General features: G+C 40.7%; 70 protein-coding genes, 1 tRNA gene and 2 pseudogenes (2 of these 73 only partly in view). 54 read left to right on the top strand and 19 right to left on the bottom strand.

Going from position 1 to position 115,343, the window contains the following annotated elements; genetic code table 11:
- The 3 genes from V7K62_RS21840 to trpE form a co-directional block, all read left to right on the top strand.
- Positions 1–934: the 3' end of a DICT sensory domain-containing protein gene (locus V7K62_RS21840; protein WP_334867734.1), read on the top strand. Its footprint begins 1,076 nt before the window's first position; the window shows 934 of its 2,010 coding nt (coding positions 1,077–2,010); its start codon lies off the left edge, out of view; its stop codon occupies positions 932–934.
- Positions 935–1,116: 182 nt separating this feature from the next.
- Complete coding sequence (locus V7K62_RS21835; protein WP_334867732.1) at positions 1,117–1,539, top strand: photosystem I reaction center subunit II PsaD; 423 nt, start codon at positions 1,117–1,119, stop codon at positions 1,537–1,539.
- Positions 1,540–1,695: 156 nt separating this feature from the next.
- Positions 1,696–3,210: an anthranilate synthase component I gene (gene trpE / locus V7K62_RS21830; protein WP_334867730.1), complete on the top strand. Its 1,515-nt coding sequence runs from the start codon at positions 1,696–1,698 to the stop codon at positions 3,208–3,210.
- Between the two features lie 482 nt (positions 3,211–3,692).
- On the opposite strand, the gene V7K62_RS21825 is transcribed toward trpE, so the two are convergent.
- Positions 3,693–3,932 carry a hypothetical protein gene (locus V7K62_RS21825; protein ID WP_334867728.1) on the bottom strand — a complete coding sequence of 80 codons (240 nt, stop codon included), beginning with the start codon at positions 3,930–3,932 and terminating at the stop codon, positions 3,693–3,695.
- An 817-nt stretch (positions 3,933–4,749) separates the two neighbouring features.
- On the opposite strand from V7K62_RS21825, the gene V7K62_RS21820 reads away from it, so the two are divergent.
- Entirely contained in the window at positions 4,750–5,712 is a 963-nt protein-coding gene (locus tag V7K62_RS21820) for an orange carotenoid protein N-terminal domain-containing protein (RefSeq protein WP_334867727.1), read from the top strand.
- 93 nt (positions 5,713–5,805) lie between these two features.
- Here the strand turns inward: V7K62_RS21820 and V7K62_RS21815 are convergent, their stop codons facing one another.
- From V7K62_RS21815 to V7K62_RS21805, 3 genes are all read right to left on the bottom strand, one after another.
- Positions 5,806–6,255 carry a hypothetical protein gene (locus V7K62_RS21815; protein WP_334867726.1) on the bottom strand — a complete coding sequence of 150 codons (450 nt, stop codon included), beginning with the start codon at positions 6,253–6,255 and terminating at the stop codon, positions 5,806–5,808.
- A gap of 115 nt (positions 6,256–6,370) precedes the next feature.
- Positions 6,371–8,551 carry a Piwi domain-containing protein gene (locus V7K62_RS21810; RefSeq protein ID WP_334867724.1) on the bottom strand — a complete coding sequence of 727 codons (2,181 nt, stop codon included), beginning with the start codon at positions 8,549–8,551 and terminating at the stop codon, positions 6,371–6,373.
- 80 nt (positions 8,552–8,631) lie between these two features.
- Positions 8,632–9,450 carry a PD-(D/E)XK nuclease family protein gene (locus V7K62_RS21805; protein ID WP_334867721.1) on the bottom strand — a complete coding sequence of 273 codons (819 nt, stop codon included), beginning with the start codon at positions 9,448–9,450 and terminating at the stop codon, positions 8,632–8,634.
- 15 nt (positions 9,451–9,465) lie between these two features.
- Here V7K62_RS21805 and V7K62_RS21800 point away from each other — a divergent pair, with 15 nt between their 5' ends.
- Together V7K62_RS21800 and V7K62_RS21795 are read left to right on the top strand one after the other, a co-directional pair.
- Complete coding sequence (locus V7K62_RS21800) at positions 9,466–9,783, top strand: hypothetical protein (protein ID WP_334867719.1); 318 nt, start codon at positions 9,466–9,468, stop codon at positions 9,781–9,783.
- Between the two features lie 24 nt (positions 9,784–9,807).
- Positions 9,808–10,395, top strand: a complete 588-nt coding sequence (locus V7K62_RS21795) for a Uma2 family endonuclease (protein WP_334867717.1) — start codon at positions 9,808–9,810, stop codon at positions 10,393–10,395.
- Positions 10,396–10,397: 2 nt separating this feature from the next.
- On the opposite strand, the gene V7K62_RS21790 is transcribed toward V7K62_RS21795, so the two are convergent.
- The 3 genes from V7K62_RS21790 to V7K62_RS21780 form a co-directional block, all read right to left on the bottom strand.
- Positions 10,398–12,332, bottom strand: a complete 1,935-nt coding sequence (locus tag V7K62_RS21790) for a hypothetical protein (RefSeq protein ID WP_334867715.1) — start codon at positions 12,330–12,332, stop codon at positions 10,398–10,400.
- A 343-nt stretch (positions 12,333–12,675) separates the two neighbouring features.
- The gene (locus V7K62_RS21785) at positions 12,676–13,080 is read right to left on the bottom strand and encodes an ExbD/TolR family protein (RefSeq protein WP_334867713.1); all 405 of its coding nucleotides are present in this window, start codon (positions 13,078–13,080) and stop codon (positions 12,676–12,678) included.
- Positions 13,067–13,735: a MotA/TolQ/ExbB proton channel family protein gene (locus V7K62_RS21780; RefSeq protein WP_334867711.1), complete on the bottom strand. Its 669-nt coding sequence runs from the start codon at positions 13,733–13,735 to the stop codon at positions 13,067–13,069. The genes V7K62_RS21785 and V7K62_RS21780 overlap by 14 nt, the downstream gene beginning before the upstream one ends.
- Positions 13,736–14,081: 346 nt before the next feature.
- Here V7K62_RS21780 and V7K62_RS21775 point away from each other — a divergent pair, with 346 nt between their 5' ends.
- Positions 14,082–15,599 carry an energy transducer TonB gene (locus tag V7K62_RS21775; protein ID WP_334867709.1) on the top strand — a complete coding sequence of 506 codons (1,518 nt, stop codon included), beginning with the start codon at positions 14,082–14,084 and terminating at the stop codon, positions 15,597–15,599.
- A gap of 191 nt (positions 15,600–15,790) precedes the next feature.
- On the opposite strand, the gene V7K62_RS21770 is transcribed toward V7K62_RS21775, so the two are convergent.
- The gene (locus V7K62_RS21770) at positions 15,791–15,967 is read right to left on the bottom strand and encodes a hypothetical protein (protein WP_334867707.1); all 177 of its coding nucleotides are present in this window, start codon (positions 15,965–15,967) and stop codon (positions 15,791–15,793) included.
- Positions 15,968–16,198: 231 nt separating this feature from the next.
- On the opposite strand from V7K62_RS21770, the gene V7K62_RS21765 reads away from it, so the two are divergent.
- Positions 16,199–16,444, top strand: coding sequence for a hypothetical protein (locus tag V7K62_RS21765; RefSeq protein WP_099099597.1), 246 nt, complete (start codon positions 16,199–16,201; stop codon positions 16,442–16,444).
- A gap of 10 nt (positions 16,445–16,454) precedes the next feature.
- Positions 16,455–17,495 (top strand): hypothetical protein, encoded by a 1,041-nt coding sequence (locus V7K62_RS21760; RefSeq protein WP_334867705.1) that lies wholly within the window; start codon positions 16,455–16,457, stop codon positions 17,493–17,495.
- A 105-nt stretch (positions 17,496–17,600) separates the two neighbouring features.
- Here the strand turns inward: V7K62_RS21760 and ilvA are convergent, their stop codons facing one another.
- The gene (gene ilvA, locus V7K62_RS21755; RefSeq protein ID WP_334867703.1) at positions 17,601–19,112 is read right to left on the bottom strand and encodes a threonine ammonia-lyase, biosynthetic; all 1,512 of its coding nucleotides are present in this window, start codon (positions 19,110–19,112) and stop codon (positions 17,601–17,603) included.
- A 403-nt stretch (positions 19,113–19,515) separates the two neighbouring features.
- On the opposite strand from ilvA, the gene V7K62_RS21750 reads away from it, so the two are divergent.
- The 3 genes from V7K62_RS21750 to V7K62_RS21740 all read left to right on the top strand — a co-directional run bounded on the left by V7K62_RS21750 (position 19,516) and on the right by V7K62_RS21740 (position 21,664).
- Complete coding sequence (locus tag V7K62_RS21750) at positions 19,516–19,827, top strand: RNA recognition motif domain-containing protein (RefSeq protein WP_334867701.1); 312 nt, start codon at positions 19,516–19,518, stop codon at positions 19,825–19,827.
- A gap of 175 nt (positions 19,828–20,002) precedes the next feature.
- Positions 20,003–20,506 (top strand): hypothetical protein, encoded by a 504-nt coding sequence (locus V7K62_RS21745; protein ID WP_334867699.1) that lies wholly within the window; start codon positions 20,003–20,005, stop codon positions 20,504–20,506.
- Between the two features lie 150 nt (positions 20,507–20,656).
- The gene (locus V7K62_RS21740) at positions 20,657–21,664 is read left to right on the top strand and encodes an aldo/keto reductase (protein ID WP_334867697.1); all 1,008 of its coding nucleotides are present in this window, start codon (positions 20,657–20,659) and stop codon (positions 21,662–21,664) included.
- Positions 21,665–21,708: 44 nt separating this feature from the next.
- Here V7K62_RS21740 and V7K62_RS21735 read toward each other — a convergent pair.
- Positions 21,709–21,918, bottom strand: a pseudogene (locus V7K62_RS21735) (transposase family protein); the annotation flags it as partial.
- 1,014 nt (positions 21,919–22,932) lie between these two features.
- Here V7K62_RS21735 and V7K62_RS21730 point away from each other — a divergent pair.
- The 12 genes from V7K62_RS21730 to V7K62_RS21675 all read left to right on the top strand — a co-directional run bounded on the left by V7K62_RS21730 (position 22,933) and on the right by V7K62_RS21675 (position 56,939).
- Positions 22,933–25,002: a patatin-like phospholipase family protein gene (locus V7K62_RS21730; protein ID WP_334867694.1), complete on the top strand. Its 2,070-nt coding sequence runs from the start codon at positions 22,933–22,935 to the stop codon at positions 25,000–25,002.
- 56 nt (positions 25,003–25,058) lie between these two features.
- Positions 25,059–26,150, top strand: coding sequence for an isocitrate/isopropylmalate dehydrogenase family protein (locus V7K62_RS21725; protein WP_334867692.1), 1,092 nt, complete (start codon positions 25,059–25,061; stop codon positions 26,148–26,150).
- Entirely contained in the window at positions 26,134–27,843 is a 1,710-nt protein-coding gene (locus V7K62_RS21720) for an aconitase/3-isopropylmalate dehydratase large subunit family protein (protein ID WP_334867690.1), read from the top strand. Before V7K62_RS21725 ends, V7K62_RS21720 begins: the two co-directional genes overlap by 17 nt.
- Before the next feature lie 183 nt (positions 27,844–28,026).
- Positions 28,027–28,419: a hypothetical protein gene (locus V7K62_RS21715; protein ID WP_334867688.1), complete on the top strand. Its 393-nt coding sequence runs from the start codon at positions 28,027–28,029 to the stop codon at positions 28,417–28,419.
- Between the two features lie 857 nt (positions 28,420–29,276).
- Positions 29,277–35,984, top strand: coding sequence for an amino acid adenylation domain-containing protein (locus V7K62_RS21710; protein WP_334867686.1), 6,708 nt, complete (start codon positions 29,277–29,279; stop codon positions 35,982–35,984).
- 28 nt (positions 35,985–36,012) lie between these two features.
- Positions 36,013–39,216, top strand: a complete 3,204-nt coding sequence (locus V7K62_RS21705) for a non-ribosomal peptide synthetase (RefSeq protein WP_334867684.1) — start codon at positions 36,013–36,015, stop codon at positions 39,214–39,216.
- Between the two features lie 204 nt (positions 39,217–39,420).
- Positions 39,421–47,115 carry an amino acid adenylation domain-containing protein gene (locus tag V7K62_RS21700; protein ID WP_334867682.1) on the top strand — a complete coding sequence of 2,565 codons (7,695 nt, stop codon included), beginning with the start codon at positions 39,421–39,423 and terminating at the stop codon, positions 47,113–47,115.
- The gene (locus tag V7K62_RS21695) at positions 47,112–51,311 is read left to right on the top strand and encodes a non-ribosomal peptide synthetase (RefSeq protein WP_334867680.1); all 4,200 of its coding nucleotides are present in this window, start codon (positions 47,112–47,114) and stop codon (positions 51,309–51,311) included. The genes V7K62_RS21700 and V7K62_RS21695 overlap by 4 nt, the downstream gene beginning before the upstream one ends.
- A gap of 53 nt (positions 51,312–51,364) precedes the next feature.
- Positions 51,365–52,543 (top strand): 2-isopropylmalate synthase, encoded by a 1,179-nt coding sequence (locus V7K62_RS21690; RefSeq protein WP_334867679.1) that lies wholly within the window; start codon positions 51,365–51,367, stop codon positions 52,541–52,543.
- Positions 52,544–52,704: 161 nt separating this feature from the next.
- On the top strand, positions 52,705–54,732 hold the full coding sequence (locus tag V7K62_RS21685) for an ABC transporter ATP-binding protein/permease (RefSeq protein ID WP_334867677.1): 2,028 nt from the start codon (positions 52,705–52,707) through the stop codon (positions 54,730–54,732).
- Positions 54,733–54,762: 30 nt separating this feature from the next.
- Positions 54,763–56,445, top strand: coding sequence for a GUN4 domain-containing protein (locus V7K62_RS21680; protein ID WP_334867675.1), 1,683 nt, complete (start codon positions 54,763–54,765; stop codon positions 56,443–56,445).
- 62 nt (positions 56,446–56,507) lie between these two features.
- A complete protein-coding gene (locus tag V7K62_RS21675; protein ID WP_334867673.1) occupies positions 56,508–56,939 on the top strand; it encodes a hypothetical protein in 432 nt (143 codons plus the stop codon).
- 167 nt (positions 56,940–57,106) lie between these two features.
- Here the strand turns inward: V7K62_RS21675 and V7K62_RS21670 are convergent, their stop codons facing one another.
- Positions 57,107–60,676 carry an NB-ARC domain-containing protein gene (locus tag V7K62_RS21670; RefSeq protein ID WP_334867672.1) on the bottom strand — a complete coding sequence of 1,190 codons (3,570 nt, stop codon included), beginning with the start codon at positions 60,674–60,676 and terminating at the stop codon, positions 57,107–57,109.
- A 1,184-nt stretch (positions 60,677–61,860) separates the two neighbouring features.
- On the opposite strand from V7K62_RS21670, the gene V7K62_RS21665 reads away from it, so the two are divergent.
- The 12 genes from V7K62_RS21665 to V7K62_RS21610 all read left to right on the top strand — a co-directional run bounded on the left by V7K62_RS21665 (position 61,861) and on the right by V7K62_RS21610 (position 83,208).
- Entirely contained in the window at positions 61,861–62,874 is a 1,014-nt protein-coding gene (locus tag V7K62_RS21665) for a DUF1702 family protein (RefSeq protein ID WP_334867670.1), read from the top strand.
- Between the two features lie 94 nt (positions 62,875–62,968).
- Positions 62,969–64,828, top strand: a complete 1,860-nt coding sequence (locus tag V7K62_RS21660; RefSeq protein ID WP_334867668.1) for an NAD(P)/FAD-dependent oxidoreductase — start codon at positions 62,969–62,971, stop codon at positions 64,826–64,828.
- Positions 64,829–65,145: 317 nt separating this feature from the next.
- Positions 65,146–66,252: an ABC exporter membrane fusion protein gene (locus tag V7K62_RS21655; protein WP_334867666.1), complete on the top strand. Its 1,107-nt coding sequence runs from the start codon at positions 65,146–65,148 to the stop codon at positions 66,250–66,252.
- 146 nt (positions 66,253–66,398) lie between these two features.
- A complete protein-coding gene (gene devC, locus V7K62_RS21650) occupies positions 66,399–67,553 on the top strand; it encodes an ABC transporter permease DevC (protein WP_334867664.1) in 1,155 nt (384 codons plus the stop codon).
- A 27-nt stretch (positions 67,554–67,580) separates the two neighbouring features.
- Entirely contained in the window at positions 67,581–68,312 is a 732-nt protein-coding gene (locus V7K62_RS21645) for a DevA family ABC transporter ATP-binding protein (RefSeq protein WP_334867662.1), read from the top strand.
- 800 nt (positions 68,313–69,112) lie between these two features.
- Positions 69,113–69,625 carry a TetR-like C-terminal domain-containing protein gene (locus V7K62_RS21640; protein ID WP_334867660.1) on the top strand — a complete coding sequence of 171 codons (513 nt, stop codon included), beginning with the start codon at positions 69,113–69,115 and terminating at the stop codon, positions 69,623–69,625.
- A gap of 452 nt (positions 69,626–70,077) precedes the next feature.
- Positions 70,078–73,203, top strand: a complete 3,126-nt coding sequence (locus V7K62_RS21635; protein WP_334867658.1) for a type I polyketide synthase — start codon at positions 70,078–70,080, stop codon at positions 73,201–73,203.
- Positions 73,204–73,217: 14 nt separating this feature from the next.
- Positions 73,218–78,281, top strand: a complete 5,064-nt coding sequence (locus tag V7K62_RS21630; RefSeq protein ID WP_334867656.1) for an SDR family NAD(P)-dependent oxidoreductase — start codon at positions 73,218–73,220, stop codon at positions 78,279–78,281.
- A 76-nt stretch (positions 78,282–78,357) separates the two neighbouring features.
- Complete coding sequence (locus V7K62_RS21625) at positions 78,358–80,202, top strand: NAD(P)/FAD-dependent oxidoreductase (RefSeq protein ID WP_334867654.1); 1,845 nt, start codon at positions 78,358–78,360, stop codon at positions 80,200–80,202.
- Positions 80,203–80,237: 35 nt separating this feature from the next.
- Positions 80,238–82,166, top strand: a complete 1,929-nt coding sequence (gene asnB / locus V7K62_RS21620) for an asparagine synthase (glutamine-hydrolyzing) (protein WP_334867652.1) — start codon at positions 80,238–80,240, stop codon at positions 82,164–82,166.
- A gap of 93 nt (positions 82,167–82,259) precedes the next feature.
- Positions 82,260–82,661 carry a hypothetical protein gene (locus V7K62_RS21615; RefSeq protein WP_334867651.1) on the top strand — a complete coding sequence of 134 codons (402 nt, stop codon included), beginning with the start codon at positions 82,260–82,262 and terminating at the stop codon, positions 82,659–82,661.
- Positions 82,662–82,851: 190 nt separating this feature from the next.
- A complete protein-coding gene (locus V7K62_RS21610; RefSeq protein WP_334867650.1) occupies positions 82,852–83,208 on the top strand; it encodes a hypothetical protein in 357 nt (118 codons plus the stop codon).
- Between the two features lie 70 nt (positions 83,209–83,278).
- On the opposite strand, the gene V7K62_RS21605 is transcribed toward V7K62_RS21610, so the two are convergent.
- Entirely contained in the window at positions 83,279–83,479 is a 201-nt protein-coding gene (locus V7K62_RS21605) for a hypothetical protein (RefSeq protein WP_334867648.1), read from the bottom strand.
- A gap of 215 nt (positions 83,480–83,694) precedes the next feature.
- On the opposite strand from V7K62_RS21605, the gene accD reads away from it, so the two are divergent.
- Together accD and V7K62_RS21595 are read left to right on the top strand one after the other, a co-directional pair.
- The gene (gene accD / locus V7K62_RS21600) at positions 83,695–84,612 is read left to right on the top strand and encodes an acetyl-CoA carboxylase, carboxyltransferase subunit beta (RefSeq protein ID WP_334867646.1); all 918 of its coding nucleotides are present in this window, start codon (positions 83,695–83,697) and stop codon (positions 84,610–84,612) included.
- A 30-nt stretch (positions 84,613–84,642) separates the two neighbouring features.
- Complete coding sequence (locus tag V7K62_RS21595; RefSeq protein WP_334867644.1) at positions 84,643–85,119, top strand: lipocalin-like domain-containing protein; 477 nt, start codon at positions 84,643–84,645, stop codon at positions 85,117–85,119.
- A gap of 318 nt (positions 85,120–85,437) precedes the next feature.
- On the opposite strand, the gene V7K62_RS21590 is transcribed toward V7K62_RS21595, so the two are convergent.
- Positions 85,438–86,073, bottom strand: a complete 636-nt coding sequence (locus V7K62_RS21590) for a 4'-phosphopantetheinyl transferase family protein (protein WP_334867642.1) — start codon at positions 86,071–86,073, stop codon at positions 85,438–85,440.
- A gap of 244 nt (positions 86,074–86,317) precedes the next feature.
- The gene (locus tag V7K62_RS21585) at positions 86,318–87,661 is read right to left on the bottom strand and encodes a cation:proton antiporter (RefSeq protein ID WP_334867640.1); all 1,344 of its coding nucleotides are present in this window, start codon (positions 87,659–87,661) and stop codon (positions 86,318–86,320) included.
- Between the two features lie 58 nt (positions 87,662–87,719).
- Here V7K62_RS21585 and V7K62_RS21580 point away from each other — a divergent pair, with 58 nt between their 5' ends.
- The gene (locus V7K62_RS21580; RefSeq protein WP_334867638.1) at positions 87,720–88,070 is read left to right on the top strand and encodes a hypothetical protein; all 351 of its coding nucleotides are present in this window, start codon (positions 87,720–87,722) and stop codon (positions 88,068–88,070) included.
- Between the two features lie 67 nt (positions 88,071–88,137).
- On the opposite strand, the gene V7K62_RS21575 is transcribed toward V7K62_RS21580, so the two are convergent.
- Positions 88,138–88,905, bottom strand: a complete 768-nt coding sequence (locus tag V7K62_RS21575; RefSeq protein ID WP_334867636.1) for a response regulator transcription factor — start codon at positions 88,903–88,905, stop codon at positions 88,138–88,140.
- A gap of 240 nt (positions 88,906–89,145) precedes the next feature.
- Positions 89,146–89,415 (bottom strand): hypothetical protein, encoded by a 270-nt coding sequence (locus V7K62_RS21570; RefSeq protein ID WP_334867634.1) that lies wholly within the window; start codon positions 89,413–89,415, stop codon positions 89,146–89,148.
- A gap of 1,022 nt (positions 89,416–90,437) precedes the next feature.
- Between V7K62_RS21570 and V7K62_RS21565 the strand changes: the two genes are divergently transcribed.
- The 8 genes from V7K62_RS21565 to V7K62_RS21530 all read left to right on the top strand — a co-directional run bounded on the left by V7K62_RS21565 (position 90,438) and on the right by V7K62_RS21530 (position 98,238).
- Positions 90,438–92,324: a thiamine pyrophosphate-dependent enzyme gene (locus V7K62_RS21565; protein WP_334867632.1), complete on the top strand. Its 1,887-nt coding sequence runs from the start codon at positions 90,438–90,440 to the stop codon at positions 92,322–92,324.
- A gap of 18 nt (positions 92,325–92,342) precedes the next feature.
- Positions 92,343–93,449: a 3-oxoacyl-ACP synthase III family protein gene (locus V7K62_RS21560; RefSeq protein ID WP_334867630.1), complete on the top strand. Its 1,107-nt coding sequence runs from the start codon at positions 92,343–92,345 to the stop codon at positions 93,447–93,449.
- Between the two features lie 30 nt (positions 93,450–93,479).
- The gene (locus V7K62_RS21555) at positions 93,480–94,232 is read left to right on the top strand and encodes an SDR family oxidoreductase (protein WP_334867628.1); all 753 of its coding nucleotides are present in this window, start codon (positions 93,480–93,482) and stop codon (positions 94,230–94,232) included.
- Positions 94,233–94,364: 132 nt separating this feature from the next.
- Positions 94,365–95,042, top strand: coding sequence for an SAM-dependent methyltransferase (locus V7K62_RS21550; RefSeq protein ID WP_334867626.1), 678 nt, complete (start codon positions 94,365–94,367; stop codon positions 95,040–95,042).
- A 171-nt stretch (positions 95,043–95,213) separates the two neighbouring features.
- Entirely contained in the window at positions 95,214–95,654 is a 441-nt protein-coding gene (locus V7K62_RS21545) for a 2TM domain-containing protein (RefSeq protein WP_334867624.1), read from the top strand.
- A gap of 308 nt (positions 95,655–95,962) precedes the next feature.
- A complete protein-coding gene (gene accA, locus V7K62_RS21540) occupies positions 95,963–96,943 on the top strand; it encodes an acetyl-CoA carboxylase carboxyl transferase subunit alpha (RefSeq protein WP_334867622.1) in 981 nt (326 codons plus the stop codon).
- A 436-nt stretch (positions 96,944–97,379) separates the two neighbouring features.
- A complete protein-coding gene (locus tag V7K62_RS21535) occupies positions 97,380–97,853 on the top strand; it encodes a hypothetical protein (protein WP_334867620.1) in 474 nt (157 codons plus the stop codon).
- 136 nt (positions 97,854–97,989) lie between these two features.
- Positions 97,990–98,238: a hypothetical protein gene (locus tag V7K62_RS21530; protein WP_334867618.1), complete on the top strand. Its 249-nt coding sequence runs from the start codon at positions 97,990–97,992 to the stop codon at positions 98,236–98,238.
- Between the two features lie 277 nt (positions 98,239–98,515).
- On the opposite strand, the gene V7K62_RS21525 is transcribed toward V7K62_RS21530, so the two are convergent.
- Complete coding sequence (locus V7K62_RS21525; protein ID WP_334867616.1) at positions 98,516–99,262, bottom strand: Uma2 family endonuclease; 747 nt, start codon at positions 99,260–99,262, stop codon at positions 98,516–98,518.
- Positions 99,263–99,326: 64 nt separating this feature from the next.
- Complete coding sequence (locus V7K62_RS21520; protein ID WP_334867614.1) at positions 99,327–100,553, bottom strand: tetratricopeptide repeat protein; 1,227 nt, start codon at positions 100,551–100,553, stop codon at positions 99,327–99,329.
- Between the two features lie 274 nt (positions 100,554–100,827).
- On the opposite strand from V7K62_RS21520, the gene V7K62_RS21515 reads away from it, so the two are divergent.
- From V7K62_RS21515 to V7K62_RS21500, 4 genes are all read left to right on the top strand, one after another.
- Positions 100,828–102,042 (top strand): RNA-guided endonuclease InsQ/TnpB family protein, encoded by a 1,215-nt coding sequence (locus V7K62_RS21515; RefSeq protein WP_334867612.1) that lies wholly within the window; start codon positions 100,828–100,830, stop codon positions 102,040–102,042.
- Between the two features lie 314 nt (positions 102,043–102,356).
- Positions 102,357–102,947, top strand: coding sequence for a chromophore lyase CpcT/CpeT (locus V7K62_RS21510; protein ID WP_334867610.1), 591 nt, complete (start codon positions 102,357–102,359; stop codon positions 102,945–102,947).
- 181 nt (positions 102,948–103,128) lie between these two features.
- Positions 103,129–103,199, top strand: a tRNA-Cys gene (locus tag V7K62_RS21505).
- A 233-nt stretch (positions 103,200–103,432) separates the two neighbouring features.
- Positions 103,433–104,671, top strand: coding sequence for a tyrosine-type recombinase/integrase (locus tag V7K62_RS21500; protein WP_334867608.1), 1,239 nt, complete (start codon positions 103,433–103,435; stop codon positions 104,669–104,671).
- A 138-nt stretch (positions 104,672–104,809) separates the two neighbouring features.
- Here V7K62_RS21500 and V7K62_RS21495 read toward each other — a convergent pair.
- Positions 104,810–105,069: pseudogene (locus tag V7K62_RS21495) on the bottom strand (IS1634 family transposase); the annotation flags it as partial.
- A gap of 326 nt (positions 105,070–105,395) precedes the next feature.
- On the opposite strand from V7K62_RS21495, the gene V7K62_RS21490 reads away from it, so the two are divergent.
- The 3 genes from V7K62_RS21490 to V7K62_RS21480 all read left to right on the top strand — a co-directional run.
- Positions 105,396–105,752: a hypothetical protein gene (locus V7K62_RS21490; RefSeq protein ID WP_334867604.1), complete on the top strand. Its 357-nt coding sequence runs from the start codon at positions 105,396–105,398 to the stop codon at positions 105,750–105,752.
- A 476-nt stretch (positions 105,753–106,228) separates the two neighbouring features.
- Positions 106,229–114,976, top strand: a complete 8,748-nt coding sequence (locus tag V7K62_RS21485) for an amino acid adenylation domain-containing protein (RefSeq protein WP_334867602.1) — start codon at positions 106,229–106,231, stop codon at positions 114,974–114,976.
- A 219-nt stretch (positions 114,977–115,195) separates the two neighbouring features.
- Positions 115,196–115,343, top strand: partial view of a hypothetical protein gene (locus V7K62_RS21480; RefSeq protein ID WP_334867601.1) — the 5' portion only. The gene runs 548 nt beyond the window's last position; only the first 148 of its 696 coding nucleotides appear in the window; the start codon lies at positions 115,196–115,198; its stop codon lies off the right edge, out of view.

The following is a 115,343-nucleotide window of genomic DNA, read 5'->3' as shown; positions in this document are numbered from 1 at the left end:
TTGGCTGATGGAACCAGTTTTCTATCAGGGGCGATTATTGGGGATTGTAGAGTTACATTACTGCCGGATGCCACCGCACGAGTGCCAACCTGGGGAATTAGATTTGGTAGAAGCGATCGCTACCCAAGTCGGAGCAGCTCTCATCCAAGCGGAAGCTTACGCCAATCTAGAAGAACTTAACCAGCAGCTAGAAGCCCTAGACCGCACCCGTAGCAACCTCATAGCCATCACCGGACACGAACTGCGTACCCCCCTATCCACAATTCAAGTCTGCCTAGAAAGTCTCGCTACCGAACCGGATATGCCCTTGGAGTTGCAGCAGATCATGCTCAACACTGCTCTTTCCGACTCAGAGCGGATGCGAAAACTGGTACAAGATTTCCTCACACTTTCCAACTTGGAAAGTGGTCGGGTGGAATGGCATCCAGAATCACTCAGCTTACAAGAGTGTGTGGATTTAGCACTCAGCCGAAATCGCACACGTTCTTCAACGGAAAAGCCGCCCCAAATCAAAACTCAAATTGCCGAAAACCTACCTCTGGTGAGAGCAGACGGTGATTGGCTAGTTGAGGTACTAGCAAAACTCATGGACAATGCTTTTAAATTTACGCCACCCCAAGGAGAAATCAACATTAAAGCGATTTACAACAGCCGTCAAATGGTCGAGGTAACTGTGGCTGACACTGGACGCGGCATTGAACCGAATCGTTTAGAAATAGTTTTTGACCGCTTCTATCAAGAAGAGGGAGCGCTGCGCCGCACCACTGGCGGGACTGGACTTGGTTTAGCAATTTGCCGTCAAATTGTTAATGGCTGGGGTGGAGAAATTTGGGCAGAGTCAACTGGCAAAGACCAGGGTAGTCAGTTTCACTTCACCATCCCGATTGTTCAGAATAGCCAAGAGGAAAAGCGAACAAAAGTCAAGAGTAAATAGGTATTGGGTCAGGTGGGGCCCCCTCTGGGGATAAGGGGTAATGGGGATTGGGGATTAGTTTTTAACAAATCACAAAGAACAAAGGATAAATCACTAAAAACTGTTACAGTCTATGACGCGATCGCAATATGATCCTGGTTGCGGTGTTAGGATTCCCTAAAAACGTTGAGAGAATCATCTTTATGGCAGAAACACTCTCTGGACAAACCCCGCTATTTGCTGGCAGCACTGGTGGCTTGCTAAACAAAGCAGTAGTTGAAGAAAAGTACGCTATCACTTGGACTAGCCCGAAAGAGCAAGTATTTGAATTGCCTACAGGTGGTGCTGCTATTATGCGGAAAGGTGAAAACCTGCTGTATATAGCTCGTAAAGAATATGGCATCTTTTTGGGCGGTCAGCAACTCCGTAAACTCAAAATCACAGATTACAAAGTTTACCGGATTTTACCCAACGGAGAAACTACCTTACTTCACCCAGCCGATGGCGTCTTCCCCGAAAAGGTGAATCAAGGTCGTGAAAAAGTGCGTTATGTCCCACGCAGCATTGGGCAAAACCCCAATCCCTCACAACTCAAGTTCAGTGGTAAAGCTACCCACGACGTATAGGGACTAGGTATTGGGGACTGGGGAGCAGAGGAGCAGAGGAGCAGAGGAGCAGGGGGAAAGATTACAGCAAATCTTTCCCCTCTGCCCCCCGTCCCCTCTGCCTCTTATGCCCCATGCCCCATGCCCAATGCCCAATGCCCCATCCCTAAGCAATTTATGGTATTCCCCGATTTCTCCGAATTTTCTCAGCTAGCTCTACAAGGCAACTTCGTCCCCGTATATCAAGAATGGGTAGCGGACTTAGATACGCCCGTATCCGCTTGGTATAAAGTCTGTGCAGGTCAGCCCTATAGCTTTTTGTTGGAATCGATAGAAGGTGGGGAAAAGCTGGGACGCTATAGTTTAGTAGGCTGCGATCCGCTGTGGGTTTTGGAAGCAAGGGGCGATCGCACAACCCAGAAAAACCGCGATGGTTCGCAGGTCGTTTTTGCCGGCGACCCTTTTACAGCTTTAGCCGAATGTTTAGCACCTTATCACCCAGTGAAATTACCAGAGCTACCGCCAGGAATTGGCGGTTTGTTTGGGTTTTGGGGCTATGAATTAATTCAGTGGATTGAGCCGCGTGTGCCAATTTATCCACCAGATGAGCGAAATATCCCTGATGGATTGTGGATGCAGGTAGACCATCTGTTGATTTTTGACCAGGTAAAGCGGAAAATTTGGGCGATCGCTTATGCTGATTTACGTGAAGAGAAAGTAGATTTCAAAGCAGCATATCAAAAAGCGTGCGATCGCGTCACCCAAATGCTCGAAAAGCTATCTCTACCCCTATCGCCGCAAAAAACCCGATTGGAATGGAATCCGCCAGGAAGTCGCGTATCTGGAGGAGTAGAAGAATACACGAGTAACTTTACCCGCCCTGATTTTTGTGCCCGTGTCCAAAAGGCCAAAGACTACATTAAAGCAGGTGATATTTTCCAAGTAGTAATTTCCCAGCGACTATCAACAACATACACAGGCGACCCCTTTGCCCTTTACCGCTCCCTACGTCAGATAAATCCTTCGCCTTACATGGCTTACTTTAACTTCCAAGATTGGCAAATTATCGGTTCCAGTCCCGAAGTGATGGTGAAAGCCGAAATCGATTCAGATGGTGGAGTGATCGCAACGGTACGCCCAATTGCTGGCACACGTCCACGAGGTAAAACCACTAAGGAAGATGCAGCCTTCGCTGAAGATTTACTCCAAGACCCCAAGGAAATTGCCGAACACGTCATGCTTGTGGATTTGGGGCGGAATGATTTAGGGCGTGTTTGTCAAAATGGTAGCGTCAAAGTTGATGAATTAATGGTAGTTGAGCGCTACTCCCATGTGATGCACATCGTTAGCAATGTTGTGGGTAAATTAGCAGTTGGTAAAACAGCATGGGATTTACTGAAAGCTTCCTTCCCAGCAGGTACGGTAAGCGGCGCACCCAAGATTAGGGCGATGGAAATTATTCACGAATTAGAGTCTAGTCGTCGGGGTGTTTATTCTGGTGTATATGGATATTACGATTTTGAAGGACAATTAAATACTGCGATCGCAATTCGCACAATGGTAGTACATGATAATACGGTGAGCGTACAAGCCGGTGCAGGTTTGGTAGCTGATTCTGAGCCTGAGAAAGAATATGAAGAGACGCTGAATAAAGCTAGAGGTCTATTAGAGGCGATTCGTTGTTTGCGTTGAACTGAGGACTGAAGAAGGGAATAGGGTACAGATTATTCCCTGTAACCTGTAACCTGTAACCTTTCCCCTAACCCTAGTCCCTTTTACTGCCTGTATAGTTACTTTCGCGTAAAATTAATTGCACACTGGTTTTTGTTGGTTAATTGTAAAACCGGACTTGATATAAGTAAAGTAACAGTTCGATCTGCTGTATGAGCATCCAGTCCAGACTTTAAAAGTTGATGTACCAATATCCTTCTATTTTGAATTACATAGACTTTACTTTGAACTGCAAGATGTTTGGAAACAATTTCTGCTACTTCTAAGCCCACGTATCCACAATACCGTGACAAATTGGGAAGCTTTATAAATCCAATCAACATCAGACTTTTTCCAAAGCTAAACAGAGTTTTTTAGACCTATTGAAAAGTGAAAAGAAGTCCTGGTATCAAAATCCAAGACCTCTGTTAAATTTATCACACACTAGAAATCAACAAACTTGCTCATCCCAATTGGCTGAAGTAAATCGCCCAAAGAGTTCCAGTTACTCCAATAGCAATTAAAAGGTTAGTGAAAAATCTGCCGAACTCAATTTCTTGTCCCAGTCCCTTGTCGTCTTGACCAGCAGTGAAAAACAATGACCAGGCTTGATTTGCATTGATAGTCTCAAAGTTATTGAAATCAGGTCTAAAAACAACGGGCCCAATTAAATCCTTTTTAGGATAATCAAAATCAGTTTTCATAAGTTTGCCTCTAAATTGGTTTATTCGTCAAGTAAAGAAAATTCATAAATCTCAAAGTGTCTTCTCTAAAGGCTGGTTAGCCATCCAATCAAACCGTGTCCGGTGAGAACTTCTAATGTTATTTTTTACTCCCTGTTTTTGTTACCTATGAACAAATATTAACTATTGTAAATATTTTTTGCAACTACTTGACTTAGAAATAAAAGTAGTAAAAACCGTACTAAGTAAGTAGGATATTTCGGATTTGTGCGAGAAGTCGGCTGTGACGTTCGTACCCCTACGGGGAAGCACGCTACGCATACATAGCGTGTCGCAGACAAAACTTGCTAATGCTGCGCTATCGGTTCAGTTAAGGATTATGGAAATTTGATGCCTGTAGAGACGTGCGATGTCTACGACGGGCTACGCCTACGCTCTTAGAAGTGAATGCACACAAATGCACGATTGCGTTTAATTTGACTTCATAAAAACCTATCATATACATAAGTATAAATTATCAATGTATAGCTGAGAAAGTATTGCTTATTTGTAACAGACTTGTTATGTTTTTTTACAGAAAGATACATAAGCAATATCAATGCGTTAAACCACTGTTAATTAAGGCTTTCTAAATAACTATGCAGTTGAGCAGCTATGTCTACGATGGACTGTGATGCTCCTTCGCCCTTGGCGTCTCCCTTTGTGAGATGAGTCGCTATCAGTGATGCGAAAACTATTGAGTGCCTTTATTAACAGCTAAACGCCTTTCTCCTCCGTCTTTGCACATTTGATTTTTCACATTCGATAGAACTGTAATTTTCTTTTGGAAATTTCTGCTATGTCTTTTACCATCCAGTCGGCTCAAGGTATTTTTCCCGGCACCCTAGTTGCTGGCGTTGTTCCAACGGTTGTCGAATCATTCTCTCAACTCAATGCTGAAGATCAACTAGCATTACTCTGGTTTGCCTATACCGAGATGGGTAGAAGTATTACCGTTGCTGCTCCTGGGGCAGCTAACATGGTTCTCGCACAAGGCTTACTCGAAGAAATTAAGCAGATGCCTTTTGAGGCTCAAACCCAAGTCATGTACGATTTGGCTAACCGTGCTGACACTCCTTTCTGCCGTTCCTATGCATCCTTCACCGTGAACATCAAGTTAGGCTTCTGGTATCAGTTAGGAGAATGGATGGCTCAGGGAATCGTTGCTCCTATCCCAGAAGGTTACAAGCTTTCTCCTAAAGCTGCCGAAGTGTTGCAAGCCATCCGTAATGCTGATTCAGGTCAACAAATCACAATCCTACGCAATACCGTAGTTAGCATGGGATTTGACCCGAAGGCTCCCGGTAGTTACAAAAAAGTCTCAGAGCCTGTGTCTCCTCCCACTGCATCAGCGTTGCGGACTAAAGTCACCATTGAGGGCATCAACAATCCGACGGTGCTGGGTTATATCAACAACATGAATGCCAATGACTTTGATGCTGCGGTGACTCTGTTTCTTTCTCAAGGTGCCTTGCAACCTCCCTTTGAAAGACCGATTATTGGTCAAGACGCAATCCGCGCTTATATGCGTGAAGAATGTCAGGGATTGAAAATGATCCCAGAGCGTGGTATATCTGAGCCTGTGGAAGATGGCTATACCCAAGTTAAAGTCACAGGTAAAGTTCAAAGCCCTTGGTTCGGTGCCAGTGTGGGGATGAATATTGCATGGCGGTTTTTGCTCGATCCCCAAGGCAAAATTTTCTTTGTAGCGATTGACTTGCTGGCTTCTCCGAAAGAATTGCTCAACCTAGTACGTAAATAGAGGGCTAGATTAGTCGCTGCTTAAGCGTGGATAAGTGAGGCATCTTGCCACGCTTAAGCAAAAGAAACTGATAACGGCTTGTTTGGCGATCGCTTAAAACAGAAATGGTTTCACAGATGAAATCATCCGATCTAACTCAGTTTTATTGTGTTTGAGAAGATCGTGGCCCCACAATTGATTCGTGTTATCAGAGCAATCTTTTGCAAGGGCATCTCCAAGCTTTTCAAAATCCTTGTTAATATCTCTCCTTAACCTCTCTGGTTCAGAGAACACTCCTAGAAGAAATACTCTATTTTTTAAATCATCTGGAATCTGATGCTTTACACAACTCAATCTATGTTTATCCTCATCAAACTCAATCAGTAAAGCAATCATTCTATGTGGATATTGTCGCATTGTAGAGGCATAATCATTCGTGAATGTATCCACAACATTTTGCCAACCACGAGCCTCTGGTAGGACTTGAATAACGCGGCTATTGAGGCTTAGATCAAGAATAAATCCGTTTGCAATCTGACGATTAGCATCGTCTTCAGGCAACAAACACAAGAATGTGCGGTTTATGCTTATTTATGCTCATATTTCTATATCGCCACGAATCAAGGCATCTACAAGATCACCTTGCGATCGCAAAATGCCTGTAATATTTAGGTTGCTTCTACAACCAAAATTGGCGATCGCCCTCTAACATACTGCTTGGATAAATCCCCTTTAACCGCAGTTTTGCCATCTTATGCGCTCCATATACTGGCATTGGTAAGCGAGGCATTTTTAATGCTCCATAATGCAACAAGGTGAGTTTTAAAGTAGTTTCAACTACCTGTTCTATGGGAGGAGAAATTAAAGCTGGGTGGTTTCCAGTGATAACTGTCAAGCGTAAAGGATAAGCCAGACCCATCTTTTCAGTTACTTCAGTTGTTACCAGAACTGCTTCAGTAGAAGAAATACGCAATGCTAAACCTTTTTCTGGTGCAGCTATGGTTTTATTAACCAAATTATATAGTCGAGGAATATTAGACTTTCGACACTCTACTAATATTAATTTACAGCCAATGGCTTCAGCCCATTCTAGGAGATTAGCAACTTCTTGTCCGCAAAAGGGCCCATCACGATAAATCAGTACTATTTTTCCTTCAAACTCCTTTTTTGGTAACAGTCCTTCTAGAAATTGTTTAGGAATTTCTTCACCTTGAATCAAAGTATCTTTTAGCAGATAGCGAATAAACTCTCCTTGCTTCCCATAAAGACGCATACTCGCACAAGCATTCATTGTTCCAGAAAGTTTTGTCTTAGACTCTCTGGAAATATCCAATCCAATGAAACAGTCGGCTATTTCTAAAGGTTCAGCCAGAACAAAAGGTAAATTACCCAGCTTGGCGAGAATTCCTGGAACTACCTGATGTAGAATATCTTTGTAATAATCAGGATTCTTCAATGTATTTTCATAAATCATCTGGCTAGCTATCTGGCGACTAAGCAATAGATCATATATTTTGTGATAAAGACTACCACCCTCTTCCTCATCAGCGTTACGATCACTCTGGGGCAAAAAAGCCAAAACTATGTCAGGTTTAATTTCCATTAATTCATTTAATTCATTGACTACTTCCTCCACCGTTGCTCTGGCCTTAGTCCCACTGAAGTTTTTTAGCAATATTGAGTTGATAACAAATAGGCTCTCAAATTTATAGCTTTTTAACCGTTCTTTAAGTTGTTTTATAAATTCATCTAATCCCACCTCACAAAGATTTAGAACAGTAATCCGAATTGGTCTGGATGGATCAGAAAATTTATTGTGACGGCGGTAAACACCACCTCTAGAAAGACCTGTGAGAATCTTACTTTGAGCGCTAATAACTCCGTTGCCAAATAGCAAGGGTGTATCTTCAATTGGAACTTGTGGTTGCCAAAACAACTCTGGATAGTGACGGCTGTTGATGCTGATTCCTAACTCAAATCCATAATTATTTAAAGCATTTTCAGCTTCTTCTTTGTAGGTAGTTAATAATTTTGTTCGTTCTTTGTAAAGAATTTTGGTTTGCTTCAGCAATTCTCCCCAGTTAACCCCAAACTTACTAGCTGTTTCAGATGTAACGCAAGGACGCAAAGCAGTTATGCCATATTCATACAGCTTTTTACCTTTACCAAATTTAACAGCCACCAGGAATTTATCAGATAGATCATCTTGCAGAGCTTTCTTACTAATTTCATTCTTGGCTTGCTTAATAAGTTTTTGCTTGTGTATCAACGAAGGCTCTTTAATAAGCTGGGTGATAGTACCATTACCTTGAATATCACCAGAAAGAGAGCGAACATTCAGATCAATCAAAAGCTTGTCTGGGTTATGCTTATCAGGATGATTAAGATAAAAATCAGCCAAAGTTTTTGTTAACAAAAACTTGCTTTTAAAGGTTAAAGCAATAGCCGCTTGTAAAGTTCCATGTATTTCGATGGGTTCTGCCCAAAACTTTGCCTCACGTCTTACTTGCACACCATTTTTGGACAGAGCAGTTATGGATGAAAAGGGATATGGTTTAGATGTCTTTAATACCTGATAAGCGAATAGAGAAATAACATTTGCTGAGAGTGTTTTAGTGAGTGGAACTTCTTGAAATTCCCAAGTGCGATCGCTAAAGTCTTTTATTCCTTCCAGAGCAATTTGTTCTAGCATAGATTCCCAGTCTCTCCCAAATTCCTGCATAGAGTTTTTGAATTTACCAAGAGCATAAAAATATGGCTTATCCCAAACAACGACTATGTGAGGTAAAATCCGACTAAGATGGAAGCTTAAGCTAATGCCTTCCTCCTGTTCAATCTCAGGTTTCAGTTGAAAGCACATTATATTAGTATTTGAAAAGTTTAGACGGAAAATCTCGCTAGAAGATAAAGTTTTTGTTTGACTAATAGTTGCAGCAGCAATCACCTAGAAACCTCACTTACAGAAAATTCACAAATTGAATTAAAGGTACAAGAGTTACAGACTGTACCAGCTTTGGGAGGAAATATTTTGGCAAAATAATTTGGGTTTTGCCTATAATGCATTCTTTCAAGCTCATATCGTTTTGCTATATCTGCTAGCTCTATCTGCACAAATTTCAGTTGTTCAGGAGTGGCTGTAATTATGTCAGATGCCAAGCCAGTTTCTAAGTTGTAGAATGAGGCAACAGATGGTTGTTGTGGATAGAGATAGCTAGCTGCTAATAGATAGAGGTAAGCCTGTCGTCGGTCAAAGTCTGATTTACCTGTCTTGAAATCTAAAATATGAATAGTACCATCTGGTTGTTCAAAAGTGCAATCAGTTGGTGCATATAGATTGAAAGAATAACTACCCTCTTGTATAGTGATCGGTGAAGGAAATCCTTCATCGCCTTTGTTCAACTGAATAATTTCCTTGCCAACTAAAATAGGTTTTTTGTAATAGTTATTCAGAATCACAATAATTCGCTCTTGAACTTCCTCTGGCTCTTGATTTAGTTTCAGAATAGCTGCAACTTGTCCCACACCATCAGACTGGGACAAAAGTTGGGGAGATTGATAAAATTCATAAACCCCGCCTTGTGCTAATTTCCCAATTCGCTGAGGTTTGTTGTCTTCCAACAGAGCTTTAACTTGAGGTTCTTTCTGACGAACCTTGCTAAAGCCTCGCTTCATATCACAAAACCAGAATTCTTGACCTACTCGTGAATCTGATAAAGACCAAAGATTATAACTTGCAGATGGTAGCCAAACTTGTCCCATAAGTTTCAATTTCCTATGATGCAAGCTGGCATTTGGTATACCTGCTCTAAATCTCGAATCATAGACAGAATTTCTCTGTATTTAGTTAACAGGAGACTATACACCATCTTATGGTTAGCGATCAAAACTTTTAGCGACAAAAACTATATGCCATATTTGAAAATTGAATTTTTGCCAATAATTATTTATGTAATTCCATCACTTATACTATGCTTGTGTATGTTCGTACTTTACGTTTTGTTGCAAGTTCTGGCGTGCGATCGCTCTCCATCATCTCATCATGCGATGTCTACGACGGGCTACGCCTACGCACCCCACACAGCACTACACTAGAAAGTAAGATGCTAAAAATAGCCTATGAACGCCACTACAACCACTTTACCTTCTACACTCAAATTAAAAATTGACTTGACTGATGATCAATTTTTCCAGATGTGTCAGAAAAACCGCGATTATCGATTTGAGCGTACAGCATCAGGGGAATTATTAATTATGCCACCTACAGGTAGTGATACTGGCAGACGTAATGTTAAAATTACAACTCAATTAGATATTTGGAACTCGGAGAGTAATTTAGGCGAACTTTTTGACTCTTCAACTGGCTTCACCCTACCCAATGGTGCAGAACGTTCTCCTGATGCTTCTTGGGTGAAAATTGAGCGATGGAATGCTTTAACCCCAGAACAACAAGAAAAATTTGCCCCGATTTGTCCTGATTTTGTAGTAAAGTTGCGTTCTCGTACTGATTCCTTGAAAGAATTGCAAGAGAAAATGCAGGAGTATATCGAAAATGGTACTCAATTAGGCTGGTTAATTGACCGGAAAAACAAGCGAGTGGAAATTTATCGTCCAGGTAAAGATGTAGAGATATTAGACAATCCTGCTAGTTTATCAGGAGAAAATGTACTTCCTGGATTTGTGTTGGATTTACAGCAAATTATGTAATCTTATTGATTAGGATAGATATAGCGCATTTCAAAACGACTTTGTTCCCAAAGTGGGATTAAAGCTTGTTTAGCAGCACTTAACTGAGCTTGTGAAAAAGATATTCTACCATTTTCTATAATCCAAATAAATATCCGAGTGATTAAATCTGCCTTGAAACTATTCTCGTATTCACTATTATTGATTCTTACTACTTGCCGATCTAAGCAATCTATAGCATGTTTAAAAGTCAAGTTTTTCCAGTCTGTAGAATTGCTATAATTTTCCTCTGGCGTATTTTTCCACTCTACTCTCCGCAAATTTCCGAAAATATAGTCTATGCCTGTTATGGAAGAATCTGTGTTACGCACCAAATTTGTATAAGCTTGGTAATATGGCTTCAAGAGCGAAGCAGCAATATTTTCCACATATATATGTAGCCAAGATTGGATGTCACGAAGATAAGATGCTAAATCTCTGATATGATCAATTTCTTTAATCAGCATACGGTCACTTTCGTCATTTATTATTTTGGCTAGCAGTTCAGCTTCAGATAGTTGAGACTTCTCTGAGTAATAATTAATAACTTTTGGAATATATTTTTCTAATAGCCACTGCTGGGTATATCTAGCTGTCCAGGTTCCCCGTACCCCAATATCTTGCTGCCATAAGGTTAATTTACCTGTCTCAATAGATTGTAAAATAACATCATTTAGCTCATAGATTATATTAATTTTATTATTAGGCAATAAAGATAAGTCACTATTGAATTTGGGAAAAATAAATGTATGATCGCGAATTCCTCGACTTACTCGAATTGATATATTTTCTCTATGGAATAGATGCCATTCTGACTTGCCTTTAGTATAATTAAATTCATTAACAAACTGCTGCATTAACTCCCATAGTTCTTGTCTTACAGAAAAAAGGATAAAACCGCGAATTTCTGAGAACTTTACGAGTTTAAAATCCCATGTTTCTAAAGCATTCTCAAATTCAATTATTAAATTTTGATATTCTTGACAAACTTCATCAATACACAAACACAAGTCTGTTGCTTCTAATTTTGATAAAATGACTGTTGTTTGACCCAAATTTACTGTAAAATTATTTTTATCTAACGGGTTCAAAAAACGGCGACATCCCCAATCTGGCTGAGTATGCAATCCAGTCATTAATTGACCTAAAATATCTTGATGGTTTAAGTGAATTGTTAAACCTCTGAAAAGAATACTACTGAATTCTATTTGACAATTACCTTCTCCAAAAGCTTTGGGTAAATTACAGGCGATCGCTACTTTTGGTTTCACAACAACTAGGCGGTAGTCTTCTCGCGTTATCGAAGGCTCAAAATCACATTTTTCTAAAAAATCCTGTAAATCTGGATGGTGTATGATTAATTTTTCTATTAAGTTATATTTAGTATATGTCAAAATACCGACTGTATTTTTATCGATGTTTTTAACTAAATCAAAATTGAGTCTATGATAAAACTTTGAGGCGATATCGTTATTTCTCAGGGCATCTATATTTAGATCAAATACCAATTCTTCTCGATTGTAATGTAGACGTTTAAAAACCTTTATTTCGTATCCGTTAGTGACAATAAAAAATAATGTCTTAAAATGATTACTATAAAATTTAGCTTGCTCAATAACGTCATTTAACTTAGTTTTATACGGTTTTATGGCTTCCACAAAAATCAGTGATGTATCTGTATTTTGTTGCTTAACATCATCTGTTGCAAAATAAATCTGAGCAATTTCTGGATTTCTGGCGTAGGTTTCTGATTGATATGTTTTCAAAGAGTATTCACGATGACATATCTCTGGATAGCAGAGATAGTGAAACATTGGCAAAATAAACTTTTCTTTGACATCATCTTCATTTTGTAAAATTCGATGGTCAAAACCTTGTATCCATGTGATGAATTTTTTAATTGACTCTGGAATAGTCATCAGATAATCTACCTGCTTGTATAAATTTGCTATGCCTTATTTTGTTCGTGTAATTAGCAATTTATCAAGTCAGTTTGGATTATGTCGTGATTGTAGATACTAGAATGGAACCATTTGTCTTAAACTTGACCTTGGCAAAACCTACACCAAGAAAAGTTACTGCCGTTAGAATCAAATATCTGGTGAAAATCAGGTGGGCAAAATTAATTAATTATGCATAACAAGGATTTTAGGCAACGCATAATGAATTTATGGAGATGTCTATTAGACAAGAAGGAGTTAGGAGTCAGAATAGAGAATTTTTCTGACTCTCTGAACTTCTGATGCAGAATATATCTACTTGTTATCTTTGGGTAGCGATCGCTAATTTTGCCCCCGGAACCTGACGTACCCGATCCATCACAGCCACCACCCGACCATAATCAACTTTTTCATCAGCATTAATAATCACTAACACTTCTGGGTTAGAACCAACTAAAGTCCGCACTTGCGCTGTCAAATCATCAACTGCAATTGGTTTACGGTTGAGGCTTACCTGTTCTTTTTCGTCTACCGTAATGGTAATTTTAGTGGGAACTTGCTGTTGTTTCGCTGTGCTGGCCTTCGGTAAATTTACTGGCAAGCCTTCCGAACGTGTTAGAAATAGAGTTGACATGATGAAAAATGTCAAAAGGGCAAACATTACATCAATCAGAGGTACTACATTTATAAATGGTGGTAAATCTGGTTCATTATCATCTAGATCCATAGGACTTCTCCTGTTGCTCGTAGCGATCGAGTTGGTCATAGCGATCGAGGAACAGTATTTCTAGCTGTCCCCCGTACTCTTGAATCATTGTGATCTGCCGCTGGTATAGTCCCCGGAAGATGCTGGCTCCTAAAAGCACAAAGATAGCCACAACCAATCCTGATGCGGTAGCAACTAAAGCTTCACTAATACCAGAAGTGACTGCACTAGTTTTAGTACCTCCAACATCACCAATATTCAGTCCAGCAAATGAGCGAATTAATCCTAAAATTGTGCCGAGAAGTCCCAATAGAGGCGCTAAACCGATAATTGTGTCAAATACAGCTTGAAACCGCTTGAGCATAGGAATTTCTGCTTGCGCTTCGCTTTTCAAAGCCAAACGAAATTTTTCTGGAGTCGGTCTTTCTAGCTGTAGTCCAGCCAGAAAAATGCGTGCTATGGGTAAATCTACATTTTTTTGCAGCTTATCCACAGCACTAACGACATTATCAAGTCGATAAAGATTTAAAACCTCTCGCATCACCCGGTTTTGACGCCTACCAATCTGTATCCAAAACCTCGCCCGCTCAATCATTAGTGCCCCTGCCAACACCGAAAACGCCAGCAGGGGTAACATGACCACACCGCCTGCTTCAAACAAACTCTGAATTCCCATGTAGTGCCTCTAAACGTCATCAACAATACAAAATCAGACTACCAGAATCAAGCTAAAAATGAAACTTTTTCTCAATAGACTCTAAAATATAATGAGAATTTTTCAAATTTCATCATTATTAATTTTATTTAATCTTTTTGTGTTTTACATAAATTAACTTAATCAACACATAACACAAAAATTAATTTTATTTAGAGATCGTCATAATCAACAGTATTTTCAAAAATATTTTTATTATTAAGTATGCTGTTCGTAACACTGCCCGAAATAATTTTAATTTTTTACTTGATATTTGCAACCATGCATTCTAATATGACTAGATTAGTGAGAATAGGTAGCAATAGCTATGAGCTTTTCCGGCACTACTGTCGAGCAACGTTCCAAAGAAGTTGAGGCTCTCAAGTCTTTTCTGACTTACAGTCTGATCGGTTCACTGGCGCTGCATATCGGCGTACTGTCATCAGGCATAGGTAATTATTTGACGAGAGTGCCCACGGGAGAAGATGAACCAATAGAGGTGGCGATCGTTGATTCTCCGACTGCGGAACCAGAAAAACCAATCGCAGAGATTCCAGAAGAAATCAAAAAAGAACCAGAAGTTGTCCAAAAACAGCCTATAGAAACTCCACCCGTAGAAAAAGTTCAGCAGCAAGAACAGATTACAGCAGTTGCTCAGAAGCCACAACCGACAAATACACCGCCAGAAGCAATTGCTACTAAGCCAGAAGTTCCTGTGAAATCTGCACCCATTCCCCGATCAGCGCCAGAAGTTCCTGTGAAATCTGCATCCATTCCACGATCGCTTCTGTCTGAAGATTCCAAAGCAAGTTCGGCGGGTGGCGGTGGCGGTGGTGGCGGCGGCTCTGGTGTTGGTTTAGGCTCAGGTAGTGGTATTGCTGTCGGTACAAGCAGCGGTACTGGCACTGGCGGAGGTACTGGTACTGGCACTGGCGGAGGCATTGGCAGTGGAACTGGTAGCGGCATTGGCAGTGGCACCGGTAGTGGAATTGGTAGCGGCACTGGCAGTGGAATTGGCAGTGGCACTGGTAGTGGAATTGGTAGCGGCACTGGTAGTGGAATTGGTAGTGGAATTGGCAATGCAACAGGAAACCGTCCCACAGTAGCAACAGCGCCAACACCTCCAAAAATTAACAGTTCAGGTAATGGTAATGGTCGTGCAGCTTGCCGTGAATGTAATGCCAAGTATCCAGAGGCAGCAAGACGGCGAGGAGTTGAAGGCAGAGTAGAAGTAGCTGTAGATACTGATGCACAAGGCAATGTTACTAATGTGCGGATTGCTCGCTCCAGTGGAAACCGCGACTTAGATGAAGAAACAGCCAGACAAGCGCGTGAGTGGAAATTAAAACCCGCAGATGGCGGTAGACAAGGAGTATCGATCGCGACTGAATTTGCCATAAAAGGTTCACAGCGATCGCGTCAAGTCCAAGAACGTCAAGCACAAAGACAAGCAGAAGAGAGAACTCGGCAGACAACGGCTACCAACTCCACACAAGAAAATCCAAGACGTAGGCGACGAGAGTTGACACCACCTTCATCTAATGAAGCTAGAGCTACAAAACCAGCAATATCTGGATTTAGTCGGCGACTGGAACCCCAAAGAGCGGAAAATACTGCTAGAAACTCATCATCTGAAGCTCGGACAACTCGCACTCAAGGAAGTGTAAGAGAATCCTTACGCCGCATCCAGCGTGAACGAACGACTACCGATTCATCACAAAAGCCACAAGAAACTACAAATCGGCGGCGGCGAAGAGACAACACTAGCCAGAATAAATTGCGGGACTCTTTGCGCCGTTTACGCCCACAACCTCAATCGCAACCAGCGGCTCCCAGTCAGCAGTAGTCTATCAAGTTGAAATTGATGGGTTAGTAATAAGGGCTTGAGCGCTTAACAAAGGGCTAAAGTCCTGACTACGAACTTATTGACCCAGTGAAGTTGACTTGACATACTACTAGTAGAGGGATCAAACTTATTAGAATCATACTTTGATTAACAACGATCGCCGCCTCCTGTTTTTAGGAGGCGGTTGTTCTTTAGACAGGAATGGCTTCATTAACCATTACCCATCTAGGATGAGGAAGAGGGGTTAAGAGTGCGGTAATTTGATCATGGGCAATTAGATAGACTGGCGATCGCGCCCTTTGCCAATCAATAGAAGTGGAACTGAATAATCCTGTACTTTCTCCTACCAACTTTTCTGATCGGGGCAATGTAAATCGCCTACGCCTAAAGAATGGGAGTAGTGTTTGCTCATCACCAATTATATGCTGAGAGAATAGTCAATGGCTAACTCTCAAGCTGCTCATCTGCACTTTATGCTAGCCGTCAAATTCACTGATTTCAATAAAACTTCTACATAAACACACACTGATGCGGTTTGATTTGCTTGAATAGCTATATTGATAAGACATTGATCCGACGGCAATTCACAATTCCTGATTATGGCAAGTAAATTCATTGATGTTAGGGAATATACTGTCAGGGCGCACAAAAGACAGATTCATACTCGTGTTTTCCAGTTTGTCTGTAAAGAGTGTAACGATCTGACAAAGCGCGAGACTTTTGGCCCTCGACCCTTATATTGTGAGAGATGTCGCCCTCCCCAACCCCCTAAGAAATCCCAGCCAGCATCTCACAAAGCAAAACCCAGAGCAATGTCTTATAAAAGTGACATCGATTTAAATTGATTAAACCCTTATGACTCAAAATGGACAATTAGAACCACCTCCCGACACCTTTGTCTCACCACTGTTGGAATTACGAGACTATTATGCTCGGCTTACAGAAGAATATGAACGCCTCTTTGTGCAAGCGCGAATTCAGCTCGATCATGTAGAAGCGTTGTTGTCTAACTGGTCTTTTTTGGATGCTAACAAGCAGATATCAAGATTAACGACGGCTGATGAAACCTCAAATCTTTCCCCAGAAGGTTCACTGCGGTTTTTATCACCTCTTAATGACATCGACGAAATCAACTTGGTGGAGTCTTTAGAGTCAGTACGAAAAGACTCAGATCGAGTTGAGATAAATAATTCTTTTTCTGCTGCTGTTGATACAAAAGAGAGTCAACCTCTAACGACATCAACAGATCCAAAGATCGCCCCAGAGAACAACGATAGTTCAACGAAGGTAGCGGAAATTCCGATGCTACCTCAGTATCAGCACGCTATCTCGCGAATGGAAGCCATAAAACAGCTATTGCAAGAACAGATAGGTACTGTTTGTCATATTGATTTTATCGTGCGATCGCTCTATGGAGAGTTAGATTCCCATCTATTCAAAGTAGTCAAAGGTAGGGTTCAATCTTCCCTCACCCAAGGTAGAGAAAGGAATTACTGGGTAACTATTCCCGATGAGCCAGGTTGTTATACTCTGGATTTAAGTTTGGTAGCCCCAAGTAATCGCAATGGTGCTTCTAGGAATATTAAGAACAAAAATAAGAAGCCTTTCGTACCCCCGACAAAAACAGTTCCCATGCTCAAAGCCTTTGAGGGTCAATTTTTAATTGATGCCCTCACCTCTCTGTTGGAAGAAAATCCAGGTAAAGTTTTCAGTGTTGCTGAAGTCATCGCCGGAATTTATGGAGAATTAGATTCTCAGCAAATTAGAGAGATCAAAAATAAGGTGCTGAATGAACTATCTAGAGGCTATCGGACAGGCAGATTCTCTAGAGTTCCTAATCAAATCGGCTTCTATACTTGGGACTCCAATCTGATATTAAAGGGGAGTTCTCGTTAAATTGGGCATGGGGATTAGGTAACAGGTGACAGGTGATAGGGAATAATCTGTACCCTGTACCCTGTAACCTGTACCCTATTCCCTTCTTCACTCCCCACTCCCCACCTATCCCAAAAACAGCTTGTATGCCGGATTCTTATTCTCATCCCAATAGCGATAGCCCAGGCGATCGAGAAAAGCTTGCCAATCTTGCATCTCATGGGGGGGAACCTGGATACCAACAACGATTCGTCCGTAGTCTGCACCGTTGTTGCGGTAGTGAAAAAGACTAATATTCCAGTCGGGACTCATAGAAGTCACAAACTTCATCAATGCGCCGGGACGTTCGGGAAACTCAAAACGGTAGAGCAATTCATTGTCAGCCAGGGGAGAATGTCCACCCACCATGTGCCGCAGATGTAGTTTAGTTAGTTCGTCGTCCGTTAAATCAAGGGTTTCAAATCCCTGAGCTTCAAAGGTTTCTACCATTTTTGCAGCATCGGCACGGTTTTGAATTTGCACACCGACAAAAATATGGGCTGTTTTTTCATCGGCAATGCGATAATTAAACTCGGTAAGATTACGGTTGCCAATACATTCACAAAACTGGCGAATACTTCCCCGTTGCTCTGGAATTGTGACTGCAAAGATCGCTTCGCGGCGTTCGCCGAACTCCGCCCGTTCTGCCACAAAGCGGAGGCGATCAAAATTCATGTTTGCACCACAGGCAACAGCAATTAAGGTTTGTCCCTCGATTTGTTCTCGTTCGGCGTAGGCTTTGGCAGCTGCGATCGCCAATGCACCAGCTGGTTCTAAAATGGATCGCGTATCTTCAAACACGTCTTTAATCGCAGCACAAGTATCATCTGTATCCACCAAAATAATTTCATCTACATACTGCTGACATAAACGGAAGGTTTCTTCACCTACTTCCCGCACCGCCACACCATCAGCAAATAACCCCACTTGGGACAGGCGTACCCGATGTCCGGCTTTGAGCGATTGAGACATCGCATCAGCATCAACTGGTTCAACACCAATAATCTTGATTTCGGGACGCAACCGTTTCACATAAGCCCCAATCCCAGAAATTAATCCGCCCCCTCCAATTGCGACAAAAATTGCATGGATGGGTTGCTGATATTGCCGTAAAATTTCCATCCCGATTGTTCCCTGTCCAGCAATTACATGGGGATCGTCAAAGGGATGAATAAAAGTCAATCCTTTTTCTACTTCTAATTCACGCGCATAGGTATAAGCATCGTCATAAGTGTTTCCATGTAACACCACTGCTCCACCCCTCATTCTCACCGCATCCACCTTGACTTGGGGCGTGGTTACTGGCATGACAATAATCGCTCTGGTTCCCAAGCGTTGGGCTGCAAGGGCGACTCCTTGAGCATGGTTCCCCGCAGACGCTGCAATTACACCCTTTGCCAATATATCTGGTGGCAGTTGCACCATTTTGTTATAAGCACCTCGCAGTTTAAAGGAAAATACTGACTGCATATCCTCACGTTTCAACAGGAGTTGATTATTCAGCCGCGCAGACAAATTTGGAGCATACTCCAGTGGTGTTTCCTGGGCAACATCATACACACGGGCAGTCAGGATTTGGATGAGGTAGTCGCAAAACATGGGCGTCAAGGTGTTAGCAAATGCTGGATGGAGATTAATTTTACGTTACAAGCGATCGCACTGATTTTATTTAATTGCTCTCTCTGAAAATTTTGATTGAACAAAATTTAAAAATTACTAATTAATACTCTTTGAAGAGAAATAAGTTCAGTGATGAAAAATTTTTGCTGACTTCAAATTTAATGCGATCGCTCGTAGGTTGATTTTAAACGAGTTTTGCCAACTATCCGAGTATTTAGATCAACAGATTAAGTATAGTGTTACTTAAGAACATAACTTCTCCATTTATGTTAAAGTATGCGTGGAAGATCAAATTCGGCTGTGCAGTTTGTTATTATATATACTTGTATTACAGACCTCTCCGGATCTAAATCTCTACATCCCTTGATTCTGGAGACATTCTATGTCAATTTACGTCGGTAATCTATCTTATGAGGTTAAAGAAGATGACCTCCGGCAAGTCTTTGCAGAATACGGAACTGTAAAAAATGTTCAATTGCCTATCGACCGAGAAACAGGTCGGATGAGAGGTTTCGGCTTTGTAGAATTGGAATCAGACGCACAAGAACAAGCGGCGATTGATGCCCTTGATAATGCTGAATGGATGGGTCGAAGCTTAAAAGTTAATAAAGCCAAACCCAAGACAGACGGCGGTTCCTCTGGTGGTAGACGAGGAAGCTATGGTGGTGGTGGTGGTAGCGATCGCCGCTATTAAGGTCTAAAACCAAAAATTTAACTCTAAGGTCTTGAGGGCAGACCCCTTGTCTGCCCTTTTTTATAAACAAGGGAAAGGTGGGCATCTGAATGGGAACCGCTATAACTGTCTTTTATGAAGCCATCTGTTAGCGTAGCTTACCGCAGGTATCGTTTTTGTAATAGGTATAGCAACCATGAATCCAGAAGCTAAACATCTTGTTAGCGAACTAAGGCATAAATTCTACTCTAAGTTTGCTGCTACTATGAATATGCCGGTGATCATAACTGGTACATCTTATAGTAGTAATTCACCGATCGCATCTTGGATGGATCGTAGGCAAAGACTAAACTATATAAATGTATACGCTTATACAGCACCTGATGAATTTGTCCCATTCCGCCCATTCATTCTTCGACTGGCTATTAACAAAAGTGCTGGTAGAGTGACGGTGATCAGAAAAGGACAAGTCTGCCGAGGTCTAAATTTGGTGTGGGATTTCGAGTTAACTGTACTACCAAAAGAAATCTTAGACTTTCTTCCCTGGATAGTTAACTTAGTTGAGGCCCATGATAAAGGTTCGCCCTTATTGCTACAATCACCACCCCATTCATTTGAATTAAAAGTGCCAGAGGTCGAGTTATTTAATAATGCATGGACTGAAAAAGCTTGGCTTTTGGCAAATTCGACAATATCCTAATAGTAGTCTGTCAACTTGAAATTGATCAGTCAGGACTACAGGGGGGTTATAACTCAATACGCTTGGGTTATAACTATCTCAAATCTCATGAATAATTTCGGACTGCTATATATGCCTGATAATTAATAAGGCAATCTACAAACAGCAAAGATGCAGACTCTCCAAAAACTCTCCCTCCCAAGCATGGGCTGCGGCACTTGGGCCTGGGGCAACCAACTGCTTTGGGGATATGACGAAAGTATGGATGAGCAGTTGCAAGCCGTCTTTAACCTTTGTGTAAACAACGGTGTAACTTTATTTGATACAGGTGATTCTTACGGAACTGGGAGATTGAATGGTCGGAGTGAGTTACTTCTGGGACGATTCAACCGAGAATATGTAGGTTCAGGCAAAGAAAATATTTGTATTGCAACTAAGCTTGCTGCTTACCCGTGGAGATGGACACGTCAATCAATGGTAAGGGCTTGTAAGTCATCTGCCCAACGTCTAGGAAGAAATGTAGATTTGGTACAGATGCACTGGTCTACAGCAAACTATGCTCCTTGGCAAGAGGAAGGACTTTTAGATGGTCTTGCCGATTTGTATGAGCAAGGACTGGTCAAGGGAGTAGGACTGTCCAATTATGGGCCGAAACGGCTTAAGCAAGTGCAGAAAAAGTTCGCTGAACGAGGCGTTCCGATTACAACTCTGCAAGTTCAATATTCTCTGTTGTCTACATATCCTGTCACCCAACTCAAGCTCAAAGACCTTTGCGATGAGTTGGGAATTAAATTGATTGCCTACAGCCCTCTAGCTTTGGGACTACTGACAGGAAAATACTCTGAGCAAGGCCCTTTGCCTAAAGGCATTCGAGGTCTGTTATTTAGGCAAATATTATCAGGAATGGGTAGACGCAAAGCGGCTTCTGCTGGGAAATCGCTTTTGGAATGTTTGCGAGAGGTGGCACAGTTCAGAAACAAAACTATGTCACAGGTAGCAATTAATTGGTGCATCTGTAAAGGAACCATTCCCATCCCTGGAGCAAAGAGCGTGGAACAAGCCAGGGAAAATCTTGGTGCGTTGGGTTGGCAATTAGACGCTGGTGAGATTGCAGAGTTGGATAAGGCGGCAGCGAATGCAGGCAAAAAAATGGTACAAAATATCTTTCAAACTAAGTGAAATTTTAACGTTGTTGAATTTGAATATGAATTATTGACAAGAAAACGAAATGTGTCTGCACTAGGTATGCCTTCAGGTAAACTTAAAAACTGCTCTAACCACTCATATTTACTTAAACCATAATTCTCCATATCCTCCCATCCCTTGCCTCCTGCAATCACTGATAGTATGGCAATGATTAAAATATCTGTTAATAAATGCACACGATTTCTTTCTACACGGGGGTCTTCGATTTCGCTAAAAATTGATGACATCTTTTCTGTTAACGCATTGGCATTTTCTACACTTAAAGCCTTTGACCTTTTAACAGGAGGATTATTAGAAGAGTTAAAACCTGATGCCATAAGACTGACCCTGATGTGAAATAGACGCTTTACTTATTAGCGTACTACTTAACATATTTAATACTCTACTTCGATTTATTACATCTCTTTGTCGAAAAATCTGTATTTTCCGCTACAAAATTATATGCGCTTACCCTGCCTACTATTCCATTACAACTATTAGAAGTAAGGCAAGCAAAGGGGAGTCTATTACTACTAGGGACAGCGTTACCTATCGCTATGATAAAGATCCTAATGTGTTGAAATGGGTGAGAGTTTAGCGGCTACCATCCGTGAGGGTCTTAGCTCGACTTTATGCATTTTTGATTCAATATCAGTTTTTTATGACGAAGCTTAGAGGATGTTTTAAAAGTGGGGGCTTTTGTAATAAAGCTCACAAGGCTGTGCCATTCGTTACAGTTAGTAATTATTCTTTATTAACTGTTTTAAATATTTTAATTATCTGGTTAAATGTCTTAACTGTCTTAAATGTCTTAACTGTCCACTTAACTGTCTTAACTGTCCACTTAACTATTTTAACTGTCTTAACTGTCTATTTAACGGTCTTACACTGCTATTGCATTTTCTGGATAAAGCTGAGATTATTTGAGAGTATAGGTTAAGCACGTTGGTTTTAAAAAATCTAGTTTATTTAATGAAAAAGTTAATCTTTGCCTCTAAAAAAATACATTATAATGTACTAAAAATTGCCCATTTTTACCAACAAGCTAAGTAAGTGAGCAAGAAGAAATCAAAGTATGCTATGCAATATAAAATTAATTAAATTTGCTCTTAGTAAGGGTTTTATTATTTCCTAAAAACCTTTAATCCCTCACGGATGCTTACTTCTACGTTATAAAACTCAAAACCACGTATTTGTCTATTACATTTATTAACTACGAATTAATAATTACGAATTATCTTAACTTTGGAGATTAAAATATTGTGACAAACCAGGTGTATAGCCAATCAGTTCTGACATTTGATGGTCAAGATGATTACATAGATTTTGGCAAAAAAGATTTTGCTGGTGTTTTTACTCAGGGAAGTTCAGCCTTTACGATTTCAGGATGGGTGAATCCTCATCAGCTAACAGATAAAGCCACTACTTATGGCACGCGCAATGTTTTTTTTGCCCGTTCTTCAGATCGATATAGTGATAATTTTGAGTTCGGCATCAGTGAATCAGGAAACCTAGATGTATTCATTGATGAAACTGTTGAGAAAGTTATCAAAACTTTTGGTAATGGAGAATTAACTGTCGCACAATGGCACTTCTTTGCAATTGTTTTTAACAAAGGTCAACTGAGCATATATCTTGATGAGCATGAATATTTTGGCTATTTTACAGGTGACTCTTTAAATAAAGCAACTAGTTCTGTGACTCTGGGTGCGACTTTACACAACAACATATTTTTCACAGGTCAATTAGCTAGCATTAGCGTCTGGAATTACCCTTGTCCCCCGGTGGAAATCCAAAGGCATCGCTATCAGCCTCTAGTTGGAAATGAACAAGGATTAGTCGCTTACTGGGCATTAAATGAAGGACAAGGAACAACTGTAAAAGACCAGACTGGAAATGGCCATGATGGAAACTTGCGTGGTCAGCCTAATTGGGATGTAGCACAACTTCCATTTGGAATTACACAATCATCGAACGAGAGTGAGAAACAAGATCAGACAGCGAGTAGTTCTGAGGAGGGAAAACCTGCGGAAACTGTGGTGCTGGAGGAAGAGAGCCAGTCCGTTGCAGAAGTTCTCTTGGCTGAAGTAACTGCTGTCAGTGAAGCCGAGTTGCAGCAAGTATCCCCAAAGGCAAAAAAAGGGACAAAAAGACAGAGCGAAAAATCTGCGAACATTCAAACTAGCAAGTCAAAAGAGGAGAAATCCGAAACAACTCCAGTCGATATCCAACAGCAAACATTAACTCAGGAACGATCGCCAAAAACTATGAATACGAAAGCCAATCCCAAATATAAAATACTTGCTATTGATGGCGGCGGGATTCGAGGCATTATCCCAGCCATGATCCTAGCAGAAATTGAAAAACGCACACAAAAGCAGATTTTTAGTTTGTTCGATTTAATTTCTGGCACTTCCAGCGGCGGAATTCTGGCACTGGGATTAACTAAACCCCGATTAGATTTAGAAGTAACTGATAGCTCACCCGTCGCCCAATATAGTGCTGAGAATCTACTGCAAATATATCTTGAGTATGGGGCTGAGATATTTTACGAGCCATTTTGGGAACAAGTACTCGGTCAGCTAGAGGATATATTTGTCCAACCAAAATATTCTTCTGAAGGTAGAGAAGAAATTATCAGGCAATATTTTGGTGATAGTCCTCTAGAAAATAATCTCAAAGAAGTTTTCGTAACTAGCTACGATATCGAGCAGCGAATCCCGATATTCTTTACAAACAAACTGGAAAAACAACAGACAGAATCGAAAAAGTTTCGCAAGTTGTGCGGAGGTTTTACGCTTACAGATGCGGCACTAGCAACTAGTGCAACTCCGACTTATTTTGCTCCCTATCGCGTTGGTAGTTCCCATAATACTAACGGCTTCTATACTTTAGTCGATGGCGGAGTAGTCGCTAATAATCCAGCTAATTTGGCTATTTTAGAAGCGCAAATTAGTAGACAAGAAAATCAACAAATCCTGAATACAGAGGATATCTTATTAGTATCATTAGGCACTGGTTCTCTGACAAGTGTCTACCCTTATGACGAAGTTAAAAAATGGGGACTATTGCAATGGGCAAAACCACTGTTAAATATTGTGCTTGACGGTGGTAGTGAAGTAGTAGCTGGAGAATTAGAACGGTTGTTTGAGGCTAATAATAAAGGGAAGAAAACTTCTTATTATCGATTTCAAACATTCTTAAAAAGTGAACTCGAAGCAATAGATAATGCCAAGCCAGAAAATATCCGGGAGTTACAAACTTTAGCTAACACACTGATTAAAGAAAAAAGTAAAGAAATCGATGATTTGTGTAGTATTTTATCAACTTAAATTTGAGCATTTCTTAATGAGAATGCAGTGGAACCAGTAATTTTCAATAGGTCGAAATGGGGTCTTTAAGTAAAGCATCTTATCGGATCGTCGCCATTCCTGGAGAAGGGATTGGGCCAGAAGTTGTGGAAGCTTCTCTAAAAATTCTGCAACACGTCGCTAAAATTGAAGAATTTACTTTGCAGGTAGACTATGGCTGGCTCGGCGCAACTGCCTTTGAGCAACTGGGTAGTTACTTCCCTGAAGCCACCGTCGAACTGTGCGATGGAGCCGATGGAATTGTATTCGGTGCGGTTACTCAAGGCGGACTGCTAGAACTCCGAAAGCATTTTGACTTTTTTTGCAATCTTCGCCCGATCCGTAGCGTTAAAAGCCTCGTGCATAAATCTAGCCTTCGACCAGAGAAAATTCAAGGACTTGATATTCTCATGGTTCGAGAATTGGTCAGTGGGATTTATTTTGGCCCATCTGGACGTTCCTCAGACGAAAGAGGAAATTATGGCTACCATACGATGCGCTATTACGATGAAGAAATTCGTCGAATTGCTCGCAAGGCTTTAGAGCAAGCCCAATACCGCCGAGGATTACTCACCGTAGCCCACAAAGAAAACGCCTTGCCTCATTTGCCTTGGACTCGTCTAGTGCAAGAAGAAGCTACACAGTTTCCTGGCGTTGTTGTCGAACCAATGCTGGTAGATAACTTAGCTATGCTTATGGTTTTGAATCCGCAGCGGTTTGATGTAATTTTGGCGGGGAATCTGTTTGGAGATATTCTCAGCGACATTGGCGGTGCATTAGTTGGTTCAATTGGCTTGTTAGGATCGGCGAGTCTTAACGCTAATGGATTTGGTCTGTACGAAGCAATTCACGGTACAGCCCCAGACATTGCAGGCTTAGGAATTGCTAATCCCCTCGGCACCCTTGGAGCCTGTATTTTAATGCTTCAGCAATGGGGAGAAGCGCAGGCTGCCCAACGGATTATTGCAGCACAAGACCGAATTTTAGCTAAGGGATACCGAACAGCTGATTTATTTACCCAAGGAGAAGAAATTTTAGTCAATACTGCAACCTTAGTTGACCTTTTACTTGAAGAACTTTCATCTGTGCAACATTCAGAATTAGGAGTGCTTCATGAGTCACGCAAATAATGTTTTGCACCTGGGAGATGATATCAATACTGATGATATTATTCCTGCGAATCGGGCGACAAACGATCACCCCGATCGCTTAAAGCACTATGCTTTAGAACATGTGATTGGAGCAGGTGAACTGCTAAAATACAATGTGATTGAAGCAGGAGAAAATTTCGGCTGTGGTTCCAGTCGAGAAGTTGCTCCGATTGCCCTGCAAGCTGCGGGAATTGAAAAGATTCGGGCGCGATCGTTCGCTGAAATTTTTTATCGTAATAGCATTAATATTGGACTCTGCCTAGAAATTCTAGGGGAGAAACAGGAGAATCCTGTAGTTGATGCGATCGCAGCAGCCGGTGGGTTAATGTCTTTTAATCAGCTGCGTCGTCAAGGTCAGATTACCATTCCTCGCAGCCTGACCCCAACCCGACCGATGACTTTGGTAGAAAAACTCTTGGCTAAAGCCTCTGGAAATTCCTACGTCGAGCCGGGAGAAGTGGTTTTTGCCCAGGTGGATTTAGCCTTATCCCATGATGCTGTGGCTGGGCCTGTGGCCAAGACATTTTATCAAGAGTATGGAGCAGGGGCAAAGTTATGGGACTCTCAAAAGGTGGTTTTGGTAGCCGATCACTTTATCCAAGTCAACGACATCCGTGCTGATGACAAAGCATATCTGATGTATGAACAAATGGTTGAGTTTGCTAAAGTCCAGGGATGCCACTTATTTGATATAGTTTCCCCAGGTGAAGCTGCGGGTATCTGCCACGTTTTACTCCCAGAAAAAGGGTTTGTCCGACCAGGAATGATAATTGCCGGGACAGATTCCCATACCTGCACCTACGGGGCATTGGGAGCCTTTTCGACGGGCGTCGGAACCACCGATATGGCTAATATTTATGCCACAGGAGATATGTGGATTCGTGTTCCTCCAACTATAGTATTTGAGTTGTCTGGAACCTTGCCTTCTAAAATCAGTGCCAAAGATATTATCCTATTTATCCTGGGACAAATCGGCTGTGCTGGCGCTACCAGTAAGGTAATGGAGTTTAGAGGGTCAATCCTGGCACAACTGCCCTTTGATGAACGATTGACTCTAGCTAATATGGCTGTGGAGTGTGGTGCAATCTGTGGTTTGATTGTTCCTGATGAGGTGACAGATGAGTATGTAAAAAACCGAGCTTTACAAGAATTTGAAAAGATTATCGGCGATGCTGATGCTGAGTACGAAAAGATTTATAAATTTGACCTCAGTGATTTAGAAGCGCAAGTCGCACGTCCCCCGAAACCGGATCAAGTAGTTGCCATTAGTCAGTTAGAATACATTCCGATTACCAAAGCCTTTATTGGCTCTTGTACCGGCGGCAAACTCTACGATCTGGCTCAGGCAGCCGAAGTTTTGAACGGCCGCCAACTGGCAGACGGTGTAAACTTGTTTATTGTACCTGCAACCATTGAAATCCGAGAACAAGCCCAAAAGTTAGGTTATCTCGACATTTTTGAACAAGCAGGGGCACAGATTCTCAAAACAGGTTGTGGGGCTTGTATCAACTCTGGACTTGGGGTTTTGGCAAAAGAAGAAACAGGGATTTATGCAACCAATCGCAATTTTAAAGGACGCAGCGGCGATCCAACAGGCAAAAATTATTTGGCCTCACCAAGAACAGTGGCTATTTCTGCTGTAAATGGAAAAATTAGCGATCGCTTTGATTAAAAACTGAACTATCAGATCGGGGTAATATAGAGAAAAAACTCAAAAAATCTTAACCCAATCTGAGCGCGAATGACTCTTATTTAGCTTAGTCTGCTTTTGAGAAAGGCTTCTTTATTTACAAAGACTCCATTCTCGTACCCTTACGTAATGTTTTAACCAAGATAAGGATTTTAGGTAATTCCAATGGACGAAATCGTTAAAAAACTTGCTGGTCTGGGTCTTCCCGGCGTATTTCTCGTGATTCTAACAGTCACAACAGGGGGTAGTTCTGCCGCTATTGCAGCTGCCATCACAGCGTTGGGAGGGCCGTTTGGCATTGTCGGAGGTATAGCACTGCTTGGTCTAATAACGGTTGTAGGGGATACTGTAGCGGGATATGGAATTGAAGCTGTTCTCAAGGCCGTCTATACAGAACGTAGCAAAACCGAATCTGTGAGATTCCTCTTGAAAGAAATTAAAGATTTACCCATTTCAGAGGAGCTAAAACTCAAACTGAAAAATGAACTTAGTCCAGAAGTTATTATTGATGCTGAAGAGATTCAGCCACCAAAAACAATTGAAATCGTTGAGGAATAATTTCACTGTTAGACATCTGCTAAAAGATAATGTAGAGACGTATCAGTGCTACATCTCTACAAGAATGTAAAGCATAATCAATTTCACTAGATGTCTATTACTAAAGCAAGGCAGAGCGCAGGAGGCAAGAGGAAGAAAATATATTTTTTGCCCTCTGCCACTTTCTTTTAAAGCTCCTAAACTTATTTATAACAAGGGGAGATTTTTTGGAGATGCAAACTGTGAGAAGAAAGCGTCCTTATTTGAAACCCGCTAAAATTTATTTATGGGGTTTGCCTTCTGCCCGATCATGAATTCCTATAAAGGTTTGTCAGAAGAGGAATTCTGATGTACTTCTTAGAAGTATAAATCGGCATTGTACAATATTTATACCAATTAAAAAAAGAATGTGAGATATTATTTGATAACCGGGAAAATTGGCGAAATAAGGTTGCTAAAATGATCACTGATATTGCTACTTGTCTAACTAAATAAAAACCAAATCAAGTGTGAGGTTAATTAATACTCTAGCTCCAGCACATATAGGACTAGTATTTGATTTTTGAAATGCACGTAGTGGACTGTCTACGCAAAATAGTGCATTAGACGTAGGTTGGGTGGAGGCTTTGCGTAACCCAACTGATTATCAGGATGTTGGGTTACTGTCTAGGCAAAATAGTGCATTAGACGTAGTTGGGTGGAGGCTTTGCGTAACCCAACTGATTATCAGGATGTTGGGTTACGCAAAGCCTCCACCCAACCTACAATTTTTTTACTACAATTTTTTTGCAACATTAAAGCCATGACAGTAATTCAAATATGATTCCTATATCAAGAATGATGACTTTAGTAAAATTCTCAATTTATATATTACTTTTATGCAAGAAATTATAATTAGCTCTACTCAGTCTGTTGATAATTGTTCTGTTTTAAATGAGCAGGAACGACATAAAATCTTAGTGGAATGGAATGATACAACTGTCGATTATCCCCAGCACTTATGTATACATCAGTTATTTGAAGCACAAGTAGAAAAAACTCCAGACAGTATCGCTGTTGTCTTCAAGGAGGAACAACTAACTTATCAAGAGTTGAACCACCGAGCCAACAAAATAGCAGATTATTTGCGTTCAGCTTCGCTGGGTGTAGGGCCAGAAGTTCTGGTAGGCATTTGCGTCGAGCGATCGCTAAAAATGATCGTAGGGCTATTGGGAATTCTCAAAGCTGGAGGAGTTTATGTACCATTAGACCCAACGTATCCCAAAGAGCGTCTAAGCTTCATGCTCTCAGATTCACAAGTGCAGGTGCTATTAACGCAAGAAAAGTTCGCTGAAGGGTTTGCGAGTAGTGGGACGAAGGTGGTTTGTCTGGATACTGACTGGGAATCAGTTAACCAACACAGTCAAGAGAATCCGACTGGCAACGTCACGGCTGAAAATCTAGCTTACGTTATCTACACCTCCGGTTCTACAGGAACACCAAAGGGAGTCGCTGTACCGCATCGGGCTGTCAATCGGCTAGTGTGCAACACCAACTACATGAAGTTTGTGCCGAGCCAGCGCGTTGCTCAAGCCTCAAATACTTCATTTGACGCAGCCACTTTCGAGATATGGGGATCTCTCCTGCACGGGGCTACGCTGGTGGTAATTCCTCAGAATGTTGTGCTTTCGCCCCAGCATTTCGCAGCCTACATTACCGAACAAGGGATTAGCGTATTGTTTTTGACGACAGCTTTATTTAATCAGTTAGCCAGCATTGTTCCCCAGGCATTTAAAGACCTGCGACACTTGCTATTTGGAGGCGAGGCTGTAGATGTCAAGTCAGTCAAAGCGGTTCTGAGAAATGGGTCGCCACAGCAATTGTTGCATGTTTATGGGCCAACTGAGAGTACAACATTCTCTTGTTGGTATCTAGTGCAAAATATTCCCGAAGAGGCTACAAACGTGCCGATTGGTCGCCCACTCTCCAATACACAAATTTATATACTGTCCGCCCAACTTCAACCAGTTCCTGTTGGTACTCCTGGTGAATTATATATTGGTGGCGACGGTTTGGCACGAGGCTACTTGAACGCAAGAGAGTTAACCGAAGAAAAATTTATTCCCCATCCCTTTGAGAACGCAGAAGGGAGTAGATTATACAAGACTGGCGACTTAGCGCGTTTCTTACCAGACGGCAATATTGAGTTTATTGGGCGAGTTGATCATCAGGTGAAGATTCGCGGCTTCCGCATTGAACTGGGAGAAATTGAGGCGCTTTTGAGTCAACACCCGGATGTACAGCAAGCAGTGGCGATCGCCCGTGAAGACATCCCTGGTGATCAGCGCCTTGTCGCCTATATTGTGCCTAACCAAAAACTTGATCTGAGCGCCAGTACCCTAAGACGCTACCTTCAAGAAAAACTGCCTAACTACATGGTGCCAGCAGTTTTTGTGATTCTCAACTCCTTGCCCCTTACTCCCAATGGGAAAGTGGATCGTCAGAATCTTCCAGCTGGCGATCGCACACGCCCCGATCTCGAAGAAACCTTTCTCGCGCCTCGGAACCCAATTGAGGAGACGTTAGCGGTCATTTGGACTGAGTTACTGGCACTTGAGGAGATTGGAGTCAATGACAATTTTTTCTATCTAGGTGGTCATTCCCTGATCGCCACTCAGATCCTTTCTCGTGTGCGCGAAGTTTTCCAAGTCGAGTTATCTTTTAATCACATCTTTGAAAACCCTACCATCGCTGGTTTAGCTCAACTAATCGAACAGTACAGCCAGCCAGAACAGCAGTTACAGCGTCCTACTATACAACGAATTGGGCGTGAAGGACTCTTGCCAGTTTCCTTTGCTCAAGAGCGAGTGTACTTCATCCAGCAACTGGCTCCTGAAAGTAGTGCCTACCAATTCCAGGCAACTATGAGATTTAAGGGTCAACTGAATGTGGCGGTATTACAACAGTGCCTCAACGAGATTGTGCGGCGTCATGAAATCTTTCGCACGACTTATCCGGCAGTGAATGGACGCCTGTTTCAGGTAATCCACCCACATCAATTAATTAGCTTCACAGTAGTTGATCTCCAGACATTCCCTGAATCTGAGCGAGAAATAGAAGCTCAACGCCTAGTTGAGACAGAAGTGCAAAAGCCGTTTAACCTGAATCAACTACCATTAGTTAAGTGGGTTTTGTTGAGGTTGAGCGACCAAGAACATTTGTTGATCCACATTGAGCATCATATAACTCATGATGGTTGGTCATTCAATGTGTTTCTGGATGAACTGCTGAAACTTTATCAAGCATTCTCGCTGGGAGATTCTGCTGTCCTTCCTAAACCACTCCTTCAGTTTGTGGATTTTGCCCATTGGCAGCGACAGTGGGTCAAAAGCCAGGAAGCCCAAACACAATTGGCCTATTGGCAGCAGAAATTATCCGGTAGTTCACCCCTGTTAGAATTACCCTACGTTAGCGAAGCTGGCCGTAGGCATCGCCAGCGACCGACAGAGCAAACTTACAATGGCGATCAAATTAGGGTAGAACTTCCGATCAGCTTGTGCGAATCCCTGAGAGTTCTGAGTCGTCAAGAGGGTGTCACCTTATTTATGACGATGCTGGGAGCTTTCTTGGTAATATTGCACCGATACACTGGGCAAGACGACCTGAGCGTGGGCACTGCTGTTGCGAATCGGCGGATGCAGGAGGTAGAAAAGCTAATTGGCATGATCGTCAATAACCTGGTTCTACGCACTGATTTGTCTGGCAATCCCACATTTAGGGAATTACTCGGTCGAGTGCGTCAAGTGACTCTGGAAGCATACAGCAACGAAGATTTACCCTTCGATCAGGTGGTGGAGGTTCTCAAGCCAATACGGAATTTGAGTCACAATCCTCTATTTCAAGTGATGTTCAGCTTCCATGATTCTCCCATGCCGGACTTGAGTCTACCTGGTTTAGACATCAGTCTGCATGAACCTATCAGTAATAAATCAGCAAAGTTTGATTTAGATTTTTTGGTTATACCGCGTTCTGAGCAACGTGTGCAGAACGGTTCTAAAACGGGAGCGAAAGGAATCACGCTAGTCTTAGAATACAACAGTGACCTCTTCGATGCTGCCACAGTCCAACAAATGCTAGAGCAGTATCAAAATTTACTAGAGGGGATTGTTACTAACCCGGAGCAGCATCTTGGGGAATTACCACTGCTAATGCAGACTCAGCAAGACTTACTGGTGGAATGGAATCAGACTCACAGTGAGTATCCCGCTAAAGAGTGTATCCATAAGTTATTTGCGGCTCAGGTGGAGCGATCGCCCGATGCTGTAGCTATTCAGCAAGAAGGTCAACAGCTAACTTACCGCGAATTGAGCGATCGCGCCAATCAATTAGCCCACCATCTGCAAAGTTTGGGAGTCAAACCAGAAACCTTAGTTGGTATCTGCGTTGACCGTTCCTTGGATATGATTGTTAGCTTACTCGCTATTCTCAAAGCGGGGGGTGCTTATGTTCCCCTCGATCCTGCCTATCCAAAAGAGCGATTAGCTGACATTCTAGAAGATACAAAACTGGGCATTCTGCTGACGCAAGCAAAATTGCCAAACAAACTACCAGATTATGCCGGAAAAACAATCTGTTTAGATCGGGACTGGCCACTAATTGCTCAACACAGTACAGCTAATCCGATTAGTGACGTTCAACTCCATAACCTCGCCTACATTATTTACACTTCTGGTTCCACAGGCAAACCCAAAGGGGTGATGATTGAACAGCGATCGCTGTTCAATTTTGTCATCACCGCTATGCATGAATATGGAATTAATGCAAGCGATAATATTCTGCAATTTGCATCTATCTGTTTTGATGCCTCAGTTGAAGAAATCTTTCCTTGTCTTGCAGTCGGTGCAACATTAGTGTTGCGAACCGAGCAGATGTTGCACTCCAGCGATGAATTTTGGCGGTGTTGCCGAGAATGGCAGTTAACTGTTTTGGATCTTCCTACAGCGTACTGGCATCAGTTGGCGGCGGAACTTACCCCTGAAGACTCCCGAATTCCCGAAAGTCTGAGAATGGTGATTATTGGCGGAGAAGAAGCTCAACTGGAAAAAGTGAAGCACTGGCACAGTAGTATTGCTCACCTCTGGCATCCACCCCAATTACTTAATAGTTACGGCCCAACGGAAGCAACGGTTATAACCACCTTAGATCGCTTAACCCCAGCAGCCACCTCTGTTAGCATTGGAAAACCCATCAGTAATGCTCAGGTTTACGTTCTGGATCAATATCTGCAATCAGTGCCTATAGGAGTTGCCGGAGAACTGCACATTGGCGGAGCCGGATTAGCCAGAGGATATTGGCAACGTCCTGAACTCACAGATATTAAATTTATCGCCAATCCGTTTTACAATCCCAAATCCCAAATCCCAAATCCCAAATTATATAAAACAGGGGACTTAGCACGATTTCGCGCAGATGGCAACCTAGAATATCTCGGTCGGGTTGACGATCAGGTGAAGATTCGCGGCTTCCGCATTGAGTTGGGAGAAATCGAGACGGTGTTGAGACAACATTCACAGGTGTTTCAAGCTGTCGTCATTGCTCGTGAAGAGATTCCCGGACAAAAACGGCTAGTGGCTTATGTTGTGCCTAAAGAGTCGCAACCAACCACCGAAGAATTGCGGCATTTCCTGAAGCAGAAACTACCTAATTACATGATTCCGTCGGCTTTCATGTTGCTGAAAGCCTTACCAATGACTCCGAACCAGAAGGTAGACTACCGCGCCCTACCAGCCCCCGACCTTTCTGGCAGTGTCGAAGATAACTTTGTTGCGCCCCAGACGCCTACAGAAGAGAGATTAGCGGCAATTTGGTCGGAAATTTTAAGATTAAAACAAGTCGGTATTCACGATAACTTCTTTGAATTGGGCGGCGACTCCATCCTGAGTATTCAGGTAATTTCCCGCGCCAATCAAGCAGGTATCCAAATTGCCCCTAAACAACTATTTCAGAACCAAACCATTGCTGAGTTAGCTGCCGTGGCAGGAATTACTCGCTCTGTAAAAGCCGAACAAGGGTTAGTGACTGGCTTGGTGGCGCTGACACCCATCCAACAGTGGTTTTTCGAGCAGAAATTGCCCGAACCTGATTACTTTAACCAATCAGCCCTGCTAGAAGTGCCGCCAGACTTGCAACCAGAGCTATTGCAGCAAGTTGTGCAAGAATTGTTAGTGCATCATGATGCTTTGCGATCGCGCTTTGTCCGAGAAGGGCAACGCTGGCAGCAGTTTAACGCTCTAGAAAACCTCTCTCCTACAAGGGGAGAGGCTTTGAATTCTCCCCTTGTAGGCAAGGGGATTGGGGGGTTAGGTTTGGCGTTAGCTTTTCCATACAACGTGAAAAGTCAGACCCATGAACCTGTACCATTTAGCGTCATCGATTTGTCGCACTTGCCAGCAGAAGAACAACAAACAGCAATAAAAGCGGCGGATGCTGAACTCCAAGCTAGTTTAAATCTATCTATTGGAGCGATCGCACGAGTAGCATTGTTTCAATTAGGCAACAATCAACCTAGTCGGTTACTGTTCATCATCCATCACTTAGCAGTAGATGGCATTTCGTGGCGGATTTTGCTCGAAGATTTGGCTACTGGTTATCAGCAAATCAGTCGTGGTGAAGTTATTAAATTACCACCTAAAACAACTTCCTTTCAATATTGGAGCGATCGCCTCACAGAATACGCGCAATCATCAGATGAGTTGAATTACTGGCTAAGTGAGTCTAGTTTGAAAGTTACCACGTTGCCAGTAGATTATCCTTCAGATAAAGAAAATAACACCTTAGCCTCAACCGATTCTGTGTCGCTTTCTTTAACTGAAGAACAAACCCGCGCCCTCTTGCAGGATGTACCCTCGGCCTACAACACTCAAATTAATGATCTGCTATTAACTGCCCTAGTACAAAGCTTTGTTCAATGGACGGGAGAACGTTCCCTGCTCGTTGATTTAGAGGGACATGGACGGGAAGACTTATTTGAGGATGTGGATTTGTCGCGCACCGTAGGCTGGTTTACTACCTTATTCCCCGTTCATTTACAGCTAGAAGAAGTTGACCATCCAGGAGAGGTTTTAAAGTTAGTTAAAGAACAACTGCGGCGCATCCCCAACCGGGGCATCGGCTATGGCGTGTTGCGATATTTGCAACAGGATGACACAATACGCACCAGACTAGAAAGTTTCCCCCAAGCACAAGTAAGTTTTAACTATCTTGGCCAGTTTGATCAGGTGCTTAAGGCATCTGCTGTGTTGGGTTTGGCTGAAGAATTCAAAGCTGAACAGAGTTTACTTAATCAGCGCAGTCACCTATTAGGAGTAAGCGGATTTATTCGCGCCGGAAGACTAGAAATGACTTGGACTTACAGTGAGAAAATTCATAAACGAGACACCATTGAGGGTTTGGCCTTTGGGTTCATGGAGGCATTGCGATCGCTCATTGCCCACTGTCAATCCCCTAATGCTAGAGGTCATACACCTTCAGACTTCTCAGCAGCCAGACTCAGCCAAAAACAGCTTGACAAATTCATCGCCAAAGTCAACAAAGACAAAATGAAGTAGTCATTAATCCCAACTCCGAGGTAGTTCGATGAACAATATCGATGATCTTTATGAACTTTCGCCCATGCAGCAGGGGATGCTTTTTCATACCCTTTATGCGCCAGAGTCAGAAGTTTATTTTGAGCAGTTGCTTTGCATCCTCCAAGGAGAATTAATTTTTCCTGCGTTTGAGCAAGCTTGGCAGCAAGTTGTAGCGCGACACCCAGTTTTACGCAGTTCTTTTTATTGGGAAGAGATAGAAAAGCCCTTGCAAATGGTGAGTAAGCAAGTGGATCTCCCGTGGGTGAAACTGGACTGGCGACATTTAACAGCCGATGAACAACAACAGTATATAGGGGATTTTTTGTTAGGCGATCGCCAAAAAGGATTTGAACTGGATGTTGCTCCCCTGATGCGCTTCACCGTCATCCAGCTAGAGGACTATACTTACCAATTTATTTGGAGTCATCATCATATCCTCTTTGATGGCTGGTCGATGCAGATTGTCTTGAAAGAAGTTTTAGCTTTCTATGAAGCACATCAGCGAGGCGAACATTTACGCCTGATACCCTCTCGCCCCTATCGAGAGTATATTAATTGGTTACAGCAACAAGATATTACTCAAGCAAAAGACTTCTGGCAAAAAAAACTCCAAGGGTTTGAGGCTTCTACCCCTTTAATCGGGAATAGGGAACAGGGAATATACAATGAGCAAACTTTTCAGTTATCTCAAACGGTAACTGAGAAACTGCAATATACAGCGCGACAGCAGCATTTAACTCTGAATAATTTGGTGCAAGGAGCATGGGCGTTGCTACTTTCCCGCTACAGTGGAGAAAGCGATGTGGTGTTTGGTGCAACTGTATCCGGTCGTCCACCAACGCTTGCGGGAGTGGATTCGATGGTGGGGTTACTGATCAACACCCTTCCCATACGGGTAAAAGTCAGTGGAAAAGCGGAATTATTACCCTGGCTCAAGCAATTACAAACTCAAGCATTTGAACAGGAACAGTATGCCTATTATTCCCTGGCAGAAATTCAGCGCCTAAGTGATGTTCCCCCAGGAATGCCTCTGTTTGAGAGCCTTTTAGTGTTTGAGAATTATCCCCTAGATTCTGCTCAACAGAACACAAAAAAAACTTTAGAAATTAGTCATCTTCGTTGTTTTGAACGCACGAATTACCCGCTAACGGTTGTGGTTAATCCTCAATCAGAATTGTCTGGAAGAATTATTTATGATATTAGTCGTTTTGAGCAAGAGACAATTGGGCGGATGATTGGACATTTCCAAACATTGCTAGCAGGAATGGCAACTAATCTACAACAAAATGTTTCCCAATTATCCCTGCTCAGTGCAGCCGAAGAGGAAGAATTAATTCTACAAGAGAATAATCAAAATATAGATTCTATTCATTACAAATGTATTCATAGTTTATTTGAAGAACAGGTAGAAAAAACACCCGATGCAGTAGCACTTGTATATGGAAAGCAAGATTTAACTTATCGGGAGTTGAATAACCGTGCCAATCAATTAGCTCATTATTTACAAGCGTTGGGAGTTAAACCAGAAGTACGGGTGGGAATTTGTGTCGAGCGATCGCTACAAATGATAATAGGAATACTGGCTATCCTCAAAGCGGGTGGGGCTTATGTGCCGCTAGATCCAGCTTATCCTTCAGAAAGACTGGCGTTCATGGTGGAAGATGTACAAACACCAATTTTACTAACGCAGAATCATTTGTGCGCTCGGCTCCCAATCCATAATCAAACTGTAGTGAATCTTGATTCAGATTGGGAAATAATTGCTCAACATAGTGAAGACAATTTACACAGTGAAGTTAATCCAAAAAACTTAGCTTATATCATTTATACCTCTGGCTCGACGGGAACACCAAAGGGAACAGAAGTTCCTCATCGTAGCATTATTGGTTTTATGTTTGGGGTTGATTATATTCACCTTGATGCAGAGCAGATTTGGCTACAACATTCATCAATTTCTTGGGATGCACTAACCCTAGAACTTTGGCCACCCTTGCTTTATGGTGGGCGTTGTGTGCTTTACCCAGGCAAAATTCCTACACCTGGAGACTTAAGCAATATCATCCAAGAACAAGGGGTTAACACTCTGTTTCTGACTACAGCCCTATTCAATCTCATGATTGACACAATGCCACAAGGCTTGTCAGGCGTGAAGCAACTGCTGTTTGGGGGAGAATCCGTTTCTGTACCTCACGTTCGTCGCGCCTTAAAACTACTGCCAAGAACGCAATTAATTCATGCTTATGGGCCTTCAGAATGTACAGTTTTTACCTGTTGTTACCCGATTCCTCAACAACTTGCTCACAATTCAATTCCCATTGGAAAACCCATCGGTGATCGGAAAGTTTACTTATTAGATATAGATTTACACAGAGTTCCGATTGGCGTTCCTGGAGAAATTTATGTGGGTGGGGCGAGTGTTGGTAGAGGTTACTTAAATCAACCAACATTAACCAGTGAAAAATTTATTTCTAATCCTTTTGTTCAGGAGGATAGACTTTACAAAAGTGGAGATTTAGCACGCCGTCTACCTGATGGAAACCTGGATTTTATGAGTCGAATTGATACACAGGTGAAAATTCGCGGTTTCCGCATTGAATTAGGAGAAATTGAGGCAGTTTTAAATCAACACTCCAGCATCAAGCAAGTCGTAGTTATTGCACGGGAAAATGAACCTGGAAACAAGTCTTTAGTTGCCTATCTCGTTGCCAAAGATAATCCACCAACTCCTAGCAGTCTGCGAAACTTCCTCAAGACAAAGTTGCCTGACTACATGATTCCCATCGCTTTCGTATTTCTAGAAGCATTCCCCCTAACGCCTAATGGTAAAATCAATCGCCGTACTTTACCTGTTCCAGATGCTTTCCAAAGAAATCTAGAGGTTGATTTTGTTGCTCCTAGCACACCTACCCAACAAGAATTAGCGACGATTTGGGCTGAAGTTCTCAAATTAAAACAGGTGGGAATTCACGATAACTTTTTCGAGTTAGGGGGGCATTCTTTACTAGCTACTCAAGTTATTTCTCGGTTAAGAGAAGCCTTTTCTCTAGATTTTTCTCTGCGTTATCTGTTTGAAAATCCGACGATTGCTGAACTCGCTCAAAAAGTAATTACTCAACAGATTGAACAAGCAGAAAATGATGCCATATCACAGATTTTAAGTGAAGTTGATCAGTTATCAGAAGAAGAAGTGACCCAACAATTGCTTTTTTGAGTATTAATTCAATTACTCGATATCTTTCTTATCTCTCTGTGTTCTCCGCGTCTCTGTGGTTCGATTAAAAAAACTAATTTTAAACTAGGACTTACGCAAAAATCGCCAAAAAGCTTAATGTATCGAACCGCCAAGACGCCATCGCGCAGCGTCTCGTAGAGAAGAATCGTAGAGTGTGCGTAAGTCCTATAAACAATAAACATTATGAGCGATATACTAAAACGTCTAGAAGCCCTTTCACCAGAAAAGCAAGAATTAGTCCTACAAAAACTGAAAAAGCAACAGCAATCTTCACTTCTCACACCCGTATCGAGAGAGCAACCTCTTCCCCTCTCCTTTGCTCAACAAAGACTGTGGTTTCTCGACCAACTAGAAGGCGAAAATTGTGTCTACAACGTGCCGTTTTTCTGGCAGATTAACGGATTTCTAAATATAAGTGCTTTAGAACAAGCTATAACAGCAATTGTCCAACGTCATGAAGTGCTACGTACCACTTTCTCATTTGTCGATGAGTCGCCGATACAGGTGATTCACGCTCATCTGCAACTGACAATGCAAGTGCTAGATTGGCGACAATTGACTGAAGAAAACCAGTTAAGCAGAGCCACACAGTTAGCGACAGAAGAATTGCAACAGCCCTTTGACTTATCAAACCCACCTTTGCTGCGGGTAAAGTTGTTACAACTGACTGACCAATCCTATCTGTTGTTGCTCGCCATCCATCATATAGTTTGTGATGGCTGGTCAATGGACATATTCCGCCGTGAATTGTTCAGCCTTTATACCGCATTTTGCGCCGGAGAACCTTCTCCCTTAACCAAATTATCGCTGCAATATGCCGATTTCGCCCACTGGCAAAGACAATGGCTACAGGGAAAAGTACTCCAAACCCAACTCAATTACTGGCAAAAACAATTAGCCGCAGCCCCGCCTCTGTTAGAATTGCCCACAGATAGACCCCGCCCATCAGTTCAAAGTTTCAGAGGGCGTAGCGAGTTTTTGAAACTCAATCAGGATTTAACACAGAAGTTGAAGCGTTTGAGTCAGGAGTCAGGAACTACTCTGTTTATGACTTTACTGACGGCATTTACCCTGTTACTTTCGCGCTACAGTGGTCAAGAGGATATTATTGTTGGTTCTGCGATCGCTAATCGTAACCGTCGTGAAACTGAAGCATTAATTGGCTTTTTTGTCAATACCCTAGCATTACGTACCAATCTGCAAGGGAATCCAACTTTCTTAGAATTACTTGAACGAGTCAAGCAAGTAACCCTGGATGGTTATGACCATCAAGATTTACCTTTTGAGAAACTGGTTGATGAATTGGGATTAGAGCGATCGCTTTCTCATCATCCCCTATTTCAAGTGGCGTTTGGTTTGCAAAATGAAACCCAGCAGCAACTAGAAATCAATGGATTAACCCTTACCCGTTTCACCTGGGAAAACACGACGACTCTATTTGATTTGTCGCTGATTTTTCGAGAAACTCCGCAAGGATTGACAGGAGAATGGGAATATGCAAGCGATTTGTTTGCAGCTAAAACTATCCAAAAGATGGCGGAACATTTTGCAGTTTTACTTGAGGGAATTGTCGATAATCCTCAACAAACCATTAATACTCTGCCATTAAGCGCAGAGGACGAACGTCAGCAGATCCAAGTCTGGAATCAAACTCAAACTGATTATCCCCTCAATCAAACTTTGGTTGACTTGTTTGAAACTCAAGTTGCCAAAAACCCTGATAATCTTGCTTTGGTGTTTGAATCCCAAAGCTTAACTTACCAACAACTTAATCAAAAAGCCAACCAACTAGCTGATTATTTAATTCAAAATCACCAAATTAAGCCAGACACTTTAATTGGTATCTGCGTTGAACGGTCTTTAGAAATGATTATTGGTGTACTCGGTATCCTGAAAGCGGGTGCTGCTTATGTGCCAATTGACCCCAATTATCCCAAAGACCGGGTTGAGTTTATGCTAGAAGACTCTGGGACATCGGTGTTGTTAACCCAAAGTCACCTCAAAGAGCAATTACCCCTAGATAAACTGAAACACCAGATCATTTGTTTAGATCGGGAAACTTTTAATTCGGCGTTAACAGATAATCCTAATCCTCAAAGTAAACCTGATAATTTAGCTTATATAATTTATACCTCTGGTTCGACGGGACGACCCAAAGGAGTGATGATTGAGCATCGCGCAATTGTCAATCTAGCTTTAGCTTGGGCTGAAACTTTTCAAGTTCAACACCACAGCCGTTGGCTTCAGTTTGGTTCTTTTAGTTTCGATTTGTCTATTGGTGAAATTGCCACTGCTTTGTGCGCCGGTGCTTGTTTGTATTTGGCCAATAAAGAAACTTTGTTACCGAGTCAAGCTTTGGTGGACTTGTTGCGCGATCGCAAAATCTCCCATTTCACGTTATCTCCTTCCGCTTTATCTGTATTACCTCAAGCCTCATTACCTGATTTGCAAGCCGTAATCGTTGGTGGTGAAGCTTGTGCAGCAGAATTGGTGGCACAATGGGGAACAAAACGACGTTTTTTCAACTGCTATGGGCCGACAGAATCGACGGTTATCGCCAGTATATCTAGTTGTGAACCGAATGGGAAAAAACCTTCTATCGGTCAACCGTTATCTAATATCCGCATCTATATATTAGATGCTCACAATCAACCGTTACCCCCTGGCATTCCTGGAGAATTGTGTATCGCGGGAGTTGGTTTGGCACGAGGCTATCTCAACCGTCCCGATTTCACCGCCGAAAGATTCATTGAAGTTGAATTATTTGGCAAAACTGAGCGAATTTACAAAACTGGCGACTTAGCAAGATGGAACTATGATGGAAACCTTGAGTATCTGAGTCGCATTGACGATCAGGTTAAATTACGGGGCTTCCGCATTGAACTTGGTGAAATTGAATCGCTATTATTGCAACACTCTTTAGTTAAAGAAGCGGTTGTTATTTTATATGAAACTGATAATAATCCCAAATTAATAGCTTATGTCACGGCGGTAGAAAAATCCGTCAATTTATGGGGTCAACTCAAAGATTACCTGAAAATTCGCCTCCCGAATTATATGGTTCCTAGCCAGATTATGGTATTGGATCAGTTGCCCCTTACCTCTAACGGTAAGCTAGATCGCAGAGCATTACCAACACCAGATACAGCCACTTCCACTAACTTTGAAATGCCAGTGACGCCAACTGAAGAACTGCTGGCTAGCTTATGGCAAACTCTTCTGAAAGCTCAGTCTGTTGGTCGCCGAGACAACTTCTTTGAATTGGGGGGACATTCCCTATTAGCAACCCAATTAGTTGCCCGCATTCGTGACACTTTTGGGGTAGAAGTAGCTGTCCGCAAGGTATTTGAGCAGAGCGTTTTGTCTGAGTTGGCAACCGAAATTGACAAAGCCTGTGGTGCGAATCTCGCTTTACCTGCGATCGCACCACAACCGGAAAATACTCCTAAAACTCTGTCCTTTGCTCAATCAAGACTCTGGTTTTTAGACCAACTTGAAGGCACTGGAACCTCGGCTACTTACAATATGTCAACGGCCCTGCAACTTGACGGCAAGTTGAATATAGAAGCCTTGCGTGCAAGTTTTGATTATCTCCTCGATCGCCATGCCATTCTCCGTACTTATTTCCCCGCACTGGCAGGAGAGGCGCAAGTGGTCGTCCAAAATCCAGAGGATATAGAAGTACTGGCGTTCGCAGATTTACGATCGCTCGATCCCCAGACTCAAGCAGAAACCGTACAACGGTTAGCCGATACTCATGCCCAAGAACCGTTTGACTTAAATACCGGCCCCCTGTTCAAAGCAAAACTCCTGCAACTGAGCGAACAGAAAAATGTCCTGCTGATTAATATACACCACATTATTAGTGATGGCTGGTCAATGGGAGTGTTTAAGCGCGAATGGGAACAGGCTTATTCTGCTTTTGCTGCCGGGGATACTCCAAATTTGTCACCGTTGCCAATTCAGTATAGTGATTATGCAGCTTGGCAGCGCAGTTGGTTACAAGGGGAGATTTTAGAAAGTCAGGAAAATTACTGGAAACAACAACTAGACGATGCTCCGCGATTGCTAGATTTGCCTACCGATTATCCCCGTCCCGCGCAACAAAGTTACCAAGGTGGGCGTGAAGAATATCGTTTGAGTCATGAAGTGACTCAGAGACTTAAAGCTATTAGTCAACAACAGGGAGTTAGTTTGTTTATGACTCTGTTGACGGCTTTTAATATTTTACTATCTCGTTACAGTCGTCAAGAGGATTTATGTGTTGGTTCTGCGATCGCTAACCGCACCCATAGCTATACAGAAGGATTAATTGGTTTTTTTGTCAATACCTTAGTATTACGGAGTAAAGTCAAACCAGAGCAAGGATTTAGTGAGTTACTCCCACAAACCCGCCAAACTTGCCTAGATGCATACTCTCATCAAGATATTCCCTTTGAGTATTTGGTAGAACAGTTACAACCAGAACGCAGTCTGAGCCATAATCCCTTATTCCAAGTGATGATGGTGTTGCAAAATACGGAAAGTGCGGGGACAAATGTTAATTTACCAGGGCTTGATATTCAATACTTAGACCAAAGTTTACCGTTTGCCAAGTTTGACCTAACACTAGATTTTTGCGAAAGGGACGACCAACTGCATTGTATGTGGGAATATGCCACAGATTTATTTGAAGCAGAAACAATTCAACGCATGGCGGGACATTTTGAAGTCTTGCTGCAAGCAATTATCCAAAATCCCCAACAGCCGATTAGTAAACTACCCTTAATTACAACAGCAGAAATTCAGCAACTGCAAGTTTGGAATCAAACCGACACAGATTATCCCCAAAATCAGACTTTGGTGAGTCTGTTTGAACAACAGGTAGTACAAACGCCCGATAACATTGCGGTGGTGTTTGAAGATCAAAGCCTGAGTTATCAAGAACTCAACCAAAAAGCCAATCAGCTAGCGCATTATTTGTTGGAACTCAAAAGAGAGCAGCAATTACCTGATAATCCATTGATAGCGATCTGTGTAGAGCGATCGCTATCAATGCTCATCGGTATATTTGGTATCCTCAAAGCAGGTGGGGCTTATGTGCCGATTGATCCGAGTTATCCCCGCGATCGCATTCATTTAATCCTCGAAGATAGTAATGCTTGCGTATTACTAACAACAAACCCGATCAAAAAGCAACTTCCCCTAGAAAAACTAAAAAATCCCTGTCAAGTAGTGTTTCTGGAAAAAGAAACATGGGCTGATCAGTCAACAAATAATCCCAATCTGCAAAGTAGCCCTGATGATTTGGCTTATATAATTTATACTTCTGGTTCCACAGGGCGACCTAAAGGTGTTGCCATTGCCCAATATAGCCCAGTAGCTTTGGTAAAATGGGCGCATTCAGTCTACAGTGCAGAACAGCTTGCAGGTGTCTTAGCATCAACCTCAATTTGTTTCGATCTCTCCATTTTTGAAATTTTTGCCCCCCTGACTCAAGGTGGTAGTGTGATTGTGGTGGAAAATGCACTCTACATTGAGCAAGCACACAACAGTATTTTGCCGATAACGTTGATTAATACTGTGCCGAGTGCTGCTGCGGAACTGCTCAATATGAATGCTATTCCAGCAAGTGTTCAAATCATCAACTTAGCTGGCGAACCATTAAAAAATCGTCTGGTACAGGCTTTATATCAAACCACATCAGTAACGGGGGTTTATAACCTCTATGGCCCTTCTGAAGATACAACTTACTCGACTTTTACCAAAGTTGCCAAAAATGCCCAGCATGAACCAACTATTGGAAAGGCGATCGCTAATACCCGCATCTATATTCTAGACAGCTACAACCAACCCCTTCCCCCTGGTATACCTGGGGAACTCTGCATTGCAGGTGCGGGTTTAGCACAAGGCTATTTGAATCGTCCCGATCTGAGTGCTGAAAAATTCCTTGACATCAAACTGTTCAACCAAACTGAGCGGATTTATAAAACTGGTGATTTAGCCCGTTGGCTACCTGACGGCAATTTACAATATTTAGGACGCATTGATCATCAGGTCAAACTTCGAGGTTTTCGGATTGAATTGGGTGAAATTGAGGCATCTTTACTCAAACATCCAAAAATTCAGGAAGCAGTCGTCATTGTTCGGGAAGAAACTGATCTCGATCAACGTCTGGTAGCTTATATCGTCCCAACAGCGACAGATAATCGCACAAGCCAAGGTGAACAGGTGGAATTGTGGGAACAAGTTTTTAATAATAGCTACTCTCAGCAACAAATCCTAACCGATGACCCAACTCTGAATCTAGCCGGTTGGAATGATAGCTATACAGGAAAACCGATTCCTCAAGCGGCGATGCAGGAATGGCGAGATACAACAATTGCCCAAATTCTGGAACTTGAACCTAAACGGGTTTGGGAAATTGGTTGTGGGACAGGGATGTTATTGTTTAAAATTGCGCCCCATTGTCAGCATTATCTGGGTACAGATTTTTCACCTGAAGCATTGCAATATATTGAACAACATCTAAAACAGCAGTCTCTCAACGACAGAGTTACTTTAAAACACAATGCAGCTAACCAATTTGATGGCATAGAAACAAATGCTTATGACTTGGTAATCATAAATTCTGTCATCCAGTATTTTCCCTCTCTGGATTACTTTTTGTCAGTGTTGGAGGGGGCTATCAAAGCTGTAAAAACTCAGGGATCAATCTTTATTGGCGATGTGCGAAATCTCCATTTAATAGAGGCTTTCCACACCGCAGTCGAGTTTTATCGCGCCCCCGATGAGTTATCAATTAAGGACTTGCGTCAACAGATTCAAAAAAGTATTCGTAACGAAGGCGAATTACTGATTGATCCTAATTTGTTTATCGCTTTAAAACAAAGATTTCCTCGGATTAGTCATGTACAAATCCAATTGAAACAGGGTTATACTCAGACGGAAATGAGCCGTTTTCGTTATGACGTTATTTTACATTTGGATCAGATAGATACTCCTGTCGCTGAAACACAATGGTTAGATTGGCAAACTGAGCAACTCAATCTGAAAACAATCGAGAGAATTTTAACAACTCAGCAACCACATTTGCTAGGCATTAAGAATATTCCGAATCAGCGTCTAACTTTCGAAATGGCGCTGTTAGAAGAAATCGTCCAATTAGATGGTACTGTTTCAGACTTAAAAGCGGCAGTTGCCCAAGCCAAATTAGGGAGAGAACCCGAAGCATTCCGAACTTTAGCGCCAGATTTGCCTTATACGCCTTTTATACAATATAGTTCCACAGGGTTTTCTAATTACGATGTTGTTTTTCAAAGGAATATTATTGGACAGGTGACACTACCAGGATTTGCTCAAAGAGAGAATTCGCGGCTGAAACCTTGGCAACATTACGCAAATCAACCTTTGCAATATCGCACCAACCAAGTTGATCCAGCAATATTCGCAGAATGGCGGGATTTTCTAGGGAAAACTTTGCCTGATTATATGATTCCTAGCCATTTCACCGTGTTAGAGCAACTGCCACTAACACCAAGTGGAAAAGTAGACCGTAAAGCTTTACCTGCACCAAATGTAACCGTTTCATCAACAGACATTGAATTGCCTGTAACCTCGACAGAAAAATTGCTTGCCGAATTGTGGGCGAAGCTGCTTAAATATGAAGCAATCGCCCGCCATGATAACTTCTTTAACTTGGGAGGTCATTCTTTATTAGCAACCCAACTGATTGCCCGCATCCGCGATACGTTCAAAGTGGAACTGCCTTTACGAAAGGTATTTGAATTTCCCACCCTCACTGAATTAGCTAATTACCTCCATACCTGCATTTGGGTTAATTCCTCCACCGCAGATATGCAAACTTTAAACTCAGACGAAGAGGAAATTGAACTATGACCATGACACAAAATCAGCAAGTAGTTTCTTTAATGCTTCGTTTGCAAAACATGGGATGTCGAATTTGGGCTGAAGATGATAAATTAAGGATTCGTACAACCAAAAACGCCCTAACTTCTGAATTAAAGCAGGAAATTCAAGCCAACAAAGCAGATATATTAGTATTCTTAAATTCTGTCAAAGCCACAACTGTCATAGCAGAGGAAATTCCGGCCTTATCAGATGATGTTCCCAAGTCCCTTTCCTTTGCCCAACAACGCCTTTGGCTGTTAGCGCAACTTCAAGGGCCATCAGCTAGTTACAATATGCCGATGGCTTTACAACTGGATGGAAACCTCAATATTGATGCTCTGCATTCTAGTTTGGCTTATTTGCTTAACCGGCATGACAGTCTGAGAATGCATTTTCTCACAGTGGCGGGACAACCTCAAATTGCGATCCAAAATTTAGACGACATCGAAGTTTTAAAGGTACAAGATTGGCGAAACCTTGATGAACATCCCCAATCCCCAACCATCCAGCATTTTATCGATGCCCATGTTCAAGAACCGTTTGATTTAAATACTGGCCCTTTGTTTAAAACAAAACTGGTGCAACTCAAGGAGCAGAAATACGTGCTACTGATCAATATGCACCACATTATTAGCGACGGCTGGTCAATGGGGGTGTTTGTCCGTGAGTTACGACAACTTTATACCGCCTTTATCCAAGGTCAAACCCCAAACCTGGCTCCCTTACCTATTAAATACAGCGACTACGCAAACTGGCAACGAAATTGGTTACAAGGGGAAGTATTAGAAACCCAGATCAACTACTGGAAAAATCAACTCAAAGATGCTCCCCCATTACTGGAATTACCTACTGATTATCCCCGTCCAGCATTGCAAAGTTACCGAGGCGATCGCGATCGCTATTCTCTCCCGCCTGACTTAACTCTTGCCATTAAAACTTTAAGTCAACAGCAAGGGGCAAGTTTGTTTATGACTTTGTTGGCGGCTTTCAGTGTTCTGCTTTCTCGTTACAGTCGCCAAGAAGACTTATGTATTGGTTCTGCGATCGCTAACCGCACCCACAGCCACACGGAACGGTTAATTGGCTTTTTTGTCAATACCTTGATACTGCGTAACCAAATCCAGCCTGAACAAAGCTTTATCGAGTTCCTGCAACAAACTCGCCAAACTTGTTTAGATGCATACTCTCATCAAGATATGCCCTTTGAGTATCTAGTAGAACAGTTGCAACCAGAACGCAGTATGAGTCATAACCCCTTATTCCAGGTGATGTTAGCACTGGAAAATAATGAAAGTCCCGACCTAAGTTTGCCAGAACTAGATATTGAATGGCTCCCATTAACCTATCCATTTGCTAAGTTTGACCTAGCACTTCTAGTCATAGAATCTGATAACCAATTAAATTTAACTTGGGAATACGCCACCGATCTCTTTGAGAAGAATACTATACAAAGGATGGCGGAACAGTTTGAAGTTTTGCTGAAAGGAATTGTTGATAACCCTCAGCAACCTATCAATACTCTCCCTTTGATGACAGCAACCGAACTTCTGCAACTACAACGCTGGAATCGAACTCAAACTGACTATCCCCACGATAAAACTCTAGTTGAGTTATTTGAACAACAAGTTGCTAAAAACCCTAATAATATCGCTTTGGTGTTTGAATCCCAAAGCCTAACTTATCAGCAACTCAATCAAAAAGCGAACCAACTCGCTCATTATCTAATTCAAAATCACCAAATTCAGCCAGACACTTTAATCGGTATCTGTGTCGAACGGTCTTTGGAAATGATTATTGGTTTACTCGGTATCTTGAAAGCAGGTGCAGGTTACGTACCAATTGATCCCAATTATCCTAAAGAACGAATTGAGTTCATGTTAGAAGATTCTGGGATATTGGTGTTGCTAACCCAAAGTTTCTTATTAGACAAATTACCAATAGCTAACCTCAAAAAACCCTGTCAGGTAATTTCTTTGGATGAGGAAACTTTTACCGAAGCATTAAAAGAAAATCTCAGTCTCCAAAGTACGCCTAATGATTTGGCTTATGTTATCTATACTTCTGGTTCAACAGGACGACCCAAGGGGGTGATGATTGAGCATCGCGCAATTGTCAATTTAAGTTTGGCCTGGGCTGAAACTTTTCAAGTTAAACACGACAGCCGTTTGCTTCAGTTTGGTTCTTTTAGTTTTGATTTGTCTGTTGGTGAAATTGCGACTACCTTCGTCACTGGTGCTTGCTTGTATCTTGCAAACAAAGAAACCTTGTTACCCAGTCAAACCTTAGTTGACTTCTTAACTGATCACAAGATTTCCCACAGCTTTTTATCTCCTTCGGCCTTATCTGTCTTACCTCAAGCGACCTTACCCGATTTGCAATGTCTAACCGTTGGTGGTGAAGCTTGCCCAACAGAATTAGTTAGGCAATGGGCGACTGGACGAAGTTTATTCAATGGCTATGGCCCTACAGAATCTACGGTTTGTGCGAGTATGGCTCTCTGTCATCCTAATAGTAAAAAACCGTCTATTGGTCAACCATTATCTAATATCCGCATTTACATATTAGATGCTCACAATCAACCATTACCGCCTGGTATACCTGGAGAATTATGTATCGCTGGCATTGGTTTGGCACGAGGCTATCTCAATCGTCCCGATTTAACCGCCGAGAAATTTATCAAAATTGATTTATTCGGTAAAACTGAGCGAATTTACAAAACTGGCGACTTAGCAAGATGGGGGATTGATGGAAACCTTGAATATCTAGGTCGTATTGACGATCAGATTAAATTACGGGGTTTTAGAATTGAACTCGGTGAGATTGAATCGATTTTGTTACAACATCCATCAGTTAAAGAAGCAATTGTCACCTTATATAAAACTGAAAGCAACCAAAGTTTAATTGCATATCTAACGGGAATCACTACTGATTTATCTACCCAATTGAAAAATCACCTCAAATCCCGTCTGCCCGATTATATGATACCTGCTCAGATGATCGTACTTAATGAGTTACCTTTAACTCCCAATGGCAAAATTGACCGGAAAGCTTTACCTCTTCCAAATGGTGTAATTGAAGGCTTATCCGAAGCCCCACGTAACAAATTAGAACAACAACTAACACAAGTTTGGTCTGCTGTACTCGAACGTCAAGAGATTGGGATTCATGATAACTTTTTCGACTTGGGCGGTCATTCTTTATTGGCGATTAAACTACTCAATAATATTCAGCAGGTGTTTGAGCAACAACTTTCTTTAAGCAGTTTATTTCAGAATCCTACCATTGCTCAACTGGCAGAACAACTTTGTAATACTGAGGTTCAACAGTTAAATTCCGATTTACTTTTACTTCAACCTCAAGGAGAAGCAACCCCTCTATTTTTTCTACCTGGCGCAAACGGACATAGCTTTTATTTTCGAGATTTGGCAATCAATTTAGGAACTGAGCGCCCAGTATATGGACTCGAAACTCCAGGACGAGATGGCTCTAACCCACTCCCAGAATCAGTAGCAGCCCATGCGAGTCAACTGATTGAGCTATTACATCAACAACAACCCAAAAGTCCATACATATTAGTAGGATACTCTTCAGGTTGTGCCGTTGCTTTTGAAATGGCTTCTCAACTGGAACAGCAAGGTGAAACGGTGAGTTTACTAGCTATCTTGGACGCTGGACTGGTTTCTCAGCCTGAGTATTTAACTAATAGAACAGATATTGATTGGATTTGGCAATCGATTCAACGTATTCAAGCCTTAAAGGGAGTTTCTTTAGGTTTGGAATACTCCCATTTAGCCGCTCAAAGCGATGATCAAGCTAGGTGGGATCTGGCCGCAGAATATTTGTACCGATATAATATCCTCCCGGAATACTCAACTATCTCCCTACTCAAAACCAATCTGAAAGTGATGAAAGTGCTAACTCTCAATTACGCAAATTATCATCCAACTCATCTAATTTCTGCCCCCATTGTTTTATTCCGCGCTCAAGAAGTTCAGGAAATTGTTTTGCAAGAACTCCAAGCTTTTTCTGATTACAATCTGCCCGATTGGGGATGGCAAGCCTATACTCAAAAACCTGTAAAGGTAATTTCTGTACCTGGAAACCACGGTCTTATGCTTTATGAACCCAATGTCAAACTATTAGCCACACAATTACAAAGCTTGATGGTAGATCGAGCAGAGTAAAGTATTCTGAATTCTCCTTTATCTCAGCCTAAAATGATTTTGCAAGAGGTCTAATGAAAACCCTTCCGATCAAAATTTCCGATGAAACCCTGCGGGATGGAGAACAACAAGCAGGCATTTTCTTCCCTTACCCAACTAAACAAAAACTGGCCCATTTAATTGCCCAAACGGGAGTCGATGGACTTGCGATCATGCCCTGTATTTGTGAGCAAGAAGAAGAGCTAGTAAAATCATTACTATCACAGAGATTGGATAATCTGATCACTGCTTGTACCTTGATGGGAAAGCAACACATTGATCAATCCAAAATGTACGGAGTTAAACGCATTATCCTTTTTTACGGGCTTTCCGATCGCCTGCTCTTTCTAAGAGATCCTCAGATCCGTCTGTTGAACGAGTTTAAAGGAAAAACTATTGATGACGATATTCCAGCTAACATTATCGAGAGAATTCGCCAAAACGCCATTGATTTAATTGTCGAAAATTTGCGCTATGCAACTACGATCGCCGGACTCACTGTAGACTTTGCCGCCGAAGATGCCTCCAGAGCCGATTTTGACTTTTTAGTGCAATGTATCCGCTCATGCAGCCCTTATATTGAAAACTTTCTGCTCTGTGATACAGTCGGAGTCCTCAGTCCAGAAAAGAGTTATGTCTGGATTAATGACCTGCTTCAACGGACAACAGGGGTAGCTTTCGGGGTACACTACCACAATGATATGGGCTTGGCTCTCGAAAATACTCTCCAGTCCGTCATGGCCGGAGCGAGTTTAGTATCGGGGACGTTTTGCGGGATTGGGGAACGAGCCGGAAATGTTGCCATTGAGCAGGTGTTAAATGGGTTGCGAGTCCGCTTCGGAATTGAAGTCCAGGGGATTAACTATGATGCTCTCGCCGCCGTGACTGATTATATTGAGCAATTGGGAGTTCGTCCAGCTGCACCTTATTCTCAAACTGCTCAACGCCACGAATCAGGTATCCATGTCAATTCTTTGTTTTGCGATCCTCAAAGCTATGCTGCTTTCCCTCACAACACCATAGAAGTTCTCTTCGGCAAATGGAGTGGAGTCAGTAATTTTCAATATCTATTTGAAAAGCAACTGCAAAATCCTCAACCAAGGAAGCAATATGAAAAAATGCGTTCAGTGATTAAATCCCTTGCTGTTGAGCAAGAACGCTATTTTACAGCCAAGGAGGTATTGGAGTTATGGCAAAATGGGGTCTTTAAATAATACACGTAAAAAAGTAAAAATCACCAATTTAAAATTCAAAAAAAAGAGAAATTAAATATTTATTTTGCCTTTTAAATATTTATTTCTGCCTTGTTCGGTCAATATAGTAAAATACCAAAGTTATTCAGTCAGCCTCAAGAGCCTCAACTGATTTTTACAACATGCAATCCAAAACTGTTCAGAATAAAACCATAACGAAGACTCCTTCGGCTTTTACTCAATTTTGGGAGGATATCAAAGCGATCGCAGCACCTTACTGGTATCCAACAGATGCATGGGGACGAGCATTTTCAGACGTGATTCGGGCATGGGCAATGCTCTTTCTGCTGATATTATTAATCATTGCACTCGTGGCTGTAACTGCCTTTAATAGCTTCGTGAGTCGCTATTTAGTCGATGCGATCGTTGAAGAGAAAGATTTTACTAAATTTGTTGATACATTATTGGTTTATGGTGCTGCCCTGATCTGTGTAACACTCTTAGTAGGATTGTCTAAATTTGTCAGAAAACAAATTGCTCTTGATTGGTACGAATGGCTAAATAATCAGATTTTAGCAAAATATTTTAGCAATCGTGCTTATTATAAAATCAACTTTAAATCTGATATTGATAACCCAGATCAACGTCTGGCACAAGAAATCGAACCCATTCCCAGAAATGCTCTCAGTTTTTCAGCTACTTTCTTAGAAAAAGTGCTGGAAATGACAGTTTTTATCATAATTGTCTGGTCAATTTCCCAATTTGTTGCAGTTTGTTTGATTGCTTATACGATCGTCGGCAATGTAATTGCTGTTTACTTAACTCAAGAATTGAATAAGATTAGTCAAGAGGAACTCGAATTTAAAGCTGACTACAATTATGCACTGACTCATGTTCGGAATCACGCTGAATCAATAGCTTTTTTTCGGGGAGAAAACCAAGAATCAAATATAATTCAACGAAGATTTAGTAATATCCTAAAAAGTGCGAAACGTAAAATTGATTGGGAGAGAAATAAGGATATTTTTAGCAGAGGATATCAGGCTCTTATCCAAATATTTCCATTTATAGTACTCGGCCCTTTACAGATTAGAGATGAGATTGATTTTGGACAAGTTGGCCAAGCCAGTTTAGCTTGCAATTTGTTTGCTAATGCTCTGGCAGAATTAATTAATGAATTTGGAACTTCTGGACGATTTTCCACTTACGTTGAGCGTTTGGGTGAGTTTTCAGATGCGTTAGAATTTGTTACTAAACAACCAGAAAATGTAAGTATTATTAAAACAATTGAAGAAAATCATCTTGCTTTTGAGAATGTCACCTTACAAACGCCCAACTATGAGCAGGTGATTGTTGAAGATTTGTCACTTTCTGTGAAAGCAGGCGAAGGTTTATTGATTGTTGGCCCCAGTGGCCGAGGTAAAAGTTCTCTATTGAGAGCGATCGCTGGCTTGTGGAACGCTGGGACTGGTCGTCTGGTGCGACCTCCCTTAGAAGAAGTGTTGTTTTTGCCCCAGCGCCCTTATATAATTTTGGGAACTTTGCGCGAACAGTTACTCTACCCTAATACAACTCGTAAGATGAGCGACGCAGAACTCAAAGAAGTTTTACAACAAGTCAACCTGCAAAACTTGTTGAGTCGAGTCGATGGCTTTGATACTGAAGTTCCTTGGGAGAACATATTATCGCTGGGAGAACAACAACGCCTTGCATTTGCACGATTGCTAGTTACTCATCCGAGATTCACTATATTAGATGAAGCAACCAGTGCTTTAGATTTGCAAAATGAAGAAAGTTTATATCAACAGTTACAAGAGACAAAAACAACTTTTCTCAGTGTTGGACATAGAGAAAGTTTGTTTAATTATCATCAATGGGTTTTAGAACTATCACAAGATTCCACTTGGCAACTTCTTCGCGTGCAGGATTATCGGCTGCAAAAAGCAAAAGATATTGTGATTAATTCCCCTGAAAATACTGAAATAAAAATAGATGTTTTACCCAATAATGAATCCCCAAATCAACCAGAAATATCGCCAGACATAGGTACAATCGTAGGACTTTCTCATCAGGAAATGCAGACATTAACAGACTCTACCATTAACACGATCAGAAGTAAGGCTAGCCTTGGGAAGTCTATTACTACTAATGATGGCTTTACCTATCGCTATGACAAAGACCCGAACGTGTTGAAATGGGTAAGAGCTTAACGACTATTTATACTTTTGAAAATCAAGGTCATGCTCACTAAACAGCAAAAACAACTAATTACTTACGAAGTTATTTCAATTTACGAACGAGCTTATCAATTACCTGTCCTAAAAAATAACGCTCTAAAAACAGTTCAAAAAAAAATTAGAGAACGTCAAAGATTAATTAAAGAAGGTGTGCGATATCATCATCAATTTGGGGGGATAATTAAGCGAAAACAAGAAATGAGCCAGGGAGAGATTTTTAACGAAATCCAATTATTCATTAAGGACTACAGTCATATTATTGATTTTTTAGAACATTATAAGGATAGTTATCATGATTTTTTATTAAACCTGATGGATGACTTAAAAAAGTTATTCCAACAAAAATATTTAGAAATAAAAAGTTTAGAAAATGAAAGAAGAAAATTAGAGCTAAAAAATCATAAAAATCAAAAAATACTTGATGAGCTAACATGGGAAAAGCAAGAAAATTTTAAAGCAGTTTTACTGTTGAGCAATGCTTATTTTTTAATGTTAGAAAAAATCAGATTACTTGGTGAAGGAATTAAAAGCCTTGCAGAAGATACCAAAAATCAAAAAGAAATTGTTCAGCAAATCGTTAAAGATTTAGAAGTACATCAAGAGATTTACGAATATCAAAGAAAAGCCTATAAGATTCGTCAAGAAATAGCGAAAATTGCCCATACAGCAATCAACTTTGAAAATTCTTTACAAGATTACTTTAGTCCCTTTCAATCTTTAATAGATGAAATCGTAAAAGTAGATGAATATTTTTACGCAACTGTCGGAGATATTAAAAATCTAGGGGATAATATTTTAAAGTATCAGTCCAATTTATTTAACCTTGAAGAAAACGAGGCAATTTCTGAAACTTTTCTCGATTTTATGGTGGCAAGTTATGATAAAAAAGCTAGGCTGAAAGATGCTTTTATTCAATCTCAATTATTAGATTGGCAAACCCATAATTTTGATTTGAGCGAAAATGGCGTCTTTTTAGACAAAGGCATTGATTTAATATCAAACTATATATCCAAGCAACTCACCGATCAAAGAAAAGTGCTAGGCATAGCAGAAGTAAATTTTGCCTCTACAGCACCTCTATCTGCTGTTGGAAAAATAGGATTGATGGGACTGAATAATAACAATGTTACGTTGACAAAAGAATTTCCCAGCAATGAAAATATTGATTATACCCAATTGCGGGATCTCCTGGCGCAGCATAAATGGAAGTCAGCTGACATTGAAACCACTAAATTAATGCTAAAAGTCATGAAGAAAAATTATTGGAATGAAGTTTATAAGGAAGATATTGATAATTTTTGTTGTCAACACCTCCATAGGATTGATCAACTTTGGGAACAATATAGTTATGGTTATTTCGGCTTCAGTATTCAGCAAACTATCTGGAGCGAAATGGGTGGTCAAGTAGATTATGAAACAGAAAAGAGACTTGGCGATCGCCTTGGGTGGCGAAAAGAGGGAAACTGGTTAGACTATGAGCAACTAACTTTTAAATTGTCCCCGATGACAGCGATGGGACACTTACCAGCCAAATGGTTACACTATGACCAAGATAGCTTTGATTTATCTCCAAAATCATCTACAGAACACCTTTCAATGGGAGCTTGGCGGGTAAGGTCTTGGTTAGTTTGGCAGATGCACTTATTCTTTTCTCGTACAAAAATTTGTAACGAAATTTTTCTATAAATTAATCGCAGATTTATTAATAATAGGAAAAATTAGAGCGAAAGCTAACCTTGAGGATAAATATGAGTAATAGTAAGCATTCTGATATAGAAATAGAAATTTTACTTTTGGGGAAATGGCGTTTTGATACGCATTCGGAAAAAATCACTATTGAATTTAAAGATGATATGACTTATGAGCAAACCAGGATTCAAATACTGCTTTTCTCTAAACCTAAAGAACTTCTAACAGGTAATAAATTTGCTGGGGTATGGTACGTAAGTCAAAAAAAATTGCATTTAAATATTAGAAGTATGCCAAAATCATTTTTTAATTTAAAAATACCATTAGCTTTTAAGATTTCTCTTGCAGATATAGTAGCTACTTTAGGTTCTGTGTTTATACCAGAAAATTATGAAGTTATTAGAATTAATAGTTCTAAATTTTTCATCAAGGATCAAGAGCAATCAATTATTGGGACAAAATTAAATAATACTAGAACACCGATTCAGTAATGGATAAACGAGAGCAAAATCAAGCTGACACTAATTCTGTATGAAGAAACAACAGCAATCGTCAGAACGAGGATTTAGATTTATCAAAGATCCTTAATTTTTTGCGGATAGTCTTTTTGTGAAAAATCCAGACAGAGTAGAGACAATTCGATATTAGTGGGATCGGTTCAGTCAATCAAAATTTCAGGAGATACATCTTTTATAGATATTAAAAGCTTTGAATCAACTGCTCCTAAAGCTTTTAATGTAGTCTTTCGATCCTCTGTTATACCAGTTGTACCTATAATATTTGTGCCTTCATAAGGTCTATTGCTTCTCAAAGTTTTTAAGCATTTAGAAGTTGAGATATCCCAAAGTTTTATTGTTTCGTCTTCACTAGAACTAACTAATATTTTCTGTTGATGACTGTAGGCAAGTGACCAAACTAATTTGGTATGTCCTAACAATGTTTCTACACAGCTATTTGTTTTGATATTCCAACAGCGTACTGTTTGATCTCCACTGCCACTCACTAGCGTGACATCATTTAGAAAAACTAGTGAATATACACAGTTGATGTGCCCCTGTAAGGTTGCTATACATTTACTGGTATTAACATCCCAAAGTTTGATTGTTTGATCGCTACTACCACTTGCAAGGATAGAGCCATCAGGACTAAAGGCAACTGACCAAATTCCACCGATATGACCCGATAAAGTTGCAATACAGTGACCAGTGCTAATGTCCCACAATCTTACTATTTGGTCAAGACAACCACTAGCCAAAATTTTACCTTGAGGATTAAAGGCAACTGACCAAACTCGATTAGTATGTCCTTGCAAAGTTTGAACGGCTCGACCAGTGTCCACATTCCACAATTTTACTGTTTGGTCATCGCTGCTGCTTGCTAGCAAAGTACCTTCAGGATTGAAGGATACTGAAATAACCCGATTACTATGACCAGAACAAGTTTTGATGCATTCACCTGTTTTTAAATCCCACAACTTCACCGTTTGATCTTCACTACTACTTGCAAGGATACGGCCATTTGGACTAAAGGCAACTGATGTGACTCGATTACTATGCCCATGCCAAGTTTCAAGACATCGACCACTAGCAGTGTCCCACAACTTCACTGTTTGATCTCCACTGCCACTCGCAATTATATCACCTTGAGGACTAAAAGCAACAGACCAAATGCCATTACAATAACCCTGTAAACTTTTGAGACACTGGCTTGTATTGATATCCCATAATTTTACTGTTTGGTCATCGCTGCCACTGGCTATTACGCCAGAATTTAGATTAGAAGCAACTGACCAGACTCTACTGCTATGTCCTCTTAGGGTAGTAATACAACTACCAGTGTTGATATCCCATAACTTCACTGTTTTGTCATCGCTACCACTTGCAAGCATACGGTCATTGGAGACAAAAGTAACTGAATTTACGCAATCAGTATGATCTTGCAAAGTCCGAATGCAACGAGTAGTTTTGATATCCCATACTTTGATCGTTTGGTCATGACTCCCACTAACAAGAGTTTGACCATCTGAACTGAAAGCAATCGACCAAACCTGACGGGTATGTCCTTCTAATATCTTAATGCGATTACCAGTTTTAATATCCCAACAATATATTAGATGGTCATCACTCCCACTAGCAAGAATATTACCACAAGGACTAAAGGCAACTGATGTAACTCGATTACTGTGTCCCTGGAAAGTTTTCAAACATTTACCTGTGTTAACATTCCATAATTTTACCGTTTTGTCATCGCTACCACTTGCAAGTGTGCCGTTATCTGAACTAAAAGCCAATGACCAGATGCCACCGTTATGGCCATACAAAGTCTTTAGACATTGGCTCGTACTCACATCCCATAGCTTGATTGTTTGGTCAACACTGCCACTAGCAATAACTGTACCTTGAGGGTTGAAGGTGACTGGCCAAACCCAATCTGTATGTCCTTTGCAAATGATTATTAGCTTTCCATCTGTAACTTCGTACAAACGAACTTCATTATTAGTATCACCTGTGACTAAAAGTTCTCCATTGGAGCTAAAGACTACAGAATGAATACCACCAATAGTATCTGTAAAAACACACTTAGATAAGTTAGCATTTTGAAGATTTACATCATGTAAATTTACACTATGCAAATCTGCTTGCCAGATATTTAAATCAGAAAAATCATAACCATTTAAATTAGTTTTCAGATGACAAAAGAGATTTAAAATATTACCAGCTGTATACCCTAATTTTAAAGGAGATTCATTTTGTAACTTGACAATAATTTCCTTCAAATGGTTTTCAATATTTGTTTTTTTGCTGAAAACAGTAAAAAGCTCATCTATGATAGGCTCAAGAATGAAACGAATTTGGGCATCTCTAATGTAATCCTTTGCTGTCGCCTTTAAAATAGCATGGGAGCTAAAAAGCTTGATGTCTTCAGTAATAATTTCTTTGCAAATTTGTTCTCTAAATGTACGTGTCACATACTCCATTACTACCGGTTGTAAAGTAAAAAATGATGCGCTTCTCTCTAGTAGCGATCGCCGCCCAAGAGACTCTAAAGCCTCAAACAGTTTTAATTGCAGTCCGTTTAATACAAAATCAGATTTTAATTCTGATAGTGTAATTGAGTCGCGATTGATCGCTAACCAGTACATTACACTCTTTTCTAAATCTGACAAGCGTTCAAATTGTTGATCTAATAGTTCATAAATATCACCAAAGATACCAGTTTCTTGTTTAAAAAACTCACAAACATCACCATCAAATAAATCTTTAATAGTAGTAGCAACTACTTTCAAAGCCAAGACATTTCCGGCGTAGTGATTGATTAAGGTTGATAGTTCAGATGGCGTACCAGATAATCCTTTTATTTTCAGGATTTCTTGTCCATCTTCACATTGCAAACCATTGATTCTAAATGAACGAACGGGTAATGTTTCTCCTTCCAGCAAAACTACTTCTTTAAGTTTTTCTCGACTAGTGATTAGTAAGCAGCTTTGATGAGGTACTTCCCCTACTTCTTTGAAAAACTGACCGTACTCTTCATATCCTTTAAGATATTGTCCAGAACGATTACCACTAGCTAGAATTGACTCTATATTATCTAGTATGATTAGACAACGGTGTTCTCGTATATGACTGATTAACCGCGATATTTTTTCACCTGTAGTTTTTGATAAATTAGCTTCTGTTTCTCGTTCTTGATATAAAAATTGATTCAGTTTTGTCAGAATAGTATTGATAGGTGGAGCATCTCGTAGTGATTGCCAAATAACATACTCAAACCGATCTTGAATCTGTTTAGCCAGTTTAATAGACAGAGTTGTTTTACCTATTCCTCCCATCCCCAAAATAGCCACTAACCGACAGTTATCTTTAAGGAGCCACTCCTCTAATGTTGTCAGTTCATCTGTACGCCCATAAAAAATTGAAACATCAATTGCTTCTCCCCAGTCTTGGTACTTGCTGGCGACTGCATTAGAATAGCAATTTTTACTAAGTACTAAGTTAAAAGAAGTGAAAAATATTTCCAGTGTCTGTTTGTCTACCCCTTCTTGACGAGCAAGTATTTTCGCCACAGTACTTGGATTTAATCCAGCGCGATCGCTTAATTCTTCTAGCTTATATCTATCTCCATAATTATCGTGAAGCTCCAAATCCATTTTCACTTTCTGAAACTTTTGCCATCCTTCTGGGGTAAGGATGACACCACGTTTGCGCTTCTGCTTTTGTGAATTCATTACTTGTATAGAATATATAAATCTCTAGTAACTACTAAAAGCAACGATAGATATAGAGGTATTATACTTAAGTGCTACACTTGTCACTTAAGCTAGCTTTTGTAAATTATTTTAGTCTTGAGATTTTGTACCCGTTCAGTGGCGTAGCGTTACCCAATTACCTCACTTACCCCCGTGTACGGATACGAGATTTTTGTACTTGAGGAAAAAGTACTTAGTTACTTAAGTACTTATGAGAGTATCAAAAAAAAAATTAAATGTCAAACAATAAAAACAATCAGATTTTGCTAAAAATTTGGCTGACTCACATCTTGCACCTGACCGAACAAACCGGTAAAAGCCAAATAAAGAGTACTAAAATATGACGGTAGATGAAGAACAACACTAAGTATAGTTAAGTTATGAAGAAAACTAAAATTCATCATAATATTACGTATAGAGTTCAAAAACCATAAAGTGCAGGGATGAGGCAAAGCGTCATCTCATAGTGCGATCGCTTACGGTGAGACATCTCCCCACACAAGAAATTATTCGTACAGTTCGCAACCAAATATTAGACACATTTTGGTTAAACTCAAGAACTGATAAGCGTTGCGCCTGAGGGCGCAACGCGAGGGCACCGACATTTTATTACGAGGATTGGACTGAAAAGCGCACATATTTCAGCAGAAATTTTTTATCAATTTATATTTATAGGTAGAGTAAACAGAGCTAGGCATACTGTCTGGGTGTGGCATTTCCCCGCTTGGCGACGGGAGTCTGAAAGTTCCACAAAAGCTTCTACAATTGCAGCCTGAGTCATGAGAATAGATGCAATCTATTTGCTGGCGTTGGGTTTTAGCATATAAACCTCCATATTTAGAATCAAATAGCCCTGTATTTTTATCAGTTAATAAATATCCTATTTTATCGAAAGATATTCTCTTGTAAGTGCTTTTTACATCTATTAATATGACGAATGTAGTTAGCTGAATGAGCAAGGCACAAAGGTTTTAGAACATCTTTGATTCTTTCTTTTTGACCTCAGTCAGAATAGCTGCCTTGTCTGCACTTAAGACAAGTTAGAATTCAGAACGTTCCAGATTCATGACTAAAGTTTTTTAATAATTTTCTATTTTTAATAGGAATTTGATAGAAAAATTTAGGTCACAATTTCAGTATTTTATGAAGTAAAGGATAAACCAATGGCACTTACTTGGGGATTTTTGCGTAGAACTTTATTTGGTGTTTCGCTTGAAAACATTGATCAGCTTTGGATTAACTTTCCAGGAGATTCTACTGAAGCACAACGTCACTTAAAGCAGATTAGTTTTACCTTCATTAATGGGTGTAATGCAGCTATTGAACTCGGTAACACAGATGTTCTCGTTAGTCAGTTAGAAGCTATTCAACCCAATTTACGGGGATTTGCCTATGAAGGAGCAGGAATGGGTTTGGCCCTACTTGATTACCTCAGCCCTTGGGGAGAAAACAGATTAGAAAACTTTATTAACACTGCTGGAGCAAAATATTCGCATTTAGTACATATAGGAGTTGGTTTTGCAATTGTTGGTTTAAAACGAGGAATCAAGAAATCTTTAGCACCATTAGATCCTCTACAACGTTGGTTGGCGATCGATGGCTATGGTTTCTGTTTAGGAATGAATCATTGGCAACATTTTGTAAAAAAAGCCATTGTTCCTAAAGGACTTACTGGTTATGCTTATCGAGCTTTCGATCAAGGATTAGGACGAGCGATTTGGTTTTCACTAAGTGCAGATATCATACGTATTTCAGAACTCGTTAATTCTTTTCCTCTATCACGTCAAGCGGATCTTTGGAGTGGTATTGGTTTTGCTAGCATCTATGCTGGTGAGGTAGATAGCGATGCTCTAGAATTATTGAAAAAATCTTCAGGAAAGAATCAACTAGACTTAGCTCAAGGTGGTGCTATGGCAGTAAAGTGTCGGCATGTAGCAGGTAATCAAACTTCTTACACAGCCTTAGCATCTTCTGTATTGTGTGGAATGCCAATTGAAGCAGTAGTTAAGGTTGTTGATACAACATCTCTAGGATTACCATTTGACACTGAAGCTTGGTTTGAAAATCCAGCTTATGAAGTATGGCGGCAGCGTATTCAATTTCAATTCAATAACTTGCTAGTACAGAATGCTGAAAGAGTCCTAGTAGATATTTCTAACAACGGCGTGAGATGTTAATCAAGTGAGTGAATGTGTCCAACAAAACTAAGTTAGTGATGATCTTGATTGAGTCACTAGTGTTCAATAAACTTTAATGATTTAGGAATAATCCATGAGTACAGTAGATAGTTATGATGTGGCCATTTTAGGTACTGGTATTGGCGGAACAATGCTAGGTGCAATTCTAGCTCGAAATGGTCTTCGAGTAGTGATGATTGATGGAGGTAATCATCCAAAATTTGCAATTGGAGAGTCTACAGTTCCAGATACCTCTATTAAAATGAAGTTGATGGCTAGCCGATTTTCAGTTCCTGAGATTGGGTATCTTTCTAACTTCTATACTCTTCGCGATCACATCAGCACAGGAAGCGGGGTTAAGCGGGGTTTTAGCTTTTTATATCATCGAGAAAATCAAAAACAGCAACCGCAAGAATCGAATCAACTTCCTACATTGACTGCACCTTTTGGCCCTGATTGTCATTGGCTACGTCATGAAACCGATGCCTATATGTTTGCTACAGCTGTAAAATACGGCGCTGTCGCTCATCAAAATACTCGTATTTCTGACATTAGTTTTGATGAAAAGGGTGTATATTTACAAACCAATAAAGATAAGAAGTTTTTCTCACGTTACTTAGTTGATGCTTCAGGTTTTAATTCTCCATTGAGTAAGCAGATGGGTTTATGTGACAGTGAACCACGTTATAAAACCAATACCCGTAGTTTGTTTACCCACATGGTGAATGTCAAGCCTTATGACGAGCTTGCTTCAGCAAAAACTGTATATGGGTTTCCTTATCCATTTTCTCAAACAACTTTACACCATTTCTTTGAGGGTGGATGGTTCTGGATCATTCCCTTTAATAATCACTCAAATTCTACCAATCCTTTGTGTAGTGTTGGACTGACCTTGGATAGAAATATCTATCCAAAAACTGATCTTTCTGCTGAAGAAGAGTTTAATAAATTTATTCAACGCTTCCCATCAATCGTCCAGCAATTTGAAGATGCTAAAAGTGTTCGTGAATGGATTTCTTCTGAGCGTCTTCAATATTCTTCAAAACAAATAGTAGGTGATAGATGGTCTCTTTTACCCAGTGCAGCAGGGTTTATTGATCCACTTTTTTCTGGTGGATTGTCAGTTACATGTGCTGCAATTACAAAACTTAGTGATTATCTACTTAAAGCATGTGTAGATAATGATTTTTCTCGACAACGTTTTCTTCACTACGAAAAGTTGGTAGAAGATGCTCTCACCCATCACGATCGCTTGATTTCAAGTGCTTACTCCTGTTTTTCTAAAGGCTTCGATCTTTGGAACGCTTGGTTTCGTGTTTGGAGTCTTGGTAACATCCTTGCAGCTCAAGGTCAAATTCGATTGTATTGCAAGTATTTAGAAACACAAGATCCTGCTTACTTAGCAGAGGCTGATCTACCACCATACAATGGAGCATTGGCAAGCGGTTTAAAAGAATACAAAGCTCTTTTTGATGCCGCAGTTTCGGAAGTAGAAGCTATGCAAGAAGAACGTCAATCATCAGAGGAAACAGCAAATCGTATTTTTAAATTGTTTGAAAATATTGAGATTGCTCCAGCCTATCTTAAGCTATCATCGCCATCATCCCGTTGTCCTATAACCTTTACAGTTCCATCTGCTTTACGCTTACAATTTTGGTTTAGAAGTTTAGGCCAGCAGAAATTACATCAGTACTACAGTGATTTCAACTTGTTAGTACTTATTCTGGAGGTGATGAGGTATGCTTGGCGTCATACCAAAAAATATACACAGACATTAATCTCCTTTCCAAGAGACCTCTTTATCACTTGGAATCATGATTGGCAGAATACAAGTAAAGCCTCTGGCGTAAATATAGCATCCGATGAAATTTCTAGGATTTCAAGTAGGATTAATCAGAACAAAAATGTGCAATTGCATTTAAAATCGGAAACAAATGAAAGTTTCGGAAGCTAGTTCTGTTGCTTTTTAACGCTAATTTAGTGCAAATCCCCTACTTTTTAGATTATGGGGATTTGCAAAATCTTTAAATCCATACTTAATATCCTTATCTTCGCTGACAATTTTTCTAGATAATATAACATGAACTCAATGCTCCATAAATTAGGCTAAAGACAACATATTAGTCTGTATAAATCCTATTTTATTTTTGAGCAGAACTCAATAAAGTATATGTTCTCTGTTAAAAGCTCCCTAGTTGAATTAGTAAGTTCATAAATTTATATCTTACACTTTTCCGTCGTCGATAACAGAAAAAAATTGAGGACTTCCAGATGACACACGAATCGATTCCGAATAATCAAATCGGTTTTAAAAGAATAATTCACCGATTTTCCATCTTAGTATTTGGTGTCTCTTTAGCCGTTGGTACAGTTACTATTTATAAACTTTTACGTTCTCAGCAAGTTTCGCAACAACCGTTACCAATCCCTAAACAAAATGTTGTTCCTCAAGTCATCAATGTTAGTGCTTTAGGAATTCTAAAACCAGAAGGAGAGGTAATTAAGGTGTCTGCACCAACCCCAGTTGTAGGACAAGGAGCAACAATATCTCAGTTATTTGTAAAAGATGGGGATGTTGTGCCTAAAGGTCAGGTAATTGCAGTTTTAGATAATCTTGAGCAAAGTCAAGCAGCTTTAGTTGCTGCTAAACAGCAAGTTCAAGTTGAACGAGCCAATTTCGAAAAAGTGAAAGCTGGAGCAAAAGCTGGAGATATTCAAGCACAACAAGCAATAATTTCTCGCTTGGAAGCGCAACTAAATATTGATCAAAAAGAATTTGAACGTTATCAATATCTTCACCAAGCTGGTGCTATTTCTGCCTCACTTTTAGATAGTAAACGTTTAGCTGTAGAAACAGACCGCGAACAAATAAACCAAGCTAAATCTACCTTGGTAAGTATTTCTGAAGTTCGTCCCACTGATGTGCAAGTAGCTCAAGCTCAGGTAGATTATGCAATCGCGGCTGTTAAACAAGCGCAAGCAAATCTCAACTTATCATATATTCGTAGTCCAGTAAACGGTGAAGTACTAAAAATTCATACACGGGCTGGTGAAAACATTATGAATCAAGGAATTTTAGAACTTGGTCAAACTACTAAAATGATGGCAGTCGCAGAAGTTAATGAAGACGATATTGGGAAAGTGCGTTTAGGTCAAAAAGTTACTATCACCAGTAACTATGGAGCTTTTTCTGGAAAGTTGCAGGGAACCGTTATTAATGTTGGAAAAAAGGTTAGTAAACAAAATGTGCTTGATACAGATCCATCGGCAGATATGGATGCCAGAATTGTGGAAGTAAAAATTCGCCTGACTCCAAAAGATAGCAAACTAGTTTCGGGTTTAACTTATGCCAAAGTGGTTGTGAAGATTAATATTTAGAAAATAAAATATTAATCTTCAAGGATTTGAGAACAAAACTAATTTTTGAGTGAAGGGATATAATTATCAATTAGATATTTATCCCCAACAGCACAATGAGTTTTCTAAATAATTAGATATAAACAAGGATTTGAGGTGAGATAATTATGGCTCGAAAAACATCTCTAGCATGGTTACAACTAACCAGAAAAAAAATGCGCCTATTTGTGGCACTGGCTGGAATTGGATTTGCAGATATCCTGATGTTTATGCAAATGGGTTTTAATGAATCTCTTTTTGAAAGTGCCGTTAGTTTTTATAAAAACTTAGACGGCGATATTGCTTTAATCAACCCTCGCTCTACATCAGTAGTTGATATGAAAACCTTTTCTCAAAGAACTTTATATAAATCTCTGGGATTAAATGGTGTAAAGTCTGTAAATCCCGTATATTTTGGTTTTACTAGTTGGAGGAATTTACAGAATCGTCAAGTTCACAATATATTTATTGTTGGCGTCAACCCTAATAATAATGTTTTGAAAATTCCAGACATTGAACATAATATTGATAAAATCAGCTTATTAGATGTGGTTTTATTTGATAGAGGTTCTCGAAAAGAATTTGGAGATATTGTTGATGACTTCAATCAAGGAAAACAAATTACAACAGAAGTTGGTAATCGGAGAGTTAAAGTCGGGGGAGTGTTTGAATTAGGAACATCATTTGCCATTAATGGCACAATAGCCACAAGTGATTTAACTTTTTTACGTATATTTAAAAATCGTCAATCTGGCCTAATTGATATAGGCATGATTTCTTTAGAGCCAGGAGCAGACAAAAAAATTGTTTTAGAACAATTAAGAAAATATTTACCTAAGAGCGTTAAAGTTTTATCCAAAGAAGAACTATTTGAGTTTGAAAAAGATTACTGGCACAGTAGTACACCATTAGGATTTATTTTTGGTTTAGGTATAGCTATAGGTTTTTTTGTTGGAACTGTTATTGTCTATCAGATTCTTTATACAGAAGTTTCCGATCATCTACCTGAATATGCAACTTTAAAAGCAATGGGATATACAAACAATTATTTATTGTTTGTGATTCTGAGAGAAGCTTTGATCTTAGCAATCCTTGGTTATATACCTGGATTTGGTTTTGCTATTTTTCAATATAATTTAGCTAGACAAATTACACTTTTACCTATGATTATGACTATTGATATAGCCTCAAAGGTATTAATTCTCACAGTATTAATGTGTTCGATTTCTGGTGCGATCGCAGTACGAAAACTACAATCAGCCGATCCAGCAGATATTTTTTAGTAAAGTTGTATTTTTTCGCTAAATCTTATGATGACAACACCAGTTATTGCGATTAAAAATCTTGATCATTATTATGGTCGAGCCGCATTAAAAAAGCAGATTTTATTTGATATCAATCTCCAAATTCAAGCCGGAGAAATTGTTATTATGACTGGCCCATCAGGCTCAGGTAAAACAACTTTACTGAGTTTGATCGGTAGCTTACGTTCTGTGCAAGCAGGTAGTCTGAAATTTCTAGGTCAAGAACTCTACGGAAGCAGTCAAAAACAACTGGTGCAAGTCCGTCGCCAAATAGGTTATATTTTCCAAGCTCACAACTTACTAGGATTCTTAACAGCTCAACAAAATGTCCAGATGTCGTTAGAACTAAACGATAACCTCTCTCAGCAAGAAATACGTGCTAAATCTGAAGCGATGTTGCAAGCAGTTGGTTTAAGTCAACGTATTAACTATTATCCAGAAAATCTTTCAGGAGGACAAAAACAAAGAGTAGCGATCGCCAGGGCTTTGGTTGCTAAACCTAAATTGGTTTTGGCTGACGAACCTACAGCAGCTTTAGACAAAAAATCGGGTCGTGATGTTGTTGAACTTATGCAACAGCTTGCTAAAGAACAAGGTTGTACTATCCTGATTGTTACTCATGATAACCGTATTCTAGATATCGCCGACCGTATTGTTCGTATGGAAGATGGGTATTTAGCCCAAAATACCAATTTAATGGATGAGGCTGATAAAGTAGGTGTGACTGTAACAAACTAGTAGACTACATCTGCAAATAAAGCTACCATTCCAAATCTGGTATTTGATTATTCTTAGCAAGAGTTAACATCCTTCTGTATAGCCATCTTATCTAATTTGTGAAAATTGAGATATAGCGGTTCTCAGTTGAGTGAGATACAAGAACCCCACCCCCAACCCCCTCCCCGCAAGCAAGGAGGGGGCTATGACGTACCTCATTTAGGAAACGCTATATTCAGATCCTCGACTTCTTCAAGAAGTCGAGGATCTTGTTGTTTACGAACGATTTAGGAATACTATTTGATAACAAAAAGAATCTCCTATCTTTTCTAAATTTTTTTTATTGTTATTCTGAATAGTATTCATTAAACTATTTATAAAAGCAAGCAAGGATAAATGAGAATATCCAAAGATATCCTCTCTATATCTTAGAGGGCGTTTGAAAAGTCCTCTTGTTGGTATCAAAAGTTCTAGATCCCTCTAAATCCCCCGATAAATTGGGGGACTTTGATTCCGGTTCCCCCCTTTTTAAGGGGAGCCAGCGCGGTCTTCTCTACGAGACGCTGCGCGATGGGGTCTCCCCAAGTGGAGCGACTGGCGTGGGTTAGGGGGGATCTAAAAGTGCCTAAAGTCATACCAAAACACTTTTCAAACATCCTCTTAGTAAATTGGTTGAGATTTCAATAAAAATAAAATAGTTCCATTGGCAATTTATAAATACCATCGGTTAGGTAATCTGTCCAACCTCTTTCGGCTTTGGAACTATCGAAAATTGGACATTCCTGATTCAAGCAACACAATCATAAGGAGAAAATAAAGCAATGAATACACAAATGACTCAAGCAAAAGACCAAATTTCTACTACAACTTTTAGTTTTGATGTTGAAGATAAAGAAGCACTTTTAGCTGCTGTCGCAAAAGAGGGATTTTTGGGATTAATGCAAGCTCTTAAAGTTGCAATGGAACAAGCTCCCAAACATCCGCTAAGACGCTTAGAAGCCTGTGGCGTTGCTTACGTGCAATATGCAAGCAAGCATCCTTCCAATTATCGAGTCATGTTTGGAACTTTTCCAAGTGATAGCAATAAATATCCATCCCTGACTGAAGTAAGTCAGCAATCATTTTTGGGATTGGTAAACATCATTGTGGAGGGACAAGCTGCTGGAGTTATCCAATCTGGAGAACCCAGACAAATGGCATGGGTTGCTTGGTCATTAGTTCACGGTCTAGCGATGTTGTTAATTGATGGTCAATTACCATTGTCTAAGCCTGATGATATCGAAATTTTTGCTAGCTTCGTTACCCGCAAATTAGTTGAGGGACTTGGATGTTGACAAGCCTTTCAGTCAAGGCAGCTATGCTGGAGGCAGAAGGTATCTATGTTCATGTGATCGGATTATACCCATAATTAGAATGCCTTCTGGCTTCAGTCTAGTCCTGGGCGTCCTTCCTCGAATCTTCAGGGAGGCACTAACTGGCAACTGGCGTTATTAAGCTAGATCCCCACAACGAGGGAATAAAAATCTACCAGATGCAAGACAATAAACACAGATTGATTATGGATCAATACGCTTCAATTAAGGATTTGTAATGAGATTTGATGGTGTGTAGAGACACGCCATCACGCATCTCTAGATTATTCCTGATAAAGGTTTTGGTTTTATCTGAACCGGATTGGATTATGGGTTTGCTGCTAAGTTAACTCTCTCATACTCTATTTTCAAAATAAACTCCGATCCCCGATCCCTATTTTCAACGCAGGAGCTTGATATAACAAGGTAAACCAATGAAAATAACAACATCTGCAATAGAATCTTCAACTTCTAAAAATGCGATCGCCGTAGTTGGTATGGGTTGTCACTATGCTGGCGCTAATGACCTTAAACAACTCTGGGAAAATATATTAGCAAGGCGACGTCAGTTCAGACAAATACCAGATAAACGCTTACCACTATCTGAGTATCACGATCCAGATCCTCTAGTACCAGACAAAACCTATGGTACACGTGCAGGTGTGATCGATGGTTTTGAATTCGACTGGATGGGCAAGCGAATTCCCAAAAAGACCTTTGAGTATACTGATATTGTCCATTGGTTAGCTCTAGAAGTCGCTGACAAAGCTTTAAAAGATGCTGGATATACTCGTGATAGCGTTCCTACTGAACGTACAGGAGTCATTCTCGGAAATACTCTGACAGGAGAGCAATCACGAGCCAGTTCAATTAGATTACGCTGGCCATACGTGCAGAAAGTCCTGCGTGTATCTGCACAAGTGAAAGGTTTACCACAAGGAATTGTGGAAACCCTTTTAGAGACAATGGAAGGAGTTTATAAGTCTGTATTCCCACCAGTAACTGAGGATGCCCTAGCTGCTGGTCTTTCCAATACTATTGCTGGTCGGGTTTGCAATTTTTATAACTTCGATGGTGGTGGATATACGGTAGATGGTGCTTGTGCTTCTTCTCTCATAGCAATAGCTACCGCTGCTACAGGTTTAACTAACGGCGACCTTGACTTGGCATTAGCTGGGGGTGTAGATGTCAGCTTAGACACATTTGAATTAATTGGATTTGCCAAATCTGGTGCGCTTGCTACCCAAGACATGAACGTTTATGATCGCCGTGCCAATGGCTTTATTCCTGGTGAAGGCTGTGGTTTTGTGGTTCTCAAACGTTTAGAAGATGCTCAAGCAAATGGAGATTATATCTATGCAGTGATCAATGGTTGGGGAATTTCATCTGATGGTAAAGGTGGAATTACAGCACCTTCTAAAACTGGTCAAGCAAAAGCAATCCATCGTGCCTATGAAAGAGCAGGTTATAGTTTACACAGCGTTGATTTTATTGAAGGACATGGAACAGGTACACCTCTGGGCGATCGCACAGAACTAGATGCTGTAGCACTAGCCATGAGTGCTGAAGGTGAGGCAAAACCTCGGACAATCGGCATAACTTCCTTCAAATCCTTGGTGGGACATACCAAAGCAGCATCAGGTGTGGGTGGCTTTATTAAGGCGGTTATGGGTGTTAACCAGCGAATCCTACCTCCAACCGCTGGCTGTCAAGAACTAAATCCAGTGTTGGAAAAATCTGCTCTGTCTGTTTACCCTATTATCCAGGGAGAAGTCCGCAACCAAACAGAAAAGCTTCGAGCAGGCGTTTCCGGAATGGGATTTGGGGGTATCAATTGCCACATAACTATTGAATCTGGAGATGTTCCTACACCCCGGCTGAAACCGTCGATTGCTGAACAAGCATTGCTAGTTTCTCACCAAAACACAGAATTATTTGTCTTGAGTGGAGTTTCTATCGAAGCTTTACTTGAACGGACTCAAGCCGTCACAGAAATAGCAGCAGGAATTAGTATCGCTGAACTTCTAGATTTAGCAGTAAAACTTGCCAATGAAATCAAATCTCAACAGCCAGTCCGGGCTGCTTTCATTGCAGGTACGCCAGAAGAATTGCTCCAGCGCCTTAAACAACTCGAACAAATGCTCAACGATACACCTCCAGTCGTAGGAGAGGTGGTAGTTGCTTCCCAAAAAGAAGTTTGGATCTCGAATAACGTCAAACGCAGCCGAGTTGCTTTTCTGTTTCCAGGTCAGGGTTCTCAAAAGTTAAATATGGCTCGCGTCCTTGTACAACGCTACGACTGGGCTAAAGAAATAGTTAACCAAGCAAATACATATCTGGAGGAATTAGGAGTTAAGCCAGTTAGCGAATTGATTTATCGTTTCATAGAGCGTTCTGTAGATGCAGAACAGCTACAAGCATGGTCAAAACAGTTAGCACAAACTGAAGTTGCTCAACCAGCTATTTGTCTTGCTTCCTTGTTATGGAAGCATTATCTCGAACGTCTTGGTATTCAACCTGTAGCAGTCGGCGGTCACAGTCTTGGTGAACTGAGTGCATTCGCCTCAGCTGGAGCATTTGACGAAAAATCCTTGCTTTCTTTAGCAGCAGTACGAGGACTGGCTATGTCTGCGTCTGAGGAGAATGCTGGCATTATGGCTAGTTTAGGTTGCTCCTCGGAAATTGCAACACGGCTAATACAACAAGTAAATGGTTACGTAGTAGTGGCAAATATCAATAGTCCAAAACAGACTGTGATATCTGGCGATCGCTCTAGTGTGGAAGCTGTTGTCAAGCTTGCTGCTAACCAAGATATCCAAACCACTGTTTTACCAGTTAGCAATGCTTTTCATTCTCAGCTTGTCTCTAAAGCTGCGGAATATCTCCAAGCAAATGCACCAATTCCCCAAGAACTAAAAGCAACTTCCGTAGACTTGTTCTCCAGTGTAAATGGAAAGTTAGTCCAGCCAGGATTAAATCTGCGTGAACATTTTTCTCAGCAGGTCATTTCCCAAGTAGATTTTATTTCCACAGTCAAAGCGATCGCATCAAAATGCGATCTCATGGTAGAAGTAGGGCCTGGTAAAGTACTTTCTAATTTAGCTAATGCCATAACTGAACAGAAACAACCCCAGTGCTTTCCTTTAGAATCCAAGCCAGATTGCGATCAAGACCTAAACACCTTTTTAGGTAGTTTCTTTGTTCATGGTGGTGAAGTTAAATGGAATGCACTGTACGAGAACCGACTTGTACGCACTTTCGTTCCAGCTTCTCAAAAGATTTTCATCGAAAATCCATGTGAACGTCCTCTGCAAATTCCTGCTGCAAAACCATTCTCGGATATGCTAACTGCTGGAGATTTGCTGGAAATGAGACAAATACTCAACACTGAATATGAACCAGAACAGCGATCGGATTTAGCACGTCCTTGGCAAATAGAAGAAGAGTTGGAATCTATACTATCCAATTACTTTGCTGAACGTGGTTCATTTTTAGCTAATTTGATTCAAGCTGACTGGGAAAATCTACCGATTCGGGCATCCAACGACGGAGAAAATTAGGGGAAATCAAAATCATGCAGAATTACAATCATTTGTCAAAATCTTTACCAAAAGAAGAACTGATTGAGTTTCTATCGAGTTACTTTTCCCAACGTAATTCCTTTTTAGCTCGAATCATCTGTGCCGATTTACAAAGTTTGCCACACTTGAGAAATCAGCATTATTCAGCTATCCTCAATGGTAACGGTAATAACAATTCTAAAAAACTATTTAGTAGTTTACCTATTACCAACGGTAATGGTAATGGTAAGGCTAAAGCTAATGGAGTAGCTGCTTACAATGGTAACGGTAATGGTAATGGTAAGGCTAAAGCTAATGGAGTAGCTGCTTACAATGGTAACGGTAATGGTACGGCTTCTACCAATGGCAAGCATCACTCCAACACTCCTGTAATCGATAGAGAACAAGTTACTCAAACACCTAATTCTCGTCAAGATACCCCAGATGTTGAAACCGTTTTAGTAGATTTAGTGGTTCAACAAACCGGATATCCAAAAGAAATCGTTACCCCAGAAGCAAAACTTTTAGACGATTTAAATTTAGATTCCATCAAAGCGGGTGAATTGGTCACTAGTGCTGCCAGAAAATTTGGTGTAGTTGGTACAATTGATTCTGCCTCTTTGAATAACTCCACTTTACAAGAAATAGCAACAGTTATTCGCTCTGCTATGCCAGAGGAGAAGAACACACAATCGACTTCAACAACAGAGGTATCTGCAAATACAGAGTCTGTACACGAGTCAGTTGACTTAAGGCAAATGCTTTTAAAGCTAGTTGAAGAAAAAACAGGCTTCCCCCACGAAACCTTATCTTTAGAGCTACGCCTACTAGATGATTTGAATCTAGATTCTATTAAAGCAGCAGAATTTATTGCCACTGCGGCGAAACAATTTGGTGTTGGAGGTCAAATAGACGCTTCAGCGCTGGCCAATTCAACCTTGGCTGATGTAGCAGCAGTTTTTGAAAAAGTCAAAAGTCCTCAACCAAAAGTCAATCAAGCGACTGCTCCAGTTTCAACAGCAACAAAGACTCCTGAAGTATCTGCTACTAACTCTCAACAAAGTTTTCACTGGGTAAGAAATTTTGCTGTTGAGTATATCGCTCAAGCACCTGCTCTACAAGCAACAGAAAACTGGTCTCAAGCCAGAGTATTAGTTGTTGTTGATGCTTTAGAAAACCCGATAGTCAGTGCTTTGGGCAATCAACTCCTCTGTTTTGGGGCGCAAGTTGAGCAAGTCACTTACCAGCAAATTTCTGCTAACCCTGAATCTTTACCGAAAGATTTCTCTCATTATTTAGCGATTTTACCGCAAACAAGCTCTCAAGAACAGCGATCGCCTCTACCAATCAAATCAATGGTAGAACGTCTACAAAGTATTGCCACAATTGCCAAGAAAGATGCTAATACTTGCATTGCATACGTACAATTTGGTGGCGGTCGTTTTGGTAACGAAGTTCAAACAATTGATCCAGAAGTCTGTTGTGCTGCTGCATTTGCTCGCAGCTTACATTTTGAGCGGCCAGATGTGCGAGTTCGGGTAGTAGACTTAGCTCCAGAAATTGAGGCTAGCTCTGCTGCAAACTTGGTGATTAACGAAGTATCAGGAAATGAACCTATCTCTACGGTTGGCTATGACGCTAATTTAAGGCGCTTAGTAATTCAACACCGTCTTCAACAGCCGAATAGCTATACTCAACGAGCAATTTCTTGGTCAAAAGATGATGTCATCCTTGTTACTGGAGGAGCAAAGGGTATTACTGCTGAATGTGCGTTAGCCCTTGCTCAGTTCATCGGTACCAAAATGGCTTTAGTTGGCAGTTCTCCTGCTCCTCAAGATGCTACAAACGAGATTGCACGTACCTTAGAAAGGTTTGCCGAACAAGGATTAACTTGTCGCTATTACTCTTGTGACATTACTAACGCTGAAGCTGTATCTCAGTTAATTACCCAAATTACTGATGAATTAGGCACAATTACAGGAGTCATTCATGGTGCAGGTCTAAACAAACCTCGTCGGGTAGAACAGGTCAAGGTTGATGAAGTTGTGGTTGAAGTCTCACCAAAACTTCTTGGGGCTTACAATCTTTTACAGGCTTTAGCTGCAAATCCTCCTAAACTTTTGGTTGCCTTTAGCTCCATTATTGGAGTCACAGGAATGCCTGGTAATGCATGGTATGCCTTTGCGAATGAGTCTCTAGCACTTCTGTTTAAGGACTTTGCAAACAAGCATCCGACAACTCAAACTATCTCCCTCGCTTATAGTGTTTGGGGTGAAGTTGGTATGGGTGCCCGCATGGGTAGCGTCAAAAATCTAGAACGTATGGGTATCGGTGCTATTCCTACCCAAGAAGGCGTCGATCGCTTTCTCAAACTGTTTAATTACGATCCTGGAGTCTCACAAGTTGTGATCGCCGCGAGATTAGGCGGTTTAGATACTTGGTCTCCTGTGAGTTTACCGTTCTCAAAAGAACTTCGTTTTGTTGACCAAGTGCTTTATGTAGAACCCTGTGTAGAATCAGTGACTAGAACTCGTTTGAGCTTAGAACGAGACCTTTATGTACGGGATCACGTCTGGCGTGGTTCATACCTCTTCCCGACTGTATTTGGTTTGGAAGCGATGACACAAGTTACTGCTTATGTCACTGGTCAACAAAAACCTGCAATTGTCCGCCTTGAAGATATTTCTTTAAGGCGTCCTATAGTTGTTCACCCTACAGACGGAACAGAAATTGAGCTTCATGCTGAGGTTTTAGAAGTTAACGCCTATGGAGAAACACGAGTTAAAGTCGGAATCCGTACTGAGCAAAGCGGTTTTACGTCTGATCATTTTGCTGCTACTTTAGTGCTGGGTCAGCCAACACAAACAGCAAAAACGGCGTTGGAATTGGGTCAACCCCTGGATATAGAACCTTTAAAAGACCTCTACGGAGATTTGCTTTTCCAGGGTACGCGTTTCCAACGTATGGGTGCGATCTTTTCGCTGAACGAAAAAACTAGTGTTTTCCGTTCCTACGTTAGTTCTGCAACTGAGCTTTTAGCAGACAGTTTTGCTCCTGGTGAAGATAGTTACATTCTCTTGGGTGATCCCTACTTCCGGGATGTCTTACTTCAATCTGTGCAACTAACCATTCCCAAGCACATTTGTTTACCTGTGCAAATTGACCAGATTGAATTATTCCCCAGTCCGAATGCACAGGAACCATCAAGAATCGTTAATGTCGTTTTGCAAAAACTAGAAGGACGTGAGTATATCAGTGAGGTTGTTGCTTTTGATGAAGAGGGATATATAGTAGAGCGAATTACTGGTTATCGCCTGCGTATTTTGGAAGAACACTCGGAAAATCCGACAGCAGTTGAATTAGCTGATCCTGAAGCTCGCGATCGCAGCTATCTGCAAAAATTGCTCAATACTACCTTTGCAGGATTTGGTATTAATCAACCAACTGTTACTCTTGCATACGCCCCTCAACAAGAACAACAGCAAAAACATTCGCTTGTAACTCAGGCATTGCAGATATTAGGGTTAAAACCACAAGAGGAAGTAGACTTTGATCTGGAAGCAGCACTTTCTTCTGGGAAATTCACATTCAAAGAGAATAGTTCAAATGTAATCTATTTATCTTTGTCTGGTTGCGATCGCTACTATCTATGCACAGTGGGAGAAAATCCCCAAGGATGCCACATTCAACCAGTCTTAGATCAATCAGAAGATGATCAAATAAGCCAGCTAAGTAACTCTTACCGCCCACTAGTAAATCAATTAATTCAGCAGGGAGACACAACAGACAAAGCTAGAACTCGTATCTGGTCAGCAGTCGAAGCTATCCTCAAAGTTACTGATCAAGCCGAACCAAACATTAAATTCGTCGCCAAAGACAAAGACGCCATACTACTAGAAAGTCAAACTTCTTCTGGAAACTATTACGTCATTACCATACCTGTGAAGTTGACTCGTCCTCCAGAAAGAATGATTGCGATCGTTGTCCCTCAATCTCAAGAAAAAACAAATCCAACAACGCAATCATCAACTTTAACTATTGCTAAAGACAATGCTCCTCAAGGACAACCAGTTTTTGAACAAAGTTTTCAAGTCAGCTTGAGAGAAAGCGCTAGTATCAGTCACCACGTATACTTTTCACAATACTTCAATTGGATCGGAAAAATCCGTGAACTACCAATGAAAAGTATTGCCTCACAGATGTTGACAGATTTCCAAGATGGTGACTGGAGTTTATTGACTAAAACTGTTAGCTTGCGAGTAGTGGGCGAAGCAACTTCCTACGATACAATCCAAGCACGCTGCTGGCTAGGTGATGTGGTCGGTTCCTCTTTTGATACCTACATTGAGTTTTGTAAAGTGTTGCCGAATAATTCTCTAGAGCGTTTGGCGATCGCACAAGTCAAAGCAACTTGGGTAGATAAAGGCAGTAATGGAACAGCTTCATCTCAGCTATTTCCCAAATACTTCCAAGAATATTTGCAAGAATTTGGTGCTAAACAACCAGCCACTCTCAATCTCAAACAATCAACGATTCCAACTCTACCAACACTACCTGCATCTCTATCTAATCTCAATTCTGGCACTACTGTCTACCATGCTTCTTCAGACAATAACCGTCGAGGCAGATTAATCAAGTCTGAACTCTTCCAAACGACGTTAGAAGAATCAAACTTAGTCGGCAATATTTACTACAGCAACTATTTCATTTGGCAAGGTCGAATTTTAGACCTCTTCCTTTACTCAGTTGCTCCTGAGTACTTACTAACTTCTCAGCCTCAAGGGGAAATGATTTCCCTCTACAGCGAAATGAATTATTTGCGAGAAGCAATGCCTTTTGATAAAATTCGTGTTCTTCTTTATGTAGAGTCTGTTTCAGAGTGTGGAGCTAGATTCAATTTAGAATTTTTCCGCGAACAGCAAGATGGGACTACAGAAAAACTACATGTAGGACAACAAGAAGTCTTATGGATAAAGCACCTCGCTGATGGAACTCCTATAGCTACTCCTTGGCCGCAAGAATTATTGAATGCTCTTGTCGAGACATCTGCAAAGCAAGTTGCGGTACTTGCGTTCTAGTTTAAAACTACTAGCAGTAGTGTAAGCAACTATCACTACTGCTCTGATCAAAAATTCACTCAAAGAGGATACTTTCATGTACGCCACTCAATCATTAAAATACGATGTTGTAATTCTGGGTGCAACTTTGGCAAGTTTGAGCCAAGCTCGACACCTAATGCTCAACATTCCTAATATCAAAGTTGCTCTGGTTGATCTCCCTGTACAAGAATTAGAAAATGAACCTGCGATTAACGATTCCACAATTGAAATTGCCGATTTGTTTTTTTGTAAAGAATTAGGGCTTCACGATTACTTAATTGAAAACCACATTCCCAGGTCTACATTGAGCTTTCATTGGCCCAAGCTTCCCAACCAAACTACGACATTAGACGATTACTATCATATTTGGTGTAACCGACAACTTTCGATAGCTTCTTATCAAATTAATCGTCCGAAATTTGAGCAGGATTTACTGCTCATGAATGAAGCAATGGGAGCTATTGTCTACAAAGGATCTGTGGTTGATGTAGAATTAACTAATTGTGATGTTGTTAATATTGTTAAAATTCAAATCGCTGATCAAGAAATAGCACTTAAAGCCGATCATGTTATCGATGGTGCTGGTCGTCAATTTATTATTGGCCGTAAAACAGATAATCTTTTGATTGGGCCACAACATCTTTGTGGATTGAATAATGGTACAGCATGGTTGCGAGTGAAAAATGTGAATCGCACCATCTTCCATAATGGATATAGCCCAAACGAGACATCCACTAGTCGTTATTATTCCACCAATCATTATTTTGGTTATGGTCATTGGTTATGGATGACTCCTACTGATATTCCATCAAGAGAACTTTCTGTTGGTATTGTTCATTATCAAGAGGTATTACCAGCTGAGGGAATTGATACACAAGAGAAATTTCTGGCATTTGTGCAAACTAATCATAATCTTCTCTATCAACTGATTGATAGTGGTGAAGTTATCGATTTTCATTACAAGCCAAGAATTGCCTATAAAAGTAAAAAACTTTTTTCTGAAGATAATTGGTATGTCATTGGTAATGCAGCCTCTTTCTTTGGTGGCTTCTATTGTGTAGAGACTACTTTACTAGCATTTGCTGTAGAAAGTGTAACCGAAGTTATCCGAGCTAAACTTGCAGGTGAAGCAGATGTAGATAAAAAACGTTCTGCTTACAATGAGTTTAATCTTTATTATCACAACTTGATTAACCACGTCTACTACGATCATGCCCAACAGCTAGGTCATGCAAGTATTATGAGTTGGCGTATTTATCTCGATTGGATGTGGTGGTTCAGTATTCACGTACCAACTTATGCCGGAAAGTGGCATTTAAATCCCGAATTTACCAATATGTATTTGAAACTTAGCTACCAAAATATAGGAGGGTTTTGGATTGATCTATTTAAAGAATTTAAGCAGTTGGTAGACCAAGGAGCAAATATTGGCTTAATGGATCTTTATCGAGGAGATCAGTTATTTGGGGGATATCATACACCCAAATACTTCGATAATTTTCTAGAGAATACTAAATTTGAGCCTCAGCGCTGCAATGTTTTTGCTGGTGTCAAAGCTAACTTCTTTAATGCGGCAATTTGGTATGCATTATTTCAATGGAAAAGTTTTGGTTTGGCTGGTTGGCTAAATTCAAGGCATTTGTACCATTTCTTCCGACTTTTGACTGTATCAGGACAATGGGCGCTTCTAGAATTAAGTTATCGCTTTAAACTCAAGAAAGGATTATCTGACAATAGTTCCATTGAGAAGATGCGTCAAGAGTTTAAAAACTATCAATATCGACCCGAGTTACAACCTTGGAGAACTGAACAAGTTACTCAAAAAAACCAACTTTCTCAAGGTGAGTTAAACAGGAATTTAGAACAGACAAAAATTAGTGCCGCCTCAGCGAAAATTTGAGTTTCATTCATCAAAAAATTAGGGGATATTAGCTTATGTGTGGAATAGTCGCGCTATTATCAAATCAAAGAGAGATTTGTGAGACATCAGTAAAGCGATCGCTAGCTAGTTTACATCATCGCGGGCCAGATGGACAGAAATATTGGATAGACCCTACTCACAGAGTTGCTTTAGGTCATACCCGACTGAGTATTATTGACCTTGTTGGAGGAGAACAGCCAATTCAGAATGCAGAGGGAAATCTACACATCGTTGCCAATGGAGAGTTTTACGACTTTGAACGGATACAGCATGATTTGAAACGCTGGGGCTATCAGCTGCAAACTCATTCTGACAGTGAAATTGCACTTCATTTATACAACGAATTTGGAACACAATGTTTGCATCACCTACGGGGTGAGTTTGCTTTTGTTATTTGGGATCAACGTAACGAATTGTTATTTGCTGCACGCGATCGCTTTGGTATCAAGCCCCTATATTACTCTTGTTACGGCGGTAATCTTTATCTTGCTTCTGAAGTCAAAGCATTGTTTGCAGCAGGTGTACCAGCTGCTTGGGATTACGAATCTTTTTGGCAATCTAATCACGGTATCCTAGCAAATGACCGTACTTTGTTTGCCAATGTGTATCAAGTGCCACCGGGTCATTTTCTGCTTGGATCTAGCTCTGGTGTTCAATTACAGTCTTATTGGGATTTTGATTACCCCCTCGCCCATGACTCCATAAAGCAATCTACTCCAGAGGATTACATTGAAAGACTACATCATACATTAGATGAGGCTATTCAGTTACGTTTGAGGGCGGATGTACCAGTTGCTTGCTATTTAAGTGGTGGTCTTGACTCCTCTGCTATCTTAGGAATGGCAGCAACTCATAGTTCTCAACCCATCCAAGCGTTTACTCTAGCTTTTGATAATGAAGCTTACAACGAAGAAACAATCGCTCGTGAAACAGCAGCCTATACTGGAGCTAATCTCCAAATTATCCCCATTCGCCAATCCGATCTCGCTGAAAATTTCGCTGATGCAGTTACAAACTGTGAGATGCTTTGCATTAATGCTCATACAACTGCCAAGTATTTATTAAGCCGTGCAGCTCGAAACGCCGGTTACAAAGTAGTCCTCACAGGTGAAGGTGCAGACGAAATCTTTGGTGGTTATGCTCATTTTCGTCAAGATATGTTGCTTGACAACCAGCACGGACAAGATGAACAGACAGTACAAAACCAACTAGAACAGTTAAAACAGACAAATCAAGTTTCAGTAGGTTTGTTGTTAGCAGAGGATAAATCAAGTCAACTTTTAAACGGCGTGCAGCGCTTGCTAGGTTTTCTTCCAGCATGGATAAGAGCTTCATGTGCGGGACATTTGAAGTCTGTTGGCTTCTACTCACCAGAATTCATTGCACAATTTGCCCAACATGATATCTATCGGAAATTTTTTAACCAAATAGATGTACAGGGACAACTTCAAGGTAGAGAACATTTACATCAATCTCTCTATCTGTGGAGCAAAACTATGTTACCCAATTATCTTTTGAGGATGTTGGGTGATGGTGTGGAAATGGCAAATTCCATAGAAGGACGAGTACCATTTTTGGATCATAAAGTTGTTGAATTAGTTTGCAGTATGCCTGCTGGACTCAAAATTCATGGTCTGATTGAAAAATATGTATTAAGGCAAGCAGCTCAACCCTTTATCACCAAGACAGTATATCAACGTCAAAAACACCCTTTTTTGGCTCCTCCTTCTTCTTTTAAACCTGATGAACCCTTACATCAGCTTATTCAAGACACCCTCAGAAGTTCAGATATGTCTGGTGTACCATTTTATAACCAAGCTGCGATCATTGATTTGCTTGACCAACTGCCAAAAATGAACGCCAGTCAACTTACCTCTATAGAACCTTTTTTGATGAGGGTACTCAGTGCTTGCATCATTCATAAAAGATTGAAACTTACTTGATGCTTACTATCACATTCCAATTGTGGAATATGCATATCTGCAATTGATAGCACCAATTACAACACACTCGTTTGAAGAAGGAATAGAACTTGTATGGAAAATCATCCATTTCGCATTGCTGTTGAAACACACAATTCACTAGAGAGCGTTGCACATTTGTTAGACCCAGACATTATCTTTTTCAGTCCATTAGCAATCACTCCAATTGTGGGAAGAGATTTAGTCTTAAATGTTCTTCAAAATGTTTTGCCAGTTATCAAAAATATCAAATGCATTGAGGAATTGAGACAAGATAATAAGACCGTGCTTGTTTGGGCTGGAGAAATTGATGGTTATCCAGTTCAAGCTGTAGATATAATAACTAATGGCTCTGATGGAAAAGTTAAAGAAATCAGGTTGATGGCGCGTCCATTTCCAGTCATGAAATTATTATATGAACAGGTGATTGAACGCATGAAATTGATTGTGCCTGACGCTGTTTTGGATCTTAAATAAAACTAGAGCTATGGCAGTTTTGACTAGGTTTTCGTACAGGCGTAATACCAATTTTTTGTGAAGCTGCACATTATTTTCAGCCCTCCCAACCTCCCCTTAGTAAGGGGAGGTGCCGCAGGCGGTGGGGTTCTATGCGTCTTCAGATAGAAATGGTGTAAGAAATTAGATATCTATCAAAGAGGGGAAAACTATGTATCAATTAACTCAAGTTAGTGAAACTGTAGACATCGCTGAAATTAAAAAAGGATTTCATCGTGTTGGTTTGACAATTTCCGAATCTGAACTTGATGAACTTAGGGAAAGAAAAAGTATTTCTCTGGAAAGTAGAGGTCTTAGTGAAATGGGTTTAGCTTTCATCTTATTAGATGCTTTATCTAAACAGAAGATTACATTTCAAAACCTGCCTCAACAAGATTTAGATTCTGTAAAATCTTCTGGAATACCCATATATAGTTGGAACTCTCAAGCTCCAGAACCAAGCTGTCTTTATTTCAATTTGGTAGATGGGAAGCCAATTGTTAGTATTAGCAATCAATCAATTAAATAGGGCAGAAGACAGAGCGTAAGAGGGAGACAAGGAAGCAATTTTTCTCCCTTTCTTTCCTAGTCTTACCTTACTAATAATTCATCAGTAGTATGAGGAATGGCACTAAGAAAAGGCGAAAGGCTTGTGTCACCTCGTTCCCAGTCTGAAGACTGGGAATGTATTCCAAGAGGCTCTGCCTCAAGCCACTGGAGGCGGAGCCTCCGAGAATGGGTTCCCAGCCTCCAGGCTGGGAACCAGTTAGGGCAAAGCTTATAGCTTTTCTTAGTGCCATTCATATCATGTCCGGCTGATTAGTTGTCATTGCGAACGAAGTGTTCGCGGAGCGTCTCCAAGAGTTGCAATCTCCGAACCCTTGTGATTGCAACTCTTGGAGACGCTACGCGAACGTTTCACTTCGTTGCACTCGCAACGACTATCGTAAGTTATTAAGCGGACATGATATCAGTAGTGTGAGTATTAATTTCTAATCAGAATTTAGGAGGTTTAATGTCTCTATTTGATTGGTTTGTAAATCGGCGCAAATCTTCAGTTATCAATCCAGAGCGCCAAGAGCGTGATTTTACCTCTGGACTATGGAGTAAATGTACTGCATGTGGTGTTTTAACTTATACTAAAGACCTGCGAGCAAATCAGATGGTTTGTTTAGCATGTGGACATCATGAACGAGTAGATAGCGATGAACGTATCCGTCAGCTTATTGATCCTGATACCTGGGTAGCTCTTGATGAACAAATACGTTCAACTGATCCACTGAAATTCCGCGATCACAAAGCCTATAGCGATCGCCTCACACAAACTCAGAAAGCAGTTGGTTTGGTAGATGCTGTACAAACTGGTTTAGGTCAACTTAAAGGCTTTCCCATCGCCTTGGGTGTGATGGACTTCCGATTTATGGGCGGAAGTATGGGTTCTGTAGTCGGTGAAAAACTTACTCGTCTTATTGAACGAGCGACACAAAACCATCATCCTGTGGTTATTGTTTGTGCTTCTGGTGGTGCCAGAATGCAAGAAGGAATGCTCAGTCTGATGCAGATGGCTAAAATTTCAGGAGCTTTACAGTACCATCGTGAAGCTAATTTACTTTATGTTCCTGTTCTGACTCATCCAACTACAGGAGGTGTCACTGCCAGTTTTGCGATGTTGGGAGATTTCATCTTGGCAGAACCAAAGGCATTAATTGGTTTTGCAGGTCGTCGGGTTATTGAGCAAACACTGCGAGAAAAGTTACCTGATGATTTTCAAACTGCTGAAGACCTTATGCGTCACGGCTTTATTGATAAAATTGTCGCCCGCACCCAGTTAAAGAAAACATTGGCTGAGATCATTTCCCTACATCAACCTTACTCAACGATACATTCCTTTAAACGCAAAATTGATGTAGAAAAAATTACTGTCTTTAATTAAAAATTCATGATAGCTAGGAGTATTTTAAAGATGACAAATCCTAATTTTGTAGGTGTTTGGAAACTTGTTTCTTGGAAAACTGAAAATCCCAATGGAAAGATTATTTATCCTTATGGTAAAAATCCAATTGGTCATTTGACTTACACACAAGATGGATATATCTCTGCCAATATTATGAAAGATAATTGTCTTCCTCTCGAACTATCTGTTGAAGAACTAATAAAAACTAGAAAAGTTTTCTTAAATCCCTGGCTTTTATTTAGAAATGGTAGAAAGTATATTAAAGCTATAATCAGATATTTCAAATCATCTATAAACTATATTTCCTATAGTGGTAAATATCAAATCCAAGGAGACAAAGTTATTCATCATGTAGAAGTTAGTTTAATACCTGATTGGATAGGAAAAGACTTAGAGCGTACTTTTGAAATTACAGATCATGAGTTGTTATTAACTACACTACCACTAGATGGCTCGCCTCAGTATCTACAGTGGAAGCGTATTTAAAGGAGTTCTGAGGGTTTAAGTCCCCCGCTTCTAACACCGTTTCACTTTCATAATGAACAAATACGTTGCTAGGGGCACAGAAAAAGCTCATTGGTGTCAACTTAACGTAAAAGCCAGTCTATAAGAAGCTTTTAGAGATTATCTTGTTCCCAGTCAGAGACTGGGAATGCCTAATGGAAGGCGGAGCCTCCCTTACTGGCGGCAGAGCCGCAATTGAAGTGCATTTCCAGCCAGAGGCTGGAAACGAGGTTTTAAAGTATGCGTAATTACGAATTATTTTAAAGCTTCTCTAAATTCTAGAGTTCAGTTATAAGTACCTCACTCTGGCCATCGCCAACATGTAAGATGCCAATCATTTCCTTCCACAGCTAAAGCTGCTACATATTTAGGGGCTGGTTTCAATTTCTTAAGAGACCAATGCTTTACACAAAAGTAATCACCTCTAATACTAAGCAGTTGGGCTGGTTCACTTGGAGATAAAGAGACATCAAACTGATTTAGGGAAAAAGTTAATCCATCTCCAATGGCTTTAACAAAAGCTTCCTTACAAGTCCAGCAATGAAAAAGTGCTGTTAGCTTTTGGTTTGCAGGGAGCGCATTAAAGACTGCTTGTTCACGAATTGAAAAAAAACGTGCTGCAAATTGTTCAATATCTGCAATCGGATGAATGTATTCAACATCTATACCAATTTTGCGCTGACGCGTAATAGCATATAAAGCTAAATCTTGAGAGTGAGATAAGTTAAAATTAAGTATACTTTCACCAAGTGTTTCTACAAGAGATGGTCTTCCATGAGGGCCATAACAAAACTGTAGTTGCTCTGGTTCAATACCCAAATAACACCCTAGAATTGTCCTGAGAAGTCCACGACCGACTATAAAACGTCTTCTATCTCTCTCAAAGTAAAAACGCTCTGCCCTGATACATTCGTCTATTGAAAGTTTTTCTGCCAATTGTCGAACGCGAAATGTTGGTAAGTTGAGGGAAGCACTCCAGACATGAACATCATTGTTCAATAGTGTCCAATTGCTCGATGGAGGAAGCCATAAATAATTGATGCCTACCATAAACTTGGCCTATAATTATTTAACTCAAAATCCCTATTAGTTTGGTTCAAGAATTGGAGCTATCAAGGTAAAAAGTGTATTAACATTATTGCTGTAACCAGGGTAAAACCACAAACAAATAGCAGCTTTATTATGTGCATTTAACCGGATTTGATATCACCGGCTGATGCATACGTTTGTAAAGAAGCTTAAACAGTGGAGAAGCCACAAACGTTGTCACAATTGCCATTAGTACCAAAATGGTAAATAACGCTGGAGAAATTATATTATTCTCTAAACCAATATTGACTAGGATTAATTCCATTAGTCCGCGAGCGTTCATTAGCACACCAATCATTGCTGCTTCTATTAAACATCCTCCGGTAAGGCGGCTCGCAAAGAAACAAGCTCCTCCTTTACATATAAAAGCGACTATAATTGTTAAAATAGTAATTCCAAACAAAGATGGATTATTAATTAATCCAATTTGCGTATTCAAACCAGAGTAAACAAAGAAAACTGGGAGAAAAAGCGTAACATTCAAACGTTCAAGCACGGAACTCACTTCATCCACAAAATTTCCTCGTGGCATGACAACACCTGCGATAAATGCACCGAAAATTGAATAAATACCAACCATATCTGTGAACCAGGCACATAGCATTAAAACAAACAGTAACAAGGAAAGTGTGCCCATCCGCATTACTTTATCTTTTATAAGTGCACGCTTGAAAAGCCGAAATAATGGGCGGCCAATAAAAATCATAATGGCCGCATACAAAATTCCCCCACCAATAGTTATCACGGCAATTGATAGAGAGTTTTTTGCAGTAGCTACTACAACAGCCAGCATAATCCACGCTACGGCATCATCAAATGCAGCAGCACTGAGGGTTAAAGTACCTATTTTTGTACCACCAATACCACTTTCATAGATAATTCGTGCCAGCATTGGGAATGCAGTAATCAACATCGCAGCACTTGTAAATAATGCTGCTTGCAATCTTGCAATGTTAGCTGTAAAAAGCCTACTATCCCCCGCTAAAAATAACCCCAATAATCCTCCAAGTATGAACGGAGATAGGATGCCTAATAAAGATAGAATAAAGGCTCCCTTTAAATGCTTTTTCAAAATATTAAGATTGAATTGCAAGCCAATAAGGAACATATAAAGTACAAGTCCAATTTGGCTAAGAGCGTACAAAATGGTCATTGAGGGATGGGGAATAGTAGTGGTAGCACCATCCATGTTGAGTGTTACAGAAATTGGGAATATAAATTTTTGTAGATTAGGTGCAATAAGACCTAAGAAAGATGGGCCTAAAAGGACTCCAGCGATCATTTCGCTAACAACTTGTGTTTGTCCTAAATAGCTGAACAATATGCCAGCAAGCCGACCGATGGCCAAGATAACTCCAAGCTGTAAAAATAGTTGAATAGCGAGTTCATGTTTGGTGGGAAAACCTTGAACAGCCGTTATTAAAAAAGGTGACATATTGCTAGTTCCTAGTCTAAACTTTAGTTACAAGTATTTGGACGTTTGCAATTCGGGGATGGTGTGGGACTCCACGCCTAACGGTAAGCAATATCTGAGATGGACTAAGCAAGGGGAACTCACTGACACAACTGGCAACTGCGATCGCAGTTCCATCTTTGCAGCCCTACCGAACAAAAATATCTCAATTCAGGAAGGTACAGAAAACCCAGTTTGCAGTACTTGCCATTTACTGGAAGCTTGTCGTTTTCGTGCAGGTGCTGGGTTTCGACATCGGTTTTTGCGACGGGAGGCTTTGAAGTGCGATGGCATCCGCGCCCATCCTGATAATTTCGACTGGTCAAATAGTGGCATCTTCTGCAATCAAGCAGGACAGTACAGCCAATTAATGCGATCGCTTCGCTACTAGTCTCAAAAACTGAAATCAAATCATTGCAGAGTTAACGATCGCTAATCACTAGTATCAACTACCGTGATCAGCCCTGTGCTTCTCTCCATGCTTTTGGAGGAATTTTGTAAAGTTGACGAAATTGACGAATGAAATACCCTGCATCTGAGTAACCTACTCTACTAGCTATTTGATTAACTGGTTCATCGGTATTCATAAGCAGCAGGCGTGCTTCCACCATACGTCGCTCAGTAATCCAGCGATATACACTGCGTTGAGTCTTACGTTTTACTAGGTTAGTTAAGTAAGCAGGAGAATAACCAACAACAAGGGCAATATCAGTAAGTTTTATGGGACGGTAATAATTTTCCTCAATAAATTGGAAAACTTGATTTAGTTGGGAACAATTAGGAAAAATTGACTGAGAGCCTCTTAGGGATTTAGACTCAGCACTTTCTGTTTCATGACTATACCACTGCTTTTTGATTCTTTGTTTTTCTAATTGTGTTGTAATTGCTTTCAGTATTTCCTCTATTTTACAAGGCCTAATGATGTAGTCATCTGCCCCTAACTCCATACCTCTGCGGATATCAGTGTAAGATCCTTTCGCAGTGATAAAAATAAAAGGAATAACTGCTGTAGCAGGATGTTGGCGTAGTTTACTTAGAACGCTATAGCCATCAACCTCTTGCATAACAACATCACAAATCACTAAATCAGGCAATAGTTTCTTTGCCGATTGTATACCACTAACACCGTTTTCTGCACTAATGGTATGGAAACCTTCGGTGTTAAGACAATTTAGAAAAAATTTCCGACTTTGTATTTCCTCTTCAATCAATAAAATCTTTTTCATGGTTTTTATTTACTCGGTTTTTTCACACCTATCTACTTATCTAATACTCAAGTAACTCAAAATTTCTGGATTAAAATAGACAGCGAGACTCGCCAATGTGGGGAGAAACCAGACGCCAAGAATATTTATTTGGACTCGGCAAACTTGCTTTAGTTGCTCACTAGTAATAGACTTGATAGATATTCAGCCATATCTCAACATTGATTGTGGTTATAATATACAACAACCACAAAAGTTATTTTACGACTCTTTGCCTTCACGATTGTAGCCATCAAAAGATTCCAACATCGGCTCAACAAATTGTAACCATTGATTGATTAGATAGTATAAGACAAAGCGCATCTTAACCTTTTTTTGAGCGCAAATAATTTTGAACTGAAGTTTGAGAGATTTTGAGATGTATCCTTTAACATCCTCTAAGTCGTGATTAGCTAAATCAACAGAAGATTCTAAAATAGGTGACTCTTGTTGTACCCATTTTTGGATTAGTTCCTCTAAAACAGTACTCATTTCTAATTCTTTCTGTATGCAGACAACCTTGAATCTATACTTTATGTATCTGGGTATAGCTCCTTTAATAACTGCATATTCTTCTTTATTGGTGTCCTCTTTCAATTTGCAAGAATAATACTGATAGGTTTCAGGTACGAATGGCATAACACAATGCTTACTAAACTTGAGCTTGTTTTTGTTCGTAGTAGGAAAATAATTTTACTTTCCTCCAAATCTCTTTAATAGTCAGGCAATGAGCTTATATTATGCAATTTAACAATTTTTACTACTTAACATTAGGAAGTTAAAGAGGAACTTAACTCGAGTTGCTTATTGCTCAGGGTAAACGCATCCCCTAAATCCCATCCCTAAAAAGATAACGGGAAAAGTCAGGGTGTTTGTCCAAAGAAACATTTAAGTATTTATACTCAGTGATGTCGGCGAATATTTATCACTTTCTGTAATACAGTGCGTACTACAAAATGACGTGCGGAATGTCGGATACAAGGGACTTTCATGATAAATTAAATTTTTATTTGAAGTAAATGGTATAATACTAAACTGCGTTCTGAACTGTAATTTTCAAATAGTTATAGTTAACGTCTGATGTGAGTTAAAAATTACCCATCAATCTCAAAAATTTTAGCCTTCGCTTTCATTGCCGGCTCTAGCCCTATGAACGAGACTGTGTTGTTTCAGGCTGCAACTTACATAAGGCGTAGTTATTGATTGGATTAAAAAACCAAAATTTATAAATTAGGCTCTTGAAGGCAAATTGGTATATAGTGCGATTCCCCTTCATATCTTAACCGTACTTGGTTCACAAGAGAATAAAGAGAAAAAGTTCTTAGAGACTTAAGTCCGTACTTAACTCCGTTATTTTCACTAGACAAGACTCCTTGAGAATTGCAACATTAAGTGAAGTTGAATTAAGTTCATGACTTAAGTTGACAGAAGCCAAAAATCTGAAATTTGCAAGAGATTTGTCTGCTTAATAAGTTTATCAACTGTAAATCTTTACCCAGGTAGTTTGTCATCTTATGAACGTTATACAACCTCTCAGCAACATCAAGAAGAGTGGGAAACCAAAACTTCGTACCCCTTCTTCAGTTACCTCAAAGAAAATCACACAGTTTCAAGACCTATTTGACTCTTCTGCTTCTTTATCATCTCCATCACTTTTACGTTACCCCCCTCTGATAGATTTTCCATCAACTACCACCTCAGACGTTATACCTCTTAACAGCCAGCAGTTAACTGCAAATGTTTCAGTTGTCTCTACAGTAGTCAAAATATTAGAAGACTTGGGAGTGAAGTATGCATTTGGGGTTTCGGGGGGAGCGATCGCACCATTGTGGGCTGGATTGGAAAACAGCTCGATCAAAGTAATTCATTTTCGTCACGAAGCAGGAGCAGCCTTTGCAGTAGTAGAGGCTTACTTTGCTAGTGGTTCCCCAATTGTGGTCTTTGGTACAACAGGCCCAGGAATTAGCAATGCTCTAACAGGTCTTTTGGCTGCTCGCTGGGAAGGTGCAAAGGTAATTTTCTTATCAGGTTCGACTTCTTGTGCTCAACGCGGGCGATGGGCCCTCCAGGAAACCAGCGCACATACAATGCCTAGTGCAGGTATCTTTACTTCCGGTTCACTGTTTGACTACGCTACTGTGGTTGAGTCAGGCACTCAACTTCCCGAAATTTCTCGCAAACTAGCATCTGGTTTATCACGACCTAAAGGTTTTGTAGCTCATTTAAGTCTCCCGATAGATGTTCAGACTAGCTTCCTGAAAGAATCATTACCCAAAATTAATCTTTCTCATGCCCCAGTTACTACTAATGAAGAAACAATTACAAAATGTGTAAAATTGTTGTCTGAAGGGCCGTTTGCGATCTGGGTTGGATTTGGATCGCGCAAGGCAGCAGGGATCATCCGTGAACTTGCTAAAAGAACGGGAGTAGCTGTAATGTCTTCACCACGCGGTAAGGGCATTTTTCCAGAAGATCATCCGCAATTCGTAGGTGTAACTGGTTTTGGTGGACATAATTCTGTTTTGCAATATATGCAGGAAAACTGTCCTTCAAGGATACTGGTGCTAGGAAGCCGCTTGAGTGAGCGCACTTCTTCCTGGAATCCAATAATGATCCCCTCAAGAGGTTTTATACATGTTGATATCGATCCAGAGGTAGCTGGAGCAGCATATCCATTTGCCGAAACTTTTGCTGTCGAGGCTGATATAGAACTGTTTGTCAAAGCATTGTTGAAACACTTTCCCAAATGCTCAACTCCTGTGCAAACAAAAGAATTTCCCAGACCTAGTTATTATTTACCTGAGATAGAAGACAATCATCTGGTACGTCCTCAAGTCCTCTTCAGTATCATTCAAAAAGTCATTGTTCAAGCAAGTAATACATTAGTCATGGCTGAGTCGGGTAACTCCCTTGCCTGGGCAACTCATCTCCTGAAGTTCAACAGACCAGAGCAGTACCGAAGCGGCTCTGGTTTTGGGTCTATGGGTCATTTTGTGACTGGTGTTGTGGGTGCGGCACTAGCTCAAAACACTAAAGTCGTTGCGATCGTTGGCGATGGTGCGATGCTAATGAACAATGAAGTTAGCACAGCTGTCAAATATCAAGCTCCTGCCGTCTGGATTGTACTCAACGATGCACGCTACAACATGTGTAAGCAAGGAATGGCATTGTTAGGATTTAAAAATATCGATGCAGAGATCCCATCAGTTGATTTTGTCATGCTTGCTCGGTCAATGGGAGCCGATGGTATTCGTGTAGAGCGGGAGTCTGATATACCAGCAGCATTGGAGAAAGCCCTAGCTGCAACCGGCCCGTTTGTAGTTGATGTAGCTATTGATCCGAATCAAGCTGCACCAGTAGGATGCCGTGTCCAGAATTTAATGTCACAAAGCGCTAATTAGTAACAGGAGATGATCACTGTGTATCCCTCAGTCGGATTGCGATCGCTTGCTATCAGCCTTCCAAGTACTCTCCGCACAAATGATTATTACCACAAGAATTATCCTGAGTTAGTTGCAACTGCCCAACAACAAACCCTAGCTAAATTATTTTCATTCACCGAATCCATCCCTAGCAATGAATTCGATTCCGAGATGGAGCCTTATCTTCAAGATCCTTTTCGCGGCACTGTTCAACAATGGATACTCTCTCCAAAAGAATCAGACCTGATGCTAGAGTATCGTGCTGCCCAAGATGCTCTTGAAGCAGCCAAACTTTCTCCTGAAGACATCGATCTGATGATTGTTGCTTCAGTCTGGCCTGAACAAATCGGATTTGGTAATGCAACCTTCCTAGCTCGTGAACTTGGACTCAAAGGTGCTGCGTGGAATTTGGATGCAGCTAGTGGTGTGACTCCAGTAGCATTGCAAACTGCCTGTGCATTAGTCAGAGCCGGAGAGTATCGAAATATTCTAGTAGTGATTTCATGTACATACTCTCGCTTGTTTGCCAAAGACGATACTGTGTCATGGTTTGTCAGTGATGGAGCCGGAGCTTTTGTAGTCGGTTCACTGCCAAAAAACCAGGGAATTCTTGGAACTAAAACCATTCATACAGGTATATTGTCTGATATCTTAATTCCTGTTCTAGAAGTAGACCGCTACGGTAATCCAGGGCTATGTGTGCGAGTGAACGAGAGTGCAAGCAAACTTTTGCGTGATACTGCTGCTGATTTACTACGTACTTGTTGTGAGGGCGCTGTTGCTGCCGCTAATCTCACTTTAGATCAAATCGACTTTTTCCTATTTCATACACCAATGGCTTGGTTTGCGAGTTTTTGCTCTCGTATATTGGGTATTGATCCAAAACGCACACTTAATCTTTACCCTGAGTACGCAAATATTGGGCCAGTAATCACATTAGTCAATTTGTATCACGCTGCACAGTTAGGTAAAATTCGTGAAAACGATTTAGTCCTAGTATATGGATTTGGTGTGGGAGGTGTCGCCGCTGCTAATGTCATCCGCTGGAGTGACGTAGCACTAGCTCCCAGATCTCACCAGAAATCTGACTCAATAGTAAATTGATTTTTCATTCCTGTTGTCTTCGGAGGTTTTATGAAAGATCAATTAGATGGAAAAGTCGGATTAGTGACAGGAGCTTCATCAGGTATTGGTCGAGCCACAGCAATTGCATTTGCTCGTGCGGGAGCGAAGGTTGTAGTTGCTAGTCGCAGAAGTGTTGAGGGAGAGAACACTGTATACCAGATAAAGGAAATGGGAGGTGAAGCAATTTTTGTGCAGACAGACGTGTCAAAAGCCGATGAGGTAGATGCACTAGTCAATAAAACAGTAGATATTTATGGTAGTTTGGACTGTGTTTGTAACAATGCAGGATTGGGAGGAACATACAACCTGCTTGTTGATATGTCGGAAGAAAATTGGAACCATTTGGTTGATATAAATCTGAAAGGAACCTGGCTCTGTCTCAAGTACGAAATCAGCGCAATGCTTAAACAGGGTGGTGGTGCGATCGTAAATGTAGCTTCTGCTGCTAGCGTGGTTGGTTTGGCAGGGTATGCTGGCTACTGTGCTACAAAAGGTGGGATTGTTGCCCTTAGTCGAACTGCTGCACTGGAATATGCTGACAAAGGTATCCGAATTAATGTTATCAGTCCTAGTGGAGTTGAGACTGAAATGTTAGCAACTTTACCTCCAGACGTGCTTGCTAGATTTACAGCAATGCATCCTATGGGACGTATTGGGAAGCCAGAAGAAATTGCGGAAACTGTAGTTTGGTTGTGTTCGGATGCCTCCTCTTTTGTGATTGGACATAATTTATTGTGTGATGGCGGATACACCGCCCAATAATCTGTTTTACTTTAAAGTCTTGATGGATTTGCAGACGCGGCGATACGGGGACACGAAGGAGGGTTTGTATTAAGAATTTTGTGAAATGGTCTAATTTTATTCCTAAAACTTGATAGAAATACAACAAGAACTATGCTGAAAGACATTGCTGTGTGGGGACGTTCCACCACAGAATATATCCAAATGTTTGATCTCGTTGCAGCAGATTTAAAACTGAATATCCTTGACTGTGCTGCCGGGCCTGCAAGCTTTAATGCCGAAATGACACGGCAAGGCTTTAATGTCATTTCCTGCGATACTATCTACAATTTGACTGCAAATGAAATTGCTCATTGCATTCAAGAAGCTAATCAGCCAATTATGAATGTGCTACAAACAAACTCAGATAGTTTTGTGTGGCAGAAAATCCAGTCTCCATACCAGCTTCAAGAACTGAGAATGGCAGCAATGCAAACATTTCTGGAAGACTTTAGATTAGGAGTAGAAGAAAATCGTTACATTACAAGTGCATTGCCTAATTTACCATTTACTGATAGAAAATTTGATTTAGCTTTATGCTCTCACTTATTGTTCACTTATTCTCACTGTCTTTCTCAAGAGTTCCATTTAGCTTCGATTATGGAAATGTGTAGAGTAGCTAAACAGACACGAATTTTTCCACTATTAAGTACATCTGGGAAACTATCTTCACTTGTGCAACCTGTGATCAACGAGTTAAAAAAGCAAGGATACACAGTCGAAATTAAAGAAGTTGCCTATGAGTTTCAAAAGGGTGGTAACAAGCTACTACAAGTCTCAAGTCCTTTATAATGTTATTTGAGAGGTGAGGTGTACACTGATTTTATAGAACAGGTAGTAACTGCTCCACTTCATTAAGCTGAGATAAACTATTTCATGAATATTGTTGCCTCAAGCTAGGATTTCTCTGTAGGAAAGTTTGTCTAAGGTTAAATTATCAAGTTCCCCAGAGGTGAGGTTTTTATGACTTATGATTCGGAAGATATACAACAAATTCTCCAAATTGCACTTGCTCAAAAACAGGAAGGTGAATTTTCACATCAACAACTAATAGAAATGGCATCTGAGTTAAATATTTCTCCTCAGATATTGGAAAAAGCTGAACAACAATGGTTAAGTCAGCGTTCAGATCAACACCAACAACGAGCATTTAATAATGTTCGACGCCAAGGTTTTACGGCACATTTGATCTCTTTTTTAGCAGTGAATTCATTCCTGATTTTGTTAAATTTATTCACCAGCCCTAGTTATTTTTGGGCAATATTTCCATTACTAGGATGGGGTTTAGGTTTATTTTTTCATGGTTTGGGCATTTCGCAAAATGAAGGGAAAGCTTACGAGCAAGCCTTTCAAAAATGGTGTAGTCAACGTCTTCCAGGCAAAAATTTTGACCATCATAACTAAAAAGGTCTGAAGTTTAGAAGGATGAATAATTACAGGTATATGCCTTATCCATAGAGTCAAAAAAATGAGCTTTTTTCGATATTCATCCTCTCTGTCTATGGATTTTGCAATTTTATACTTTCCTTCATCCTTCGATTTATCTAAAAAATGTCCTATGTTATCGAAATTTTTCCTATTGATATTACACAATCTAAGCGTTAATATTAAATAGTGCAATTGATTAGCACCACTAGTTTAAATAAAAAGCCAAAATCAAAAAAAATAGGCTAATTAAAGCTTTTTGCTTACCTAAATTTAGATTTTTTGAGATGGTAACAACTAATCACAAACCATTCCTCTTAGATTTTGAAAAGCCCTTGTTGCAACTCAAGTCGCGGATTAATCAAATTCGGGAACTAGCAGCAGAAAATGGAGTAGATGTTTCCGCACAAATCTTACAATTGGAGTCTCGTACTCTGCAATTGTATCAGGAAACTTTTAGTAATCTTTCTCCAAGTGAACGATTACAACTTGCGCGTCATCCCCGTCGTCCCAATACACTTGATTACATTCAAGCGATCAGTGATGTATGGATAGAATTACATGGCGATCGCGGCGGCTTTGATGATCCAGCTATAGTTGCTGGGATAGGAAGACTGGATGGACGACCAGTAGTAATGGTGGGTCATCAGAAAGGTCGCGATACCAAAGACAACATTCTCCGAAATTTTGGCATGGCTCATCCTAGCGGCTACCGCAAAGCAATCCGATTAATGGAACATGCTAACCGTTTTGGTCTGCCAATATTGACTTTTATCGATACACCAGCCGCCTGGGCTGGAGTAGAAGCAGAACATCATGGTCAAGGAGAGGCGATCGCTTACAATTTACGAGAGATGTTTCGACTAGAAGTTCCGATTATTTGTACAGTTATCGGTGAAGGAGGCTCCGGTGGTGCTTTAGGTATTGGTGTCGCTGAACGTCTATTAATGTTTGAACATGCAGTTTACAGTGTTGCTCCCCCAGAAGCTTGTGCCGCTATCTTATGGAAAGATGCTAGTAAAGCTCCTCAAGCTGCTGCTGCTCTCAAAATGATGGCTTCGGATCTTAAAAGTTTAGGTATCATCGACCAGATACTGCCAGAACCTTTGGGTGGAACACATTCAAATCCGCTTGAGACAGCTAAAACTCTCAAGCAAGCCCTTTTGCATAACTTAGAGGAACTGAGTCGTCTGACAGGACAACAGCGCCGCGAACTACGATACGAAAAGTTTCGCCGTCTTGGGATCTTCTTAGAATCTTCTGACTAATTTTGTTCACCAAGTCTCACTTATAGCAGGGAACAGGGAATAGGGAACTCTTAACAGGCTTGAAAGTCTCTTGGTGTCAGTGTTTTCTGATTAGCTGATGTCCTAAGAGGTTGTTTGAAAAGTATTTATCTGTGATTTTAGGCATTTGTTGATCCCCCCTAACCCACGCCAGTCGCTCCACTTGGGGAGACCCCAAGACCGCGCTGGCTCCCCTTAAAAAGGGGGGAACTGGAATCAAAGTCCCCCAATTTATCGGGGGAACTGGAATCAAAGTCCCCCAATTTATCGGGGGATTTAGGGGGATCTAAAACGTTTTGCTACTAAGAAAAGGACTTTTCAAACATCCTCTAAGCTACCTGGCAACTGCTATAACTTAATTCAAAGTGACGAAGAGGACAAAAACCCTATCTTCAACTTAGGAACAGGAATAATATTTATGGAACTTAAAAGGTATCAAGACCTAAAACTATTGCGTAGCGAAGTATTACTAGCAGTAACGCTTACCTGCGGTTTTCTGCATCACATAGATCATATTCTCCGTGCTGACCGTAGTGGTTGGCCATTCATATCTGAAGTCACTCCATTTACCTTTAGCTTGTTAGTTTATCCACTTTTTATCAGCGTTTTTCTCACACGTTCATATCCCTGGTATCGAGTAGTAGCAATAACATTTGCTTACATTGCCACTCAAATGGGACACATCTTTATAGAAACTCCTGTCGATCAGTATTCTACATGGGCGCACGGAGTTAGCAATGTATCATATTCTTTCGGTAAAGCTAATCTATTAGGGATTAGTTCACCTGCGATGGGAATTTATGCTGTGGTTTTATCGCTTCTGCTTTCGGTTGCATTTATCCTGGCATTATTTGAATTAATTCGAGATGCTCGCTTAGGGACTGACAAATAAAAAATATCTAATAGCACTAGGGATAACTTGGGGGAAGAATTCGTGTACCGACAAAGGCGAATCAGTGTAGTTATCCGATAAATATTGCATTGAGCATCAGATTTCAATTTCCATTAACCAATCAAAGGATGTAATTATGTCTAATATGTCTAACAAAACTCTCCGAGTTACCATGCGCTGGATTCATATTGTTGGTGCAGGCTTTATCGGTACATATATCTATTCACCTTGGAACAGTAATTCTGCATTTACCGCACTGATGCAGTTCGTAACTATTCCAGTTCTCTCACTAACGGGTATCGTCATGTGGAAACAAGCCCTGCTGAAGAAACTGATTAAAGGCAAGTCAGATCAAACTAATATCAGGGTTACGAGTGATAGCTAGGAGTTTGTTAGCTATAGTAACAATAATTGGTTTAAACCCGAATCACCCCACCCCGCCAAAGCTATGCTTTGTCTCCCCTCCCCTTAGTAAGGGGAGGGGATTAAGGGGTTGGGTGCAATGACTGTGGGAATTATAACTAATTATGTGGACATGATATAACGACTGCGGCGATCGCAATCGGCTCTATAATTGCCAGAAAAAACACCGGTGAAATTTTTGAGTGATTGGGGTGAAGAATAATCAAATAAAGCAGCTACTCTCATCCGCCATATTAGTTCTACGTTTCTATCTCAGATACATTCAAACCTGTTAACCTCGCTACCTGTTCTACTGTCATTCCAGACTCAAGTAAGTTGCGTGCAGTTTGTAATAACTGCGATTCTGCCTTGTCTGCTCTTTGGCGTTCTTTTTCTTCAGGAGTTGGTAGTAATTGCCCTGCCAAAATTGCCCAGCGTAACCAAGTAGCATTAATACCTTTATAACTTCCCTGCCACAACTGCAATGCTAACCCTAAAGATTGACTCACCAACTGATTTTGAGCATTGACTGCAATAGGTTGATACGCTCCTTTTTCATTAGAGAAGCCAGCAAAATCATTAGGGTTAAAAGGGTTATACCAGAAATATTCTGGAACACGCATTTGATTTTGATAAATCAGCTTTTTTTCATTTTTGTCTGCTTCGGCTGTGCTGTCAGAAAGCAATTCAATAACTACATCTGGCGCTTTCCCCTCTTCCCAAACCACCCAACTGCGACGTTCTCCTTTAGGGACTCCCAACACGGCGAAAAAGTCTGGCCCTTTAAAGTCTTTGTTTCGCACCTGTGCCAGACTGCAATAAACAAACATATTACCGCCTATAAACCCATCCTCTCGTTCTTCCAACCAAGGTATTAGAGCATCTATCAGCAAATCCATCTGGGCTTTGTGCCGTGGACTTTCCATCGGGATACCGTCATCGTCGGGTAATTCTGCTTGGGTGGGTGGGAGTTGAATATCTGGTGCAGCTAGGGTAGTTTCTGACATAGCTTTTCACCTTTTGGGGAGGCGTGGCGGGTATTTTTATATTAAGCGATCGCAGAAATTTCAGTTAATTTGCTTTCGACAGTTTTTGAATTTGCCCAGTAAAGTATGCTTCCTCATGTTTAAGTTGTTGCGCCAGTTCTAACCCTTTTTGAAAAGCTGTTAGTGCTTGAGGAAATTCTTTACGTTCTAGATACAATTGCCCCATTTGGTCATAAGCTTGCATCATTCCGTAAAAGTTGGCGGCTTGCGCCTGTGTCTGCACAAGAATTTGGGTAGCCTGCAAAGCCTCGTCTGTTTGTCCTTGCGAACGATACAGCGCAATTAACTTCTGCAAAGCTTCTCCAGCCCGAACGTACTCCTTTAATTGCCAAGCAGTGGTATAAGCTTCTTGATAATTTTGAAAAGCTTCTAGTAGTAAGTTAGGATCTTTCTTGGCTAGAGATTCGTAATCTGAGGCGATCGCTAGCTTTAATTCTGGTATTTCAGTAAGATTATTTTCATTGACGTAAATTTCTGCTAATTTATTAAGTACATTCAATGACTGCTGTGGTTGGTTTGTCTGCTCGTAAATATAAGCCAGTCGTTGCAGATATGTTACCTCATTTACACGTTCGCCTTGAGAAGTCGCTAAACTCAACAATTCTTCGTAGATTGGCGCAGCTTTACGATAATCAAACCAACTCAAATGCAGTTCTCCAATTGTCTTGAGGGTTTCTACTACTGCTGTGGGATTTTTTTGCTGTCGCACCACTAGCAAAACTTGGTCGTAAGCTTCTATAGCTAGTTTAGACGATCGCACATTTTGGTAAGCTTGACCTAGCGAGCGCCATAATTCTAGATCAATTTGAGCAGTAATTTTCTGAGATTGGGCTTGCTTTTGAATTTCTTGCAATCGTTGCGTAATATATTGTACTTCTTGCCCGTCGTTTTGCTTCCAAGCGATCGCCCCAACTCCTGATAGTGCTTGCACCTCTGCTAATGAACCTAAAAAGCGCCGCAAGCGTAGTTCTCGGTTCCAAATTTCAAACGCCGCTTCCGGTTCACCTGCTTGTAGTTTTGCCGCAGCTTCTTGATTTAACCCATCCAACGCTGGTTCTAACTTTTGCCGTTCTTGGAGAGTTAACGGCTGTTTGTCTTTGAGCGAGCGTGGTAGCAGTGGATCGGGTGTGGTAATCTCTAGAGGGCTAGGAGGAAATTTATCCGGTGGTTTAGGCTGTTTACTCTCTGCCAGCGTTAAGGAATTGCTAAAGAGTATAGCGGTAGTAGCGATCGCAATTAAGTGCCTGAGCATGGGTACTTTACTTTGTGTTGAGTGAGTTACATGAGATAATTAGCAATTATCCCTATGCCCTATTATTGACCGAAAATTTGGGATTCAAGCCCCGCACTTTTAGGGCGGCTTTTTCTTAGATTTTAGATTTCTGATCAACTCTCTAAGCACGTCCGTCTTCGTTCTACCAACCGCATTGCAATACTCTTCTAGGATTTGAAACTCAAATTCTTCAATCCGAAAATCTAATCGTCTTTTCATTGCCACTTCCGGCTGATTGCTGTACAATAATAACATGAAAGCAAGATTTAAGTATCGCATTTATCCTACAGAACTACAGAAAAACGCCCTTTCCAAGTTGTTCGGGTGTGCAAGAACTGTGTGGAATGATGCGTTAGATTTTTGCATTAAATCTTTTAAAAAAGGAGAAAAATACTGCGGAGAAGCAGAACTTCAGAAACGGTTTATAACCCAAGCTAAAAAGACGGAAAATAGGAGATGGTTATCGGAAGTTTCAAATATTACTTTGCAACAATCTATCAGGGATTTAGGGCAAGCTTACCAGAACTTTTTCAAATCTTGCAAGGGACAAAGAAAGGGCAAAAAAATCCGGTTGCCAAGGTTTAAGAAACGCAAATCGGCTCAATCAGCTAAGTTTAGAATTGGTGGATTTAAAGTACATCAACATAATGTTTACTTAGCTAAGATAGGTAAACTAAAAATTGTTTGGAGTCGTCCGCTACCATCTGAACCATCAAGTGTCACTATTATTAAAGATTCTGCGGATAGGTATTTCTTAAGTTTGGTTGTAGAAATCAATACAGTTAAATTACCTGATCATGGTAATGCTGTAGGCATTGATTTAGGAATTAGGGATTTTGCGACTTTTAGTCATGGGGAAAAAGTCAAGGCTCCGAAACCCTTAAAGAAGCATCTTGAAAAGCTACGTTCTTTGCAGCGTAAACTATCCAAGAAACTAGTAGGGAGTAAAAGGCGTGAGGTAGCAAGAATTAAGGTCGCTAAATTACACGCAAAAATCTCTGATACTAGAACAGACTTTTTGCATAAATTATCAACTAAAGTTATCCGTGAAAACCAAACGATAGCATTAGAAGATTTGAACGTTAGCGGCATGGTTAAAAACCGTAAGCTTTCTCGTGCTATTTCTGATTTAGGTTGGCGTAGTTTTCGGACTATGCTTGAAGCTAAAGCAACAATGTATGGTAGGGATTTACGAGTAATTAATCGATGGGAACCAACATCTCAAAAGTGTTGTTGTTGTGGTGAAAAGGGCGGCAAAAAAGAACTTTCAGTTAGAGAGTGGACTTGCCTTTTTTGCGGTAAAGAACACGACCGAGATATTAATGCTTCAAAAAATATTTTAAAAGTCGCGGGCGGGCAGTCCGAGACTAAAAACGAACGTAGAGGAAGGCGTAAGACTACCGTTAAGGTAGCAGCATCCTGTGAAGCGTTAACCCCCTTCAAACCAGTTCAATTGAGCTTGTTTTAAGGAATCCCCGTTCCCTTCAGGGCGGGGAGGATGTCAATAACTATTCTCCAGCTTTACAAGGAAGTCAACCTGAAAGCTATGTGGCTTCATAGCACAGATCAAAGGCAGTGTGCGGATTTTGCCAAAATAAATGCCTAACAGTTAGGTACAAGATGTGAGCAGTTTAACTTGTACTGAAGCAGCCTAATTTTCTCCAGTCTGAGCATCTATTGGATATATAATTTAAAAATTGCGATCGCTACCAGGATTTTTGAGTCAGGGGAGTGTCAAAATAATCCTAGATAATATTTAAGCAACTAGTCGATCGTTTTGTAATGACTCATTCTACTGATATCGCCACTTTAGCCCGCTGGATGGCAGCTGACTTTAGCAACCAAGAACAAGCTTTTGAAAATCCGCCTTTTTATGCCCATATCCGCGTCTGTATCCGTCCCCTTCCCTTGGAGTTGTTCTCAGGGGTAAGTTTGTTTCTCGAACAAGCTTATGATTTTATGCTCAATCAACCCTACCGGATGCGGGTAATGAAGTTGATTCCGGCAGAAAACCACATTGCGATTGAACACTACACCGTTAAAGAAGAACAAAAATTTTACGGTGCATCTCGTCAACCAGAACGCCTCAAAGAGTTGTCTGTTGACCAATTGGAAAAAATGCCAGGTTGCAACATGGTTGTAGAGTGGACAGGTAATAGCTTTAAAGGCAGAGTTGAACCTGGTAAAGGCTGCATAGTTGTACGTGACGGCAAAAATACTTATCTGGATAACGAATTTGAGATTGACGCTAAAGAATTTTTCAGCCTTGACCGGGGAAGAGATTTAGACACCGATGAACGTCTCTGGGGTTCCATCGCCGGCCCATTTCACTTTGTCCGTTGGGGTAGTTTTGCCGATGAAGTAAAAGTGTAACAAGTGAGGAGTGAAAACTTATAACTTAGCGATCGCCTAAAGACTACCAAAAACATCCAGTTAACCTTACTATCTCTACCTCAGAATCCTATGCTATCATGGTTTAACTAGCGTTCTATGGCTACTGAATGGCTGCTAAGATACCTTAGCAACATTAAAGTAGTTCAGGGAATCTTGCTGTGGCGGCATAGCCAAGTGGTAAGGCAGAGGTCTGCAAAACCTCCACCCCCGGTTCAAATCCGGGTGCCGCCTTCAAATAAATACAAGCATTACAGGGCTTCTAAGCCCTTTTTTAATGCGAGCTATAGAGGTTGTTTCCAGAGGCTTCCGAGATTTTTGGGGTAATTTTGGGTAGTTTGGGGAAACAACTGGGGTAAAACTGGGGTAAATTAGAAGGATAAAGGTGTTTACCCCAATATAGATTTCTGGGGTAAAACTGGGGTAAATTAGAAGGATAAAGGTGTTTACCCCAGTTAACTAACCTTATGGAATCTCAAAAATCTCAAAGTATTACCCGTCGGGGTTCAGTGCAGATAAAGAACTCCAACGGCAGCCTCCAATTAGTTTTTTCTCATCCTATTATTACTCCGACTGGAGAGCTAAAAACCAAGCGTTTCTATCTTTCAACAAGGCACGACGATACACCTTTTGGAAGACATCAAGCATCGGCTTTGGCAACAAAAATCCAGAGGGATATTGACTATGGAGAGTTTGATGCCAGTTTAGTTAAGTACAAACCAGCAGCGTCATTAAGCACCGTTACCGCAATTACCCCGATTCCTGCTTCGGCTAACCCCCAACCAGACTTAGCAGAATTATGGGAAAAATACACTGAATTTAAAAAACCACAGATTAGTCCTTCTACTTACGCTGTTGACTATCGAAAATATCGCAATCACATCGCCAGTTTCCCAACTAAAACCTTGGATGATGCGATCGCAATTCGAGATTATCTCATTGCAAATCTCAGTGCTAATGCAGCTAAACGTACTTTAACAAACATAAATGCTTGTTGTGATTGGGCACTCAAGAGTCAGCTTATTAAATCAAATCCCTTCCAAGGTATGGCAAAAGATATTCAGATGCCGAAGTCAGAATCGGCAGAAAATGAAATCAATCCATTTACTAAGGAAGAACGGGACAGTATCATTCAAGCATTTGAGGAGAGTAAACTCTACAGCTACTATGCTCCTTTAGTAAAATTGTTATTTTTTACTGGGTGCAGGCCATCAGAGGCGATCGCTCTACAATGTAAGCATATCAGTGATAAATACATTACCTTTGAGCAAGCAATTACCATCAGTACTAAAGGGTTAGCTCTCAAAGATGGATTAAAAACCCAAAGCCAAAGACGTTTTCCGATTAATAATCAGCAACGTGAAATTTTAGACTCTATCAAACCTGAGAACTGTAACCCGGATGATTTTATCTTTAGAAGCAAGAAAGGCGGCATAGTAGACTTTGGAGATTTTCTCAATCATGCTTGGAAAGGTTACAAAAATCAGCGTGGTACACACATAGATGGAATCGTAACTCAACTTGTAAAACAGGGTGTAGTCAGCGAATATCGCAAACCCTACCAATGCAGACACACTTTTATTACTCTTTGCCTGGAAGCTGATATTGATGCAAAGGATGTAGGAAGGTGGGTTGGTAACTCTCCAGAGATTATTTACAAGTATTACGCAGGTAATAAACGTAACCTACAAGTGCCAGAGTTATAAATTTGTTGAATTCAAAGATAGGCGATCGCCTACAAAGCAATTGTGTCAATAAAAAAAATACGGCGATCTGATAAAAGTAGCTTTTGCAGAGAATACCACTATTTATGATCGCCTTGTTCATTAACTCTGCCATTAACTCTGCAAGGAATCGCCCATTAGTGTTTTTAAAGTTTCCAAACGCTTGGAAGCCCAGCCTTGGACGTGATTTAAACGATGATCCGCTTGCGATAGTGTGTTAACCAAATTACGGCTACGCTCCCCAAACTCTCACCTTGCCAATTTCCATGTGTCGGAAAGTGCTTATCGATTAACTTGCCTATACCCATCTGCTGTATTTGTGTCACAAGTACGGGTATATCATCGACTCGTTCGTTTGTAATTATGGGTTCAGTTGCCATAATTCCGAACGTATACCGATTTACTCATTTTTGGAAATATGTCTTTCGGTATACTTATTTTCCTAACTCCTAAAAAAATGAGCGAACCGGGAGTTATTATTTATTAACTGTCTTAACTGTCTTAACTGTCTTAACTGTCTTAACTGTCCATTTAAGTGACTTAAACTGCTATTGCATTTTATTGATAAACCTGAGATTATCTGTTTATTAAAATAAAATTGTGAAAAACAATAAAATAAAAAGACTTCTACTTTTCGTTAAGCTAAATAACTTTTATTGCCATTTAGAATGTTTAACTAGCAAAAAAAATTTTGAGGGTGATTAAAATGAACGAAATCGTTAAAAAGCTTGCTGGACTGGGATTTCCTGGCGTAATTCTCGTGATTCTAGCGGTTACATCAGGAGGTAGTTCCGCCGCCGTTGCAGCTACCCTTACAGCATTAGGGGGCCCGTTTGGTATCGTCGGAGGTATAGCCCTGCTTGGTCTAATAACTGTTGCAGGAGATGCCGTAGCCGGATATGGAATAGAAGCCATTCTCAAGGCTATCTATGAAGAGCGAAGCAAAACTGAATCCGTGACATTTCTCCTCAATGAAATTAAAGATTTACCAATTACAGAAGAGCTAAAACTCAAACTGAAAAACGAACTGAGACCAGAAAACAGTATAGCGGTTCTCGCTTAAGTGAGGTACAAGAACCCCACCCCCAACCCCCTAAGAGCAAGCGATGAGGGGACTATGATGTACCTTGTATGATCAGTAAACGCTATACTGATGCCCAAAAGGTTGAAATTCCAAAAGTAGTTTAAATCGTTGAGGAATAAATTATAACTTCTCAATAGGTAGGCGCTGGGAAAGAGCGGAGAGTTTTTATTAACTCTACTGTTACCTGATGTCAAACTACTGTTAATCAAAGAACAGTACAGTGATTGAAAAGTTTTTGGCATAAAAAAAAGGAATGCTGTTCGATGACACCTGCCGTTAGATATTAGAATTCATCGATCTGAAACCGTTAAATCGATGTTTTATCATGCAGATAAAAATATACATTAGATTCTTTTAATTCCTTATTTTAAGACTGATTGAGATGCTTTTACTATCGCCTAATTTCCTTTGATTTAGAAATAATTACTGAAAATCATTTTTATAAATACACAAGTATGAATAGACAAGATTTATTAAAACACATCTCTAAGCAGAAAATTGTTATTACAGCTACGTTTACAAGTGAACCAATTGAGGATTCCTTATCGTATTGGTTCCAAGAAATAGGAATTCTTTATTCAATAGAGTTTGCTCCTTACAATCAGGTATTTCAAGAACTTCTCAATCCAGTCAGCCTTCTGACTAACAATCAAAATGGAGTCAATGTAGCTTTAGTTAGGTTTGAGGATTGGGAAGAAACTAAGAATCGTCTGCAATTAACAGTTGACGATTATCTAAAAGAAGAAATTTTTGGCGATCGCTTACGCCACACCTTACCAAATCACTTAGAAATAGCTCACCTTAACCAGTACGAAACCGAGTATCTTTACCAAGAGATTTTTGGCGATCGCGTCTATTTAAAGCATGGAATTGTCTTCAATGAAGATGACTGTATAATTGATGTGGGAGCGAATATTGGTCTATTTACCTTATTTGCTCAACAAAAATCCCCAAAAGTGACTATTTATGCTTTTGAACCTGCACCTCACGCTTTTGACAAATTACAAACTAACGCCAAGCTTTACTGTCAAAACACCCATCTTTTTAACTGCGGTTTAGGTGGTGAACGCAAAGAAGAAACCTTCACTTTTTATCCTCGTTCCTCAGTTTTCTCAAGTTTTGCAGCTGATACAGAGCAAGATGAAAAAGCTATTCGCTCAGTCATTATTAATATGCTGCAACGCGATAATTCCCTCGATGAAGAGTCGTTAGAACGCCTGGCTGATGAATTTCTCAAGGATAGGCTTGAACGAGAAACTTATCAAGCTCAGTTGCGAACTCTTTCAGAAATTATCGAAGAATATAAGATTGAAAAAATTGATTTACTGAAACTAGATGCTGAAAAAAGCGAGTTAGCAATTCTCCAAGGAATTAAAGATCATCACTGGTCACTGATTAAACAAATAGTTATGGAGGTGCATGACCAAGAAGGCAGTACAATTAAACACGTCATGCAACTGCTTGAAAACAAAGGCTTTCAATTTGTTGTCGATGAAGAGTCTCTCCTGCACGGTTCTGGACTGTTTAATATCTACGCCACTCGCCCCAACCTGAAGCAAAGCTCAGTATCACAGCAATTTGAAAAAAATCCAGTCCAACTAGAGCAAACCGTTAAGGATTTTGGCAGTGCTTTGAAAACAGCAACAACGCGATCGCCAAATCCTTACTTGGTCTTTATCTGTCCTCCCTCTCCAACAACAGATGCAGCAGATAACACTTTACATGAGAGAATGCAGGAACTGTTAGCAGCTGATCTCAAAGATGTTAGTGGGATGTATCTGATAAAAAGTCAAGAATTGACCAGTACCTACCCAGTAGAGGAGTACTACGACCCTTACGGAGACGAACTCGGACACATTCCCTACACGCCAACCTTTTTTTGCACTTTGGGGACAATGCTGGCGCGGAAAATTTTTGCTTTGCAAAGCTCTCCTTATAAGGTTATTGCCCTTGATTGCGACCATACATTATGGAGTGGTATTTGTGGAGAGGATGGAGTTGGAGGAGTCAAAATCAATCCACCCTATAGAGCGCTCCAAGAATTTATCATCGCGCAGCAAGCAGCAGGAAAGTTGATTTGTTTGTGTAGCAAGAATGAACAAGAGGATGTATTTGCAGTCTTTGACCAACATCCAGATATGCTGATGGGTCGCCATCATCTCGTTAATTGGCGCATTAACTGGGAATCGAAATCGGAGAATCTGAAGTCTTTAGCTACCGAACTACAACTGAGTTTAGATAGCTTTATTTTCATTGATGACAATCCAATTGAGTGTGCTGAAGTTAGAGCAAACTGTCCAGAAGTGCTGACTTTACAACTTCCAGAACAACCCGATCGCATCCCGCAGTTTTTACAGCATATTTGGGCTTTCGACCAACTCCAAACCACCCAAGAAGACCAACAAAGAACTAATCTCTATCAACAGAATGTCCAGCGCCAGCGTTTGCAACAGGATTCTTTTTCTTTTAGTGATTTCCTCGCCCAACTGAACTTAGAAATAGAGATTTCCCCGATGCAAAGCGAGCAACTTTCGCGGGTTACTCAACTTACCCAACGCACCAATCAGTTTAACCTGACAACAATCCGCCGGTCTGAGGCTGAAATTCAACAACTTTGTAATTCAGAAAAATTAGAATGTCGGGTGGTCAAAGTTAAAGACCGCTTTGGAGATTATGGTTTAGTCGGTCTGCTGTTGTTTGAAGTTCAAGAAAATGCGCTAGTTGTAGACACCTTTTTACTCAGTTGTCGGGTACTTGGTCGGGGTGTGGAGCATAGAATGCTGTCCTATTTAGGAACTCTTGCTCAACAAAGAGGATTAGGACGAGTCGAGCTTTTCTATATACCTACCAAGAAGAATCAGCCAGCCTGGGATTTTCTTACTAGTATTGGTAGACAATTTCAGCAAGAGAAAGATGGTGGTTGGTTATTCGAGTTTCCATCTCAAACCGCATCCGAAAGTAGATTACTACTCATATCCGATATAGATGCAGTAGATAGTCAGTCTGATGGGAGCTTAGTAGAAACAGCCTCGTCAGAAGGAGATAAAATACTTATATCCGATATAGATGCAGTAGATAATCAGTCTGATGGGAGCTTAGTAGAAACAGCCTCGTCAGAAGGCAACAAAGTACTCATATTCGATATAGATACAGTAGATGGTCAGTCCGATCGAAAAGCGAAATTCGGATCTGATAGATCGGCAAAAATAGCCTCTTTTGCAGACTTTTTTGAGCGCATTGCTCGGAATCTATATAGTCCCGAACTCATTCTCAAAGAGATTGCATCTCGACAACAGCGCCAACGTTCTCAGTTAGATATAGAATTTGTTGCTCCTCGCAATCCTATAGAGAAGGCGATCGCACATTTGTTTGCAGAAGCCCTCAAACTAGACAGAGTGGGTATTGATGATAACTTCTTTGAACTAGGCGGCGATTCGATTCGGGGAGCGATTCTGATTAATAAACTGCAAGCGCAATTAAACGAGATTATTCATTTTGTTGTTTTATTTGATACTAAAACAGTTGCTCAACTAGCAGCTTACATAGAAGAAAACTACCCACAAGCAGTAGCACAACTGGTTGGTAAGGAAATAAATTCAACTATTGACATACCACAAGAGCGAATCGGTGAAGCTAAAGTTTTGCAAATGCGATCATTGATTTCTCCTCTTACTCCCCCAATAGATGACGACGCAATCAAAAACCCGCCAGCTATATTTATTCTCTCGCCTCATCGTAGTGGCTCTACCTTACTGCGCGTCATTCTAGGGGGAAATCCCCAATTGTTTGCGCCTCCAGAATTGGAACTGCTGACATTTAATACACTTAGTGAACGAAAAGCAGCATTTTCTGGACGTTACAGCTTTTGGATGGAAGGGACGATTCGCACAATCATGCAAATTCGGGGGTGTAGTCCAGAAGAAGCGATCGCACTTATGGAAGAATTAGAAGCGAAAAATCTCACTACAAAGCAGTTTTACCAACTTATACAGCAATGGCTGGGCGATCAAATCTTGGTAGACAAGACCCCCTCCTACTCCATAGATTTAGAAACCCTAAAACGGGCGGAAATAAACTTCCAAAACCCACTCTACATCCATCTTGTGCGTCATCCTTATGCAACGATGCGCTCCTATGAAGAAGCTAGAGTAGAGCAAACATTTCCATATCAACATCCCTTCAATAGGCGAGAACTCGCTGAACTCGTTTGGCTAATTAGTCATCAAAATATTCTCGAATTCTTGCAACAAGTTCCCCAAGAACGCCAGTATCAAGTCAAATTTGAAGACATCGTTAGCCAGCCACAAACCACTGTAGAAAGCTTATGCCAATTTTTAGGGGTGGAATTCCATCCTGATATGCTGCAACCATACAAAGAGAAAAAGCAGCGCATGACAGATGGAATTTATGCCCAGTCTAGAATGGTGGGGGATGTAAAATTTCACGAACATCAGGGCATTAATGCTAGCACCGCAGATAGTTGGAAGCAATACTACAACACTGACTTTTTAAGTGATGTGGCTTGGCAAGTAGCAGAGTCTTTAGGATATCAAAGAAATAACCGTGCTATTGGGAAAGTTCGTCGGGCAAATCAAACAGAATCTCAGACATTCCCTCTTTCTTTCGCCCAACAACGCCTATGGGTTTTGGCACAATTGGAGCCGGACAGTCCTTTCTACAATATGTTTAAAGCTGTTCGTCTTAAGGGACGTGTGAATGTAGAAATTTTAGAACGCAGTCTCAACGAAATTATCCGCCGTCACGAAGTTCTACGCACCACCTTTAATGCTGTGGCGGGAACGCCTGTACAAATAATTGCTCCCCACGCAACCATGAAACTCTCGGTTGTAGACTTGCAACAATTGTCAGGACAAGAACAGTCAGAACAATTGCAACTTTTAGCAACTCAAGAGCAATTACAACCCTTTGACCTTACCAAAGGACTGTTGCTACGAGTCACTCTGGTACAACTTAAGTCAGAGTCTTATGCTTTGTTATTGACCATGCACCACATCATCGGTGATGGCTGGTCAATGGGAGTATTAATCAAAGAATTATCGAGTTTGTATCGAGGCTTTTTGACTGGCGAACCTTCTCCACTTCCAGAATTACCGATTCAATATGCAGATTTTACAATTTGGCAACGCCAATGGTTACAAAAAGGAACGCTCCTCCAAACCCAAATCAATTACTGGAAGCAACAGTTAGCAGCCGCACCACCTCTTTTGGAACTACCTACAGATAGACCTCGTTCCTCTGTGCAAACTTTCCGGGGTTGGTGTTTTTCCTTCCAGCTAGATGCAAAACTGACCGCATCGCTGAAAGAACTCAGCCACAAGTCAGGAACCACCTTATTTATGACCTTGATGGCGGCTTATGCGACTCTACTATTCCGTTATAGTGGTCAAGAAGATATTCTGTTAGGAACACCGATCGCTAGCCGTAACCAGCAAGACATAGAAGGGTTAATTGGCTTTTTTGTCAACACATTGGTGATGCGAACTCGACTAGAAGGTAATCCCAGTTTCTCAAAGCTACTAACGCAAGTACGTTCTACTTGCATGGATGCCTACGCCAACCAAGACGTTCCTTTTGAGCAGATTGTCGAAGCTTTGCAAATAGAGCGCAGTCTCAGCCACAGCCCTCTATTTCAGGTGATGTTTGCCTTGCAGAATGCCTCAATGGAAGAATTAGAAACGCCTGATTTAGCCATAGCTCCTCTACATCTAGATAACGTTAACGCTAAGTTTGACCTCACCTTACAAATGTGGGAAAACACAGATGAAGGAAACTCCCTGCAAGGGTTTTGGCAATATAACAGCGATTTGTTTGATGAAGATAGAATCGCTCGCATGAGCAGTCATTTCCAGACATTATTGGCGGGAATAGTGGCGAATCCGCAAGAATCGGTAGGTAGATTACCATTGCTAACTGAGCGTGAACGTCATCAATTGCTAGTGGAATGGAATGATACTCACATACCATATCCCGATACAAAATGTATCCATCAAGTGTTTGAGGAACAGGTAGAACAAAACAGTAATGCGATCGCACTGGTGTATGAGGACGAGTCTCTAACATATCGAGAGTTAAACGATCGCGCCAATCAATTAGCGCACTATCTACAAAGCTTGGGAGTCAAAAAAGAAGTATTGGTAGGGATTTGCGTCGAGCGATCGCCACAGATGATTATCGCAATGCTGGCAATTCTCAAAGCAGGTGGTGCTTACCTTCCTTTAGACTCTAGCTATCCTGAAGAGCGCTTGGCTTATATGCTGAATGATTCTCAGGTATCAATACTACTGACTCAAGAACAGTTAAAAGTGCAGATACCGGAAACTAGCGCTAAAGTTGTATTTTTAGATACTTGCTGGCAAGAGCTACTTAGCAAATATAGTCAGGAAAACCTCACCAATGAGGCATCAAGTCAAAATCTAGCTTATGTAATTTATACCTCTGGTTCTACAGGAAAACCGAAAGGTATAACTGTTACTCATCAAGCTGTGAATCGGTTAGTTTGTAACACTAACTACGTAGAGTTAACAGATCATCACCGAATTGCTCAAGCCTCTAATGCAGCTTTTGACGCTGCTACCTTTGAAATTTGGGGAGCTTTGCTGCATGGAGCTAGGCTAGTAAGTATTACTAAAGAAGTCTTGCTCTCGCCGCCACAACTAGCTACACAACTGCAAGAGCAGCAGATTGACTTTTTGTTCGTCACAACAGCGTTATTCAACCAGTTGGTAAGTCAAGTACCGGGAATCTTTAAAAATCTCCAAACTGTTCTATTTGGTGGAGAAGCGGTAGAACCAAACTGGGTGAGAACATTACTACAAAATCACCCTCCAAAGCGACTGCTTCACGTTTATGGGCCAACAGAAAATACTACTTTCTCTTCCTGGTATTTAGTGCAGGAAGTTCCAGAAGGCGCAACAAACTTACCAATTGGGCAACCAATTGGTAATACACAAATCTATATTCTGGATCGTCATCTCCAACCTGTACCGATTGGTGTTCCTGGCGAACTATGTATTGGTGGTGATGGTTTAGCCAGAGGTTATCTTAACCGCCCAGATTTAACTGAGGCCAAGTTTATTCCAAATCCGTTTGAGGAGGCACAATTAACTTCTAACAAAAAGTTGTACAAAACAGGAGACTTAGCACGTTACCTACCTGACGGAAATATTGAGTTTATTGGTCGCATTGATAACCAAGTGAAAATCCGTGGCTTCCGCATCGAACTTGCAGAAATTGAGGTTGTTTTAACTCAACATTCTCAGGTAGGAGATGCCATTGTGATTACTAGGGAAGACAAGCCTGGTGTTAAGAGTTTGGCGGCTTACGTTGTTTCAGAAGGAAAACAGCCCACTAGTACCGAGTTGCGCCTGTTCCTCAAGCAAAAGCTTCCCGACTATATGATACCTGCATCCTTCACAGTTCTAGAGGCTTTTCCCATTACGTCCAATGGTAAAGTAGACCGCCGTGCTTTACCAGTACCAGAGTTCGAGTTTAATGACTCAATCGGCTTTGTCTCCCCCCGCACTCATACTGAAAAAATCTTGCTAAAAATTTGGCAGGATGTTTTATTATTAAAACAAGTTTGTATTCATGACAACTTTTTTGAATTGGGCGGGGATTCCATTATTGGAATCCAAATTGTCGCCAGAGCTAATCAAGCTGGATTAAAACTAACTCCAAAACAGCTATTCCAGCATCAAACCATCGCTGAGTTAGCTGCTGTAGCCGTGACAACTACCTCCAATGAGGCAGAACAGGGCTTAGTTAAGGGCATTGTTCCCCTAACACCGATTCAGCATTGGTTCTTTGAGCGTAATTTACCCGAACCCGATCACTTTAACCAATCTTTCCTGCTAGAAGTTCCGCCAAATATCCAAGCGGAATTACTAGAGCAGGCATTACAAAAGCTGGTGTACCATCATGACGCTTTACGGCTGCGGTTTGTGCAGCAAGAAGCGCAATGGCAACAGTACAACAGTGATGTGTGCGATGCAGTATCGTTGGTGATAGCTGATTTATCCAACCTGACTCAAGTAGAACAATCAAAAGCAATTGAGTTAAAGGCAGATGAAATACAGCGATCGCTAAATATAGCAGATGGGCCGCTACTACGGGTCGTTCTATTTAACTTAGGCAAATCTTCCCCTGGACGCTTGCTCATCGTCATCCATCACTTAGCTGTCGATGGGATTTCCTGGCGGATTTTGCTGGAAGATTTATCTGGAGCATACAAACAATTAGATAGTGGGAACAACATCCAACTTCCTGCAAAAACAACTTCCTTCAAAGATTGGGCAATTCGATTACAGGATTATGCAGGTACTCAAGAACTGCACTCAGAGCTAGACTACTGGCTGCACTCAAGGTCGTTCGCAGTTGCTCCTTTACCGTTGGATTCTCCTGCTATTGCGTCAGAAAACACTGTCGGTTCAAGTCAGATTGTCTCTATATCCCTGAATGCAGAACAGACTCGCACTCTGTTGCAGGATGTCCCAGTCGCCTATAACACCCAAATTAACGATGTACTCTTGACTGCATTAGTGCAAAGTTTTGCTGGATGGACAGGCTATGACTCTCTACTAATTGAATTAGAAGGTCACGGGCGGGAGGACTTGTTTGAGGATGTAGACTTGTCCCGCACAGTAGGCTGGTTTACCAGTTTATTCCCCGTTTGCTTAAAACTTGGAGGTCTTCACCATCCTGGCGAGGCTCTCAAGTCGGTTAAGGAGCAACTGCGACGCATCCCCAACCGAGGTATTGGCTATGGCATCCTGCGGTATCTGAGCATGGATGCAACCATAAACAAGCAACTTGAGCTACTCCCTCAAGCTCAAGTGAGTTTTAATTACTTGGGCCAATTCGACCAAACGCACCTAGCACCCCTTGGCTGGAAATATGCTCAAGAGTCTAGCGGTTCTATTCACAGCCTCAAAGGACAGCGCCACCATTTGTTGAATGTGAATGGATTAGTCATTGAAGGCAGATTGCAACTGGAGTGGAAATATAGCGCAGCTTTCCATTACCAAGCTACTGTAGAAAACTTGGCTAAAAACTATCTGAAAGTCTTAGAAGCTATTATCGACCACTGTATATCAAAAGAAGCAGGAGGCTATACTCCTTCAGATTTCCCTGAAGTTGGTTTAAGCCAAGAAGCGTTGGACGAACTGCTAGCAGAAATTGAATGAAGTCGTTCACAAGTCATCTCTATCAAGATAAAACTTGCCCTCACTTTGTCCATTGTTTTAAGTTTTCCACACCAAACTTATTTATTGTTTATGACAATCTCGAAAGCGACACTCACAACCACGCGTAATCCAGGGATTTTGGTTAATAAATTTGCTTCCAAAATCTCTTGCATTTCTTATCAGAGTATGCGTCGGTCTAGCAGAGTATTGAGAGAGTTTATGCTTTATTATTTTCCAATTTATAATCTCTCAATGAATGACTTTTTTCGCTTTTATCCCATCTTAGGTTTTATTGAAGCTCTGGTTTATCAAACCGATGATGAAGTTGAAAAAATTCAAGGTGAAGGCTATGCGACACTCCAACATT

Source organism: Nostoc sp., assembly GCF_036917935.1.
Classification (GTDB): Bacteria; Cyanobacteriota; Cyanobacteriia; order Cyanobacteriales; family Nostocaceae; genus Nostoc.
Note: the sequence above shows the minus strand (reverse complement) of the source record. Positions and strands in the feature narration are given on the sequence as shown.

What these genes read in the sequence shown, in the direction of transcription:
- V7K62_RS21835 (WP_334867732.1), top strand. Translation starts at nt 1,117, where the DNA reads ATGGCAGAAACACTCTCTGGACAAACCCCGCTATTTGCTGGCAGCACT.
- trpE (WP_334867730.1), top strand. Translation starts at nt 1,696, where the DNA reads ATGGTATTCCCCGATTTCTCCGAATTTTCTCAGCTAGCTCTACAAGGC.
- V7K62_RS21825 (WP_334867728.1), bottom strand. Translation starts at nt 3,932, where the DNA reads ATGAAAACTGATTTTGATTATCCTAAAAAGGATTTAATTGGGCCCGTT.
- V7K62_RS21820 (WP_334867727.1), top strand. Translation starts at nt 4,750, where the DNA reads ATGTCTTTTACCATCCAGTCGGCTCAAGGTATTTTTCCCGGCACCCTA.
- V7K62_RS21810 (WP_334867724.1), bottom strand. Translation starts at nt 8,551, where the DNA reads ATGTGCTTTCAACTGAAACCTGAGATTGAACAGGAGGAAGGCATTAGC.
- V7K62_RS21805 (WP_334867721.1), bottom strand. Translation starts at nt 9,450, where the DNA reads ATGGGACAAGTTTGGCTACCATCTGCAAGTTATAATCTTTGGTCTTTA.
- V7K62_RS21800 (WP_334867719.1), top strand. Translation starts at nt 9,466, where the DNA reads ATGATGCAAGCTGGCATTTGGTATACCTGCTCTAAATCTCGAATCATA.
- V7K62_RS21795 (WP_334867717.1), top strand. Translation starts at nt 9,808, where the DNA reads ATGAACGCCACTACAACCACTTTACCTTCTACACTCAAATTAAAAATT.
- V7K62_RS21790 (WP_334867715.1), bottom strand. Translation starts at nt 12,332, where the DNA reads ATGACTATTCCAGAGTCAATTAAAAAATTCATCACATGGATACAAGGT.
- V7K62_RS21785 (WP_334867713.1), bottom strand. Translation starts at nt 13,080, where the DNA reads ATGGATCTAGATGATAATGAACCAGATTTACCACCATTTATAAATGTA.
- V7K62_RS21780 (WP_334867711.1), bottom strand. Translation starts at nt 13,735, where the DNA reads ATGGGAATTCAGAGTTTGTTTGAAGCAGGCGGTGTGGTCATGTTACCC.
- V7K62_RS21775 (WP_334867709.1), top strand. Translation starts at nt 14,082, where the DNA reads ATGAGCTTTTCCGGCACTACTGTCGAGCAACGTTCCAAAGAAGTTGAG.
- V7K62_RS21765 (WP_099099597.1), top strand. Translation starts at nt 16,199, where the DNA reads ATGGCAAGTAAATTCATTGATGTTAGGGAATATACTGTCAGGGCGCAC.
- V7K62_RS21760 (WP_334867705.1), top strand. Translation starts at nt 16,455, where the DNA reads ATGACTCAAAATGGACAATTAGAACCACCTCCCGACACCTTTGTCTCA.
- ilvA (WP_334867703.1), bottom strand. Translation starts at nt 19,112, where the DNA reads ATGTTTTGCGACTACCTCATCCAAATCCTGACTGCCCGTGTGTATGAT.
- V7K62_RS21750 (WP_334867701.1), top strand. Translation starts at nt 19,516, where the DNA reads ATGTCAATTTACGTCGGTAATCTATCTTATGAGGTTAAAGAAGATGAC.
- V7K62_RS21745 (WP_334867699.1), top strand. Translation starts at nt 20,003, where the DNA reads ATGAATCCAGAAGCTAAACATCTTGTTAGCGAACTAAGGCATAAATTC.
- V7K62_RS21740 (WP_334867697.1), top strand. Translation starts at nt 20,657, where the DNA reads ATGCAGACTCTCCAAAAACTCTCCCTCCCAAGCATGGGCTGCGGCACT.
- V7K62_RS21725 (WP_334867692.1), top strand. Translation starts at nt 25,059, where the DNA reads ATGGGGTCTTTAAGTAAAGCATCTTATCGGATCGTCGCCATTCCTGGA.
- V7K62_RS21720 (WP_334867690.1), top strand. Translation starts at nt 26,134, where the DNA reads ATGAGTCACGCAAATAATGTTTTGCACCTGGGAGATGATATCAATACT.
- V7K62_RS21715 (WP_334867688.1), top strand. Translation starts at nt 28,027, where the DNA reads ATGGACGAAATCGTTAAAAAACTTGCTGGTCTGGGTCTTCCCGGCGTA.
- V7K62_RS21710 (WP_334867686.1), top strand. Translation starts at nt 29,277, where the DNA reads ATGCAAGAAATTATAATTAGCTCTACTCAGTCTGTTGATAATTGTTCT.
- V7K62_RS21705 (WP_334867684.1), top strand. Translation starts at nt 36,013, where the DNA reads ATGAACAATATCGATGATCTTTATGAACTTTCGCCCATGCAGCAGGGG.
- V7K62_RS21700 (WP_334867682.1), top strand. Translation starts at nt 39,421, where the DNA reads ATGAGCGATATACTAAAACGTCTAGAAGCCCTTTCACCAGAAAAGCAA.
- V7K62_RS21695 (WP_334867680.1), top strand. Translation starts at nt 47,112, where the DNA reads ATGACCATGACACAAAATCAGCAAGTAGTTTCTTTAATGCTTCGTTTG.
- V7K62_RS21690 (WP_334867679.1), top strand. Translation starts at nt 51,365, where the DNA reads ATGAAAACCCTTCCGATCAAAATTTCCGATGAAACCCTGCGGGATGGA.
- V7K62_RS21685 (WP_334867677.1), top strand. Translation starts at nt 52,705, where the DNA reads ATGCAATCCAAAACTGTTCAGAATAAAACCATAACGAAGACTCCTTCG.
- V7K62_RS21680 (WP_334867675.1), top strand. Translation starts at nt 54,763, where the DNA reads ATGCTCACTAAACAGCAAAAACAACTAATTACTTACGAAGTTATTTCA.
- V7K62_RS21675 (WP_334867673.1), top strand. Translation starts at nt 56,508, where the DNA reads ATGAGTAATAGTAAGCATTCTGATATAGAAATAGAAATTTTACTTTTG.
- V7K62_RS21670 (WP_334867672.1), bottom strand. Translation starts at nt 60,676, where the DNA reads ATGAATTCACAAAAGCAGAAGCGCAAACGTGGTGTCATCCTTACCCCA.
- V7K62_RS21665 (WP_334867670.1), top strand. Translation starts at nt 61,861, where the DNA reads ATGGCACTTACTTGGGGATTTTTGCGTAGAACTTTATTTGGTGTTTCG.
- V7K62_RS21660 (WP_334867668.1), top strand. Translation starts at nt 62,969, where the DNA reads ATGAGTACAGTAGATAGTTATGATGTGGCCATTTTAGGTACTGGTATT.
- V7K62_RS21655 (WP_334867666.1), top strand. Translation starts at nt 65,146, where the DNA reads ATGACACACGAATCGATTCCGAATAATCAAATCGGTTTTAAAAGAATA.
- devC (WP_334867664.1), top strand. Translation starts at nt 66,399, where the DNA reads ATGGCTCGAAAAACATCTCTAGCATGGTTACAACTAACCAGAAAAAAA.
- V7K62_RS21645 (WP_334867662.1), top strand. Translation starts at nt 67,581, where the DNA reads ATGATGACAACACCAGTTATTGCGATTAAAAATCTTGATCATTATTAT.
- V7K62_RS21640 (WP_334867660.1), top strand. Translation starts at nt 69,113, where the DNA reads ATGAATACACAAATGACTCAAGCAAAAGACCAAATTTCTACTACAACT.
- V7K62_RS21635 (WP_334867658.1), top strand. Translation starts at nt 70,078, where the DNA reads ATGAAAATAACAACATCTGCAATAGAATCTTCAACTTCTAAAAATGCG.
- V7K62_RS21630 (WP_334867656.1), top strand. Translation starts at nt 73,218, where the DNA reads ATGCAGAATTACAATCATTTGTCAAAATCTTTACCAAAAGAAGAACTG.
- V7K62_RS21625 (WP_334867654.1), top strand. Translation starts at nt 78,358, where the DNA reads ATGTACGCCACTCAATCATTAAAATACGATGTTGTAATTCTGGGTGCA.
- asnB (WP_334867652.1), top strand. Translation starts at nt 80,238, where the DNA reads ATGTGTGGAATAGTCGCGCTATTATCAAATCAAAGAGAGATTTGTGAG.
- V7K62_RS21615 (WP_334867651.1), top strand. Translation starts at nt 82,260, where the DNA reads ATGGAAAATCATCCATTTCGCATTGCTGTTGAAACACACAATTCACTA.
- V7K62_RS21610 (WP_334867650.1), top strand. Translation starts at nt 82,852, where the DNA reads ATGTATCAATTAACTCAAGTTAGTGAAACTGTAGACATCGCTGAAATT.
- V7K62_RS21605 (WP_334867648.1), bottom strand. Translation starts at nt 83,479, where the DNA reads ATGGCACTAAGAAAAGCTATAAGCTTTGCCCTAACTGGTTCCCAGCCT.
- accD (WP_334867646.1), top strand. Translation starts at nt 83,695, where the DNA reads ATGTCTCTATTTGATTGGTTTGTAAATCGGCGCAAATCTTCAGTTATC.
- V7K62_RS21595 (WP_334867644.1), top strand. Translation starts at nt 84,643, where the DNA reads ATGACAAATCCTAATTTTGTAGGTGTTTGGAAACTTGTTTCTTGGAAA.
- V7K62_RS21585 (WP_334867640.1), bottom strand. Translation starts at nt 87,661, where the DNA reads ATGTCACCTTTTTTAATAACGGCTGTTCAAGGTTTTCCCACCAAACAT.
- V7K62_RS21580 (WP_334867638.1), top strand. Translation starts at nt 87,720, where the DNA reads ATGGTGTGGGACTCCACGCCTAACGGTAAGCAATATCTGAGATGGACT.
- V7K62_RS21575 (WP_334867636.1), bottom strand. Translation starts at nt 88,905, where the DNA reads ATGAAAAAGATTTTATTGATTGAAGAGGAAATACAAAGTCGGAAATTT.
- V7K62_RS21570 (WP_334867634.1), bottom strand. Translation starts at nt 89,415, where the DNA reads ATGAGTACTGTTTTAGAGGAACTAATCCAAAAATGGGTACAACAAGAG.
- V7K62_RS21565 (WP_334867632.1), top strand. Translation starts at nt 90,438, where the DNA reads ATGAACGTTATACAACCTCTCAGCAACATCAAGAAGAGTGGGAAACCA.
- V7K62_RS21555 (WP_334867628.1), top strand. Translation starts at nt 93,480, where the DNA reads ATGAAAGATCAATTAGATGGAAAAGTCGGATTAGTGACAGGAGCTTCA.
- V7K62_RS21550 (WP_334867626.1), top strand. Translation starts at nt 94,365, where the DNA reads ATGCTGAAAGACATTGCTGTGTGGGGACGTTCCACCACAGAATATATC.
- V7K62_RS21545 (WP_334867624.1), top strand. Translation starts at nt 95,214, where the DNA reads ATGACTTATGATTCGGAAGATATACAACAAATTCTCCAAATTGCACTT.
- accA (WP_334867622.1), top strand. Translation starts at nt 95,963, where the DNA reads ATGGTAACAACTAATCACAAACCATTCCTCTTAGATTTTGAAAAGCCC.
- V7K62_RS21535 (WP_334867620.1), top strand. Translation starts at nt 97,380, where the DNA reads ATGGAACTTAAAAGGTATCAAGACCTAAAACTATTGCGTAGCGAAGTA.
- V7K62_RS21530 (WP_334867618.1), top strand. Translation starts at nt 97,990, where the DNA reads ATGTCTAATATGTCTAACAAAACTCTCCGAGTTACCATGCGCTGGATT.
- V7K62_RS21525 (WP_334867616.1), bottom strand. Translation starts at nt 99,262, where the DNA reads ATGTCAGAAACTACCCTAGCTGCACCAGATATTCAACTCCCACCCACC.
- V7K62_RS21520 (WP_334867614.1), bottom strand. Translation starts at nt 100,553, where the DNA reads ATGCTCAGGCACTTAATTGCGATCGCTACTACCGCTATACTCTTTAGC.
- V7K62_RS21515 (WP_334867612.1), top strand. Translation starts at nt 100,828, where the DNA reads ATGAAAGCAAGATTTAAGTATCGCATTTATCCTACAGAACTACAGAAA.
- V7K62_RS21510 (WP_334867610.1), top strand. Translation starts at nt 102,357, where the DNA reads ATGACTCATTCTACTGATATCGCCACTTTAGCCCGCTGGATGGCAGCT.
- V7K62_RS21500 (WP_334867608.1), top strand. Translation starts at nt 103,433, where the DNA reads ATGGAATCTCAAAAATCTCAAAGTATTACCCGTCGGGGTTCAGTGCAG.
- V7K62_RS21490 (WP_334867604.1), top strand. Translation starts at nt 105,396, where the DNA reads ATGAACGAAATCGTTAAAAAGCTTGCTGGACTGGGATTTCCTGGCGTA.
- V7K62_RS21485 (WP_334867602.1), top strand. Translation starts at nt 106,229, where the DNA reads ATGAATAGACAAGATTTATTAAAACACATCTCTAAGCAGAAAATTGTT.